Genomic DNA, 111,421 nt, shown 5'->3' on the forward strand with positions numbered 1-111,421 from the left:
TCCCGTCGCCGACGAGGGGTACGGGCCGCGGCCGGTGCCGGGGGTGAACGGATACCCCGAGTTCGCCGCGCACCTGGCGCAGTCGATCATCCAGGACGACTTCGACCTCACGCTGGTCAACGAGATGGTGGTCGACCACGGTCTGACCGTCCCGCTCTCGCTCGTCTACGGCGACGTGGAGGCGTGGCCGGTGCGGGTCATCCCGCTCGCGGTGAACGTCGTGCAGTACCCGGTGCCGTCGGGGCGGCGGTGCTACGAGCTCGGCAAGGCGCTTCGCCGCGCGATCGACAAGTGGGACGGCGATGAGCTGAACGTCCAGATCTGGGGCACGGGAGGTATGAGCCATCAGCTGCAGGGCCCGCGCGCGGGTCTCATCAACAAGGAGTGGGACAACGCGTTCCTCGACCACCTGATCGCCGATCCGCTGGGTCTCACCGAGTGGCAGCACATGGAGTACGTGGACGAGGCCGGATCCGAGGGGATCGAGCTGGTCGACTGGCTCATCGCCCGAGGAGCGATGGACGATCAGTTCGGCGGTGACGCCCCCGACGTCGATCATCGGTTCTACCATGTGCCTGCATCCAACACCGCGGTCGGCCATCTGGTGATCTCGAACCGTTCTCAGGAGGTTTCCGCATGACAGACAAGATCCGCATCGCCGTCGTCGGCGCCAACGGCGCGTTCGGGATGAAGCACCTCGACGGACTCGCGAACATCGAGGACGCGGTCGTCACGGTCGTCAGCGCGACCTCGATGGAGAAGGCAGAAGCCGTCGCCGCACAGTACGGCATCGCGCACGCGGTCGTCGGACTCGATGCCGTGCTGGAGCGCGACGACGTGGACGCCGTGATCCTCGCCACTCCCACGGGGTTGCACGCCGCGCAGACGCAGGCCGTGCTCGCTGCCGGCAAGCATGTGCAGGTCGAGATCCCCGTCGCCGACTCGTGGGCCGGAGCGGAGGCCACGCTCGCCGTCGCCGAGGCATCGGATCGCATCGCGATGGTGGGGCACACCCGCCGCTTCAACCCTTCGCATCAGCTCGTGCATCAACGGATCGAGGCCGGCGAGTTCGCGGTGCAGCAGATGGACGTGCAGACGTACTTCTTCCGGCGCACCAACACGAACGCCAAGGGTGAGCGCAGGTCGTGGACCGATCATCTGCTGTGGCATCACGCCGCGCACACGGTCGATCTGTTCGCGTACCAGGCGGGCCGGATCGTCGAGGCCCATGCCATGCAGGGGCCGATCCACCCTGAGCTCGGCATCGCCATGGACATGTCGGTGCAGTTGAAGAGCGAGACCGGCGCGATCTGCACGCTGTCCCTGTCGTTCAACAACGAAGGGCCGTTCGGCAGCTTCTTCCGTTACATCGGGGACACCGCCACCTACCTCGCCCGGTACGACGATCTGTTCACCGGTGCGGACGAGCAGATCGACGTGACCGACGTGGCCGTGAGCATGAACGGCATCGAGTTGCAGGATCGGGAGTTCGTCTCCGCCATCCGCGAGGGACGCGAGCCGAACTCCTCGCTCCGCCAGGTCATCGACTGCTACCGCGTGCTCGGAGAGCTCGAGGAGCAGCTCAGGTGAGAGTCCTGCGCAGTCGTCTCGACGGCGCAGGACTCGTCATCCCCGGACGCGCGGCGGTATGAGAGCCCTGTCGTCCATGGCCACGCGTCGGCTGCTCGCCGACCTCGCGGTCGCGGCGGTCGCCGCCGGGCTCCCGCACATCGAGGTGGAGTCGGTGGGCGGTGTGGACGCGTCGCGGCGCGTGGCGAACGGGGAGCAGGTGGATCTGGTCTTCCTCGCCGCCGGTGCGCTCGATGCGCTCGCGGAAGGCGGGCACGTCGACCCGGTATCCGTGACGGATCTGGTGTTCTCCGAGGTGGCCGTGGGCGTCCGTGGGCGTCACGGACACGGGAGTGCCGACCCCGGCGGCGCGGCCTTCGAGAATGCGGATGAGGTGCGTGCGGCGCTCGTGTCGGCGGAACGGATCGGCTACTCCACGGGCCCGAGCGGTGATGCGCTCGTGGACATGATCCAGCGCTGGGGGCTCATGGACGTGGTCGGGCCGAAGCTGGTGCAGGCGCGCCCTGGCGTGCCGGTCGCCGAGCTCCTGGCACAGGGGGCTGTCGACCTGGCGTTCCAGCAGCTCAGCGAATTGGTGGATCGTGAGGGCGTGCGGGTCATCGGCGTGCTGCCCGACGACTGCGCGATCGTCACGGTGTTCGGCGGCGCGGTGGCGAGTGTGTCGATGAACGCCGATGTCGGGCGCGAACTGCTCGACTTCTTCTCGTCACCGCAGGCGAGGGAGATCGCACGGTCGCACGGCTTCCGCGCGTAGGGGTTCGCGGGTCCCGATGTGGGGAGGGTCAGTTCCGGTCGGAGCTGGGGGCGGCGAGGAGCGCATCGTCGATCAGCTTCGCTGCCGCGCTGATGGCGGGCTGACCGTCTTCGATGTCCCACAGGGTGTTCTGCAGCAGGCGGGCACGGGTCCAGGAGGCAGCGCGGTGGCGGTCGAGGTCGAGCATCTCGGTGAGGATGTCGAAGCGTCGCCGTACGAGCCGGGGCGCATCCGTGCGGGCGGGGTCGTCGCTCCACCCACTGTCGAGCGCGGGCCAGAGGTCGAATCCGGGATCGCCGACGAGTGGTTCCGGGTCGATCGCCAGCCAGGGTTCGCGGTCGGCCGCGAGCACGTTGCCGTAGTGCAGGTCCCAATGCAGGAGGTGGTTGCCGGTGTCATCGGCCACCGTGGACACCGTGTCGACCCATCGGGCCAGCCGGGAGCGGTCGTCGTCGTCGAGCGCGCGCGCGGCCGTCGGGGCATCGGCGATCATCTCGGCGGTGACCGTCGCGAGCTGGGGGAGCCCGTCGGGGGCTGACACAGCGTGCAGGCGTGCGAGGAGGCCACCGACCACGCGAACGGCAGCATCGTCGTCTTCGACGGTCTCCAGAGCGAGATCTCCCTGGAGGCGTTCGAGCAGCATCCCTCCGTGGTCGGCATCGCTGTCCAGCAGGCGGACGATGCCGGCTCCCTGCCAACGGGTGAGGCCGATGATCGCAGCCGTGGTCTCGGCGCGGGGGACCTGCAGCTTCAATGCCGCGGGCGTTCCATCGGCACGGCGCACCGGCACGAGGATTCCCGCTTCGCCCGATCGGACCGTGCCCTCAGGGCGGAGCTCCCACCGCTGCAGCAGGTCCAGGGCGATGCCCGGCACGTGGGACACCCATTCGCGGGTCGCGTCGTCCCCGGACGCGAAGCCTCGGAGGACTTCCACCGGGATGACGGACGACTGCTCTGGACGCATACGGACCAGTTGATCACACGGCGTCGGAGCAGGGGTCTCGCCCGCGGGCAAAGCAAAACCCCCGCCATGTAGAAGCTAGGCGAGGGTTTCTGGAGTGATTGTAACGATCACTCGCGTGGCTCCGACCGGCATCGATCCGGTGACCTTTCGATTTTCAGTTGGATGTGGTGGGGTAGCAGGTGCTCGTTGGTCGCTCTTTGCTGCGACGTTCCACGGATACTGTTCTCGTCAGTCGCGGCTGGTTCAGCGTGATTCAGCGGTGCTGCCAGCACAGAACCCGCACCGAGGCACTTTTGAGTCGCACGTTCCGTTGCTGGTGCTGAGAGAGCGGTTAGCGGAGCCCAGGAGTATGGGACGGATGTGCCAGGCTGACTACTTCCTGCCGGCCGAGTTCATCGAATTAACGTAATCTTGCAAGAGCCCCGCTGAGGCAATCATTCGCCAAGGGTTACTTCTCGCCGCAAGAAACCGATCCGCTTCCTGGATCCTGCACCATGAGCAACTATTGCCCTCCTTCAGGGGCTCTCCGCACGATTGGCAAAAGTTCTCGGCTTCTGAGATTGCACCGTCCGCAAAGAAGCAAGTCAAGCCGTCCGAGTCCGTGAAGTAGGGAGTGATGCTACTTCGCCCGATCCTGCACTTGTACACGGTGCAACCGATTTCCGCTGCATGCGTGCGCAGTTTCGACTCCGTGTCGGCATCAACGTTCGGGCCGAGGATTACCGCGGTCACGCATTGGCTCGGGAGGTGAAGGACCGAAGCACCACCCTCTTGGACGAGCTTGGTCGCATCGTTCAGCACGAGACGCCGCTCCTTCTCGTACGACCAACAAGTAGCCTTCGTGAAGTAGGCGGCGTTGTAGACGCCGTTTCGGAGAAAGTAGATGTCTCTAGGCTTCTGGCGATACTGAGCGCGGGTGAGCAACCCCGCGAGTCCATCGGGGCTCGAGTCCAGGTACGCTACGTCCTGAATGACGCTGTCGTCGTTGAGTTCAGCACTCAGGGCGTCTTGATCTACTTCAATGACGAACCCCTGGCCGTTCCGGCCGTAGTGAGCCCACATCGGGACTACGTCAGGGTGACTCGAGAAGCATGTCGTGGGCATATCGTCTATCTCTCCGATTACCTCCTCGTAGAAGGCGAGGGTTTCGGGGGGAGAGCTACGATCCACGGTTAGAAACAGCTCAAAGGGGTCATTAAACTCCCTCGGAAGGGAGAACTTTAGAGACGCTCCATCATGCGACAGCGCTATGCCCGCAAGCTCGGGTCCGAGATACTTGTATAGCTTTCGGACCATGGGATTGCCTTTCGTCGGCCGCGTTCACTCTGGAGACGGCGGGGCGCTACGGCCCACAGGGCGTCAATCGTCCCGACTGCGGCCTTATTCGCGGGGGATCTGACGTGGATGTCGTGCGCAGTGGGGCAACCGGCACGGGGGCGGCACCGGCCTATTCGCTAGCGACAATCCGCAGTAGGCTTCGGGCGCCCTGTCGTGAGATCTCGTTCTTGCACTTTGGGCAGAAGAGTTCGACCCCCGAACCGATGGCTAGCTCGTGGCAGGTATCGCATTCAACGAGATACTCATCTAGTCGGCGTTCGATTTCTGCCTCATCTCGACTCCGCAGAACGAGACGGGGATCGGTAAAGGCGTAGATGTGGGGTGGGCGGTTGGCGGACCCGGTTTGGCGTTCACCCACCTTGACCACTGCTCCGACCGCACCCCACTGAATGATCTTCTGCCGCATCGAAGGGACGCCGATCTTGAAGACGTCGCTGGCAAGCTGCGAGGTGGTAAAGCTCGCGCCCGGGACACGCGTAAGTTCCGCTTCGATCTGCGGGAAGAGCTCTTCGGCTCGCTGATCCGAGAAGGCACGCACCCCTCGCATCAGGTCCTGGCGGCTGATTTGGTCCTCATCCCCTCCGCGAGTGGCCTCAGCAATCACGCGCTTCGCGAGGCGAATCATGTCTCGCGGTGACCCGTGCGCGAGGTAGCACAGCAGCTTGTGAGCATCGAGTTCCGCGCTGTCGTCTAGAAGGACGTTGAATGATGAGATCTTCTGGTCCGAGAAGGTACGGAGTCGGCGAGTGAGCATCTCCGAGAGCTCATCTACAGACCAGCGCAGGGTGTTAATCGCAATGCGATCAGGACGCCCGCCCTGAGTCTTGAAGAGCTCGTGCGTCTGATCCCAGAGGAATAGCTTGAAGCCGATTCCCGGTTGCTCGAGAGTGGGAAGACTTGTCACAAGCGTGCGAATCACATTGAACGCTGCGACCGGATCAGCTGCGGTGGCCGAAGTCTCATCTACTCGATCCACCAGAACGTAAACCGAACGCCAAGCAAGCTTGCGTGTGACAGCAACGAGGTCGCTCAGGAGGTCTTGCGCTCCCGCGGTGAGTGCTTCGGGCGATGAGATGAGCTCCGCGTTGATTGGTGATGCGGTCAGCCCTGCGGCGGCGGAGAGCGCGCTTACAGCTCCCGTTACGAGGCCCCCATACTTGACCCAAAGATCGCTTGCCTTGTCGTGACGACTCTTGACTCTGCTGAGCGCGGCGCGAAATTGCTTGGAAGTTAGAGTTGACAGGAGCGCAGCGGTCGCGGTCTTGAGAACTGACTTATCGTATTCATCGAGGTGAAACAGTGCTTCAGTCGGCTCGGCCTCAATCTCGGCCAAGATGGCCAATGTGAGCAGACGCGCGATCTGGAGCTGGTGCTGCTCGATAGTTGGCGTTGTGTCGCTTGCCCACTCAAAGTCCATGTAGGGGATGGCGAGATACGGCGCGGAGTCGTTCGCCGACTGCTGTTCGAGTACGCGGCGGAGGGCGGATTTCCCGGTGCCTCGTGGCGAAAAGATGATTGTCGGTTCCGGCGCTGTTGGATCCCCGAGAACGCTGGGGAAGTAAGGAGGCGGCACGAAGTAGTCGGCCAAATGCTCTTCACGGTCTGAGTCCCAGGTGGCGAAGGGATCGGATGTGAAGCCCGCTCTAGTCATGATCGACGATCGGGTCAAAGTCGTATCTCCTCATCTGCGGCTGCGAGCTGCGGCCAAGCATAGTGGTGTGCGGCACTGAGGAGCGCCCGGACCGCGGCTAGGCGAGGGTCGGCCTTGGACGAGTGGCAGAGTTCTCATCAGCTCGTAGCGGACGGGTGAAAGCCCGTTATGGGTCGCGAGCTCATCGGCTCTGGCGTAATCGAACCCGACTCCGAGCAGTGCCAAATCCCTCGATGCCAGAACGATGTCCGCGCACTCGCGCCAGAAGTTTTCTTGCCCTTCGACGGTCCTAACCGCCCGACGTGTTGCTCTGCGACAGCTGTACCCAGATGCTTTACGCCGATCTGTCTTGGAGTAGCTGGAGCGACTGAGCGACACAAAACCAGCACAAGCTCGCATCTTGCGAACGCCCGGCATCATTGCGCATGCTCGGCGGCAGCGAGTTCCACTTGCTCAATCGCTGTGCCCGTTCGCCCATGGATCCATCCCAGAAACCGCCCGCCCTGCGGGCAAAGCAAAACCCCCGCCATGTAGAAGCTAGGCGAGGGTTTCTGGAGTGATTGTAACGATCACTCGTGTGGCTCCGACCGGCATCGATCCGGTGACCTTTCGATTTTCAGTCGAACGCTCTACCAACTGAGCTACAGAGCCGCGCGACCGGCGAACCTGTCGCGTCCTAGACGAAGAGCCCTCTCCGAAGAAAGAGCTCGTCGCACGGAGCGACCCTGACGGGACTTGAACCCGCGACCTCCGCCGTGACAGGGCGGCACGCTAACCAACTGCGCTACAGGGCCATACTTGTTTAATTATATCGGAAGGTGTGACCCCAACGGGATTCGAACCCGTGCTACCGCCGTGAAAGGGCGGCGTCCTAGGCCGCTAAACGATGGGGCCGAGTCAGTCCCGGGGGACTTCCTTGCCGACGCTCAAGCATAAGGGATGTTTCAGGCAAATCGCGAATCGAGGGCGCGGCGCCGCAACCCGGGCGTGTTTCCGGGGCACGATCGAGGGGTCGGTGGAGGGCAGAGGAGCGGCCGTGCCCCTGGTGCGGATGTGAAAGTTGTTGTTACTGTGGCAACTGTGAAACCGGCGGAAGGGGCCGTGTGAACGACAAGATCACGCTGGATGCTGCGGTCGCAGCAGCGTCCGAGGACTGCGGCTGCGCGCCCACTCCCACAGAACGCCGCGCCTTCGGTACGACAGGCATCAGTCGTCGAGGAGCCCTCGGCATCGGCGCGCTCGGCGTCGTGGCGCTCAGCGCCTTCGGCATCACCAACGGTGTGAGTGCCGCGTATGCCGCCACGTACCCGAGCTGGGACGACGTGCAGCGGGCGAAGAACAATGAGGCGGCCAAGGCCACCGAGGTCTCGCGTATCGAAGGGCTGATCCAGTCCCTCACGCAGAAGGTCGCCGAGACGCAGGCCGCCGCGAAGGTCGCCTCCCAGGAGTTCTACGACGCGCAGCAGGCGTACTTCGCTGCAGCGACCGAAGCCGACACCCTGCAGGCCAAGGCCGACGAGCAGGCTGCGGTCGCCGACAGCTCTGCCCGCAAGGCGGGACAGGTCGCCGCGCAGCTCTACCGCAACGGCGGCGACGACACGTCCATGGAGCTGTTCTTCGCCGGGTCGGCGAACAACGCCGATGAGCTGCTCGCCCGCCTCGGCACGATGGACAAGCTGCTCGAGTACAACCAGTCGGTCTATGACAAGGCTGTCGCCGCTCGCAACTCCGCGCAGTCGCTCAGCGACCAGGCTGTCGTCGCTCGCAACGAACGCGACCGGCTGCAGAAGGTCGCCGAAGAGAAGATGGTCGTCGCGCAGCAGGCGGCGGAAGCCGCTCAGGCCGCCCTGGACGAGCAGTCCGCGAACCTCGCCACCATGCAGGCTCAGCTCGCGGCCCTCAAGGACGTGACCACTCAGACCGTGGCCGGCTATCAGGCCGGTGTCGAAGCCGAGGCGAAGGCCCGTCGCGAGCGCGAAGCCGCTGAGCGTGCTGCCGCAGCTGCGGCAGCCGCAGCCGGCGGTGGCGGTGGCGGTGGTGGCGGCGGCGGAGGTGGCGGAAGCCAGGGCTCCGGCGGCTGGTGCCGTCCGCACGGCGGCGGGAAGAGCTCGGGCTACGGTCCTCGCTCCGTGCAGTGCGGCTCGCAGGGCTGCTCCTCGTCCTTCCACTACGGAACCGACTTCGCCAACGGCTGTGGCTCTCCGATCTATGCCGCGAACTCCGGGACCGTCGACTATGCGGGCCCCAACTCCGGTTACGGCAACTACATCCGCATCCAGCACGGCGGCGGCATCGGCACGGGCTACGCCCACATCCGCGACGGCGGCATCCTCGTCCGTTCGGGTCAGCGCGTGAACTCCGGCCAGGTCATCGCGTATGCGGGCAACACCGGCCGCTCGTTCGGCTGCCACCTGCACTTCGAGGTCTACGTCGGCGGTCGCCCCGTGAACCCCGTCGCGTTCCTCGGCGATCGCGGAGTGTCGGCCTGAGTCCCTCCCTCCTGACATGCAGAAGACCCCCGGCCGCTGAGCGGAACCGGGGGTCTTCTGCGTGCGTGAGGGTCAGTGACCCTGCTCGCCGAAACGGACGATCGCCTCGTCGAGGATGCGCTGCGCCTCGGCGGCATTCCCCCACTCGTCGACCTTGACCCACTTGTTGGGCTCGAGGTCCTTGTAGTGCTCGAAGAAGTGCGAGATCTCCTTCTTCGTGTACTCGGCGATGTCGTCGATGTCCTGGATGTGCGCCCAACGCGGGTCCTTCGAGAGCACGGCCACGAGCTTGTCGTCTCCGCCGGCCTCGTCGCTCATCTTGAGCACGGCGACGGGGCGGACCTCCACGACGACGCCGGGGTAGATGGCGTGGTCGAGCAGCACGAGCACGTCGAGCGGGTCGCCGTCCTCGCCGAGCGTGTTGTCGAAGTAGCCGTAGTCGGCCGGGTAGCCGAAGGTCGTGTAGAGCACGCGGTCGAGGTGCACTCGCCCGGTCTCGTGGTCGACCTCGTACTTCACGCGGCTGCCGCGCGGGATCTCGATGACGGCGTCGTGTGCGCCCATGCGTGTGCTCCTCAGGAAAAGTTCGGTTGGATGCCGCCGACTAGCCTACCTGCGGCGCTCGCACCCCCGTCGGCCGCGAACGCTCAGGATCCGGCGTCGGTCTCCGGCCGGGGCGCTTCGGTTCCGCGCTTGCGCAGCAGCCGGTTCAGCAGCCTGCTCGTCGGGTCGCTGAGCAGCAGCAGGAAGAGTCCGGCGTACCCGTTCGGAGCGGCGAGGACGGCGATGGCGAGCGCCGCGGCGAACAGGATGATCGCCGCGAGGTCGCCGATCGCCCCCAGCCGGATCGTCTCGGTCGACGCCGTGGTGAGTTCGCGGTGACGCGCGAGATAGAGCCAGCCGGCGAGAGTCGTCACCTGCGTCATGATCAGCGTGCCGATGTAGACCACCGCCTGGAGGGCATCGGTGTCCATCTGCCCGATCATCGCCGTGGGAACGGGCAGCCAGACGATCGTCGCCATCCACGCGACGTTGATCCACAGCAGGGGGACCGTGACCCACTCCACGTCGCGGTACTGACGATGGTGGCCCATCCAGAACGTCGCGATGAGGAGGAAGCTCAACCCGAAGCTGAGCAGCTGACCCGCGTGCTCGTTCAGGAACTCGGCGGTGGTCAGCTGACCGGAAGCCGCTTCGGAGACCGACTCCATCAGCGGGAGGATGAGCAGGGTCATGGCGATCGCGACGACGGCATCGACGAAGGCCTTGAACCTCTCGGTGCGGAACGGTCGTGTGCTCGTCTCATCGGTCACGGCGTCAGGATAGCCCCGCCCGCGGCCGTCGCCGGCGATCGGGACAGGGCGCGCCGTTCCTTGCGGTGCCCTAGCGTGGAGGCGTGCCGTCACTCGCTCCCGCCATCGCCGAGATCCGCCTCGCCGTGCGCACCGCGCTCGCCGACCTTCCCGAGGGAGCGGCCGTCATCGTCGCCCTGTCCGGGGGTGCGGATTCGCTCGCGCTCGCCGCGGCCGTCGCGTTCGAAGCGCCCAAGCTCGGACTTCGTGCCGCGTCCCTGACCGTCGATCACGGCCTGCAGCACGACTCGGCAGAGGTCGCTTCCGCGGCGGCTCGTGCTGCCGCCGACCTCGGCCTCGACCCGTTGATCGTGCGCGTGGACGTCGCAGGGGAGGGCGGTCCCGAGGCCGCCGCCCGAGAGGCGCGATACCGGGTGCTGCGAGACGCGGCTGCCGACGCCGGAGCCGCCGCCGTGCTTCTCGGGCACACGCTCGACGACCAGGCGGAGACCGTTCTGCTCGGCCTGGCTCGTGGCTCCGGGGCCGCCAGCCTGCAGGGGATGGCTCCGGTCCGTGCGGACGAGGACGGTGTGCGATGGGTGCGTCCGCTCCTGGGCGTGCGCCGCGAGACGACCCGCGCTTTCTGCGTCGCCTCCGACCTCACACCGTGGGACGACCCGCACAACCGCGACGACCGCTACGCCAGGGTCCGGGTGCGCGAGCGCGTGCTCCCGGTGCTCGAAGACGAGCTCGGTCCCGGCATCGCCGAGGCCCTCGCCCGCACGGCGGAGCAGCTCCGGGAGGACGCGGAGGCGTTCGACGAGATGATCCACGAGACGATCGAGGACATCGTCGAGCATGCGGAAGCCGGGATCTCCGTCAGCGTGGCGGCGCTCGCCGCGAATCCCGCCGCACTGCGCAACCGGATCATCCGGCTCGTCGTCGACAGCGAGTTCGGGGTGAGCCTGACCAGGTCGCAGACGATCGAGGTCGCGCGGCTGGTGACCGACTGGAGCGGTCAGGGGCCGATCGACCTGCCGGAATGCTCGGCCGTGCGCCGCGGGGGGCGCCTCGTCTTCGCCGCATCCGGTCGCTGAGCGGGGACCACCGCCGCGCGACCGGATGCGTGCATCGTGGTTCTACTTCTTGCCGCCGAACAGTCCGCCGAGAATCCCGCCGAGGTCGATGCCGCCGCCGGAACCGCTGCCGTTGCCGCCGCCGAGGAGTCCGCCGATGACATCGCCGATGCCGTCGGACGAGCCGCCGCTGTTGCCGCCACCCAGCAGTCCGCCGATCACATCGCCGATACCGCCGGAGCCCTCCGCGCCCGCGTCGGCCTTCGCCGACTTGTCCTTGGTCGCGTTGGCGATCAGGCCCATCACGATCGGGGCGAGGATCGGGAGGAGCTTGCCGAAGTCGATGCCGGGGGTCGCCTTCGACTCCGTGAGCTCCTTCGTCACCTCTTTCTCCTTCGAACCGAGGATGTGGGAGACGATCTTGCCGCCGTCGGCCTGATCGATGTCGTCGACCTTCGCCGCGCCGGAAGCACCCTCATGCTTCTTCAGCGCGTTCCGGATCGCCGCGGAGCCCTCATCAGTCTCGGCGTTCTTGGCGAGGCCGCCGAGCAGCACCGCACCGCCCTGCTCGACCGCGACCTTGGCTTCGTCCCGCGAGACGCCCAGCTTCTCGGCGATGTCGTCGATCGGCACCTGGTTGAGGATGTCGTCAAGAGCCATGGTGAATCCTTCCCTCGGGGCGTCCGCCCGCATCACCGCTCACAGTAGTGCGGATGCCGGGCGAGGGGCAGATGCCGTCCCGATGAACAGACCTGGGACCGAGCATCCGATCGCGTCGCCTAAAATCGATCCATGCGCGCCGCGGAGATCCAGGACGACCTTGCACAGATCCTCGTCACCGAGGAGGAGATCCACGCCAAGCTCGACGAGCTCGCAGCGCAGGTCGCCGAGGACTACGCGGGCAAGGACCTTCTCCTCGTCGGCGTGCTGAAGGGCGCGGTCATGGTGATGGCCGACTTCGCGCGGGCGCTGCCGTTCCACGCTCCGATGGACTGGATGGCGGTGTCGAGCTACGGCGCCAGCACGAAGTCGAGCGGCGTGGTGCAGATCCGGAAGGACCTCGACACGGACCTCAACGGCAAGCATGTGCTCATCGTCGAGGACATCATCGATTCCGGCCTCACGCTGAGCTGGCTGCTGGAGAACTTCGGATCGCGCGGCGCGGAGTCGATCGAGGTGCTGGCGCTCCTGCGCAAGCCCGAGGCGGCGAAGGTCGAGATCGACTGCAAGTACGTCGGTTTCGACATCCCGGTGGAGTTCGTCGTCGGTTACGGCCTCGACTACGCCGAGCGCTACCGCAACCTGCGCGACGTCGCCGTGCTCGCCCCGCACGTCTATTCCTGAGGCCGCAGACCCGGCCGCGGTGACGGGGCGACTCCGACCTCGCCGTCGAACGCTACGCCGTGGGTGAACGCACAGCGACCCCCTAGGGCGCTCGCGATACGCTGATCCGATCATGGATGTGAAGAAGCTCACCCGGAATCCGCTGATCTACGTCGCGCTGATCGGCGTGCTCCTGTTCGGCGGTTTCCTGCTGATCTCGAATCTGGGTGCGCCCAAGCAGATCACGACGCAGGAGGGGCTGAAGCTCCTCTCCGGCACCACGGTGACCGAGGTCGTCAACACCGATGGCGATCAGCGCGTCGACATGACGCTCTCCAAGCCGTTCCAGGGTTCCGAGAACGTCCAGTTCTACTACGTCGACGCGCGCGCCGACGAGGTCGTCAAGGCCGTGAACGATGCGGCGCCGAAGGACGGCTTCAACGACGCCGTCCCGCGTGCGACCTGGTTCGACGGCTTCCTCTCCCTGCTTCTTCCCCTCGTGCTGCTCGGTCTGCTGTTCTGGTGGCTCCTGTCCTCCATGCAGGGCGGCGGCGGCAAGGTGATGCAGTTCGGCAAGTCCAAGGCCAAGCTCGTCAGCAAGGAGACCCCGACCGTCACCTTCGCCGATGTGGCCGGTGCCGACGAGGCCATCGAGGAGCTCCACGAGATCAAGGAGTTCCTCCAGGACCCCGCGAAGTTCCAGGCCATCGGCGCCCGCATCCCGAAGGGCGTGCTGCTGTACGGCCCTCCCGGAACCGGAAAGACCCTCCTCGCCCGCGCCGTCGCCGGTGAGGCCGGTGCCCCGTTCTACTCGATCTCCGGTTCCGACTTCGTCGAGATGTTCGTCGGCGTCGGTGCCTCCCGCGTGCGCGACCTCTTCAGCCAGGCCAAGGAGAACGCTCCGGCCATCATCTTCATCGACGAGATCGACGCCGTCGGTCGCCACCGCGGCGCCGGCATGGGCGGCGGAAACGACGAGCGCGAGCAGACGCTGAACCAGATGCTCGTCGAGATGGACGGCTTCGACCCGAACGCGAACGTGATCGTGATCGCGGCCACCAACCGTCCGGACATCCTCGACCCCGCACTGCTGCGCCCCGGCCGCTTCGACCGTCAGATCGGCGTCGACGCCCCTGACCTCAAGGGTCGCCAGAAGATCCTCAAGGTGCACAGCAAGGGCAAGCCGCTGTCGAAGAACGTCGACCTCGAAGTCGTCGCCCGCAAGACCCCCGGCTTCACCGGAGCCGACCTGGCGAACGTGCTGAACGAGGCTGCGCTGCTCACGGCCCGCTCGAACGCGCAGCTCATCGACAACCGGGCACTCGACGAGGCCATCGACCGTGTGATCGCGGGTCCGCAGCGCCGCACCCGCGTGATGAAGGACAAGGAGAAGCTCATCACGGCCTACCACGAGGGCGGACACGCGCTCGCGGCGGCGGCGATGAACTACACCGACCCGGTGACCAAGATCACGATCCTGCCCCGTGGCAAGGCGCTCGGCTACACGATGGTGCTGCCGCTCGACGACAAGTACTCGGTCACCCGCAACGAACTTCAGGACCAGCTCACCTACGCCATGGGCGGCCGCGTCGCGGAGGAGATCGTCTTCCACGACCCCACCACCGGCGCCTCGAACGACATCGAGAAGGCGACCTCGATCGCCCGCAAGATGGTCATCGAGTACGGCATGACGACGCAGGTCGGTCCGGTCAAACTCGGCACCGAGGGCGGCGACATGTTCGTCGCACGCGACATGGGCCGTGGCCGCGAGTACTCCGAGAAGGTCGCCGAGCGCGTCGACGCCGAGGTGCGCGCGCTCATCGAGCAGGCGCACAACGAGGCCTACGAGGTCATCAGCGAGAACCGCGACATCCTCGACAAGCTCGCCCTGGCCCTGCTCGAGGAGGAGACCCTCGACCACAACCAGATCGCGGAGATCTTCACCGAGATCAAGAAGCTGCCGGAGCGCCCGCTCTGGCTCTCGAGCGAAGGTCGTCCGGTCTCGGAGCGCCCTCCGATCGAGGTGCCGAAGAAGGACGTCTCGCTGGCGGCATCCGTCGAGGCTCCGGCCGGCGCGCCGCGCACGCAGCAGGGCTCGGCGGGAGCAGGGAACCCGCGGCCTGCGACGGCGTGACGTGACGGTCGACAGAGAGCGCATCGAGCGGCTCACGCGAGAGCTTCTCGCGGCGATCGGCGAAGACCCGGACCGACCGGGGCTGAAGCAGACCCCGACGCGGATGGCTGAGCTGTACACGGAGTTCTTCTCGGGAGTGGGTGAGGATCCGGCTGAACCGCTCGCGCGGACCATCAGCGTCTCCCGAGGCCCCGCGCCCGACACGCTGCCCTCCGGCGCCGTGCTGCTGCGGGGCATCCGCTTCCGCTCCGTCTGCGAGCACCACCTGCTGCCCTTCGCCGGGCACGCGCACATCGCCTATCTCCCCGGCGAGCAGGTCGTGGGGTTGGGAGCGCTCGTGCGGGTCGTCGAGATCCTCGCCGCGCGTCCGCAGGTGCAGGAACGGCTGGGCGAGCAGATCGCCGACACCATCGCGGAGCACCTCGACACCCGCGGTGTGCTGGTCGTGCTCGATGCGGCGCACGGCTGCGTCACCATGCGCGGCGGACGCCAGACCGAGGCCTCGACACTCACCATCGCGGCGCGCGGTGAGTACAACGATCCCGTCTCCCGGGCCGAGCTGATCACTCTGATCGGCGCGGGTGGCTTCGGAGCAGCGCACGGATGACGGGCATCTGGGGCATCGTCAACGTCACTCCCGACTCGTTCAGCGATGGGGGCCGCTACCTCGACGTCGACCGCGCGGTGGCCCACGGGCTGCGGCTCCGCGCCGAGGGAGCAGCTGTGCTCGATGTGGGTGGTGAATCGACCAGGCCCGGCGCCGACCGGGTCGGCACCGACGTCGAACAGCAGCGAGTGATCCCGGTCATCGAACAGCTCGCTGCCGCTGGCGTGCCGGTCAGCATCGATACGCTCAGCGCCGCCACGGCAGCCGCCGCCGTGCGTGCGGGGGCCCGGATCGTCAACGACGTCTCCGGGGGCCTCGCCGACCCGGAGATGCGCGCTGCCGTCGCGGAGTCCGGCGCCGACTTCGCGATCGGGCACTGGCGTGGGTTCTCCGCGGACATGTACGCCAACGCCGAGTATCACCGCGTCGCACGCGAGGTCGCCGGCGAGCTGCAGGAGCGCATCGGCGAGGCGGCCTCATCGGGGATCGCGCCGTCTCGCCTCATCGTCGATCCCGGCATCGGGTTCGCGAAGTCGGGAGCGCAGAACTGGGACATGCTGCGAGGGCTCGACGAGGTCGTCGCACTCGGCCCTCGGGTGCTGATCGGCACGTCGCGCAAGCGGTTCCTCGCAGAGGTCCTCCGTCAGGAGACAGGTCCCGACGAGGAGGTCTCCGAATCCCGTCGCGACCTCGCCACCGCCGTCACCAGTGCGCTCGCGGTCAGAGCCGGAGTGTGGGCCGTGCGTGTGCACGACGTGGCATCCACGCGCGACGCCCTCGCGATCGCGCACGCCTGGGAAGGCTGAGGGCGTCTCGGGGTGATCCCCGTACGCTAGACGTATGGAGTCCCTCGACGAGATCGTCCTCACCGGTCTGACGGTGTTCGGTCGTCACGGCGTCTTCGAGCACGAGCGTCAGGACGGCCAGGAGTTCACGATCGACCTGCGACTGCGGCTCTCCCTCGCGCGAGCCGCTGCCTCCGACGACGTCGTGGACACGGTGCACTACGGCGAGCTGGCCGAGAAGGTCGCCGCGGTCGTGGCGGGGGAGCCTGTGAACCTGATCGAGACGCTCGCCGAACGCATCGCCGCGGTCGGTCTCGAGGACCCGCGGGTGCAGGACGTCGCCGTGACGGTGCACAAGCCCCACGCCCCGATTCCCCTCGACTTCGCCGATGTGGCGGTCACCGTGCATCGCCGCCGAACCCCTGATGCGCCGGAGGGCACCACCGCATGAGCCGCAACCTCGCGAACCCACCCGCAATGCCGGCACCTCGCCCCGGGCGGCCGGAGGTCACGGCCGTCGTCGCCCTCGGCGCGAACCTCGGCGATCGCCACGACACGATCACGGCTGCCGCCGAGCGGATCGCACGACTGCCGCTGGTCAGCGAGGTGCGGTTGTCGAAGCTGTTCGAGACGGTCGCCCTCCGGCCCGATGGACCCGATCCCGAAGCTCCCGGCTACGTCAACGCGGTGGCACTGGTCACCACGCGTCTCGCCCCCGAGATCCTGCTCGGAATGCTGCACGCCATCGAGGACGAGAACGGTCGGGAACGCCGTGAGCGCTGGGGCGACCGCACCCTCGACCTCGACCTCATCGCGTACGGCGACGTCATCTCCGACGACCCGCACCTGCAGCTGCCGCACCCGCGTGCCGCCGAACGCCTCTTCGTGCTCGACCCCTGGCTCGACGTCGATCAGGACGCGGTGCTGCACGGTCGGGGTAGGGTCGCCGACCTCGCGGCCGACCTTCGTGTCGGGGGCGAGGGATGAGACGCACCTCCGCCGGTGTGCTCGTCCTCCTCGCACTGCTGGGCGGCGGCGTCGGCTTCCTGCTCGACCATCTGCTGACGGCCTCGGGGCGCGCGACTTTCACGCCGTCGCTCCTGCTGCCGGTGCTCCTGCTGCTGATCGCGGGGGCATCTCTCGGCGTCGCCTGGCCGGTGCGACGCAGTGTGCGTTCGGGCGTCCGCATCGACCCGTTCCGTGCGCTCAGAGCGGCGACGCTCGCCCGCGCGTCCAGCCTTCTCGGCGCGATCATGGCGGGGTTCGGAGCGGGGCTGCTGGTCTTCCTCCTGTCGCGCCCCATCGATCCGCCGGTAGGGTCGACTGTGGCCATGCTGGCCCTGATCGGAAGTGCGATCGTCCTCGTGATCGCCGCCCTCATCGCCGAACAGTTCTGCACCCTGCCGAAGGATCCTGATGACTCAGAACCCAGAGACCGCGCCCCTGAACCCGGCGGAGGGCACTGACCTCGACGCCCTCGACCGCGGCACATACACGCAGCTGCGCACGGCGCGCAACGAGGCCCGCCTGGAACTCGACGGCACCTGGCATCAGATCTCGCCGCGCTACGTCGTCTCGCAGATCGTCCAGAACGTGATCTTCCTCGTGATCGTCGCCGCGGCCGCGATCGTGCTGAACATCGTGCTGGAACAGGACTGGGTGTGGATCCCGGCCGGTGTGATCCTGCTGATCACGGTGATCACCCTCATCATCCTCCCGCGTCAGGCGAGGGCGATCGGCTACATGCTGCGCGCCGACGACATCGTCTTCCGCAAGGGGATCCTCTGGCAGCGCATGATCGCCGTTCCTTACGGCCGCATGCAGCTCGTCGACATCACGCAGGGGCCGCTCGACCGTGCCTTCGGGATCGCCCAGCTCAAGATGGTCACCGCTGCGGCCACGACCGGTGTGCAGATCCCCGGTCTCACGCAGGAAGCGGCCGAGGCGCTGCGGGACACGCTCATCCACGTGGCCGAGACCCGACGGACCGGCCTGTGAGCGAGCAGCAGCCTCCTCTCGCGACGCACAGCCCGCAGGCACCGGCAGGGGAGGGCCCGACGACCCTCGCGAACGGCGAGTGGCACCGGATGCACCCGCTCACGCCGCTCTTCAAGGGCGGCCTGGCGCTCATCATCATCGGTGGCATCGTCATCGCGAACATGCGGGACCGCCTCATCTCCTGGGCCGTCGCGCTGTTCGCGCCCGAAGAGGCGCATTACGGCGACTACGCCGGTGCCGATCCCGTCGACTGGGTTCTCTCGAACAATCTGATCCTGGTCGCGTTGCTGAGCGTGCTGGGCCTCGTGATCGTGCTGATCCTGATCTTCTGGTTCGTCTGGCGCTTCCAGCAGTTCCGCATCACCGGTGACCACGTCGAGGTCCGCAAGGGCATCATCTTCCGTTCGCACCGACGCGCGCCGCTCGACCGCGTGCAGGGCGTCAACCTGACGCGTCCGTTCCCCGCGCGCATCATCGGTCTCGCGAAGCTCGAGGTCGTCGGCGCCGGCAATGACGCGAACGTCGAACTGGAGTATCTCGCGACTCCGCGTGCCGAATCCGTGCGCGCCGACATCCTCCGTCTGGCGTCCGGTGCGCGCGCGGCGCGTGACGCGGCGCTCAACCCGGCAGCAGCCGCAGCAGCGGCGGCCGCACCGGCATCCGCGCGGTCGCAGCTCGTCGGATCCATGAACGCCGGAGTCAACGGTCTGATCTCCGGAGTCGATCTCGCCGACGTGGTCCCCGAGAGCGTCGTGAAGATCCCGACCGGTCGGCTGGTGGGATCGCAGCTCATCTCCGGCGTGCTGTGGTTCGTCTTCTTCGGTGCGATCTTCGCGATCGCCATCGGCAGCGCTCTGATCGGGATGCTGGCCGACGGCAATTCGGACGGGGGGTTCATCCTCCTCGGGCTGGGGCTCGGCATGGGCGTTCCCATGATCGTCGCCGTGGTCGGTATCACCTGGGCGCAGATCTCAAAATCGCTGCGTTATTCGATCGCGCCGACACCGGACGGCGTGCGGATCACGTACGGTCTCCTCACGACCGTCACCGAGACGCTCCCGCCCGGTCGCATCTTCGCCGTGGAGGTGTCGCAGTCGCTGCTGTGGCGTCCCTTCGGCTGGTGGACGATCAAGATCAACCGGATGAGCGGCAAGAGCGCGGCGCAGCAGTCATCGGGCAGCGGCCAGCAGTTCAACGTGGTGCTGCCGGTCGGCAAGCGTGCCGATGTCGAGCGGGTGCTCGCGCTCGTCCTTCCCGACGTCCCCGCGGAGAGCATCCCCTCGCTGTGGGAGCAGGGCATGGTCGGCCCCGAGGGCGACGACACCTATCGGACCATGCCCCGCCGCGCGCGGTGGCGGCGTCCGTTCTCGTGGAAGCGTCACGGGTACCTGGTCGCAGACTTCGGCCTGCTGCTGCGCCGCGGCAACGTGTGGCGCAAGCTCGCTCTCTTCCCCCTGGCGCGTCTGCAGGGCGTCTCGCTGAGCCAGGGGCCGATCGATCGCGCGCAGCGTGTGTCCGGTGCGCAGGTGCACACCGTTCCCGGCCCCATCACCGGGTACCTGTCCGGTCTCGAGCGTGCTGATGCGCTGGCGCTGATCGACGAGGTCACGGCTGCAGCTGCGGAGGCCGCGTCCCGCGACACCACTCACCGGTGGAGCGAGCATGCGGCGCAACAGCCGGTCGCCGCTCCTCCTGCTCCTCCTGCGTACGCGGGGCCGCCGCCCGTCGCCGCACCTCCGGCGTACACAGGGGCTCCGCCGGTCTTCCCCGCTCCGGAGCACATGGCTCCGCCTGCGCCTCCGGCAGCGCCGCCTGCGCCTCCAGCCGCGCCACAGGCGGCAGCACCGGTCGCTCCGCCTCTGCCTCCGCCTCTGCCTCCGCCTCTGCCTCCGGCAGCTCCGCCTCTGCCTCCGGCAGCTCCGCCTCTGCCTCCGGTGGCTCCGTCTTCATCCTCCGTGGAAGCCACGCCCCTGCCCCCGGTTCCTCCGGTCACGCCCGCGGCTCCCTCCGAGCCCCCGCTGCGACGGCGGAGACGGAGCGACGATGGCGCGTGACGGGCGCCTCGGCGTCGGCATCATCGGTGCCGGCCGTGTGGGTCCGGTCGTCGGCGCAGCCCTCGGTGGTGCAGGCCACGCCGTGATCGGCATCACGGGCGGCTCCGACGACGAGCGAGCCTCCGCCGTGCTCCCGGATGTGCCGGTGCTCGAAGCGCTGGAGGTCGTGCGTCGAGCCGAGCTCGTGATCATCGCGGTCCCCTCGGAGCAACTGCCCGCTCTGGTCGCCGGCATCGCGGAGGTGGGCGGCTGGCAGATCGGTCAGCTCGTGCTGCACACCGACCCTGGCTACGGCATCGAGGTGCTGCGTCCTGCGGCCGAGCGTGGTGCGATCCCGCTCGCCGTGCATCCGGCGATCACCTTCACCGGGACGTCGATCGACCTCCGCCAGCTCCAGGCAGGGTTCGCCGCCGTGACAGCGCCGGCCGCCGTGCTGCCGATCGCCCAGGCCCTCGCCGTGGAGATGGGATGCGAGCCCGTCGTGATCGCGGAAGCGGATCGGCCCGCCTATGCGGATGCCATCGCGACGGCCACCGAGTTCTCGCGGTCGATCATCGGTCAGTCGACCGAGAGACTGCGGCAGATCGGTGTGGAGAACCCCGGAGGCTACCTCTCGGCGCTCGTGCAGTCGACTGTCGAGAGAGCACTGCGCGAAGCATCTGACGCTCCGCCGTTGATCTGAACGGTTCTCGCCGCATCTCACCGCAGGGCGCGGGGGAGCCGCCGTGTCATCGTCCGCCCGAGAAGCCCCCGCCGCCGCCCCCACCGGAGAATCCGCCGCCGAAGGATCCACCCGCGCTGGATGACGAGCCCGTGGACGGCGCCGAGTAGGTCGCCGCCGAGTGCGACGAGGCCACGAACGAGGCGAGCTGTGCGCGCAGCACGAACGAGGTCGGGTCGCCGATCCAGGTGGCGCCGTGCTGTGCACGCGTGTACGCCTTCTCGAGCACCTCGCCCCATTCGTCCTCCATGCCGAAGAGGATGGCGTAGGGGAGGAGCCGCTCGTAGATGTGGATGACGTCGGCGGTACCGTCTGCGCGACGTTCGGCCCCGCTGTAGGACTGCAGCATGCGCAGGCGGTCGGCGTCCGCGACGCGGATGAACTCCTCGACGCCGCGCAGGTACTCGTAGGTGCGGGCGCCCTCGGTCGTGAGCACCGTGTGCTTCGAGAAGCCGTAGATGCTGGAGAGCAGCACCAGGAACGCACCGAAGGAGATCACCACGAGTGCGGGGATCGCGGAGAGGCGCCCGCTGGCCGCGCTCCAGATCCCGAACCCCAGACCGATGACCGCGATGCCGATCGCACACCACTGCAGGATCACCGCCGTCCGACTGCGCACCTTCTCGGTGAGCCCGCGGTTCTGCGCCTCGGTCGTCCCGCGTTGCTGCAGGGCGGTCATCCGCCCGGCGAAGGTCTCATCGGCGGAGGGCAGGTCGACCACTCCCTCGGCGTCCGCGTCGGTGAACAGAGCGTCGAGGGCCTCGACGTCGAGCTGGTCGGGGAGCCGCGTTCCGGGGAGTCGACGCAGCCGGGGCTCCTCGTCTTCCGCACCCTCCTCGATGCGCAGCGTGCCGCGGACGGCGAGGTGCACGATCTCCGAGGGGATCACGTCCTTGGCGCCTGGCACGACGGCGGCGGCCAGCAACGGAGGCAGCGAGTCGGGCACGTCGTACTGGGCGACCACGATTCCCGTGGCCCTTCGGCGTCGCCGGGTGAAAGCGGAGACGGCCACCCAGCTGCCGACCGAGAGCCCGAGCGCGCCGACGGCAGCGACGATCGGGGTGACGTCTGCCACGGGGTCGGGTGTGCGGGCGAGAGGCTGCGTGACGGTACCGGCGTCGAAGCCGATGGCGACGGTCACCCCGTCGCCGGCGGGGCGGGGTCCTGATTCGATGCGGAAGGTCACGTCGCGCCCGTCCGCGATCGGACCGTCCAGCTCGCACTCGTCCTTCGAGCCGGAGGGACCGGTGTAGCAGCGCGTGGCACCGTTGAGCGCAGCACTCAAGGAGGAGTCGAGCGTGATGTCAGCACGGAAGCGATCGATGGACTGCGTGCTGTCGAGAGGGAGCAGGTCCCAGTAGAACTCGTCCGCCGGAGGAGCCGACGATCCCGCGGAGGGCTTCGTCGCCAGGATCACATCGCGCATCTCGTACTCGATCACGTACGTCGTGAGCCCGCGGACGAAGTCGTCGTCGTTGCCCGTGAGCACGTAGAGCAGACCGTCCTCCTCGTCGGTCTCGTAGGGCACCTCCGCCCCGTTCCCGTCGGTCACGGACAGGATCGTCGTCTCCGTGCTCGCCCCTTCGTACGAGGTCGCGAGACCCTGGACGATGCCGTGATTCTGATCGGCGTCGGGGAAACGTGCCACGAGCGTCTCCGTCACACGCATCCGTGCGCGGCCGTCGTCGTCGAGCCCGACCTCGTACGCCGCGTCCCAGGAACTGTAGGAGAAGTCGTCGACATCGGTCGTGGCGGTGCGGATCAAACCGGCTGCGGCGTGAGCGGCGGGCTCGGCTGACGTCGCGAACGCCGCAGCCGGGGTGAAGGCCGCCACGAGGGCGAGGGGGAGGGCAGCGAACGCGCGGAGGATCCGTGTGTGGGCCATTCTCCGAGGCTACCCAGCGCGCGACCGATGGCGTCACGCCGCCTCGGTAAACTGGGAGGGACTTCCAAGGAGCCCCCCACATGACTGACGCGTCGCCCGCGCCCGAATCGGCATCGACCGACCCCTCTTCCGACGAGGACGTCCACGAGCAGAAGGCCGTGCGTCTCGCCAAGCGCGAGCGTCTGATCGAGAAGCGGTCGAATGCGGGGGGAGGGGCATTCCCCGTCGGCGTGCCCGTCACGCACACGATCCCTGCACTGCGCGCCGAGTACGGCGAGCTCGAGGCGGGTGCCGAGACCGGCGTCGTCGTCGGGGTCGCCGGTCGAGTGGTGTTCAGCCGCAACACCGGCAAGCTCTGCTTCGCCACTCTGCAGGCCGGCGACGGGTCGCGCATCCAGGCCATGATCTCCCTCGCGAACGTCGGCGAGGAATCCCTCGCGGACTGGAAGGAGTATGTCGACCTCGGTGACCATGTCTTCGTGCACGGTGAAGTCATCTCGAGCCGTCGCGGCGAGCTGTCGATCATGGCCGACGACTGGACGATCGCTGCGAAGGCGATCCTCCCGCTGCCCAACGCGTACTCCGAGCTCAGCGAAGAGGGCCGGGTGCGCAGCCGTTACCTCGACCTGATCGTGCGGGAGCAGGCGCGCAACACCGTCCGTGCGCGAGCCGCCGTCAACGCGAGCCTGCGCTCGACCTTCACGAGCCACGACTACCTCGAGGTGGAGACGCCCATGCTGCAGGTGCAGCACGGAGGAGCATCGGCCCGCCCGTTCATCACGCACTCGAACGCGTTCGACACCGAGCTGTACCTGCGCATCGCGCCGGAGCTGTACCTCAAGCGTGCGGTCGTCGGCGGCATCGAGCGCGTCTACGAGATCAACCGCAACTTCCGCAACGAGGGTGCGGACTCGACGCACAGCCCCGAGTTCGCGATGCTCGAGGCCTACCAGGCGTACGGCGACTACAACCAGATGGCCGCGCTCACGCAGGAGCTCGTGCAGAACGCGGCGATCGCGGTCGCCGGCTCCACCACGGTGACCTGGGCCGACGGCACCGAGTACGAGCTCGGCGGCGAGTGGGACCGCATCTCGATGTACGAGTCGCTCTCGGCCGCTTCGGGTCGCACCATCACCCCGCAGGATTCCGTCGAGGACCTCATCGCCTTCGCAGAGGCCAACGATGTGGACCTGCCGCCGCAGGCCACCCACGGCAAGCTCGTCGAGGAGCTGTGGGAGCACTTCGTGAAGGGCGACCTCATCCGCCCCACGTTCGTGATGGACTTCCCCGTCGACACGTCGCCCCTCGTGCGCGAGCACCGTTCGATCGCGGGCGTCGTGGAGAAGTGGGACCTGTACATCCGCGGTTTCGAACTGGCGACGGGATACTCCGAGCTCGTCGATCCCGTGATCCAGCGGGAGCGCTTCGTCGAGCAGGCCAAGCTCGCAGCACGCGGCGATGTCGAGGCCATGCCTGTGGACGAGGAGTTCCTTCGCGCCCTCGAGCACGGCATGCCGCCGTCCGGCGGGATGGGCATGGGGATCGACCGACTGCTGATGGCCATCACGGGTCTGGGCATCCGGGAGACCATCCTCTTCCCTCTGGTGAAGTAGTCCACGGAGTCGTTCATCCCATCGTGCCGCGCCGGAACGCCCATTCCGGCAGCATCGCCCCGCCGATCATGGTCTCCAACAGTGCGGCGAGCGAGTAGCGAGGGTCGATCTCGCGCACCATCTCGAGGTAGCGGCCCGCGTGACTGGCGCGCCCCAGCGCCCAGGACAGCCACGCCGCCACGGTGAGCGGCGCGGGTCGCGAGAGCCGGGGTGCACGGGCGGCCGCTTCGCGTACGACCGAGAGCGCGCACCGCAGGCGTTCGGTGTCGGGCGTCGGCCCACGTCCGAGGAACACGTCGCCCACTTCGTCGGGAACCATGACTCCGGACTCGGCGAACGCGGTCTGGGCGTCGAGCGTGCGGATGCCTCCCGCGAGGTCGGTCGCCCATTGCGCGATCGCCACGTCGCGCAGCAGCGGCTTCTCCAGACACCACAGCAGCGCGGCTGTCGCGAAGGGCGGAAGCCCGTCGGGTGCAGCCAGCACCGACTCGAGGAAGGCGGGCACGTCGTCGAGCAGGACGAGTGCGGCGATGAGCTGAGGATTCTCCCTGGCGCTTCGCGGAGAGCGCCCGCGCCGATCGAGGAGCGCGGTGAGGTCGCCGGATGCTCGCCCGACCCGCTCCTTCTCCGCCAGGTCGACGATCGGGAGCTCCGTCCCGACGTTCTGATCGCCGGACACGTCTTCCATCGGCGGCAGGTCGGACGGAAGGCGGATCTGTGCGAGGGATCCGAGCTCCGGTTCCTCCTCGAGGTAGCTCGACCAGCCGGAGGGCGTCACGCACAGAGCGTCGACGACCCGCAGACCCGCATCCTCCGCGCAGCCGAGCACCTCGTCGATCACCACCGCGTGCGGGAGCACCAGGCCGTCGCGCGTGGGGTGCGCATCCTGATCGGTGTAGACGACGACGGCGACCGCATCCGTTCCGGAGACCCGTGCCACGAGCCCGACCGCTGCGTCGGCGTAGCGCCCGAGGTCGGTGCTCTCCTCGGGGAGGTCCAGACGCATGGCACCGTCGGTACGCGAGCCGCGGAACGGGAGGAGGACGATGCTCCGTCGGGGCGTGAAGCCGGCGAGCGAGGGGACGATGCCGAGGAAGGCGGCGGAATCGGTGGCGCGGAGAACTGTGGTCATCCCGAGAGTGTGCGCGTCGGCGGGGCGAGCCGGAGGGGAAAAGGGGGCTTGTGGACGCAGATCCTGTGAGAGCCGGAGTGTGCACGAACAGTGGCTCGCGTACCATGGAGGGATGGACAACTTCTGGCTCGCCGCGGCTTGGTCGCTTCTGCCGACCGTCGGAGTGAGCGTCGTGTTCTTCCTCGTGGTCCGGGGCATCCTCCGCTTCGACCGCACCGAACGCAAGGTGCACGCGCAGATCGAAGCCGAGGAGCGCGCAGCGCGGGGCCTCCCGCCACGCGGCTGATTCCCACCCCATCGGCTACTGTGAAGCCAGCGCATCTGCTCAGATGCGCGTGAGCTGTGACGGTCACTGCGGTGGCGAGGGGGCACGATGACGGCGGACAGCTGGGGATGGTGGATCGCCGCCTTCCTGCTGACGCTCGACATCGTCATCCGAGTCACGGCGATCATCGTCATCCCCCGCAACCGCCGCCCCACCGCCGCGATGGCATGGCTGCTCGCCGTCTTCTTCATCCCTTTCGTCGGCGTCTTCCTGTTCCTCATGATCGGCAACCCGCGCCTCCCGCGGGCACGTCGACGCAAACAGGATCAGATCAACGAGTACATCGCGGAGACCAGCGAGCACCTGCACTTCGGGACTCTGCGTCCCAACGCCCCGGCGTGGTTCGGCCCGATCGTGCAGATGAACCAGAAGCTCGGCGCCCTCCCGCTCTCCGGCGACAACGGCGCTCACCTCATCTCCGATTACCAGGAGTCGCTCGACGAGATGGCCGAGGCCATCCGCACCGCGCAGGAGTACGTGCACGTCGAGTTCTACATCCTGCAGTCGGATGACTCGACCGACAACTTCTTCCGTGCCCTCGAAGAGGTCTGCGCGCGAGGGGTGGAGGTCCGCGTCCTGCTCGATCACTGGGCGAACCGCGGAAAGCCCCGCTACAAGCAGACCATCGCGCGGCTCAACGCGATGGGGGCGGACTGGCACCTGATGCTCCCGGTGCAGCCGCTCAAGGGCAAGATGCAGCGCCCCGATCTGCGCAACCACCGAAAGCTCCTCGTGGTCGACGGCAACATCGCGTTCCTCGGGTCGCAGAACATCACCGATTCGACCTACAACCTCAAGAAGAACATCAAGCGCGGACTGCATTGGGTCGACCTGATGGTCCGTCTCGACGGTCCCGTGGTGTTGAGCGTGAACGCGATCTTCGTCGCCGATTGGTACAGCGAGACCGACACGGTGCTCGAGGGCATCGACATCGCCCACGCGAACATCGGCTCCGGGGATCTCGACTGCCAGGTCGTGCCCTCCGGCCCGGGGTTCGAAGTCGAGAACAACCTCCGTCTCTTCCTCGCACTGCTCTACGCGGCGAAGAAGAAGATCATGATCGTCAGCCCCTACTTCGTCCCCGACGAAGCCTTGCTTCTCGCGGTCACGGCCGCCGTCGACCGTGGCGTGCACGTCGAACTGTTCGTGTCGGAAGAGGGCGACCAGGCGATGGTCTACCACGCCCAGCGCAGCTACTACGAGGTGCTGCTCAAGGCCGGTGTGCGCATCTGGATGTATCGCAAGCCCTACATCCTGCACACGAAGACGCTCACGATCGACGACGAGGTCGCGGTGGTCGGGTCGAGCAACATGGACATGCGCTCCTTCGGTCTGAACCTCGAGGTCTCGATGCTGGTGCGCGGCGAGGAGTTCGTCGCCGAGATGCGCGAGGTCGAGGACAAGTACCGCTCCCTCAGCCGTGAGCTGACGCTGGAGGAGTGGATGCAGCAGCCGCTGCGCTCGACCGTGCTCGACAACCTCGCCCGCCTCACCTCCGCGCTGCAGTAATCGTCGCTGTCCGTCGGAAGTCCGTGAGGGCTACCCTGTGAGCATGACCTCCGCGCTGCGTCCTCTCGCCCCTCTCGTCGGTCTCGTCGCCGCGGCGCTCCTCGTCGCCGGCTGCACCGCGAGCCCCGGTGCGGACACGCCGACGAGTTCCCCTGCGCCGAGCGCGGGCGGCGTCGACGACCGGAACGACATCGAGGGTGCGCTGCTCGACGACGGGCGCATGTTCGCCGTCGTCACGGTGGGCTCCTCCACGTGCGTCCCCCAGGTGGACCAGGTGAGCGCAGAGGGACAGACCGTCACGGTCACTCTCGTCGACGCCGAGGGGGAATCGCCGCGGCCGTGCACGAAGGACCTCGCTCCGCGTGCCAGCATCGGCGCGCTTCCCGAGGGCGTGGATCCGACAGCCGACATCACCCTCGAGGTCACCTACGTCGATATCGCCGACGACGTCGACCTCGACGGCGACCCCGCCGCGACGGGCACGCCCGGCACCTCCACCGAGTACCTGCCGTCTGCCGGCTGGTTCGGTGACGGCGGTCTGGTGCTGCTCACCTGGGGATCGTCGTCCTGCCCGCCGGTGATCGAATCCCTCGAGGGGTCGGGGAACAGCGGCACGGCGACGTTCGTGACGGATGAATCCCAGGCCTGCACGATGGACATGGCTCCGCGCGCCACGCTGCTCTCCTTCGGCGACGACGCGGTCGATGACGACGCGCCCTTCACTCTGGCCCTCGTCGGCGGAGGCCTCGAAGGCACGGTCGAGGTGCGCTGAATCCGAAGCCCGCGGGCCTTCAGAGGATGTGCACGGGATGGCCCGTCGGCAGCGCGAGTAGAAGCGCCCCCGGGTCTGCCCAGCAGGTGATGCGCACGGCTTCCCCGAACTCGTCACCGTCGAGCTCGATCGGGATCGGGTCGGGAGCTGCAGCCTCGGCCGCGGCTCCGTGGAAGTAGTGGACGGAGGCGTTCTTCCCACGCCGTTCGAGCACTCGGCGTCCCGCGCGAAAACGTCTCAGCACGGAGTTGTCCCACCAGATCTTCCGCCAGACGGCGAACCAGCCGAGCATGCCGGTCGGCTGGATGACCGCCACGTCGAGCGCGGCATCGGTGATCGATGCCTCGGGGATCAGGGATATCCCGGCAGGGAGCGTGCCGCAGTTCGCGAACAGCAGACTGTAGGCGCGGTGGGTGTGCAGGCGTCCGTCGTCGATCTGGTAGACCGCGCGGAACGGCTTCGCGCGAGGCAGTGAACGGGCCGCGCCGTCGACGTACGCGATCCACCCGACGGACTTCTTCAGATCGGAGCGGGTGTTCGCGATCATGTCGGCGTCGAGACCCATGCCGGCGAGGACGACGAACGCATGCTCTGCCTCCTCGCCGTCCTGTCGCGTCAGCCGCGCCCAGCCGATGTCGATCGGGTGCCGGAAGTCGCCGAGCGCCGCCTGGATCATCTCGGTCGGATCGCCCAGCGGGAGCCCGAGATTGCGCGCGAGCAGATTCCCCGTGCCGCTGGGCAGGATCGCCAACGGCACCCCGCTGTTCGCTATCGCCTCCGACACGGCGCGCACAGTGCCGTCGCCTCCCGCGACCAGCACGACGTCCACCCCGCGCTCCAGCGCCTGCGCCGTGGCGAGCTGACCGGCATCCTCGACGGTCGTGGGGTAGAACGCCGGATGCTCCCACCCGGCCTCCCGCGAGAGATCGCGCACTCGGGCGCGGAGGTGCTTGCCGTCGACCTTGATCGGGTTGTAGATGAGCGCCGCCTGCTGCCGGACGGGTTCGCTCGTGGTCATGGCGCTACTCTAAACCGCGATCCACCCGGGTCCTCCATCCGGCGCCGAGCCCTCTCGGCGCGAGCAGAATGGAGACATGCGCGATGACTCCGACGACGCCGCTCGCACCGTGCTCTCCGCGATGATCGAAGGCGACCCCGATCGTCTGCGGCGACGGAGCGTCTCGCTGGGGGTTCCCGTCGACGACGCCGACGACGCGGCGCAGACCGCGCTGCTGCGCGCCTGGAGGTCGATCTCGCACCTCGACACCCCGCAGCCAGGGCGCATGTGCGCCTGGCTCGACGTGATCGCCAGGAACGTCGCCATCGACCTCGCCAGACAGCGCTCCCGTCGCCCCGCCGCGACGCTGGAAGATGTGGCGGACGAGCACGTCAGCGTCGAGTCCGTCGTCGAGGCGCGAGTCCTGCTCGACGGAGCGCTGGCGGCCGTGCATGCGCTGCCGCCCACGCTTCGGGAACCACTGCTGCTGACGGTCGCCGACGGGCTCTCTGCGGAGGAGGTGGCGACGCGGCTCGGAATCGAACCCGCCGCCGCCCGGCAGCGCATATCGCGGGCACGCAAGGCGCTGAAGGCCTGCCGCGGCACAGGTATGGGGGTGGCGTGAGGGAGACCATCCTGCAGGTCTCCCTCACGTCGTCTCAGGCGGTCCCGAACGGGTTGTCGACCGCGTAACGCCAGCCGTGCGCGTCGTCGTGCACCGCGACGTCGGCCGTCGTCCCGGCGAGGGACACCTCCGACCCGTCGGGTGCGACGCCCGTGATCGTCCAGTCGGCGACGGCGAGTCCGGTGCCCGCGCTCTCGAAGACGTGACGGACCGTCATCGAGATCGGCAGGTTCAGGCCGAGGAACTGCTCGAGCGCGCCTCTGACGGCCTCGGTGCCGGTGACCTTCGTCCCCGGCGCGGGGACGAAGACCACCTCCGGGGTGTTCAATGCCATCAGTCCGTCGAGGTCGCGCGCATTGAAGCGGTCGGCGAACGCCAGGTTCAGTTGATCGAGGGCGGTGACGGGAGTGCTCATGGATGTTCCTTTCCGAAGGCCGGCGGAATGCCGGCCGTTGCAGAGGAAGACGACGTTGCGCGGCGAGTGTGACATCCGGGAGGACGTGCCGTTCACCGTAGACTTGGTGGATGATCGACCTCGCACTCCTCCGCGACAATCCGGAGATCGTCCGCCGCTCGCAGATTGCTCGTGGAAACGACCAGAGCACCGTCGACGTCGCACTCGAGGCCGATCGATCGCGCCGGTCGGCGCTCTCCGCATTCGAGGAGCTGCGAGCAGAGCAGAACGCCTTCGGGAAGCTGGTGGCGAAAGCCCCGAAGGAGGAGAAGGCCGCTCTGGTCGCACAGGCGAAGGAGCTCGCCGAGCGCGTCAAGCAGGCCCAGCACGCCGCGAACGAAGCGGCTGAGGCAGCGGCTGCAGCCCTCGCCCGGATCGAGAACGTCGTCATCGACGGTGTGCCGGCCGGCGGTGAAGCCGACTTCGTCGAGCTTCGCCGTGTGGGAGACGTGCCCGCTTTCGACTTCGAGCCGAAGGACCACCTCGAGCTGGGCGAGCTGCTCGGCGCGATCGACATGGAACGCGGTGCCAAGGTCTCCGGCGCCCGCTTCTACTTCCTGCGCGGCATCGGAGCGCGTCTCGAGATCGCGCTGATGAACCTCGCGCTCGACAAGGCGCTGCAGAACGGCTTCGTGCCCATGATCACCCCGACGCTCGTGCGCCCAGAGATCATGCAGGGGACGGGCTTCCTCGGCGAGCACGCCGACGAGGTCTATCACCTCGACAAGGACGACGATCTGTACCTTGTCGGCACCAGCGAGGTCGCGCTCGCCGGGTACCACAAAGACGAGATCGTCGACTTGGCGGACGGCGCCCTCCGATACGCCGGCTGGTCGACGTGCTACCGCCGTGAAGCCGGCTCGCACGGCAAGGACACTCGCGGCATCATCCGTGTGCACCAGTTCAACAAGCTCGAGATGTTCGTCTACACGACGGCCGAGGACGCGGAGGCCGAGCACCTGCGCCTCGTCGCGCTGCAGGAGGAGATGCTGACCTCCTTGGGCCTCGCCTACCGTGTGATCGACGTCGCAGCGGGAGATCTCGGTTCGAGCGCCGCCCGCAAGTACGACATCGAGGCCTGGGTCCCCACCCAGGGTGCCTTCCGCGAGCTGACGTCGACCTCGAACTGCACGACGTTCCAGGCGCGACGTCTCGATGTGCGGTACCGGCCGGTGGTGGAGTCCACGGATGGTGCGGCGCAGGGCACGGCCAAGACGCAGCACGTCGCCACGCTGAACGGCACGCTCGCCACGACGCGCTGGATCGTGGCGCTGCTCGAGACCCATCAGCAGGCGGATGGATCCGTGCGGGTTCCCGAGGTGCTGCGCCCGTATCTCGGCGGCCTCGAGGTGATCGAGCCGCTCGCCGAAGGGCGGGCTGCGCGATGACGGAAGCCTGGCTGGTCGGGCTGGACGTCGACGGGACGATCCTGCTGCAGGACGAGACGATGAGCCCCGGTGTTCCGGAGGCGATCGCCCGCGTGCGCGACGGCGGACATGTCGTCACGATCGCGACTGGACGAAGCTGGATGGCGACGCGGCGCTACGTCGAGGAGCTCGGGCTGACCGCGGACTTCGTGGTGTGCTCCAACGGGGCCGTGACGATGCGGCGCTCGGGCGATGACTGGGAGCGCTGGAACGTGGAGACGTTCGACCCCACCCCGGTTCTCGGTCTGCTGCGAGAGCGGCTGCCCGAGGCCAGGTACATGGTGGAACTCGCTTCGGGGCAGCGGCTGTTCACGGAGCAGCTCGACGACTGGACACTCGACGGCGGTCGGCAGGTCGACTTCGACGAGCTCGGAGCCCTTCCCGTCTCGCGCATCGTCGTCGTCTCTCCCGGTCACGACGAAGAGGACTTCCACCGGCTGGTGGCGGACGCCGGTCTGAACGAGGTGTCGTACGCGATCGGCTGGACGGCGTGGCTGGACATCGCACCGCAGGGCGTGGACAAGGGCACGGCACTGGAGCAGGTGCGTGCCGAGCTCGGGCTCGGCGAGGGGCGCATCCTCGTCGCCGGGGACGGGCGCAACGACATCGGGATGTTCAGCTGGGCGCGCTCGCTCGGCGGTCGGGCGGTGGCGATGGGTCAGGCTCCGGACGTGGTGAAGGAGGCAGCCGGCGAGGTCACCGCGGATGTCGTCGACGGCGGTCTGGCGCGAGCACTCGACACGCTTCCAGCCCCCGCCCAGGTCAGCGCCGGAGAATAGAACTCGGCTAGACTCACGCCTGGTCGGCAGAAGTGCCTGCCGGGAGGGTTGTCCGAGCGGCCGATGGAGCTGGTCTTGAAAACCAGTGGGCAGAGATGTCTCGTGGGTTCGAATCCCACACCCTCCGCATTGTGAGCACGGTGTCCCCCGCACCGGCGCTGAATCCGAAAGGTCCCGAGTGAGCCAGAACCCCCGACGCCGGCACACGATCGCGCGCCATGGTCAGCTGGGTACTCCCGGTACCGTCGGCCAACTCCTGAAGTTCATCGCGATCGGCCTCGCCGTGGTGCTGGTGAGCGGTCTCGGCGTCGGCGCCTACGTCTTCTACGACCTCACGAGCACGGTCTCGGCGAACGCCGTCGAGATCGAGGGTCAGGACCCCATCCCGCCGGACATCGGCGAGTACGAGGGCGGCTTCAACATGGTGCTCACCGGGGTCGACACCTGCGAGGAGAAGTACAAGGACCTGTTCGGCGAACGGTGCACCGGAGCGGACGCCGAGGGCACGCTCAATGACGTGAACCTGCTCGTCCACGTCTCGCAGGAGCCGCGCCGCATCACGGTCGTCAGCTTTCCCCGAGACCTGATGGTCCCGATCCCGTCCTGCACGGACAAGAACGGCAACGCCACCTCTGCGATGAGCAAGCAGCCGCTGAACACGGCGTACACGGACGGCGGCCTGAACTGCGTCGTGAAGACCATCTCCGAGCTGACCGACCAGGAGATCCAGTTCGCGGCCGGCGTCACCTTCGGCGGCGTGATCGAGATCACGAATGCCATCGGCGGCGTCGACGTCTGCCTCGCCAACCCGATCAAGGACCGCTACACCGGACTCGACATGGCTGCGGGCACGCACACGGTGGAGGGGCTGCAGGCGCTCCAGTTCCTGCGCACCCGTCACGGGGTCGGCGACGGCAGCGACCTCGGCCGCATCGGCAACCAGCAGCAGTACATGTCGAGCCTGGCCCGCAAGATGATCAGCGGCGAGGTGCTCGGCAACGTCCCGGTGATGCTCAAGCTCGCGAACACCGCGATCCAGAACCTCGAACCGAGCGAGTCGCTCACGAATCCGATGACGCTCGTGCAGATCGCGCTCGCGGTCAAGTCCGTGCCGTTCGAGGACATCGTCTTCGTGCAGTACCCCAACGGCACCGACTCGGCGAACCCCAACAAGGTCGTCCCCAACTACACCGCAGCCACTGCGCTCTGGGATGCGCTCGCCGAGAACGCGCAGCTGCAGATCACGCACGAGAACAACCGGAACGACGGTGTGATCGTGCAGGAGCCGTCCACGGCCGGCGAACAGCCCACGGACACGGCGGCGACTCCGGACCCCGCAGCGACCCCCGACAACGTCGTGGCGCTTCCCGATTCGATCAAGGGCAACTCCGCCGCGCAGCAGACCTGCTCGAACGGCAACGTCCGCTGACGACTCCGCGAGGGAGCGCAAGCTGCTTGCGCCTTCTTGCAAGGACTTGCGTACACTGACTGCATGTCGAAGCGACTCGCCGAGGTGGCCCGCAAGGTCGGAGTGAGTGAGGCGACGGTCAGTCGCGTGCTCAACGAGAAGCCGGGGGTCTCGGATGCCACGCGCCAGGCGGTCCTCACCGCACTCGACGTCCTCGGCTACGAGCGGCCGACGAAGCTGCGCGGAGAACGCGCCCGCCTCGTGGGCCTGGTGCTGCCCGAGCTGCAGAATCCGATCTTCCCCGCATTCGCCGAGATCGTCGGCGGAGCGCTCACCCAGAACGGTTACACTCCGCTGCTCTGCACGCAGAACGCCGGGGGTGTGACGGAGTCGGACTACGTCGACCTGCTCCTCGCGCAGCAGGTGTCCGGTGTCATCTTCCTCGGGGGGAACTACACGCAGGCGGATGCCGCGCATCAGCACTACGAACGCCTGCGTCAGGTGAACCTCCCGACCGTGCTCGTCAACGCCCGTGTGTCGGAGCTGCCGTTCGCCACGGTGTCGACCGATGATGCTGCTGCCGCGGAACAGGCGGTGTTGCACGTGCATCAGCTCGGGCATCGGAAGATCGGCCTCCTGCTCGGGCCGGAGGATCACATCCCGTCCCGCCGCAAGCTCGAATCAGCGCGACGTCTGCTCGAATCGCTCGGAGCACCGCTGTCGGACGAGCTCGTCGTGCGCGGCATGTACTCCCTCGAGTCCGGTCAGGCCGGGGCTTCACGGCTGTTCGCCGCCGGTGCGACCGCGATCGTGTGCGCGAGTGACCCGATGGCGCTCGGGGCCGTGCGCGCGGCGCGGCGCGGCGGGCTGTCGGTGCCGGGTGATGTGAGCATCGTCGGATTCGACGACTCCGCGCTGATGAGCTGCACCGAGCCGCCGCTGACCACGGTTCGGCAGCCGATCGAGTCGATGGGGCGAGCCGTGATCGCCCTCCTGCTCGCTCAGATCGCCGGCACGGCTCAGCCGAGCGACGAGCTCCTGTTCGAGCCCGAACTGGTGCTGCGCGCCTCGACGGGGCCCCTGCCTCTCTGACCACAGGTCCCCGAAGGTACGCTGATTGTCGTGCCCGCAATCTATCGTAAATTTGCGACATCTCGTTTACTTCTTGCGTTAAGTGATTAAGAAAGCTACATTCGACTCATCGCCACCGACGACGAGGAGTTCCGTGGACACTGACGTTCTGCGCACGGCGGCACCCGCCCGCACGCTGACCATGCCCGCTGGCGACGGCTGGTGGCGGACGGCCGTGATCTACCAGGTGTATGTGCGCAGCTTCGCGGACGGAAACGGCGACGGCATCGGCGATCTCGCGGGTGTCCGCTCGAGGCTCCCGTACTTGAAGAGCCTCGGGGTGGACGCGCTCTGGTTCACCCCGTGGTATCTGAGCCCCCTCGCCGATGGCGGGTACGACGTGCAGGACTACCGCCGCATCGATCCCCGTTTCGGCTCCCTGGAGGAAGCGGAGCAGCTGATCGCAGAGGCGCTCGCTCTGGGCATCCGCACGATCGTCGACATCGTGCCCAACCACATCTCGGATCGGCACGAGTGGTTCCTGCGGGCGCTGGCGGCGGGTCCAGGCAGCCCGGAGCGGGAACGTTTCTGGTTCCACCCCGGCCGCGGGGAACACGGCGACGTCATCCCGACGAACTGGGTGTCGAGCTTCCAGGGCGAGACCTGGTCGCGCACGCGGAACCCCGACGGCACCGACGGCGAGTGGTACCTGCATCTGTTCACCCCCGAGCAGCCGGACCTGAACTGGAACCACCCCGATGTGCGACGTGAGCACGAAGACGTCCTGCGGTTCTGGTTCGACCGCGGGGTCGCGGGCGTCCGGATCGACTCGGCGGCTCTTCCCGTCAAGGACCCCGCGCTTCCCGACCTCCCCGCAGGTTCGGCGCCGGCGGTGGACCATCCGCATATCGACCGCGACGAGCTGCACGACATCTATCGCGAGTGGCGTGCGGTCGCCGACGAGTACGAAGGGGAGCGGGTGCTCGTGGGCGAGGTGTGGCTCGAGGATGCAGAGCGATTCGCCCGGTATCTGCGGCCGGGGGAGATGCACACCGCCTTCAACTTCGGCTTCATGACGCAGCCGTGGAGCGCGCGTGCCATGCGCGATTCCATCACCCGCACCCTCGCGGAGCACGCGCCCGTCGGGGCCCCTGCCACATGGGTGCTCTCGAACCACGACGTCACGCGTCCCGCCACGCGGTACGGGCAGGCGGATTCCTCGTTCGCCTTCGAGCGCAAGCGCTTCGGCACCCCGACGGACCCGGCTCGCGGTGCGCGAAGGGCCCGCGCCGCCGCGCTGCTCGTCGCCGCGCTGCCGGGCAGTCTCTACATCTACCAGGGCGACGAACTCGGTCTGCCCGAGGTGGAGCTGCCGCTCGACGCGATCGAGGACCCCATGCACTTCCGCTCCGGCGGGGTCGACCCGGGACGCGACGGCTGCCGAGTGCCGCTGCCCTGGACGGGCGTGACGAGCCCCTACGGCTTCGGTGGCACTCCCTGGCTACCGCAACCCGAGGACTGGGCGGCGCTCACCGTCGAGGCGCAGGATGCGGACCCCACTTCGACGCTCAACCTGTATCGCACGGCGATCGCTCTGCGCCGGCGGATCGACGACTTCGCCGGCGACCACCTGGAGTGGCTCGAACTGGGCGCCGACGTCCTCTCATTCCGCCGCGGTGACGGCACGCTCAGCGTCACCAACCTCGGGGCGGTCGCTGTGCCGCTGCCCGCACACCATGAGGTCCTCCTCTCCAGCGCGCCGCTCGACGGCGTGCTCCCGCCCGACTCCACAGCCTGGCTCGCTCTGCGCGCCACCCCCACGCGCTCGCAGTGAGCGCTGTCGTGATCCTGCACCACCCGTTCAGCACCACATGGAAGGACAGACAATGAAGTCACCAACGAAGGCCATGGTCGCCGGCATCGCCGTGCTCGCGACGGTCGGCGCCCTTGCCGGATGCACGTCCGCCGGCGACGGGGACGGCGCCGACGGACGCCTCGAGCTGCGCGTCGCGACGTTCCCGCCCGGGGCGGATGCGGCCGCGTACGATGCGTTCGCCGCGCAGGAGAAGCAGTTCGAGAAGGAACATCCCGACATCGACATCATCGGTGTCGAGTACGAATGGGAAGGCCCCACCTTCGCCGTGCAGCTCGCCGGGGGAAGCCTGCCCGACGTCTTCACCGTGCCGTTCACCGACTCCAAGACCCTGCTCGAGAACGGGCAGCTGATGGATGTGACGGACGCGATCGACGAGCTCGGCTACACGGACAAGTTCAACCCCATCATCCTCGACGGGGTCACCGGCGCCGACGGCAAGATCTACGGCTTCCCGCGGCAGGCCTACGCCGCAGCACTGCACTACAACCGCGACCTGTTCGAGCAGGCGGGGCTCGACCCCGACAGCCCTCCGGAGACGTGGGACGAGATCCGCGAGGCCGCCAAGAAGATCACGGACGCCACCGGCAAGGCCGGCTACGCGCAGATGGCGATCAACAACACCGGTGGATGGCAGCTCACGTCGCAGACCGTGGCCCGTGGTGGTCGCACGCAGACCGACAACGGGGACGGCACCGCCGAGTCGACGATCGACAACGACGCGACCAAGGCCTCCCTCCAGTTCCTGCACGACGTGAAGTGGGAGGACAACGCCTTCGGCTCGAAGGTCGACCTCGACTGGGGGACCATCAACCAGGAGTTCGCCGCGGGCAACATCGGCATGTACACCTCCGGCTCCGACATCTACACCGCTCTCGTGCGCGACTTCGGCATGGACTCGGACATCTACGGCATGACCGTCGTGCCCATGGAAGGCGACGATCCCGGCACACTCGGCGGCGGTGACATCGCAGTGATCAGCCCCACGGTCGATGACGCGACCAAGGAAGCCGCAGTGACCTGGATCGACTGGTACTACATGCAGAAGCTCATGGACAAGGACGCCGCGGTGCTCGACGCGAGGACCCTGAACGAGTCGGGCCAGGCCGTCGGCACTCCGCTGCTGCCCGTGCTCAGCCGGGAGCTGTACGACGAGTCGCAGGAGTGGATCGCCGACTACATCAATGTGCCCGTCGACCAGATGGCGCCTTTCAGCGACCGCATCTGGGATCAGACGCCGGTGGGGGAGCCGAAGGTCAAGACGCAGGAGGTCTACGCCCTGCTCGACACCGTGGTGCAGAAGGTCCTGACCGACCAGAACGCCGACATCGACGCTCTCCTGGCCCAGGCGCAGAGCGATGCGCAGGCGAAGCTCGACGAGTAACCCTTCATGACGATGACGCTCCCCGAGCAGCGGGCGGCGGTGGAGGATTCTCCGCCGCCCGCTGTGCGCCGCTCCCGCCGCCGCTCACCCCTCACCTGGTTCCGCGGCGGCGGGCTCGCGAACCTCCTGTTCGTGCTCCCGATGCTGTTCGTGTTCGTGTTCTTCTCGTGGTCGCCGATCGTGCAGTCGGTGGTCATGAGCCTGCAGAAGACCAACCTGATCGTCTCCGAGTGGGTCGGGTTCGACAACTACCTCGCGGTGATCGGCGACCCCGAACTCGGCCGCGCCGTGATCAACACGCTGTGGTTCGCCGTGCTCGCTCTGCTCTTCGGGTTCCCGCTGCCCCTGCTGATGGCCGTACTCATGAGCGAGGTGCGCCGCGGCAAGGGCATCTACTCCGCGCTCGCCTACCTCCCGGTCGTCATCCCGCCGGTCGTGGCTGTGCTGCTGTGGAAGTTCTTCTACAGTGCCGATCCGTCCGGTGTGTTCAATACCGTGCTCGGGTTCGTGGGCATTCCGCCCCAGCCGTGGATCCAGGACGCGGTGCAGGCGATGCCCTCGCTCGTGCTCGAGGCCACCTGGGCAGGAGCCGGGGGATCGATCATCATCTACCTCGCGGCACTCCTGGGCGTGCCACCGGAGCTCTACGACGCGGCCGAGGTCGACGGTGCCGGCATCTGGAAGAAGGTGTGGCACGTCACGCTGCCGCAGCTGCGAGGCATCCTCTTCATCATGCTGATCCTGCAGGTGATCGCGACCGCTCAGGTCTTCCTCGAGCCGTTCCTGTTCACCGGCGGCGGGCCCGCGGGAGCGACCAAGACCGTGCTGCTGTACATCTACGACAAGGCCTTCCGGAACAGCCTGGGCGGCGACTACGGCGAGGCCACGGCCGTCTCGGTGCTGCTGGCGATCGTCCTCGCCCTCCTCTCCTGGCTGTACTTCAAGCTGACCGACCGTTGGAGCACGACGTGAGCCTCACCACCCGCCTGTCGACCCGCGCCGCAGAGAGGGCCGCGGAGAAGGCCGCTGACAGCGCGGGCGATCGCACCGTCATCTCCGACTCCGAACGTCGGCGCCCCGGCATCCGCATGGGGATGACGCTCACGCACGTGTTCCTCGCCGTGGGTCTGGTCGTCGCTGGACTCGGTCCCATCCTGTGGCTCGCGAAGTCGGCGATCACGCCGACGCAGGACACCCTGCAGCAGCCGTTCGCGCTGTGGCCGAACGGCATGGACTGGGAGAACCTCTCGACCGCGTGGAACGACATCCACATCGACCAGTACTTCCTCAACACGGTGATCATCGCGCTCGGGGCCTGGTTCGTGCAGCTGTTCATCGCGACGACGGCGGGCTATGCGCTCTCGGTGCTGCGCCCGACTTACGCGCCCATCCTCAACGCGCTGGTGCTGGCGACGCTGTTCATCCCCGGGATCGTGCTGCTGGTGCCGCTGTACCTGACGATCGTGCGTCCACCGCTGCTGGGCGATGTGAGCCTGCTCAACAACTACCTTGCGGTGTGGCTGCCGATGGGAGCGAACGCCTTCAACATCCTGCTGGTGAAGCGGTTCTTCGACAGCCTTCCGCGCGAGGTGTTCGAGGCCGCGCGTACGGACGGCGCCGGGCCCTTCCGACTGTTCTGGTCGATCGTGCTGCCGATGTCGAAGCCGATCCTCGGGGTGGTCTCGGTCTTCGCGATCATCGCCGCGTGGAAGGACTATCTCTGGCCCATGCTGGTGCTGCCCGATCCCGCGGTGCAGCCGTTGTCGGTGCGACTCCCCGCCGTGCAGTCGCAGACCGAACTGGACGTGTTCCTCGCCGCGCTGGCGATCGCGACCCTGATCCCGATCGCGATGTTCCTCGTCTTCCAGTCGGTGTTCCTGCGCTCGGCAGGTCTCGGCGGTGCCGTGAAGGGGTGAGACGCGTCGAGACCCACGTTCCGCGTCGAGACCCATCGCAGGCGACGCATCCTGCGATGGGTCTCGGCGATGGCGATGGGTCTCGGCGACTCAGGTAGGTGGCGTCGGAGGAAGCGGCGGGGGAAGCAGCGTGTCGATGAGGGCGCCCATGATGCCGGGCATGTCGACGGTCGGATCGATCATCCACTGCAGCTGAAGTCCGTCGGATGCGGCCTGGATCACGCGGGCGAGGGCGTCCGGATCCAGGGCGGAGCGGCGGGCGTCGGCTCCGAAGCCGTCGGCGATCGACTCCCTCAGCCGCTCGCTGCGGTCCAGGAAGTACTGGTGGGCCGGATGCTCCGGATCGGCCGCATCCACCGAGAGGCGCGAGAACAACGCGACGATGCCGGGAACCTCGGTGTTGTGGCGGATCACGTCGAGGAAGGCGGTGCGGGCATCGTCGGCGCCGAGCCCTGTCGGCTCGAGGCCGTCATGCGCATCGCGGGTGCGGAGCACCTCGGTGAAGAGCTCCTCCTTCGATCCGAAGTAGTGCAGGAGGGCGGCGGGTGTGACACCGACGACCTCGGCGATCTGCTTGAGCGAGGCGTTCTGGTACCCCTTGCGTCCGATCACGTCGAGGGCGCTCTCGAGGATCTCCTCGCGCCTCGCGACGCCCTTCGCGTACGAACCTCGTCGTGCCATGACTCGACACTAATCCTGAATGGCGTTTGAAATCTAATACTGAAGGGCATAAGGTTTTCGCAAGGACATCGCCGTCGCCCGCGAAAGGAACACAATGACCGAGAACTCGGCTTCCGACCTGACCCTCGAGGAGAAGGCTTCGCTCACCAGCGGTGCGGACTTCTGGACGACGAAGGCGATCGACCGCGTGGGCATCCCCTCGGTGATGATGACCGACGGGCCGCACGGGCTGCGCAAGCAGTCGGGCAGCACCGACCACCTCGGCCTCGCGAGCAGCGTGCCCGCCACATGCTTCCCGCCCGCTGTCGGCATCGGCTCATCGTGGGACCCGGAGATCATCGAGCGTGTGGGCGCCGCGATCGGCGTGGAGGCCGCCATCGAAGACGTCGCCGTCGTGCTCGGACCCGGCATCAACATCAAGCGCTCCCCGCTGTGCGGCCGCAACTTCGAGTACTTCTCGGAAGACCCGATCGTGTCGGGCGTGCTCGGAGCCGCGTCCGTCCGCGGCATCCAGTCGAAGGGCGTCGGCACCTCGCTCAAGCACTTCGCTGCGAACAACCAGGAGTTCGACCGCATGCGCGCGAGCTCCGACGTGGATCCGCGTCCGCTGCGGGAGATCTACCTGCGCGGATTCGAGCGCGTCGTGAAGGACGCCTCGCCATGGACGGTCATGTGCTCGTATAACAAGCTCAACGGCGTCTGGACCTCCGAGGACCCCTGGCTGCTCACCAGCGTGCTTCGCGACGACTGGGGCTTCGACGGTCTCGTCGTCTCGGACTGGGGAGCCGTGAACGACCGCGTCGCCGGCGTCGCCGCAGGACTCGACCTGGAGATGCCCTCCTCCGGTGGGCGGACGGATGCACAGCTCGTCGCAGCCGTGCGCGCCGGCGAACTCGCCGAGAGCGTGCTCGACACCGCAGCCGGTCGCGCGATCGACCTCGTGCGCAAGGCCGGCCGGCGTCCTGCCGTGTCCGGCCCGCTCGACGTCGACGCGCACCACGCGCTGGCCAGGGAGGCCGCTGGTCGGTCCATCGTGCTGCTGAAGAACGACGGTGCGCTGCTGCCACTCGCCGACGACCAGCAGGTCGCCGTGATCGGTGCGTTCGCCACCGAGCCGCGGTTCCAGGGAGCGGGCTCTTCGCTGATCAACCCCACGCGCATCGACGAGGCCCTCGACGGACTGCGCGCCGTCGGCGGCGACCACGTCACCTACGCCGCGGGCTTCGCGGTCGAAGGCGGTGCCATCGCCGCGTCCGGACGCTCTGCAGACGACCTGCGGGCGGAAGCCGTCGACATCGCGAAGGCGGCCGACGTGGCCGTGCTCTTCCTCGGGCTCCCGGCAGCGGAGGAGTCGGAGGGCTTCGACCGCGACCACATCGATCTGCCCGCCGAGCAGCTCGCGGTGCTCGATGCCGTACTCGAGGTGAACCCCCGCGTCGTGGTGGTGCTGTCGAACGGCGGCGTGGTCGCGCTCCCCTTCGCCGACCGTGTGCCCGCGATCGTCGAGAGCTGGCTGCTCGGTCAGGCGGGCGGCAGCGCTGTGGCGGACGTGCTCTACGGTGCGGTGAACCCCTCGGGAAAGCTCACCGAGACCGTGCCGGTGCGGCTCGAGGACAACCCCTCGTTCGGCAACTTCCCCGGAGAGTTCGGACATGTCCGCTACGGCGAGGGTCTGCTGGTGGGCTACCGCTGGTACGACGCGAAGGGCCTGGATGTGACCTTCCCCTTCGGTCACGGACTCTCGTACACGACGTTCGACTACGCGCCCGCAACGGCCGAGGTCGGGCCTGACGGCGGCATCGTCGTACGCGTCGACGTCACGAACTCCGGCGACCGCGACGGCCGCGAGGTCGTGCAGGTGTATGTGGCTCCGGCGACATCGATCATGCAGCGCGCACCGCGCGAGCTCAAGGCCTTCTCCTCGGTCGCGCTCGCCGCAGGGGAGACCCGCACGGTGGAGCTCGTCGTGCGGCGCGAGGACCTCGCCTACTGGGATGTGCGCGTCGATCGCTGGGTGGTGGAGGGCGGCGAGTACATCGTCGACGTCGCCGCCTCCAGCCGTGACATCCGCTCCACCGCGACCGTCGACCTCGCCGGAGACACGGTGCGCCAGGAGCTGACCATGAACTCCTCCGTCGGCGACCTGATGTCGCACCCCGTCGCGGGCCCGATCGTGCAGCAGGCTCTCGGTGGGCTTCTGGGCGGAGCGGGCGGCGATGCGGCAGCGGCGTCGATGATGCCGAACGACGAGGCGATGCAGAAGATGATGGCGTCGTTCCCGATCGGTCGTCTGGCCGGGTTCCCGGGGCTTCCCGTCGACTTCGAGCAGATCGAGCAGCTCATCGCCGCAGCGAACGCGGGGGAGACCGCCGCGGGCTGACCCGTCGGGGCCGCCTGCGATCAAGCTGTCATGGCGCCAACCACACCGTCCGCGTGTGGGAGCCGTGGCCGAGTTCCTCGGCGGCGGTTCCTGGCAGTTCGAGTTCCGCGGTCGCGCCGACCGGGACCACGACGTCGACGTGCAGCCGGTCATCGTCGATACGCCATGAGATCGACGTGACTCCGTAGGGAGTGCGCTGCGTCGCTGAGGCATGCGTCAACCCGCCACCCGGTCGGGGCGCGAAGCGGATGCGGTGGTAGCCCGGTTCCGCGGCGGCGAGCCCTGCGACGCTGCGGTGCAGCCAATCGGCGACGGCGCCCAACGCGTAGTGGTTGAACGACGTCATGGTGCCGGGGTTCACCGTGCCGTCGGGGAGCATCGCATCCCAGCGCTCCCAGACCGTGGTCGCTCCCTGCACGACCTGATACAGCCACGACGGGCAGCCTTGCTCGAGCAGCAGGTCGTATGCGGTGTCGGCATGGCCGGTCATGGTGAGGGCGTCGCAGACCAGCGGTGTGCCGACGAAGCCGGTCGCGATGCGGTTGCCCGCCTCTCGCACCAGGTCGGCGAGACGCACCCCCGCTGTTGCGCGCTGGCTGTCGTCGTCGAGCAACGCGAACACGATGGCGAGGGCGTACGCGGTCTGAGCGTCCGAGGTCATCGTGCCGTCGGCTCGGACGTAGGCCGCGCGGAAGGCGGCGGCGACCTCGGCGGCGAGAGTGGCATAGCGCGCAGCCTCTGCGGGGCGCCCGAGCACGCCAGCCATGTCCGCGACCGCTCTGGCCGATCGGGCGAAGTAGGCTGTGGCCACGAGGTACCGATCCGTGCGGCCGGCTCCGGGATCCTGCGGGGGAGCGGCGGGATCGAGCCAGTCGCCGAGCTGGAACCCCTCGTCCCACAGTCGGTCGGGGCCGGCCAGGGAATCGATCTTGTCGACCCATCGTCGTGCGCTCTCGAACTGGGTCGCCAGCACGCCGGTGTCGCCGAAGTGCTCGTACAGGGTCCAGGGCAGCAGCGTGGCGACGTCGCCCCAGGCGGCACCTGCCCTGGCCGGGGACCAGACCTTGTGCGACGGGATCACCGGCACGAACCAGGGCACCGTGCCGTCGGGCAGCTGATCGGCCTCGACGTCTCTGAGCCATCCGGACAGCATCCCCGAGACGTCGAAGAGTGTCGACGCGGTCGGGCCGAACACCTGCACGTCGCCCGTCCAGCCCACGCGCTCGTCGCGCTGCGGGCAGTCGGTGGGGATGTCGACGAAGTTCCCCCGCATGCCCCAGACCACGTTGCGGTGCAGCTGCTCGACCAGCGGATCGGAGCACGTGAACCATCCGGTGCGCTCGAGGTCGGTGTGGAGCACGCGGGCGACGAGTGCGCCGGCTGCGGCATCCGCGTCGAGCTCGCCCGGCCAGCCGGAGACCTCGACGTAGCGGAAGCCGTGGAACGTGAAGCGGGGCTCCCATTCCTCGCCGCCCTGATGTCCGGCCAGCGTGTAGGAATCGCTCGACCGGGCGCTGCGCAGCGGGCGCGTGTAGATCTCGCCCTCCTGCAGAACCTCCGCGGTGCGCAGCGTCACGGTGGCACCGCGGGGGCCTGCGACGCGGATGCGGACCCTGCCGACGAGGTTCTGCCCGAAGTCGAGGATGCGCGCGCCGCTCGGTGAGGTGAGCACGGCGATCGGAGCGACCTCCTCCGTCACCCGCACGGGCGGGCCGGTCGGGGCGACCAGGGTTCGCGGGTCGCGTTCGCGCACGGCTACAGGGAACCAGCCGGTGTCGTCGAACGGCGCGCTGGTCCACCCGGGGTGCTCGTGACGCGCGTCGTAGTCCTCGCCGTCGTAGATGCCGGAACGGAGGATGGGGGAGAGCGCAGCCCTCCACGAGTCGTCGGTCGCGATCGTCTCGCGCCGTCCGTCCACGTAGACGACCTCCAACTGGCCGAGGAACGACAGGTCGCTGCCGAAGACGTTTCGATACCCGCCGCGCCAGCCCAGACGACCGCGGTACCAGCCGTCGCCGAGCCAGGCGCCGAGCGCGTTCTCACCGTCGACGAGCAGGGCGGTCACGTCGTAGGTGTAGTACCGCAGGCGTTCGCGGTAGGTCGTCCATCCGGGTGAGAGCGTGTCGGAGCCGACGCGGACCCCGTTGATCTCCGCCTCGTACAAGCCGTGCGCCGTGGCGTAGAGCCGGGCGCCGGCGATCTCGCCCTCGATGCGGAAGCCGCGTCGAACGAGTGTCGCACGGCGGGCATCGCTCTCCGGATCCTCATCGAGGTCGACCCCTACCGGACGCGCCGACCAGTCGTCTGCCCGGAGGAGCCCGGCCTCGAGCCAGGTCTCCGGGCTGTCGGCGGACCAGCTGCCGTCGCCGCCCCGCACCGACACGCGCACGCCGACGCGCTCGCGCGAGTCGAGGGCGTCGAAGGGCCAGGGCACCAGGACCTGTCCGTCGGACGTCACCTCGACCCGTTCCTCGACCCGGTCCTCGCCACCGCCGCGCACCACCGTGACGGCGTAGGACTGCTGTCGCCAGTCGTCGGGGACGTCTGTGATGGTCCAGCTCAGACGCGGGCGGCTCTCGCCGATGCCGAGCGGCTCCCTGTGGTGCTCGATGCGTGGCGCGGAGACGGTGGTCATGTGCTTCTTCCTGTCCCTGCGGCTCTTCGGATGTCGATGCGCTGTCGCTGGTTCACTCGGACGGCGCCGGGGTGCGCTTGGCGCTGGCGCCCCGCATGATGCGGGCGACGGCGGTGATGAGGAACAGCTGTCCCGTGATCCCCTCGGCGATCGCGACCGCCTGCCCTCCGGTTCCGGCCGGGACGATGTTGCCGTAGCCCGTCGTCGTCAGGGCCGTGAACGAGAAGAACAGCTGGTTTCCGAGCGACTCCGCGGTCGTGTCGCCGAACAGGGGAGTGGGAGACAGCTGCGACATCAGGTTGTACACGAACGCGAAGAACATCCCGACCAGGATGTACGCAGTGACCGCGGCCAGGAGCGCTTCGAAGTCGAGCCCGCGGCGGGTGACCTGGTGCGCGATGATGACCCACGGCGCCACGAGGAGCGCGAGCATCGAGGCGGCGGACAGCGGGATGGCCAAGAGCGGGCCATCGAGGCCGAGAGCGCCGGCGATGACCGCGGCGAGACCGGCCGCGGAGAGCACCACCCATGAGACGCGCTGCGCCAGCCGCGTCGCTCCGGTCACGTAGAAGACCACGGCGACGGTCGCCAGCATCGGCAGGAAGGCCCACGGGCTCGGGTCGGTGCTCGGCTGCATCGCGCACAGTCCGTACGAGACGACGAGGAGCACGAGGACGATCCCGTACCCGGCTGCGCGTCGGCTCCACAGGCCGCTGGAAGGCGAGGAGTCGGTCCCGTGCGCGGTCAGCTTCTCGGTCATGGCGTCCCTCCGGATCAGCGGCTGGCGATGTCCGCGATCTGCGGTCAGTATCCCAGGCGGACGAAGACGAGGAGGGACGACCGGCCGGGCGCGGTTCGTGTCCGCTCGCCGGACCCGTTATGATGGCTAGGTGCATCCGTGCTTTCGGGTCGGATGCCTGGAGACGTCGCATAGTCCGGCCGAGTGCACCACCCTGCTAAGGTGGAGTCCCCTCACGGGGACCAGGGGTTCAAATCCCCTCGTCTCCGCAGAAGAACCCCCGCTCCGGCGGGGGTTTTCTCGTTCCCGGCCCCGACGCTCGCGCGTCGGGGCAGACTCGAATCATGCTTCGCGACATCACCACGATCGTCTTCGACGTGCTGGGCACCCTGGTCGATGAGCCGGGAGGGCTCCGTACCGCCATCGAAGAGGCGGGCGGCTCTCCCCGTGATTCCGATGACCTCCTCGGCGTCTGGCAACGTCATATCGAAGGCGAGCAGCGCCGGATCGCACGGGGTGAGCGCGACTACGTCGCTTCCGGGATCCTGGATCGGGAGGCGGCGACGCGGGTGGCGCAGGCCGCGGGGATCACGGATGCCGCGACCATCGATCGCCTCGCCACCGTGACGCAGCGTCTTCCCGCCTGGCCGGATTCACGCGATGGCGTCGCGCGACTCGCGGCCCGGTTCCGGGTGCTCGGGCTGTCGAACGCGGACCCGGAGTCATTGCACGCGCTCGGGGAGCACGCCGGTCTGCCATGGCACGGGGCGCTCTCTGCGGACACCGTCGAGGCCTACAAGCCCTCACCGCGGGTATACCGACTCGCAGTGGAGGAGTCAGGTGGCGACCCGGGGAGCGTGCTCATGGTCGCCGCTCACGCCTGGGATCTCAGAGGCGCCGGAGTCGTGGGGATGAGGACTGCGTACGTACCGCGTCCGGCGGGGGATCCGCCCGCAGACACCGACGCCTTCGACGGGCGCTTCCCCAGCCTGGCCGAGCTGGCGGACGAGTTGGCCTGAAGGGGCGGGATCGTCTCGTGTCTGTGTCCAACCCGACGTTCGACTCAGCCCTCGGGTAGCCTCGTCCGCATGGCCACCGCAGCGACGCAGACCCACAGACGCGAAGCCTTCGGCTCGCGCAACGTGTTCATCCTCTCGGCGATCGGTTCAGCGGTCGGCCTCGGGAACATCTGGCGGTTCCCCTACGTCGCCTATGAGGGCGGCGGCGGGGCGTTCCTCATCCCGTACCTGTGCGCGCTGCTCACCGCCGGCATCCCGCTGCTGTTCTTCGACTATGCGATCGGTCATCGATACCGCGGATCGGCTCCTCTCGCGTTCCGTCGTCTGCACCGTGCTGCCGAGCCTCTCGGATGGTGGCAGGTGCTCATCTGCGTCGTCATCGCCGTCTACTACGCCGTGATCATCGCCTGGGCGGCCATGTACACCTGGTTCTCGGCCCAGCTCACCTGGGGCGCGGGCAACGAGAACGACTTCTTCTTCATCGACTTCCTGCGCTCAGCGGACGTGGCCGAAGTCGGCGTCTCGACCGACTTCGTCCCGCAGGTCGGCATCCCCCTCGTGGTCGTGTGGCTCGTCGTCATCGTCATCATGGCGCTGGGCGTGAAGCGCGGCATCGGCAGGGCGAACATGATCCTGATGCCGTTGCTCACGGTGATGTTCGCGATCCTCGTGGTGCAGTCGCTGTTCCTCCCCGGTGCGATGGACGGTCTCAACGCCTTCTTCACCCCGAACTGGGAGGCGCTCGCCGACCCGGGCGTCTGGGCCTCCGCCTACGGGCACATCTTCTTCTCGCTGTCGGTCGCGTTCGGCATCATGGTGACCTACTCCTCGTACCTCAAGCGCAAGACCGACCTGACCGGTTCGGGGCTCGTCGTCGCCTTCGCGAACTCGGGCTTCGAGATCCTCGCCGGCATCGGTGTCTTCGCGGCCCTCGGCTTCATGGCACAGGCGCAGGGGACCGAGGTGGCGGGAGTCGCGTCGTCCGGCATCGGATTGGCGTTCATCGCGTTCCCGACGATCGTGTCGCAGGCGACGGGCGGATCGATCATCGGCGTCCTGTTCTTCGGAGCGCTGGTGTTCGCCGGAGTCACCTCGCTCATCTCCATCCTCGAGGTGATCGTCGCCGCCCTGCAGGACAAGCTGGGCTGGGCGCGCGTGCGCACGACACTGACCGTGGCGATCCCGCTCGCTATCGTCTCGATGGCGCTGTTCTCGACGACGACGGCGCTCTCGGTCCTCGATACGGTCGACGCGTTCGTCAACTCCTTCGGCATCATGGCGGTCGCCCTGGTGGCCGTGATCATCGTGGCCTGGTTGCTGCACAAGCTGCCGGTCCTGGCTGAGCACCTCAACCGTCGCTCGAGCTTCCGGGTGGGCACGATCTGGAAGCTGCTCGTGGGCGTGCTGGCGCCCGTCGTGCTCGGGTACCTCTTCATCAGCGAGCTCATCGCGAAGACGTCCGAGCCGTACAGCGGCTATCCGGCCTGGTTCCTCGCCGTCTTCGGATGGGGCATGGTCATCGCGCTCGTGGTGCTGGCCCTGATCCTGTCGGCGCTGCCGTGGAGCGGCCGTTCCCACGCGAAGGACGATCCCGAGTACGACGAGTTCCTCGTGGAGGAGAAGTACGAGCCGGATGCGGAGACGTCCGCGATCCCGGCGGTGGGTGCCACGACGAAGGGAGCGGGCGCATGACTCCGGCGGCAATCATCATGATGATCATCGCGATGGTCACCGTCTGGGGTGGTCTGGTCGCCGGGATCGTGAACCTGGCGCGTCACCCCGAGGAGTCGGAGACGGAGCCGGCGCCTCCCGTCGAGCTCTGACCGGGCGTCGACCGCGAACCGACCGCATCCGACCGGAGAAGTCGGGTGGGCGTATGCGGCGCGCAGCGACGATGGTGGGGAAAGGAGGACCTCATGATCGGCACGCTGAACGCCCTGGTCGACCTCGTCGACGCTCACGGTGTCGCGGAGGAGATCGACGTCGACACGTTCGCCCGCGAGCACGGCACGACGGAGTACCACCTGCGTCGGATGTTCTCGGCGCTGGCGGGGATGCCGCTCTCGGAGTACGTGCGTCGTCGCCGGATGACGCACGCGGGAGCGGAACTCGCCGCCGGCGCTCCGAACCTGCTCGACGTGGCCGTGCGCCACGGATACGGCTCGGTCGAGGCGTTCGCTCGCGCATTCCGCGCGGTGCACGGCATCGGACCGGCCGACGCGCGCCGTGACGGGGGTCCTCTCCGTACACAACCCACACTCCGGTTCCGCCTGAGCGTGGAAGGGAGCATCCCCATGCACGTCACCATCACCCACCGGCCAGCGCTCCTGCTCGTCGGCCACGCCGTCGAGGTTCCGCTGATCCACGAGGGCGCCAATCCGCACATCCAGGCGCACATCGCGGCCATCCCGCCCGAGGAGCATGGGCGGCTCAAGGCCATCGGCGATGCCGAGCCCTCGGGGATCCTGGCCGTCACGGCAGACGTCGAACCCGACGCCCCGGAAGGATCTTTGCTGACCTATCTGCACGGAGTCTCGGTGCAGAGCACGACACCGGTCCCGGAGGACCTCGACGTGCTTCCGGTCGAAGAGGGATCGTGGGCGGTCTTCGCCGCCGGCGGTCCCTTCCCCGCCACTCTGCAGACGCTGTGGGCGGCCACGGCGACGGAGTGGTTCCCGTCGAACCCGTGGCGGCTGCGACCCGGGCCGTCGATCGTGCGCTACCTCGAGTTCAGCGGCGACTCCGCGTCGTGCGAGCTCTGGCTTCCGGTCGAGCCGGCCTGAGGGCGACGGGGTGGGCACGCGCGAGTGCCCACCCCGTGTCCGTGGCTCGTGCGACACTGAGCGCACGATCCGGGGAGGCACGTGATGGCAGCGATCGATCCGAAGAAGACACTCGACGCGTACCGGGCGAAGCGGGGCGAGTTCCGCGTCGTCGAGGTGCCGCCCCTGCAGTACCTGATGATCGACGGAGCAGGAGATCCGAACACGGCGCCCGCCTACCGGGAGGCCGTGTCGGCGCTATTCCCCCTGGCATACGCGCTGAAGTTCGCGAGTCGGAACGACCTCGGCATCGACACCGTCGTCATGCCGCTCGAGGGGCTCTGGCATGCGCCCGACATGGAGTCGTTCACCTCACGCCGCGACAAGTCGGCGTGGATGTGGACGATGATGATCATGGTCGGCGATCACGTGACCCCTGCGATGTTCGCGGCGGCCGTCGAGTCGGTGTCGCAGAAGGCTGCGAAGAAGCAGGAGCCGATCCCCGCGCTCGACTCCGTGCGGCTGCAGATCCTCGACGAGGGCAGCTGCGTGCAGACACTTCACGTCGGACCGTTCGACGACGAAGGACCGGTGCTCGACGAGCTGCATCACCGCGTCATCCCCGACAACGGGTTGCAGATGCGGGGGCTCCATCATGAGATCTACCTGAGCGACCTGCGCCGTGCCGATCCGGCGAAGCTGCGCACCATCCTGCGGCAGCCGGTCATGCCGCGCGCCTGAGCGACAGGCTGGGGCGACGGGCCGGAGCGACAGGCGAGGCGAAATCAAGCCCCTCGGCGAGGTTCCGCACGACGGATACGCTTCAAAGATGAGCACGGTCAAGAACGCGGCACGCGTCGCCAAGAGGTCGTCGACGTTCCGACGGACCGCCCGTGCCGGCTTCGTCGTCCTCGGCCTCATCCACGTCATCATCGGATCGGTGGCGATCTCCATCGCGGCGGGCGCCTCGGGCGACGCCGACCAGGACGGGGCCATGGAGCAGATCCGCCAGAGCCCGATCGGAGGGCTGCTGCTCGTGCTCGTGGCCGCCGGGTTGATCACGCTCGCCGTGTGGCAGATCGCCAGTGCCTTCCTCGCCGCAGATCCGGCCGAGACGAAGAAGTGGGGTCAGCGCGTCAAGCTGTTCGGCATCGCCGCCGCCTACCTCGTCGTCGGCGGCATGGCCCTGATCTACGCCGCGGGTGGCGATGCCGACTCCGAGACGGCGTCGAAGACCCTGAGCGCGGTGCTGCTGTCGGCGCCGGGCGGCGTGGCCCTGTTGGTCGTCGTGGGGCTCTCGGTCGTCGGGGTCGGGGTCGGGTTCATCGTCGGCGGCTTCACCCGCGGCTTCGAGAAGCTGCTCGACCTGCCATCGGGAGTCGCCCGCAGGGGCATCGTGACCCTGGGAGTGATCGGCTACTTCGGCAAGGGCATCGCCGTCGCCGTGACCGGGGTGCTCTTCGTCGTCGCCGCCGTCACGCAGGACCCGGAGAAGGGTGCGGGGCTCGATGCCGCCCTGCACAGTCTGCTCGACCTGCCCCTCGGCGGACTCGTCCTGGGTGCTGTCGGCGCGGGGTTCGCCGTCTACGGCGTCTTCTGTATCGCCAGGGCCCGGTACGCCAGGATGTGAGTTCGAGCGTTCACGCCGCGTTCACGCGGTGGCGGGCTTCTCGCTCCACACCAGCAGGAAAGCGCCGAGAGCGATCATCAACCCGCCGCCGGTCGCGCCCATAGCCTCGATGCGTCGGGGCGAGCGGCCGAACCAGTCACGCGCGGCGCTCGCCAGGAGCACCCATACGGCGTCGCAGCTCACGCCGATCACCACGACGATCACCCCGAGCAGGAACAGCTGCGCCGGCACCGATCCGGCATGCAGATCGACGAACTGCGGGAGGATCGCGAGGAAGAACGCGATGGACTTCGGGTTCGTGACGCCGACGACGAAACCCTCCCCGAGCAACCGCCACCCGGAGCGTCTGGTCCGCGCCGCGGCGATGGCATGCGCTGCCTCCTTCCGGTGTCGGATCGCCTGGATGCCGAGGAAGATCAGGTAGCCGGCGCCGAGCACCTTGACGATCGTGAACAGCACGACCGACTGCGCGATCACGGTGCCGACACCGAGAGCCACCGCGACGACGAGCACGATCGATCCGACTGCCGTGCCCAGGATGCTGAGGAATCCACCCATCCGGCCGAGCGCCATGGCTCGACCGATCGTGAAGAGCACGGTCGGTCCTGGGATGACGACCATGATGAACGCCGCGACGATGAAGGCGAGCAGTGTGTCCTGGGCGATCATGGGATGAGCTTAGAGCTGCGGACACCGGGCGGTCGAGGTCCACGACCGCCCGGTGTCGCTCGAATCGGGGGACGGATCAGGCCGTGCCCCAGAAGCGATCCTCCGCTTCCTGGTCCTCGCTCATCAGCCAGACCTCGACGATGCGGCCGTCGGCGACACGGAACACGTCGACACCGTGCTGATCGAGAACGTGCTGATCGAGGTCGTCCCGCCCCTGGCGCTGTGCGCGGAAGCGCACGGTGGCGGATACCAGGGCGCCGCTCTCGGTCGCCGAGTCCGTCTCGAGGGCGAAAGTGCCCTCGCTCAGCTGCATGAACCTGCCGAGGTGCGCGATGATCGCGTCGGGGCCGACGTGATCTCCTGACAGCTGGTTCGCTCCGGGCTGATGCCAGACGGCATCGGGGTGGAAGGTCGCAGACAGCGCCTCCATGTCCCCGGCGGCCATGGCCGCACCGTATTGCGCTACGACGTCGATCGCCGACATGATGCTCCTCCTCGATGGATCGGTACTGTGGAGCATCCAGCGTCTCGATCGTGGCGCGGTTACTTCAACGTCACCGGGAGGGAGCGGCCGATGTCGAGCACGTGGACGGTGTTCTCCTCCCGTTGTCCCTCTCGGGCATCGCTCGCCCGTATCGCGAACAAGTGGACCGCGATGATCGTCGTCCTCCTGCACGAACAGCCGCTGCGCTTCGGCGAGCTGCACACGCGGATGGACGGCATCACGAAGAAGGTCCTCATCGACACACTCCGAGCGCTCGAGCGCGACGGGATGCTGGAGCGCGCGGTCGGCGACGACGGTCACTCCCGCTATCTGCTGACGACACTGGGGCGGACCCTGCATGAGCCCCTTCAGGCGCTTCAGGTCTGGGCGGAGTCGCATGTCGAGGACGTACGTGACGCGCAGGACCGCTACGACGCGGCCGCCGACGCGAAGACTCTCGGCGGTTCCTGACCCGTCGCGCCCACCCCCGGTCCCCAGGTGGGAAAATGGAGGGATGAGCACTTCTCCCGGTCTCGACGTGATCGCCCCCCTCAACGACACCGAGGTGCGGCGCATCCGCGGGGACTTCCCGATCCTGGGGGCGCAGGTGCACGGGCGTCCGCTGGTGTATCTGGACTCCGGGGCGACGTCACAGCGACCGGTGGCTGTGCTCGACGCCGAGCGCGACTTCGCCACCTCGATGAACTCGGCCGTGCATCGCGGCGCCCACACGCTCGCCGCCGAGGCGACCGAGCTGTTCGAGGACGCCCGTACGGCCGTCGCCCGATTCGTGGGCGCGGACGACGACGAGATCGTCTGGACGTCCAATGCCACCGAGGCGATCAACCTCGTCGCGTACTCCCTCTCGAACGCATCGCTCGGGCGCGGCGGTGCGGCTGCGGAGCGCCTGCGGCTCCGAGAGGGCGACGAGATCGTCACCACGGAGATGGAGCATCACGCGAACCTCATCCCGTGGCAGGAGCTCGCGGCGCGCACCGGCTCCACGCTGAAGGTGATCCCCCTCGACGACGACGGCGCCCTGCGGCTCGACGTCGCAGCCGAGCTGATCACGGCCCGCACCAAGCTCGTCGCCTTCACGCACGTCTCCAACGTGCTGGGAGTGATCAACCCCGTGGAGCAGGTGGTCGCGCTCGCCCGTGAGGTCGGTGCGCTGACGCTGCTCGACGCCTGCCAGTCGGCACCGCATCTGCCCCTCGACGTGCGTGCTCTCGACGTCGACTTCGCCGTGCTGTCCGGACACAAGATGCTCGGACCCACCGGGATCGGTGCCCTCTACGGCCGCCGCGACGTGCTGGCTGCGATGCCGCCCTTCCTGACGGGCGGGTCGATGATCACGACGGTCACCACGACCGAAGCGGAGTACCTTCCGCCGCCGCAGCGTTTCGAGGCGGGCACGCAGCGGGTGTCGCAGGCGATCGCGCTCGCCGCAGCGGTCGGCTACCTGACCGAGGTCGGGATGCCGCGCATCGCCGCCCATGAGGCGGCCTTCGGTCGGCGACTCGTCGACGGTCTGAGCGCGATCGACGGGGTGCGCGTGCTCGGCGCCGGTATCGATCTGCCCCGCGTGGGACTGGCGAGCTTCGACGTCCAGGGCATCCACTCCCACGACGTGGGGCAGTTCCTCGACGATCTCGGCATCGCGGTGCGCGTCGGCCATCACTGCGCACAGCCGCTGCACCGCCGACTCGGCGTGACCTCGTCCACCAGGGCGAGCACCTATCTCTATACGACCGACTCGGAGGTGGATGCCGTGATCGAGGGCGTCGCCGGAGCCATCGACTTCTTCCGGAGGGGCGCATGAGCGACCTGCAGAACCTGTACCAGGAGCTGATCCTCGACCACTCGCGCACCCCGCACGGGTATGGGCTGCGAGAGGAGATCCCTGCGCAGTCGCACCAGCTGAACCCGACCTGTGGCGATGAGATCACCCTCCAGGTGCATCGCGGAGCCGACGGTGGCGTCGAGGCGATCGCCTGGGAGGGCCACGGCTGCGCGATCTCGCAGGCATCCGCCTCCCTGCTGGCAGAGCTCGCCGAGGGGCTCAGCGTCGAAGACCTCGAGGTGCGCATCGCCGCATTCCGCGAGGCGATGCGCTCCCGCGGGAAGATCGAACCCGATGAGGAGCTGCTCGGGGACGCGGCAGCCCTCGGTGGTGTGTCGAAGTACGTCGCACGCGTCAAGTGCGCCATGCTCGCCTGGGTCGCAGCGGAAGACGCGCTCACCCGCAGCTGAGGTGCAGGATGGACGCATGTCCGTGCACCTGATGCCGCTGCCCGCCGAACGCTTCGACGAATGGCGGGCCGCTGCGCGGAAGCGTCTCATCGACGGCAACAGGGTGTCGGACCGGCGCCCCGGCGTCGACGCGGTCGCCCACGTCGATCAGCTGTTCGGCGAGCTGTTCCCTGACTCCGCCGCGACCGCGACCGCGCGGGTCATGCGCGTGGTCGTCGACGCGGAAGGGGAGGTCGGGACGCTCCTGCTGATCTCGCGAGACGACAAGCTCTTCCTCCTCGACCTCGTGGTCGACGAGCCGTTCACCGACGCGCACAGCGACGATCTGCTCGCAGAGATCCTGCGGATCGCGCGAGAAGAGGGTGTCACGCAGGTCGGCATGCAGCTGTTCCCGCAGGACACGACCGGACGGGCGTTCGCGAGCGGACGAGGCTTCGAGGCGGCCTCCATCCAGATGGTGCTCGAACCGCTCCCGGTGCGCGACGTCGCTCCCCACGTCGATGTGTCGCCGATGACCCCGGAGCGCTTCCCGACGTTCGCCACCGCATCGGAGGAGGGGTTCGCGAACGACCTCGTCGAGTCCGGTCGCTACACCCCGGAGGAGGCAGTCGCCGAGTCGCATCGTCAGATGATCGCCGAGCTCCCCGACGGTCTCGACACCGCGGGACAGGAGCTCTTCACCGCCTCCGTCGACGGAACGGAGGTCGGCATCCTGTGGGTCGGCGTGCGTCAGCGCGAAGGTCGTCCTCACGTGTTCGTCATGGACATCGAGGTGGCCGCCGCGCACCGGCGCAGAGGGTACGGGCGCGAACTGATGCATGCCGTCGAGCGGGAAGCACGCCGGCTCGGCGCTGACTCGATCGGTCTGCACGTCTTCGGCTTCAACACGGGAGCGATCGACCTGTACGAGCAGCTGGGTTACCGTCGCACAGAGGAGAGCCTGCTCCGTGACGTCTGAGCCGTCGTCGGACGACTCGACGGGAATAGCCTCGAGCACCCGGCGTTGGTCCCGACATGACAACTCTCGGAATCATCGGTGCAGGACACATCGGCAGCCAGGTCGCACGCCTGGCGATCGCGAACGGGTACGACGTGGTGATCGCGAACTCGCGGGGACCGGAGACGCTCGCCGACCTCGTCGCCGAGCTCGGACCGAACGCGCGCGCCGCCACTGCGGAGGATGCAGCCGCCGCTGCGGACGTCGCGGTCGTCACGGTGCCGCTCCGCGCGATCGACGATCTGCCGGCAGAGCAGCTCGCGGGCAAGATCGTGCTCGACACGAACAACTACTACTTCGAGCGGGACGGGCACATCGACGCCCTCGACAAGGGGGAGACGACGACGTCGGAGCTGGTGCAGCGCGCTCTCCCGAACTCCAAGATCGCGAAGGCCTTCAACCACATCTTCGCCTCGGAGATCACGTCGGACGGTACTCCTGCCGGCACGCCGAACCGGCGGGCGCTGGCGACGGCCGGTGATGATGCGGAGGCTGTCGCCTTCGTGACCCGCTTCTACGACGAGGCGGGATTCGACACCGTCAACGTGGGTCCGCTCAGCGAGTCCTGGCGGGTCGAGCGCGACCGTCCGGCGTATGTGGTCCGCCAGAACGCGGAAGAGCTGACGGAGAACCTCGCACGCGCGAACCGTCTGCCCTGAGCGTCGATGCGGGCGAGGGGACGCATCCTCTCGCCCGCTCGTCGGAGCCCAGGGCCGCGGAGCCTTGGGATACCAAAAGTTGAGGAACACCGGCTGGGGTGCGAGAATGCCCAGATGGCGGGGGCTATAGCAGCAGGCGGGGAACTCGAGTCGGTGCGGGTCACGCGCATCCTTCGTGACGACATCATCCTCGGGCGCCGGAAACCGGGTGCGCGACTCGTCGAGCGGGACATCGCGGCGGAGCTGAACGTGTCCCGCCTTCCGGTCCGCGAAGCCATCCGCACGCTCGTCGCGGAGGGGATCGTGGTCGCCCGTCCTCGTACCTGGGCTGTCGTGCGGGAGTTCACGCACCGCGACATCCAGGACTTCGCAGAGGTGCGCGAGGCCATCGAGACGCTGATCTTCGTCTTCGCGGCGGAGCGGCACGACGAGGCGGGAATCGCCCGCATCCGCGCCGCGTACGAGCGCGAGCTCGCGGCCGCTCGTGCGGAGGATTCCGAGGCGGCGAGGATCGCTGCGGCGGAGTTCCACGAGGTCGCCGTCGAACTCGCCGCGAACGAGATGCTCGGAGAGCTGATCGCCGTCTTCCTCACCCGTCTGCGCTGGCTGTTCGGTCAGCACGACGACCTGCTCGCCATGGCGGATGAGCACCGCATCATCCTCGAGGCGATGGCGGAGCGCGATACGGAAGCGCTGCGTCGGATCGTGCCGGCGCACCTCGCCAGCGGCCAGTCCGCGGCGGAGCGGCGGCTTGCGGCGAACAGCGACCTGACGGTCTGAGCGCCGCGGGCCTTCGGCCTCCCACCGTTCGGGTCCTGCGGAGGCGCCTCCGGTTGTATATTGGGGCGATCGGAGTCGGTCCGGAACTGGTGCGCTGTCCTGGGGAGCGAGATGCGGAGTCTTGCTGTCGCGGTCGGATGCCTCTTGCTTCTCGGTGGGATCACAGTCGTCGCCATCGCTGATCAGGAGCGTCTGGAATCGATCGCCGCGGTCAAAGCGGAGATCGTCCGGATCGAACGTGCGCTGGAGGCGACGCGGGGCGACAACCTGGAGCTCGCCGCGCAGCTGACCGCGCTGCGCTCTCAGCTCGCGGAGCAGGACGCGCAGATCGCGGACACGACGGGCTTCCTGCCGTGATGCGTCGCACGCTGGCCGTAGCGCTCGCAGCCTCCGTCCTCCTCGTCTCGGGGATGGTCGGCAGGTCCGAAGGTCTCGAGCAGGAGAGGGCGTCCGCCGTCGCTGAGCTGACCGCCCTCACCGAGCAGTACCACGATGCCGGACAGCGCACCGACTATCTCGACGGCGCGGTCGACCGTGCGGAGCAGGACACCGCGGAGCGCGCCGCCGTCCTCGCCCAGCGTCCCGCCTTCCTCGCGGAGGTGCAGGCGCTCACCGTCGCCCTCAAGGGTGCGGAGGGGCGGGTGGACACGGCCGCGCACCGTGCTGCCGCGCTCTCGGCACAGCAGACCGTCGCCGCCGAGAAGGAGAACCCCGACACAGTCGCTGCGGCCACGGCGACCGTGCACGCGCTCACCGAGAAGGTCGGCACCGAGGTCGCCTCATGGCAGGCGGTTCAGAGCTCCGGCCCCGGTGGGCCGGCATGGTCGTCGAGCGGCCCTGACGGCTACGCGCGGGTGCGGGCGGCGCTCGACCTCGTCGGCGGCGGGGGCGTCGGGCTCTACGAATCGTCGTCCTGTGCGGGGGGAAACGCTCCGGCCTGCGCGAACAGCAACGGATACATCAAGTATCGTGCCGACATCGCGAACTGGGGCGCCGGCCGGCTGAACTGGGCGATGGCGCACGAGCTCGCGCACATCTATCAGTTCCGCGTGTGGGGCTCGCTCACGTCGTCCGGGGCCTATGGGTCGCTGTTCGGCGGCGATCCGGAATTCCTCGCCAACTGCATGGCCGTGGTGCGCGGGTATCCCGGATCGGTCGGCTGCAACGGGGATCAGCAGGCCTGGGCCTCTGGCATCTGGGTGGGCGTCGTCCGCTGAGGCGGTGCGCCTACTCGGCGTCAGGATATCGGCGTCGTGGTGTCGACCGCTTCACGCAGCGGCCGCCGCATCACACGCCAGTACGACGACGGCGCGAGACGGGTGAGCACATCGATGAGGCGCGCCTCGCGGCCGACCATCGTCCGCGCAGCCCGCCGTTCGGTCGCGCGGATGATCCGCGCCGCCGCGTCCGCGGGCTCGGTGTGGTACATCTCCGCCTGGGCGGCGGCGGCGCGGGCGGCGACCTTCGGATCGATCGCCGCGGCATAGCGGCCGTGCAGGATGATCCCGGTGCGCACCCCGGCCGGGTACACGGCGCCGACGCTCACGGAGGTGCCCTCCAGTTCGTGCCGCAGTGCCTCCGAGAAGGCGCGTACGGCGAACTTGCTCACCGCGTAGGGGATCCGTCCGGCGGGGGCGGCGAGGGCGTAGACGCTCGCCAGATGGGTGATGTGGGCGGCAGGGGTGGCGCGGAGCGCGGGGAGGAGCGCTTTGGTCACGGACACGGTGCCCCAGAGATTCACGTCGGTGAGCCAGCGCATCTCCTCCATCGTCAACTGGTCGATGTCGCCGAGCATGGAGGAGCCGGCGCACGTGATCAGCGCATTGATCCGCGGGTGCGACTCGGTGATGTCCGTGACGGCTGCGAAGACGGCGTCGTCGTCGCGGAGGTCGACGACGTGCGTGGTCACCCGTGCGTCGTGCAGCTCCTCGGCGATCCTCGCGAGAGCCGCGGTGTCGTGGTCGATCAGCGCGAGAGATGCTCCCTGGGCGGCGAGCTGTCGTGCGATCTCCGCGCCCATCCCGTTGGCGCCTCCGGTGATCACGGTGGTGCCCCCGGTGAGATCGAGGTGTTTCATGCGTCTCCTGCAGGGCGTGATCGGGGCGGGAACCCGCGGATGTCGGATGGGTGGGGCATGCTGATTCCGACCATTCTGGCCGACACCGGGCCGCATCGATACCGGTACGCTCAAGGAGAGGAGGTACCGGTGGGACGGACAGCGGATGCCATCGCCGAAGGCGTCGCGATCGCGACCGCTGCTGCGCGCCTGGCCGTCAAGAACCACATCCTCATCGGCACCATCGCCGAGGACGGCGTGTTCGACATGGACAAGTACATCGACGACGCACGTGAGGCGCTCCGTGCCATGGCCGAGGAGTCGGAAGAAGCCGCGGCCACCGTCACCGCCCTGCGCAAGCGGGCGAGGGGCCGGCACTCCGACCCGGTGGGAACGCACGACTACCGCGATCGCGATGTGCGCAACCTCCGCCGCCGGGCCAAGCAGTCGACCGGCGTCGCCGTGCGTCTGCGCGAGATCATGCAGGACCGGGATCAGCTCGCCGCCATCGTCGAGGAGGCGAGGAGCGCGGCCTGGGCCGACGTACGCCACAACCTCGACCGTCGACTGCGTGTCGAGGGGATGCGCCCCGACCAGGATCCCGACTACAACCGCATGCGCGAAGCCCGGATGCAGGCCCTTCGACTCGTCGACCTGCAGGCGCTCTCCTCGGAGCAGAGAGCCAAGGCCAAGAGACGGAAGAAGCAGCAGAAGGCCGCATCGACCGACGGCTGAGGCCTCGTTTCGCTTTCGCGTCGGGACTGTTGTAGGCTGTTCTACGGCCCGCTGAGCGGGCCGGGCGCCCGTAGCTCAATGGATAGAGCATCTGACTACGGATCAGAAGGTTAGGGGTTCGAGTCCCTTCGGGCGCACACTGTGTTGAGACAGTGAGAAACGGCCTCCACTTAGGTGGAGGCCGTTTCTGCGTTGTCGGGGGGCTGCGCACGCCAGGATGGATGCGTCGAGTGGGGCCTCGTTTGCTCCGCGCGACAGGCGCCGCAGAGTCTCACCGCTGCGGTAGTTCGAATGGGCGACCCTCACCGCTGCAGTCCCGGGACCGCGAGCTTGACGAAGTCGCGCCGACGTGAAGCTCACGTCCCGACTGGGTTCGACGGCATCCAAATGCGCGTAGGGCAGCTCGCACATGGTCGAGAACGTGGTGACCAGCCCGAGATGGCCGGTCGCGTCGGCGAGCGCGCCGAGCCAGATGCTTCGCGGACGGGCGGCGTGGTGGAGGAGCATTAACACCGGGACCGCATGGACAGATTATGACAAGGGTAGTTGGATCTATCGCTTGCAGGAACCTGTCGAACGCGAGCGTGCTCGATAGGCTCAGGCGGAGAACGCTCACAGACGCGGTGGTTTCCGCTCGTTGGTGTGCTGATACACAGAAAGGCGGCGCCGATGCACCTCCTATACGTTGTCGACTTCGATGTCGAGTCAGTGCGTGCGGACGACTCCGCCTTCGCGCAGCTACTTGACCATGTCGCGGAATGGCTGAGCCGAGGGTCGGAGGTTGCCTTTCTCGCGTCCGATCTGCGCGAGTCAGGGAGGGCGACGCTACCCCCGGTCGAGTTGAGGGATCTGGTCGTGTCGGACCGTGTTGCGGCATGGGAGTCGATCTCAGTAGGTGCAGATCGCGCGCTGAGGGTCTCGGTGCAGCAGACGCTGGATTCCGGAGTCGAACTCACAACCCGCGTCACCGCTAGCGAAGTTGCTGGCCGCGTGAACTTCCGTGTTGGCATCAGCAGGGAATATCTCGGGGGAGCGCTGACACCGGTTCGGAGCACGAGCGTCTTCCAGCCGGGCATCGTGGGGGCAGTTGTACGGGACGAATCGCTACGCCTCAGCATAGGAGGTCAGCACGTCGATGAACGCTTCCAGATGGTGCGGGATGCGGAGGAGATCGGCGCCCTGGTTGCCGCGTTGAAGTCGCCGTCACGCCTCCCGATCCTGTTGGTGCACAGCAGGTCGACGGAGACCCGAGACGCTGCTTTCGTCGCAGCCAGCAAGCTCATTGGGCTCGCGAGGATCGTCACGCTCACCTACTCGACTCGCGAGGCGATCCAAGCCGCCATCCCCGGGCTTCAGATACCTTTCGGTGGCGCCCGACTCGTGTGGTCCGATCTTGCGGCGCCCGGCATCGACGTGACCGCGGCGCAGGTAGAGGCTGCTGCAGACCGCGAGGTGCTTCGCAATCGTCTGATGCCGAGACTGGCTCCCGTCGCGGCGCTTACCCGCGGTGTTGACGAGGGGTGGCGGCGCGCCCGTCAGAAGGTCCAGCGGGCCGCGCGTGCTGACGCCGATGCGCGCGTTCGTCTTGCTCAAGAGGCAGCGGATATTGGCGCCGAGCGAGATGCTTTGCTTGCGCAGGTGGCGATCTTGGACGCCGACCTCAACGAAGCTCAGGATCTGGCGGAGTCGTACGCCCACGACGTTGAGGCCCTCAAAGCGCGCGCCGATATAGCGGAAGATCTGCAGGCACAGGTGGACTACTGGAAGGGGCAATACCTCGCGCAGTATGAGCTGGTCGAGGAAGCCGAGACAGACCCGTGGGAGAAGATCGTTCCTTTGGAGGAGTCGTCCGACCCCGCGGATACCTTTCTAGGGCTCACGGACGCGAGTGACTTTCGTATCGTCTTCACCGAAGCGGCCGAGCGCTCCTGGAAGAAGATCGCGTATCCCGATCCCACCGATATGACTGAGGCGCTGATCGCGTTGGCACGGGCGGCGCACAGGCTCTACAGCGACGATCCAGGTTCAATCGGGCACATCGACGACTGGTTCAAGCAGAACTTTGGTCTGAACGTCTCGACCGCCGACGACACAATCGAAAAGAACAAGTCGCTGCGCTACTTCGAGTTTGACGGCAAACGACGCGACCAGGTGCCCCACGTCAAGGTGCGCGACGCAGTCAAGCCGAACGAGGTCGGGCGAATCCACTTCGCGTTTGACAAGGGTGGACGGCGACTCATTGTGAACCACGTCGCTCTGAAGCTTTACGGAATTTAGCGGCGTAGGAGGGCATCTTCCTGAGCGCTCAGCTAAGGATGTTTAGAGCGGAGCAGAACGCTTCCTCGGCGAACGCAGACGCTATCTGATCATCGCCTGGCATCCGCCAATAACGTGGCAAATTGCACGCCACTCATGGCGCCGACTCCGGTCGTCTCCAGCTGGAGGAGAGCGCCACTCGCGAAGGTGCCAGTCGTAAAGAGTAGTTGGATTGTGGCGTCAAATGGGCGTAGTTGAAGGCCTTGCCACATGTGGATGGCACCGCCCATTCGCGCCAGTTCGACGGAACCGACAGTTCACGGATGTGAGCCGCCCGGATCGAACGATCTGGATACTGCATCGCCTGGTTGACCAGCCACAGCCCTACCCGTCTGTCGAGGCCGCCGTGGGGCGTACCGTTATCGAGGCGGCCCGTCAGTTCAAGTCGTCCATAGAAGTCGATGCCGCCACCGTCACGCCTCGGGGAGGTCTGAGGTTCCACGCATCCCATGAGTTGCGGTACGGCCGTGCAGGCGTGATCGAATTCGGTAGGCGATAGCGCGCGAAGTGCCGAATGGATTGCGGAGATATGAAGGCGGTTGGATTGGATCCGCCGCTCCTGCGCGGACAAACTCGGATCGCCTGCAGACAGGCCAGGAGCATACTCACCTTCGCTGCCATAAATCTCAAGCGTCAATGCCTCTCCGGCGTTCGAAGCAAGCGTCTGCGCGTCGATGATCAGAACGCGAACCTGTTCGACGAGCGTCTCTGCGAGCTCAGAAGCCCCGTCGAGATCACGGGCATGTCCAGCTTGCAGCAGTTCGGTTGCAATCAGGTCATGTAGAAGGCGAGGGCATCGTTTGGTGTGCCGATTGGGTGATGAGCGCGAAGACTCGCTGCGTGCTATGCCTCGTCATTTGCGTCATCGTCCTGCGAAACCGCGTGAGCTTTGATGATCCATACGGCTCTGCACCGAAGACTCCCGAGGACAGCCAAGGGATCGGAGTCGAGTGACTCGATCGTGTCTGAGCCCATCTCATTCAGCGAGGACAGTGCAGACTTTGCATTGGGCAGCCACCGTGCGGAACGCACATCTGCTCGCACGACCGCGAGCGCATCGCTGAAACTCTGATCGTCGTCCTTAAGTGCGATGAGAGTACCATCGCGCATCCAAGATGAGCTCCAGCTCGCGGATTTCGCTATAGCTATGAATCTCGGGCGATTCTGCGCACTCTTGACGTGTCGGAGGTCCCTGTCATAATCAGGGGCAGAAAGCGAGGAGTGCTGGGGATGACAGCTCTAGAGAACAAGCTGACGGGATGGACGGGACCGTCGAGCGCAACCGAACAAGACAAGCAAGACCGCACGGAGCGGATGATCCGGGAGGCGATCAACGCGCATCCGGCATTTCAGACCCTGTCGCGGAAGGTATACGCCAAGGGTTCTTACGCCAACAACACGAACGTTCGGTCCGACAGCGACGTCGACATCGCTGTCGAGTGCACCAACTTGTTTTACTATGACAAGACCTCGCCCGACCTCGGAACGTCGGTCACCCCCTATTCGGGCGAGTGGGGCGATCCGCAGACCCTTCGGAACGAGCTCATTGCCGCACTTCGCGCCAAGTTCGGCTCTGACGTTGATACGTCAGGATCGACTGCGATCCAGGTTCACTCAAGTTCGGCGCGTGTCGAGGCAGATGTCGTTCCGTGCTTCGAGTACCGCTACTACTACTCGGCTTCAAGCTGGATCGAAGGCGCTCGGGTCTACAAGACCGACGGCTCGCACGTAGAGAACTACTCGGCGCGTCAGCTCACGAATGGCCGCAACAAGAACAGCCGCACGAATCAGGCCTACAAGAAGACAGTACGAATTCTGAAGCGTCTGGAGAACGCCATGGTCTCCGACGGGACACATCGCGAAGTCCCGTCTTTCTTCATCGAGTGTCTCGTCTACAACTGTCCCGACTCGTCTTTCACCGCCGCTACGTGGACGGCGACGGTCGAGGGCGTACTTGCCCACATCTACAACGAGCTTGACGGTGATGAACCCACGAACGACAGCGACCGCTGGCTCGAGGTCAACGAGACCAAGTTCCTGTTCCACTACGAGCAGAAGTGGACGCGGGAGGACGCGCGTGACTTCGCCTATGCGGGATGGAACTATCTCGGGTTCGGAGACGCCTAGATGGGTCGCCCTACCGCACTTGTTCGCACCATCACCCTGATCGTTTCGGCGATCTACTCGATCATTCTGTTCATGCTCGGCTTTGAGCTACCGGGTTGGTGGCGCTTCGTCGTCTCGTTCCTGCCTGCCATAACCGTTGCCGGCGTCGTCGCATGGGATCTCTGGCTCTGGCATCTGCCTGGAGTGCAAAGGCTCGTTCGTCGTCCCGATGTGCGCGGGCTCTGGAGGGTGACGCTCACTCCTCACCTGGATTCACACATTCCGGAAGGCGGCAACCGAGGACCGATCGCAGGGTTCCTTGAGGTCACGCAATCATTCTGGGCGGTACATCTCCGCCTCTACACGGATCAGAGCGCGAGCAAGAGCACCGCAACCACCTGGCTCCCGGCATACGAGAGCTCTGTCGACAACCTGACCTTCACCTACGACAACATCCCGAAAATGTCGGAGTCGCATCGGAGCATGCGCAGCGCAGGCGCCTGCAATCTCAATCCCACATCACTCAAGCCCGAAGAAGTCGAAGGGACTTACTTCACGGACCGCCTCACCAAGGGTGACATGGTCCTGACGTTGGTTGATCGCACGTCCGGGTACCCCTCCTTCGCTGCAGCCACCAAGCATGCGGAGAAAGCAGACGAGAAGGAGACCGCGTAGCTGTGCCGCAGATCAGCGATGATGACGTTCTGGAACAGAGCTACATGGCGAAGCTCCGCAGCATCCTCACGAAAGAGGGTGTGCTCGTCGAGTATCCCGTTGACCGCGCGGTGATTGATGTAGGGATCCATCTCTGGATCGACGTCGAGGGCAAGAAGGAAGTAATCGGTCCACGCGTCTGGTTTCAGGCCAAGGGCTTTCACGACACAACCGTGACGAAAGACGATTACGACGCTGCCGAAACGATCACCACACCATCGCTCGAGCTGGATCATGTTCGCGCCTGGTACAACGCTCCCGAACCCGTATATCTTGCACTCTACGTCGAGGCGGCGGAAGAGTTCCTAGCCGTTGACGTTCGAGACTATGTCGACCGAAGTGGCGGCCTGGTCAAGCTTTCGGCGCAGAAAACGACCACGTTCAAGATCTCTAAGCAGCAGACTTTGGAGCGTGTGATCGAACAGATGCCACGACATCGCTCGATGCGCGTCGACGGCCCGGCGTGGCGAGGGCGCCCGCTCGGACATGGTATCGATCCGCTACGGAGCGCCCTTGCTCCCATGCAGCCGGCGCTGTTCGTCGAGGTCGTGCGTGAGCTCCTTTCGGCGCATGACTTTCGCCCCGTCGCGCCAGTGAACGAGCTGAGCTTGGATACCCCGACGATCCTCCGAGGGACAATGCATCTCACGTATGAGTGGGTCCTGCCTATAACGACGGAGTTCGGGTTCAACGATGGATCCGAGTTTCGAATTGAAGGTTCGCCTCTTCATGCCCAAGGCGATCTACTGGTGGTCGTCGATCCGACTGGAACGGCATCACCGGATTCTCTCGATGTCCACATCGTCGCGCTCGCTGAGAGCACTGCCATCACTCGTGTGCTCGTCATGTCCAACGGCAACTTCGCTCCCGCTCAGTTCGGCCAATGGTTCGGCGGCTTCCGAGACCGCGGATTACGGTGCGAGCCGCAGGATCTCGGCAGCCTCACATTCAACGTACTGACGACGACGAACGTCTTCGTGGGTTTTCACGACCGTCTCGCTTTCACATACGTCAACTATCTATCGGTTCGGGCTCACGCTAGACCGCTCTGCCCTGAGGATCATAGTGAACCGTCCCCTGTTAACGGGATTTGAGTCCTTCAAGGTACTTAGGTTCGGTACGTGCCTTGGGCGCTGTTCCTCTAGAGGTGGAATGTACCGACGGTAACGATTCTGGACAGGTTTGACGTGTCGTACGCCCCTGTCATAATCAGGAGCAGCTATGAAAAGACGGTACCGAACCTACAGATTGAATGACCGACGGAGGGCACTGTGAGAATCCTCTCGCTTGATTTTGATCCGCTCTTCGGAGACGACGACGATACTCGGGACACCTTCGGCAGTGACGTAAGCGTGTTCGACTACGACGTGGTGATCTGGGATCCAGCTCGAAGCATGGAGAACTACCCCAGTTTCAATTCGTACCAGGGCCTACCGAGCCTCTCAGATGGGCAGTCGGCCAATATGAAGGCTGATGTTCAGCGGAGGCGTGCGGAGTTCACTGACTTCGTGAACAGTGGTCGGACCCTCATCATCATTATCGGCCCTCCGCAACCGGTGTACGTTGCGACAGGCGAGGTGCAGACGTCGGGGACAGGACGCAATGCAGCCAGAACGAGGATGGTGGCGAAGCTCGACATCACGTCTGCGATTCCGGTCAAGGGCACTTCGTTCGTGCGCGCGAGCGGTGATCGCATCGAGTCTGTCGGAAGCGGTCCCGTTCAGAGCCATCTTCGGAAGTATGCAAAGAGTCTTCGTTATGCAGCCACGATGGATCAACCCCCTGGAAGTGTGATCGCACGAGTTCAGGGGACCGAACGTGCCGTCGCAGCGGTCGTCAAGCCACGAGGCGGAGGCACGCTTGCGCTACTTCCTGCTACGACCTTCGAGGGCAGGTGGGATGGCGAAGGCGAGAAGCAGATCTGGCCCAAGGAGGCTGCCCCTTTTCTCGAAGGTCTGCTCGATGCGTTGACTGAGCTAGACGGAAACGCCGAGATCGATCGACCCGCCTGGGCTGATCGTTTCGCAACCGATAGGCAAATCACTGGAGACCTAATCAAAAACTAAGTCTCGGTCACGCTTGACCTCCAGCCTCGGAGGTCCATAGTGCGGACCGTCCCCATGGCGAGATTAACGGATATCACCCGCCTGGTGACACATCAAGAGCTTCGTTCCGTGCGGCTTAAGGACTCGGCTCCATTCGCTCTCCTGAGTGCGAGTGAGCAATGGGGGCTCCAAGGATACTTCGTTCCTGGACACAATCTCGCCGACGACCAGCTTCTCGCCTACCGTCGTGAAGTCTAGCCGGTGAGGTACTCATGAATAGCGCATGAAGGAAGTACCACTGGCAGCGTATCGGGAACGCTCGCACAGTCCGGCGCTTGGAGCGAAACGCAGTCGGAACTACGCCGTGACGGTGTTCTCGCTCGTGCACCCAGAGATCGACCCACAGAAAGATCATGCGTGCAGTGATGTCCGCGCTCGAAGACCATCAGAAAGCAACGGGCGGAAAGCAGCCGCGTCGACGCCACTAACCGGCGATGCCGCGGGATCGGAGCTCAGCGGGCGCCGTCCGGGCGTCGTAGCCAACAGCGATCGCGATCTTGCGAAACGAGACGCCTTCGGCATACAGCTCTGCCGCACGAGTCAACACCTGTTCACTCAGTCCTCTTGGTCTGGTCGGCGCGCCCGCGCGCTTCCGTAGGTTCTGAATCGTCCACTCCGTGACACCGACGGCTTCCACTTCGGTGGAGGCCGTTTCTGCGTTGTCGGGAACGAGTCAGCTCATCGTTGTGGATGAGCCTCGCGCCGTCAGGCGAGCAGACTCGTGATCGCCGGATCACGGTCGGCCACCTCGGCGGCGGTCGCGACGATCACGTCGCGGATCGCGGCGACGGCGACGGCGGGCGTCACATCCGCGCGGTGGGCGAGGCTCACCGTGCGGGTCATCATGGGGTGCGTCAGCCGGACCGACCGCAGGGCGGGGCGATCGAGGAGCACCATCGCCGGCACGACGGCGACGCCGACGCCGCGCTCGACGAAACGCAGTACCGCGTCCATCTCGGCGCCCTCGAGCACATGGGTGGGCCTGAGGCCCTCGGCGCGGAAGGCCGCATCGGTCGTGGCTCGAAGCTCGTAGGTCTCGTCGAGTGCGATCAGGGGGAGGGACGCGAGGTGGAGGAGCGTCATGGATGCCGAGCTCGATACGGGCGGCTCGGTCGCGGCCGAGACGACGACGAGCTCCTCGGTGAGCAGCGGCATCCGCGTGAGGCTGAACCCCGAAGGTGGAGGGCCGTCGGATTCCGTGATGAGTGCGATATCCACCGCGCCGACGGCGAGCTCCTCGACGAGGCGGCGAGATCCGCTTTCCGTGAGATGCAGGTCGACGTCGGGGTGCGCGGTGTGGAAGGACCTGATCGCCTCGGCGACGAGGCTGATGCAGAGGGTGGGAGGGGCGCCGAGGCGCACGCGTCCCCGTCGGAGGCCCGCGAGCTCGCCCATCTCGTCGCGGATGGCATCTGCCTCCGCCAGCATGCGCTGTGCGCGGGGGAGGAGCGTCTCGCCGGCGGCCGTGAGGGCGATGTGGCCGCGCGCACGATGGAACAGTTCCGCGCCGAGTTCGCGCTCGAGCGTCGAGATCTGCCGACTCAAGGACGGCTGTGCCAGGTGCAGGTGCTCGGAGGCGCGGGTGAAGTGTCCGAGACGCGCGACCTCGACGAACCCGCGGAGCTGCTCGAGGTTCATGGCCATAGCCTACCCGCATCGTTTCAAGTCGAACTATGCATTGGAGTTATTAGGATCGCCTAACTACCGTGGACCGCATGGCTACGCGCGAACGTCAGATATCCACCACCGTCCTCGTCATCGGCACCGGGGGGTCGGGCCTGCGGGCAGCGATCGAGATCGCCGAACACGGCGTCGACGTGCTCGCGGTGGGCAAACGACCGCGGCAGGACGCGCACACCTCCCTCGCCGCCGGCGGCATCAACGCAGCGCTCGGCACCATGGACGCGGAGGACAGCTGGCAGCAGCACGCGGCCGACACCATCAAGGAGAGCTACCTCCTCGCCAACCCGCACACGGTCGAGATCGTCACCCAGGGCGCCGAGCGGGGCATCCGCGACCTGGAGCGCTGGGGCATGGACTTCGCGCGCGAAGACGACGGACGCATCTCGCAGCGGTTCTTCGGCGCCCACACCTTCCGCCGCACGGCGTTCGCGGGCGACTACACGGGCCTCGAGATCCAGCGCACCCTCGTGCGCAAGGCCGAGCAGCTCGACGTGCCGATCCTCGACCACGTCTACATCACCCGCCTGCTGGTGCGCGACAACGTCGTGTTCGGGGCCTACGGCTTCGACCAGGCCGACGGTACCCGCTACCTCATCCACGCGGATGCCGTGATCCTCGCGGCCGGCGGACACAACCGCATCTGGCGTCGCACCTCCTCCCGCCGTGATGAGAACACGGGCGACTCCTTCCGGTTGGCGGTCGACGCGGGAGCTCGCCTGCGCGACCCCGAGCTCGTGCAGTTCCACCCGTCCGGCATCATCGAGCCGGAGAGCGCAGCGGGAACCCTGATCTCCGAGGCGGCTCGCGGCGAGGGAGGCATCCTGCGCAACGCGCTCGGCGAACGGTTCATGGCGAAGTACGACCCCGAGCGGATGGAGCTGTCGACGCGTGACCGCGTCGCGCTCGCGGCGTACACCGAGATCCAGGAAGGTCGCGGCACCGAGAACGGCGGCGTCTGGCTCGACGTGTCGCACCTGCCGCGCGAGACGATCATGACGCGCCTGCCTCGCGTCTATCAGACGATGATGGAGCTGCAGATGCTCGACATCACCACCGACCCGATCGAGATCGCCCCGACCGCGCACTACTCGATGGGCGGTGTGTGGGTGCGGCCGGAAGACCACCAGACCGATGTCGACGGCCTCTACGCGATCGGCGAGGCCTCGAGTGGACTGCACGGCGCCAACCGACTCGGGGGCAACTCGCTCATCGAGCTGCTCGTCTACGGGCGCATCGTGGGGCAGGCAGCCATGGAGCATGCGGCCGGTCTGGATGCCCAGCGTCGGTCGGCGACGGCTGTGGCCGAGGCGCGGGCGGAGATCGACGATCTGCTCGCCGCGGAGGGGCGGGAGAACGTCCGCGCCCTGCAGCGGGCGATCCGCAACCTGATGACCGAGTACGCCGGAGTCGTGCGCTCGGAGGAGGGGCTGCGTGCGGGGCTCGCCGATCTCGACATGATCGAGGGGCGCATGGAGGACATCGGCATCCACCCCGACATCGCGGGTTTCCAGGACCTCGCCCACGCGTTCGACCTCAAGGCGTCGGCGCTCGCCGCACGCGCCACCCTCGAGGCGGCGCTGGAACGTCGGGAGACCCGCGGATGCCACAACCGCAGCGACTTCCCCGACACCGACCCGACGCTGCAGGTGAACCTGGTGTGGTCGCCGAAGGACGGTGTGACCCGCGAGGCGATCCCTGAGATCTCACCCGAGATCGCCGAGCTCATGCGGGAGGTCGACACCGCGGGCAAGCTCGTCGAGTAGCGGGGGAACCCGTTCACGACCGAGGCCCCGCTCCGCCGATGACGGCAGGGCGGGGCCTCGGTGGTGCTGCGGGTTCTTGTGGAGCTCAGTCGGCCTGCGGCTCTTCCGCGTCGATCACGCCGATGCCGACCGCCTCGTGATCGGGCTCGGGCTCATCGCGCTTCGGAGCCTTGGGTTCTTCACCCGGGGCCTTCTCGGTGCTCGGCTCTTCGAGCTCCTCGGTGCTCGGAACCTCGCTCGGGTCGGCGTCTTCGGGTGATTCCGCCTCGGCGGGCGTCGTGACCTCGCCCTCGCTCGTATCCGACGACGGCGTGGGTGTGGGGGTCTGCGATTCGGGGGAGGCCTCGTCCGTGGTCTCCGGATCGTCCGTGGTCTCCGGATCGCCCGTGGTCTCCGGATCGCCCGTGGTTTCCGGATCGGGAGTGCTGTCGGTCATGATGACCCCTTTCGACGATGTGGTCCGACCAGGATGGCTCCGCACGCCGAGAACGGAAAGGGGCTTGACGCGCTGATGAGTTAACCGCGGTGAACCGAACCGGCGAATCCGGCGTAGCCTGGAGGGGTGACAGCGTACGTCTCGGCCTTCGACCTCTTCTCCATCGGAGTGGGGCCATCGAGCTCTCATACGGTCGGACCGATGCGAGCGGCCCTCGACTTCGCTCGGCGACTCACAGCCACGGGCGTCCTCCCTCAGGTCGCCCGGATCGGGAGCACTCTCTACGGTTCGCTCGGAGCGACGGGCATCGGGCACGGCACACCGGACGCCGTCGTCGCGGGCCTGCGCGGTCTCACGCCGGAGACCTGCGATCCTGCCGACGTGCGTGCAGCTTGGACCGATCTGCCCGCGGAGGCTGTGATCCGCGTCGACGGCACCCACGACGTCCCCTTCGCGAAGGACGACATCGTGTTCGCGCCGCGCACCCGGCTTCCTGGACACCCGAACGCCATGACGATCACCGCCTGGGACGACTCGGGTGCGGTTGTCGCCGAGGAGACCTACTACTCGGTCGGCGGAGGCTTCATCCGACGCGACGGCGAGGAGGCGAAGCTCACGACCGCCGGATTCCCGTACTCCTATGCGGATGCGGCGTCACTGCTCGCCCTCTGCGACGAGAACGGACTGTCGATCGCCGAGGTGGCGCGACTGAACGAGACCTCGCTGCGCTCGGAGGAGGAGGTCGCCGCCGGGCTCGATGCGATCTGGGATGCCATGTCGGGGTGCGTGAATGCCGGCCTCCATGCCGACGGCACCCTTCCCGGGATCCTCAAGGTCAAGCGACGTGCCGGTGTGATCCGCGGCCAGCTCGAAGAGGTGGAAGCCGACGGGCATCGCGAGCTTCCCGGCGAATGGCTCGGGGCCTTCGCGCTCGCCGTGAACGAGGAGAATGCGGCGGGCGGTCGCGTCGTCACGGCGCCGACCAATGGAGCCGCAGGCATCCTTCCCGCCGTCGCGATGTACTGGTGGCGTTTCCTGGCCGATTCGGGGCTCGGGGCGGGCAACGCGGTCACCCCGTACGGCGAGCTGGTGGGCAGTGCGCTGCTCGGTTTCGAGTCGGACGTGCGTGCGGTGAGCGACGGGAGCGACCTCGACGAGGAGCAGACCGCTGAGGCGAACCGTCGTCGCGGCATCCGTCGCTTCCTGTTGACCGCGACGGCACTCGGGTCGCTGTTCAAGGCCAACGCATCGATCTCCGGGGCGGAGGGCGGGTGCCAGGCCGAGGTCGGCAGCGCCTGCGCCATGGCGGCCGGCGGCCTCACCGCGGTGATGGGCGGAACGAACCGGCAGATCGAGAACGCGGCCGAGATCGCGATGGAGCACCACCTCGGTCTCACGTGCGACCCGATCGGCGGGCTGGTGCAGATTCCGTGCATCGAGCGCAACGCGATCGCCGCCTCGACCGCCGTCACTGCTGCCCGGCTCGCTCTTCGTGGCGACGGCAGCCACTACGTGTCGCTGGACGCCGTCGTCGAGACGATGCGCCAGACCGGGGCCGACATGTCCACCAAGTACAAGGAGACGAGCGAGGGTGGTCTCGCCGTCAACGTCATCGAGTGCTGAGGCTCCTTCCCGTGTCCCTGTCGGGGGATGCGGGTAGCCTCTCCGAGACGTCACACGGGGAGGGGCCACGATGGATGCGTTCTGGGAGCCGACCTCTCGACGACGACGGCAGCAGCCCGTCGTCGCGGTCCGTCCGAACGATGAGGCGCCGACGACGGGGACGGACTGGCCGACGAGCATCCCCGCCGTCGCCCAGGTGCTGCGAGAGGGGATCGACCTCGACCCCGGGGTGACCTTCCTGGTCGGCGAGAACGGCAGCGGCAAGTCCACCCTGGTCGAGGGCATCGCGATCGCGTACGGTCTCTCGCCGGAGGGCGGTTCCCGGCAGGCGCGGCACACCACACGGGCCACCGAGTCGCCGTTGTCCGAGTGGTTGCGGCTGCAGCGGGGAGTGGGTTCGAGCCGATGGGGATTCTTCCTCCGTGCAGAGACGATGCACTCCTTCTACACCTACCTCGAGGAGAACCCGTCGACCAGCGCCCCCGACGTGCCGTTCCACGAGATGAGCCACGGCGAGTCGTTCCTCGCGCTGCTGGAGAGCCGTTTCGACGAACCGGGCTTCTACTGCCTCGACGAGCCGGAGGCCGCGCTGTCCTTCAATTCCACCCTCGCCCTGATCGCCGTGCTCCGACGCATCGCCGACGAGGGAGGACAGGTGCTGTGCGCCACCCACTCGCCGGTGCTGGCGGCCCTGCCGGGAGCGAAGATCCTCGAGGTCGGCGAGTGGGGTGTGCGCCCGGCCGAGTGGGGCGACCTCGAGATCGTGAACCACTGGCGTTCGTTCCTCGAGCATCCGACGCGCTATCTGCGTCATCTGCTCGACTGACCGGCCCGCCGTGCCACCCTCGCGCGTCATAGGCTGACGGGCATGACCGAGCACAAGCCTCGCAGGCGGCGTGGCCGACCCCGCGGCGTCTCGGACTCGCGGGCGCGGATCATCGCCTCCGCCGTCGACGACTTCGGGGAGAAGGGCTACGACGGAGCGACGATCCGCTCCATCGCCGCGCGGGCCGGGGTGGACTCCGCCCTCGTGCACCACTACTTCGGCACCAAGGCCGACCTCTTCGCCGAAGCCGTGGGCATCCCGCTGCGTCCCGACATCGATGTTCCGGGGATCGTCGCGGGTCCGCGTGACGAGGTCGGTGAACGCCTGATCCGATATGTCCTCGAGGCGTTCGAGCAGCCCGAGGTGCGCCGGCGCGGGGTCATGCTCCTCCGCACCGCGATCGGGAGTCGGGTCACGACACCGCTGCTGGCAGGCTTCCTCTCGCGCGAGCTCCTCTCCCGCATCTCGCGGAGCCTCCACGTCGACGACGCCGACCTCAGAGCCTCGCTCGTCGCCTCGCAGATCGCCGGAATGCTGATCGCCCGATATGTGCTGAAGCTCCCGGCGCTCGCTGCCGCCCCGGTGGACGACCTCGTCGCACGGGTGGGCCCCACGGTGCAGCGCTACCTCTTCGACTGAGCTCCATCTTCTGAGCTCCATCTTCTGCGCTCCACCTTCTACTGCGCTCGGGAGAACCCGTTGACGCCGTCGATCGGGAGGCGCATAATTCATCGCATGATGAATAATGCCGCAGTGGAGATCACGCAGCTGCGCGTGCGGCGCGGAGCCGTGCACGTGTTCGACGGCATCGACCTCGCCGTGCCCCGCGGCCAGATCACGGGGCTGCTGGGTCCCTCGGGGTGCGGCAAGACCACGCTCATGCGGTCGATCGTCGGTGTGCAGCGGATCGCGTCGGGCGACGTGACCGTTCTCGGTGAGCCGGGCGGTTCCCGCCAACTGCGGCATCGTGTCGCGTACGGCACGCAGGGCGCCTCGGTCTACGGCGATCTCAGCGTGCGGCAGAATCTCACCTACTTCGCCTCGCTCCTGAAGGCGCCTAAGGGCGATGTCGACCGGGTCATCCAGGAGGTCGGTCTCGGCGCGCAGGCGGCGCAGCTCGTCGATTCGCTGAGCGGCGGCCAGGCGACGCGGGTGTCGCTCGCGGTGGCGTTGATCGGCGCCCCCGAGCTCATCGTGCTGGATGAGCCGACGGTCGGCCTCGACCCTGTACTGCGTGCCGAGCTGTGGAGCCTGTTCCGCCGCCTTGCCGACCGGGGAGTCACACTCATCGTCTCGAGCCACGTGATGGACGAGGCTGTGCGCTGCGATCGGCTGCTGCTGATGCGGGAAGGGCGGATCATCGCCGACACGACTCCGTCGTCGCTGCTCGCCGACACCGGCACGAGCGACGCCGAAGCCGCGTTCCTCGCTCTGATCGAACGCGACAGGGCGGCCGGCACCGCGACCACCCGGCGGGCGCGGCGAGAAGCGCACGAGCGGCATGAGGAGGTCGAAGAATGAACGGCCGTCGTCTGTTCGCGACGGCCGGGCGCGTGCTCACGCAGCTGCGGCACGACCCGCGGTCGATCGCCCTGATGCTCATCGCCCCGAGCCTGCTCGTCGGTCTCTTCGCCTGGCTGTTCAGCGAGCAGGACGGTGTGTTCGACCAGTTCGGCGGGGCGATCCTGGCGCTGTTCCCGTTCATCGTGATGTTCCTCATCACCTCGATCACCACTCTGCGCGAGCGCCGTTCCGGCACGCTCGAACGGCTGATGACCACGCCGCTCGAGAAGGCCGACTTCATCCTCGGCTACGCACTCGCGTTCGGGCTGATGGCTCTGCTGCAGGCGGTGGTCACGGTGTCGTTCGCGGTCGCGGTGTGCGGCCTCGACGTCGACGGGCCGCTGTGGCAGCTCGGCCTCGTCGCGGTGGTCGATGCCCTGCTCGGCACGGCGCTGGGGCTGCTGGCGAGCGCGTTCGCCCAGACCGAGTTCCAGGCCGTGCAGTTCATGCCGCTGCTGGTGTTCCCCCAGATCATCCTCGGCGGTCTGTTCATGCCCCGAGACCAGATGCCCGATGTGCTGCACGCCATCTCCGACTGGTTGCCGCTCAGCTATGCGATCGACACGATCAACGCGGTCGCGGCGGGAGACGAGGGCGCGGACGTGTTCGGTCCGCTGCTCATCGTCGTGGCGTTCGCCGTCGGTGCCCTGGTGCTTGCCGCCCTCACGCTGCGGCGGCGTACGCGCTGAGCCGTGACCCCGGTGAACAACTCCTCAGAAAGGCCCTCGGAACTCGGGATCAGAGCGGTCTCTGCGGTACAGCGCCGTGCTTTTGAGGAGTTGTGCACGGCCGCCTGAGCAGAGTCGGTCAGCGAGCGGCGCGGTTCTTGGTGTGCTTGGTCGGCGTCGCGGCCCAGGGATCTTCGGGCCACGGGTGCCGGGGGTAGCGGCCGCGCATCTCGGCGCGCACCTGGGCGTACGGGCCGGACCAGAAGGAGGCGAGGTCGTCTGTGACAGCGAGCGGCCGCCCCGCGGGGGACAGCAGGTGGAAGAGCACGGGAACGCGTCCGTCCACCACCCGCGGCGTCTCCGCCCAGCCGAAGCACTCCTGCAGCTTCACCGCCACGACGGGGCGTGCGGTCGCGTCGCCGTCGGGCTCCGGGTAGGTGATGCGCACGCGGGACCCGCTGGGCACGGCGAGCCGTTCCGGGGCGAGCGCATCCAGGTGCACGGCTTCGGGCCACGGCAGCAGACGGCGAAGGGCGGACGTGAGATCCAGCCGGCTGGCGGGGGCGCCGGACGCGAGGGCATCGAGCTCCGTCGCCAGCCACGTGTCGAGCGATTCGAGCAGGCCCGCGTCCGACACGTCGGGCCAGGGGGCGCCGAGTTCCCTCCGCAGCAGCGCGAGTCGGCGGCGCAGGGCATCCGCACTCTCGGACCAGGTGAACATGCCGAGTCCGTCGCGTCGGACCGCCCGCTCCACTGCATCCCGGCCTTCCGACGCCGCCGCCCGCACCGGCACCGATGAGCGAACGATCGCCCCGATCCGGCGCTCACGGCGGGCCTGCACGCGACCTCCGACGAACTCGGCCTCGACGCGGTCGGTCATCAGGTGGCTGGCCGCGCTCTCCATCTGCCCCTCCGTCAGCACCGCCGCCGATCGGATGACAGCGCCGGAGCCCGCCGCCGCCCGCGATGATGCCCGGGTGACGTCGGCCACGGCCAGCCACTCCACGGCGGCGAGCGGACCAGCGATCCCTGCCCGCGTGCCCGAAGCCAGCAGGAAGGTCGCGCCCGACTCCGAGCGCTCGACGCGGTGGGCGACACGGTCAGGGAAGGCCAGCGCGATCACGAGACCCACCCCCTCGAGACCCGAACGCGTGTCGGGCGCCGGGGCGACCATGCGCTCCAGCCGACGCGCGTCCTCGTGCCAGCGGCGAGCGTCGCGGGTCCGGCCCCCGCGCAGTGCGATGAGAGCGTGGGCGACGTCGGCGTCCGGGACGCGCTGGTCTCCGCTCAGAAGCGCGACGACCTCGGCGGCGAGTCGGCTGCCGACCACCGGGCTGCCGTCCCGCAGCGCCCTGGCCAGTCGGGGATCGGTCGGTATACGTGCCAGCATCCGGCCTGCTGCTGTGGCGCGACCGTCGTCGTCGATCGCGCCGAGTCCGCGGAGCACGGCGACGGCGTCGGTGAGGCTGTCGGCTCGCAGCGGTTCGATCATGCGCAGACCCGCGCCACCCGGTGCGCCCCAGCAGGCGAGGAGGAGGGCGGCGTCGGCGAGGTCGGCCGTGGCGATCTCGGGCGACGGACGAGCGGGAGCCGCGGCGTAGGTGCGCTCGTCGACGCAGCGGATCACGGCGCCTGGACCTTGCCGGGTGGCGCGTCCGGCACGCTGCACGCACGAGGAGCGTGAAGCCGGGGTGGTGACCAGACCCGTCATGCCACGGGCGGCGTCACGCTGGGGCTGCCGCGACAGGCAGCTGTCCACGACCAGCCGTACACCCGGCACCGTGAGAGATGACTCGGCGAGGGAGGTGGTGACGATGATGCGGGGGGCCTCGCGCGGCGCGCGACCGCGGATCACGGCGTCCTGTTCCGCCGGGGCGATCCGCCCGTGCAACTCGCGCACGTCGAAGGCGTCGTTCAGGGAGCGGACGCGTCGCGCGATCTCCGACACCTCACCAGCGCCGGGGGCGAAGACCAGCACATCGGCTTCCGGGTCTTCGCGGACCAGCTCGGCGGCTGCGGATGCGGTGACGCTCGCGACGTGGTCGAGGAACCCGCGCGTGACTCCCCGTTCGTCGAGGCGGGGCACGGGGCTCGGGGCCCAGCGCTCGGTGAGGGGGAAGGCCGGGACGGCGTGGTCGACGATCGGCGCAGGGGACTCGTCTGTGCCGATGACGGTGGCGATCCGGGCGGCGTCCAGGGTGGCCGACATCGCCACGACCGTCAGATCGTCCCGCAGCTCGCGAACCTCGGAGAGCAGACCGACGAGGAGGTCGGTCTCGATGGCGCGCTCGTGCACCTCGTCGATGATGACCGCGCCGATGCCGTCTAGCCCCGGGTCGTCGAGCATCCGTCGCAGCAGGACCCCCGCCGTGACGAACTCGACTTTCGTGTCGGCTCCCGCGGAGCGCTCGCCGCGGACGGTGAATCCCACGCGTCCGCCGAGAGGCGAGCCGTCGAGCTGCGCGAGTCGGCGAGCGGCCGCGCGTGCGGCGATCCGGCGCGGTTGGGTGACGAGCACGCGACCGGGGGTTCGGGAGGCGAGGAGTGGAGGCACGAGGGTGGTCTTACCCGTGCCGGGCGGTGCGGTCACCACCACGGATGCACTCGCATCGAGGGCGGCGGAGAGCTCCTCGACGGCGCCGGCGAACGACAGGCCGGCACCGATCGTGGCGATGTCGAAGACCGCGTGCATCATCCGTCCAGTCTGCCCGGTCGGAGAAACGACGGATGCCGCGACCGAATCGATCGCGGCATCCGCTGTCATGCGCCGACTACTCCGCGGGAGGAGCCGGCGGCGCGGGCGGCGGTGGTGTGGTCGGCGTCGAGACGCGCGGAGCGGGCGCGGCTGCCGAAGCCTCTGCGACTCCTGCGCCGAAGCCGCGGCCCACGGCCTGACCCTGGATGATGCCGGCCAGGTCGAGTCCCGTGGCCGAGTGGACGCTGTCGAACACCGAGGCGAGTGCCTTGGCGCTGTCGGCGCCCACGACGGTGGATGCGCCGTCTTCGCCGGAGCTGCCGATGATCGACACGTTGCCGATGGCCGCATAGCCCTTCGAGAACTCGGCCATGATCGACGGCAGCACCTCGAGGACGCGCTGCGAGAGGAATGCGTCCTGGTTCGAGGCGATGGCCTTGGCCTCCGCCTCCAGAGCGGCAGCACGGGCGTCACCCTCGGCGCGGATCGCGTCGGCCTCGGCGCTGGCGCGGAGACGGCGGGCTTCTGCTTCGGCCTCGGCCTGGGCTCGCAGGGCATTCGCCTCACCGCTGGCCTTGGCGATCGCCGCTGCTGCTTCACCCTCGGCGCGGGCCTTGTCGGCCTGGGCCTGCTGTTCGGCGATGCGCGTGCGGGCCTCGGCCTGCTTGACCTGCTCGATCGCGGCGGCTTCGGCCGAGCGTTCGCGTGTGTAGAGCTCGGCCTGAGCGCGGGTCTCCGCCTCGTAACGCTGGGCGTCGGCGACGCGCTTCACGTCGGCGTCGAGCTGTGCCTGCTTGTTCTCGGCCTGCTGCTGCAGCACCGCCTGCTCGGCCTGCGCACGGGCGAGTGCCTCGGCCTGCTCGGCTTCGGCGCGCGCCCGGCCGATGCCGGAATCGGCATTGGCGGTGTTGGTGTCGAGCGCGGTCTGCTCGATCAGGTTGGCTTCCTGGTTGGCGATGTTCTTCTGGTTGATCGCGCGGTCGGCGTTGGTCTGCGAGATCTCGGCGGACTGACGCTTCGCCTGGATCTCAGGAGCACCGAGGGACTGGATGTAGCCGACCTTGTCGGTGATGCCCTTGATCTGGAACGAGTCGAGGATCAGGCCCTGCTCGGCGAGCTCCTGCGAGACGTCTGCCGCGATCTGGTCCGAGAACTTCTTGCGCTCGCGCATCAGCTCGACGACCGACAGGGTGGCGACGATGCCGCGGAGCGCCCCTTCGAGCTGCTCCGTGGTGAACTGCTCGATGGCCTTGTCCTGCGAGGCGAATCGCTCGGCTGCGCGGCGGACCAGGATCGGGTCGGATCCGATCTTCACGATCGCGACACCGTCGACGTTCAGGGTCACGCTGTCGAGCGACTGCGCCTCGGCGTTCAGGGAGACCTGACGTGAACGCAGCGAGATGATCTCGTGACGCTGCGTGATCGGATTCACGAGCGATTTGCCGTTCACGATCACGGTGACCGGCGACTCCGACATCTCGGACCTGCTCGAGCCGTCGGCCGAGAGCACGGCCGTCTGCACCTTCTGCTTGCGCCCCGAGATGACGAGTGCCTCGTCGGCGCGAGCGACCTTTATCCAGCTGCGTGCGAACAGCAGCAGGACGAGCAGTAGGACGACGGCGACGACGACGGCGATTCCGACGATGACGAGGATGCCGACGATTCCGGCGATCTCCATGGATGACCTCCCTGGTTCCCCCGAGGGGGCGGTCTCGGACGCGCCGTGATGCGCGCCTTCGCCCCCACCCTGCCAGAAAAGCGCTCGGCGTCGCCGCGGCGGACGTCATCTTCCTGTCACCGTAGAGGAGTCCTCGCTCCCCGCGATGCTGTGGAGGAGAGTCGGACGTCAGCCTTTGCGGAGCTTCTCCGCGAGGTCACGCAGGGCGCGGAGCTCGTCGTCGTCGAGGCGGGACATGCGCTCGGCGATCGAGCGTCCGTGCACCGTGGCGAGCGAGCGGAACGCCCGGGCCCCCTCGTCCGTCGCGCGGATCAGTGCGCCGCGACCGTCGTCGGGGTCGGGGCACTTCGCCACGAGACCGCGCGCGACCATCCGGTCGACCAGTCGCGAGACGCTGGGTTGACTGATGAGCATGTTCGCCGTGATGTCCCGCAGCCGCGCGGTCAGGTCGGGGGAGCGGGTGACGGTGAGCAGCACGTCGTACTCGGCCTGCGCGATATCGCTGTGCTCGAAGTCGCCCATCATCTCGGTGAACAGCTCGTGCTGCGCGCGGAACAGGCTCTCCCAGGCCTCCAGGGCGAGCTTGCGATCGGTCATCCTCACAGAATAGTGCGAACAGTAAAGGGCCGGTCGGAGAGGCTCCCGACCGGCCCTTGTCCCTTGCACCAAGAGTGTCCTGCAATCACATGCGGTGGATGCCACAGCAAACATTCACCGTGCGATCACTGTATAACGGCGAGGTAACGAATGCAACGGTTTGATCACGGAATGTTGGTCAGAGGTGCCGAGCGCCTGCGAGTGAGGAATCGGAAGCTGACGTCCCAGATGTACTCGAGCGGTCCTTTCCGGAACCGGCGGGACCAGAGGTTCGCGAAGAGGATCACCGCGGCGGCGATGCCGGCGAACATCACCAGAGTGCCCACGAGCGGGTCGAGCGTCGTCGACAGTGGCGAGTGACCGATCACCTGCTGAGCGACTCTCCCGAGGATGTTCTGCAGCACGTAGCAGCTCAGCGCCATCCGTCCGACGAGGGAGAGCTGTCGGCCGACGAACCCGATGCGGTGTCTCTGATAGAACGCGGCCATCAGGGCGAGGATGCCGAAGGCGACGAAGGGAGCAGAGAGGAACCGGTCGAGCCCGACCTGGTCCTGCGCGAGGAAGAAGGTGAGCTCCAGCGGAAGACCGATGCCGAGTCCGATGATCATGACCCATCTGCGCAGGCGTGCCCCTCGCGTTTCGAACAGCCCGTGACGGTACAGGATCGCGCCCAGTGTGAAGAGCACGAGCCCCAGAGACAGGATGGACCCGGTGTCAGTGCCGATGGTGAGGTCGGAGAACACCGTCAGCGCGTTCGCCTGCACCGTCGCCCAGTACCCCGATTGGCCGCTCGAATCGCCCGCGTCTCCGGGGAACACGACCCCGGGGAGCATGAAGGTGCCATCGGCGGTGAACAGCGGCATGAGTATGAGAGTGACGTGCGCGGTCAGTGCGACAACGATGAAGATCCACTGGCGCTTCTCGGGCAGAAGCAGCACGAAGGCGACCACGAAACCGAGAATCGCGTAGGCCCGCAGCACGTCGAACTGCACCACGAAGATGTAGTTCAGCATTCCGTCGAGGAACAGCAGTCCGGTGCGGATGAGGTAGGTGCCGGGCCACCGGCTTCCCCGGCGCAGAGCGGCCTGGCGTTGGATCTCGAGTCCGATGCCGAACATGATCGTCAGGAGCCCGAGGAACTTGCCGTTCGACGCGGCCGACAGCAGGTCGTCCCACCAGATGTCGATGATCCGTTCGCCGAAGAACGCGCGGAACAGCCAGATGTTGCTCGCGAGGGTGCCGATGATGGCGACGCCGCGGATGACGTCGAGCGACGCGATACGACGAGAGGGTGTCGGGGCCGCAGGTGCCGCGGAGGGTGGAGCGAGATCGTTCATGCGTCCAGCCCACGGCAGAGGCGGTTGCCGGAGCGTATGGCGTTTTCGATACGGGCGGGATATCGGCTGCGAGTGGAGAGCGGTCAGTCGCCCCGGACCAGGCGCGGGACCAGCGCCACCATCGCGACCAAGACGATCAGCTCGACCATCGTCTGCGTCACGACGACGAGCGGGGTGATCGCGAAGGCGCTCGGAAGAGCCAGCGCCAACGGCAGCACCACGAGCGAGTTGCGGGTGACGGCGCTGAACACCACGGCACGCCGCCCCGGCGCATCGAGTCGTGCGACGCGTGCCGCCAGGGCTCCGAGCGGCCCGACGACCACGGCGAATCCCAAGAAGATCGGGACCGTCAGGAGCACACCGCTCCACGCGTCGCCGAGGTCCGCCACCTGCGAGGCGACGACGGTGAACAGGGTGAGCATCATGAGCGGTACCGTCCCCGCTGCCGATCCCCGCTCGAAGGCCCGAGCGAACGCGTGTCTCCTCGCCGTCAGCTGTGTCAGCGCGGCCAGCCCGAGAGGCAGCACGATCAGGAGGAGGAACGCGTCGACGAAAGGACGGGCATCGAACGAGCGCAGAACGCTCGGCCCCATGATGAGGGAGACGTAGACGGGGAGCAGGAGGATCTGCACCAGCATGAGCAGCGGAGTCGCCGCCAGCAACCGGGCGCGGTCGCCACCCGCGAGGCCGGTGAATACGATCACGTAGTCCACGCAGGGAGTGAGCAGCACGAGCAGCACTCCGAGGAGCACGGCCTCGTCGGCCGCGACGAACCTGCTCAGGCCGAACACCACTAGGGGCACCACCACGAAGTTCGCGATCAGCAGCGTCCCGAGGAAGCGCCACTCGGTGAAGGCCCGCCCGAGGCGTGAGAACGGCACGCTCAGGAACGTCGCGTACAGCAGGAGTCCCAGGACGGGGGTGATCGCCGACTCCCACCACGGAGCACTCGCAGGTGCCCACAGGCCGATGGTGGCACCGACGACGATGGACGTCAGATACAGCATCACCTGGTGTTGCTCGCCCCATGCCGTCAGCCCCTCGAGCGCAGGTCGATGAGCGATGAGGCCTACAACCGGCTGCTGGACGCGATCATCAGCGGCGAGCTGCGTCCCGGCGAGCGGCTGCGCGATTACGAGCTCGCCGAGCGCCTCGGAACCTCGAAGACTCCGATCCGTCACGCTCTCGACAGACTGGCCGACCACAGCCTCGTCGATCCTGTCCGACGACCTCGGTGAGCGTGCGCGAGATGCAGCGCAACCGCTACACCCGGGTCGCGCCGATCGACCTCGACCAGGTCCGCAACGCGGTCGACTTCTTCGGCCAGCGCGGTGGGCGCATCAAGGATCCGTTCGGGAACATCTGGTGGGTCGTGAGCCACGCCCAAGACGTGCCGGAAGACGTGGCGTGGCAGCGCCTGCAGCAGCCCAGCACGCCGAGCAGATGCGCCTCGCGCAGGAGACTCTCGACGCCGCGAGCTCAGCGGGCGCACGCACGGGCGCAGCAGCGCTCCCGTGCGCTGATAGGAGTTCGCGGAAAAGTCGGGCGGCAGTCGACTACTCGGCAGACGGTCCTGAACTAGAGTCGGTGACCATATCACCGCCACCCTGGCGAGCCCCCGACGAGGAGGAGCAGACGTGAAGTCTGAAGTCCGTGATCTCCGCCGCCGCATGTACGGCGCGCTCGCCCTCACTGTGTACATCGGTGCGATACTCGTCGCGAACATCCTCTCGGCCAATATCGGCCTGGTCCCCGTAGGATTCGGCCTTCTCGTCTCGGCGGGAACATACGCGGCTGGCTTCGCGCTCCTCTCCCGTGACTTCGTCCACACCTACCTCGGTGTCCGGGGCGTCCTGGCCGGAATAACGATCGGACTCGCACTGTCGTGGTTTCTCGCGACGCCGGCACTGGCGATGGCGTCGGCCGTCGCATTCCTCGTCGCAGAAGTTGCCGACATGCTCGTGTTCCTGTGGATCCGCCCGCGTGGCTTCGTTCGCGCTGCGCTCGTCTCCAACTGCGTGTCGGCACCGGTGGACACCGTGCTGTTCCTCTGGATCGCCGGGTTCCCTCTCATGTTCGAGAGCATCGTCGGTCAGATGGTGGGGAAGATCCTATGGGCGACGATCGTGCCGCTCGCGTTCTATGTTGGCGTTCGCGCGGTCGCGAGAAGTCGTACATTCGCTCAGCCAGAGGAGTCCGACGCCCTCACCTGACATTTCTGCGCCTTCCGAAGCAGGGTGCGCTTCGATATCGTCGAACACGACCCGGTGACGAATGATCTGAGAGCTCTGGAGCTGCCGATGGCATCGAGTATCGTTGTGATCGGAGCAGGCGCGATCTCGCTGGAGATCGCCCGTGCTCTCGCGCGATTGGACGGCTCGGTCGAGATTCATGTCTTCATGGGTCGGGCGTCGGTGCCGTCTGCCTCGCTCGCCGCGGGAGCCATGGTCGCTCCCTGGTCTGAGACGACTGCAGAGTCGATCGAACGCCATGATCACGCGCTTCGGCATTCTCTTCTTCGTGAGGCGCGCGAAGCGTGGGCCCATGAACTCGACGGCGTCAGGGTCGACGGACGGCCGCTGATCAGTGGAACAGGTTCGTTTCTGATCTCGAATTCCGTGTCGGGAACGATCGAAGACCGGAATTATCGGGCGATCGTGCAGCAACTCGACGCCGACGACGTGAGCTACGAATCCGTCGATCCGGATGAGATACCCGGGTTCGCTCCGCGACCGGGTGCCCGTGCCTCCCGGGCCCTGTACATCCGTGACGAATTCACCCTCGACTCGGCCGCTCTCCACGAATGGCAGAAGCGCACGCTCTCCGCCTCGCCGCAGGTTCATCTCCACGATGCGCTTGCGCGGCCGCTGACCGAAGATGACAAGCTCATCGGCGTCATAGACAATACTAAGCAGGTATGGAGAGCCGAAGCGGTGATCATCGCCGCCGGAGTCAGTTCGCGCGCCATTCTCCCGTTCGACGTGCGTCGCCGCGTCCCGCCGACGCTGTTCGGCGCAGGTTCGGCACTCGTCGTGACGAGCGAAGTCTCGGCGGCCCTCGTCTCGTGCATCCGTACTCCGAATCGGGCCTTCGCCTGCGGACTCCACGTCTTGCCGAGCGGGCCGAACAAGCTCTACATCGGTGCGACGAACAACATTCTCACGATGCCCTGGGCGCGGCCGAGCATGAGCGACGTTGAGGCGCTGTCTGCCTGGTCCAGAACACAGATCAACAAGGAGCTCGCGCACGCGAGCGTATCGGAGCTGCGGGCGGGCAACCGTCCTATTTCGGCCGACCTGTTGCCGACCATCGGCGAGACATCGATCGCCGGGTTGTGGATGGCCAGCGGAACATTCCGCGACGGGCTCACGATGGCGCCTGTCATCGGCGATGCCATAGGCCGCGCCATCCTCCGAGACGAAGACACGTTGCCCGCGGTCTGGGCTCCTGAGCGGCCGCTGTCGTATGAGGCCCCTGCCCAGGGCGCCCCGCAGCTGGCGACCGCGCACACGATGGCCGTCGCCGACGAGCACGAGGTGGCCTTCGATGACGCAGGGATGGATGAAGAGGTTTTCGGACTCTACAGCGACCATTTCACGCGACGTGAGGAGTCGTTCGGTGAGGCACTCAACGGGCGCGTCCCGCCTGAAGTCCTGGCATCCGTCGAGCCCGGCACCGCGCTGCATCGCGAGATCGTCGCGCACGGTGAGAGCTATCCAGTGCCAGCATTCGCCGGGCCGTCGGATGCGGGGTGAGCGCGCCGGCCGGTCTCACGATCGCTTGGCGTGCTCTTCCATCAGATGAGCGACGTCGGGGTGCTCCGAGGTCCATGCTCCACCCACCGACAGTGTCGTGGTGGCGGCACCCTGCTCATCGATCCCGCGCAACGACATGCACCCGTGACGAGCTGTGATCGCCACGCCAGCTCCGATGGGGGACAGGTGGGATATGAGCGCGTCGACGGTTTGACGTCCGAGGGTCTCTTGAACCTGCAGCCGCGATGCGTAGACCCGGAGGAGCCTCGCCAGCTTCGAGAGACCGACGACCTCTCCCCGCGCTCGATCTGGACGGTAAGCCACCGTCGCGACGCCCTCGATCGGGAGCAGGTGATGAGCGCAGGTAGAGGCAAACCGCAGCCCGGAGAGGATCACCAGACCCGGGTCGCCCTCGACGGGGAATCTCGTCGAGAGAATGTCCGCGGGATTCGCGTCATAGCCCTCTGTTCGTTTCATCCACGCTCTGAAGACTCGCTCAGGCGTTTCGGCGGTGTGCGCGCCCTCATCGAATCCCATGGAGGCCATGAAGGAGCGGACCGCGCTGATCGCAGCCTCCGGATCGATCTCCCGGGTGTTCACGGCGGGCACGCTCACAGCATTCACGTCGGTTCTACTTTCCACGTTCGTCTCCCCACGCGAGGACATGCAGCCTGTGGCTGACGTTCAGCCCCGCTTCGATCGCCCAATCGCAGACCTCGGGCCAGCGCCTCGCGAGGGTCTCGATGTCGGTTCCCTCCGGCATGACCCAGACCCGATGGGGATTCCATCCGAAGGTCTGCGCCAGTCGGGCTGTCTCTCGGACATCGTCTCGCGACATCACGACGACCTTCAGGTGGACTTCCGCCATCTCACGGGCCTCACGCCAACCCGGATGCAAAGCCGGCGTCGTCCGGCTTTTCTGAGCACGGGCGTGGGCGAGCTTCGGCGAGACCACGAAGAGATCCACCAGGTCGAGCACCTGCGGGTTGGGTGAGATCGTTCCGTTGGTCTCGACATGGATCCTCTGGCCGCGGGCGCGCATCATCTGCAGCACCTCGACGAACTCCGCTCGGTCTTGGTAGAGCAGGGGCTCTCCGCCGGTGACGACGCAGTTGCGCACATCCGGAACGAGAGGAAGGATCTCCAAGGGACTCAGATGGGAGATCTCCATCCGGAGGTCGTATCGTCCTCCGTCCCAGGTGTACGCCGAGTCGCACCAGGTGCAGGCCAGATTGCATCCGCCCAGTCTCAGAAAGGCACTGAGTTCTCCGGAGGCCGGGCCTTCTCCCTGCAGCGTGGGGCCGAACACTTCGACGATCGGCAGGGTCCTCGCACCGCCGGAGCGGCGAGGCGAGGAGGCAAGCCGGAGCCCCGTCATCACGTCCGACCTCCCGCGATCTGCGCCGCGTCGGCCGGTATCGTCACACTCGCCCAGGTCTTGGGGGTTTCGGAGACGGACACGGTCACGGCGTCCACGTTGCGGTACCCGGCATCGGCGAAAACGGAGTACGCGGTTTCGGCCAGCAGCGCGGCGAGGTGTTCGGCGGTCGGATTCATGTCGATGACGTCGTTGAGATGGCGGTGGTCGAGAGTGTCGTCAAGCCATGCCTTGATCGGCGCGAAGTCGCCGTAGTCGATCACGAAGCCGGGTTCGACGACGTCCCCGACCACTGTGACCCGCACGACGTAGTTGTGGCCATGGATCCGGCTGCATTGGTGGCCCTCGCGCAGGCCTTCCAAACGATGGGAAGCCGCGAAATCGAAGTCTTTGCTGATCGTGGCCTTCATTGATCTCTCCTCAGCTCTCATACTCGGTCGGATCCGCGGCTCCGACCTCGGCGAATGAGGAGCGGCGTTCATAGCAGGTGCCGCACTCTCCGCAGTGCTTCTCACCTCCGCGATAGCAGGACCACGTGAGATGCAGCGGAGCGTTCGTTCGGATCGCGGCATTCACGATGTCCGCCTTCGATTCGAAGACGAACGGGCCCTTGACGGTGACCGCGTCGCCGGTTCCGCGTTCGGCGGCGAGCGCGATCGCCTCAATGAACTCGGGTCGACAATCCGCATAGAGCTCGTGATCGCCGGCGTGCACGGCGGTCCATACCTCTGTCGCTCCGCGGGACTGCGCGACTCCAACAGCGGCCATCAGAAGGGTCGCATTTCGATTCGGAACCACGGTGAGCGCCATGTTGTCCGACTCGTAGGCGCCGCTGGGCACATCGACGGTCGCGTCGGTGAGCGCGGAACCCGTCAACAACGCCCCCCAACCGCGAAGGTCGATCTCGAAATGATCAGCACCGTAGTATTCCGAGACTGCGCGCGCGGCATCCAGTTCGCGAGCATGACGCTGGCCGTAGTTCACGGAGATGGTCATGGCCAGAGAGCCTTCCTCGTGCGCCAGAGCGGCAGCAGTCGTGGAATCCAGCCCGCCGGACAAAAGGACTGCAACTCGCTTCATGATCGTCTCCTTGCTTGCTCGTGCTGTGGTCTCGGCGTCCACCGAGTCATGTGGTCTCTGCGTCTGCGCTGTCCTGCGCTGCCGATGGCGTGTCGAGATACTTGTTCGCTATCGGGATCCAGGTGATCATCAGCGCCAGCAGGATCACACCGATTGCGATGACCGTGAGCGGTGGGCTCGCTTCTGCCCCGAAGCCGATGAGCGGATTGACGATGATCCCGATGAGGCTTCCCGCCGAACTCGCGACATTCAGTACGGTCGCTCTCCGCTTCTGGGGAATCACCTTGTTCGCCACCGCCATGGTGATGGGGCCGCGAGCATTCAATCCCAGAACGACAAGAACGAATCCGATGATCACGACGACGGGATTCGGCGTCGACATCAGAACGAAGCCCAGGAACCCGAAGCCCATGGCGAGGAAGAGAGCGTACTTCCTGCCGAGCTTCTTCTCGACGGCGCCGGCTTTGTGGTTGTACAGCGCCGCCACGAGCTGCGCGGCGCCTCCGATGAAGCCCCAGGCCACGACTGGGATCGCTGCGGCGGAGAACAGAGGCTGATTCAAGGTGAAGACGGCGTTGAACAGCACGAAAGAGGCGCTGGACGCGATGGCGATGTAGAGCAGGATCGGCGTCGAGAGCAATATGCGGATTCCGTCCAGTGCTGCCTGCACCGATGTCTCCGGCGCACCGTCGGGATCGGGGTCCGGCTGCTGAGAGGGGAGAAAGCAGGAGATGATCGCAGCGACGATTGCGGCGGCGGCGGCGGCGACTGCGGGGAGTGCGATGTCCACTCCGGCGAGAAGACCACCGACAACGGAGCCGATGACCCCGGCGACGAGTTCCAGGGAACTCAGATGCCCCCAGACGCCGACCGACTTCGCATCGGCATCGGAGCCCAGCGCGTCGTAGATGTAGGCGTCCTGAACGCCCGTCAGCATAGCGATGCCGATGCCACTCACGCAGAAGGAGATCGCGAAGGCGAAGAATGAGTCCCCTGCGGCGAAGATTACTTCGGCCACGGCATTGAGCCCGAACCCGGCCACGATCACCCATCGCCGGTCGATACGGTCGGCGAGGACGCCGGCGGGGATCTCGGTGAGGAGGATGCTCGCGACGAGGATGCTCTCGAAGATGAAGACGTCGGCCAACGACTGCCCGCGGTTCAGCAGGAAGAGCGCGCTGACCGGTACGTAGAACCCGAGGCCGGCGGCGACCGTGGCCATCGCCATCGGGGCGAGCGAGCGGTTGCCCCACACGTCGCGGGCGGATGAATCTGCTCTGCTCATCGGAAGACCTCGATGTCAAGGTAGGGCTGCGGCAGACGTGAGGGACGCGTCATCCGCTCGAATACCCACAGGTCGGTGGTCGTTGCCCTTCCGTCGGGCTGCGGATAGAGCTTCACTTTCGGGTGAGACGCCACGGGACTCAGGTCGTATCGGCCGAACTCTTCGAGCAGTCGGGCCCAGCGTCGCCCGAGGCGCCAGGGGTTCACGGAGAGGTAGGCACGAGCGCCTTCGGTCTCGGAAAGACATTCGTCCGTACGCCGAATCCACGCTTCGAGTGCGATCGAGCCATCTGCCGGATCGAGTAGGACGGCTTCGAAACGCGGTGCATCGCGCCACGGTTCGCGTATGTCGTGAGCGCGGAACTCGATGTGATCCCGCTCGGCGATCGCGTCACCTATCCGGGTATCCACGTCGAGAATCGTGACGGGGAAGAGTTCGTGCGAGATCGCGGTACCGACCAGGTCATCGTCGCCGAGCATGGCCACGTTGGCACCGTACGGGAAGTCGCGGCGGACGAGCGTCGCGACGCGGACGCGGCTGTCTTCATCGCAGAGCAGCTGCCCGAGGTCGGCCCGAGGCGAGAGGCCCGGCACGGCGGAGGCGTGGTCCTCGACGAGCGCCGGCGGCCGGAGACGTTCGATGTCCGCCCCGGAGAGGGACACGATTACCTTCTTCTCGAGTCTTGGCAGGCCGCCGACGCTCTCCCGACTCTCGAGCGCCCATTCAGCGACGAGTCGCTGGTACTGGAGGAATGAGGGCCGATACCAGGTCCGCCATGCATGCCGCCGCATCTCGGCGAGCGGGCCGGCTCCCCACTCGCCGTTCTCGATGTCGACGAAACGCGCGTATCCGGCTGCCATGTCCTCGGACTCATCCATCATTTCTTCCCCTCGAAGATCGTCACATGCGGGCCCACGAGTCGCTCGCGCAACGCGAGAAGAGCGTCACCGGACACGAGTACTCCATCGGTCGGGGAGCCCAGGTGCTCAGGGATCTCCATCCGGTCCTGGAGGCGCCGCCCTATCCAGTTGACGCGCATCCGTGTTGATTCGAGCCCGATGGCGAGTGCCCCCGCCAGGGCGAGAGACGCGTGCTCCCGCGCTTCCCCGTCATTCATCGCCGTGTCCCACGCCTGCTCGATCGCTCTGATGATCCGTTCTGCGGCTGCCTCGGTGAACTGGGCGCTGCAGGAGAGGTATGCCGACCAGACGGCGCAGTCCGAGAATACGGATCGATAGGTGTGGGACGAGTAAGCGCCCTCGGACCTGTGGAGTACGCGTTGGAGGCTCCCGCCTGCGGCCCCTCCCGCGAGTCTGTTCACCAGCGCGAGCGGAAGATCGTCTGCAGGGGTGCGGTCCGGGAGAAACCAGGAGACGAGTACGTGGCTGCGGGTCGAACCGACGGCGGTCTTCTCGAATCTCGCGCGCGCCTGCGGTCGCTCGGGCGGTGGACCGATGGGAGGAGCGAATGCCTGCTCCGCTGCGAAGAGCGGTGAAGCGCCCAGAAGATCTGCCGCGTCCGCCGACTCGAGGTTGCCCGACACGATCGCCCGAGGCGCAGCCTGAAACTGCCGGCGGTGAACGTCCCTCAGGTCCTGCGGCGTCCGCTCGCCGATGTCATCGCTGCGACCGACCGCCGGGTACCCCAACCCGTGTCCATCCAGCATCTCCGACAGTGCGACTGCGTGGATGTGGCGACCGGCGTCGCTTTCCGCGCCGGCGATCTCGTCGACGACCATCAGCTTCTGTGTCTCGACGACCGAATCCGAGAAGTCGGGGTTGTGGTACTGAGACTCCAGAAGCTGCCACGCCTCCTTCCAGGCCGTGTGCGGCACCGTCATGGCATAGACGGTGAACTCGGGGGTTGTGACGGCATCCGTTCTTCCGCCCAGCGCAGTCACGCGGCGGAAGCAATTGTCGCCGAACGCGCTTTCGCTGGCGGTGACGACGTGTTCGAGCAGATGTGAGCCGCCGCGGAGATCCCCTCCCTCGTGTCGGCTGCCGTAGGGGACCCAGAGCGCGGCCGTCACGGAGGCGATGTGAGGAATCGGATCGATGACGAAGCGGTCGACCGATGTCAGTGACTGCGCCATCACGAGATCATTCCGAACGCTTCCACATGCTGCCCGCGCCCGGAGATCACTCCGTGGTAGCGGTTGAGAGCGAGCGCTGCCGACGCGTAGTCACGATCGGCGACCTGCGAGCGGAAGCAATTGATCGCCTCCCCTTTCACGGCGACGAAGTCCGACACGTCCTCGAAGACAGAGGGGCGCGCGATCGGAGTCCACACCTCATATCCCAGGAGGATGCAGCCACTGCGCGCGAGGATCCTTGCACTCTTGACGATTGCGGCCACAGCGGCGTGATCAGGGTCGTCTTCGCCCGGGTGGGGGAGGAACACGATGTCCGGTCGCACGGATTCGATCCACCCCGTGACAGCGTCGACTGCGGTCGGGGACACGGTCAGCGGGTGAGAGCGCATCTCCGCCCAGCCGGAGTCAGTCACGCCGAGCTTCTGCCAGGCCTGTTCCGCTTCCGAGCGCCGCACCGTGTGCACGTCGTCGGACTGGTCGCGTGTGAGAACCCCCACGAACGTCGTTGCGCCGTGCTGCGAATACTTGGCCATGGTGCCCCCGCAGCCGATCGTCTCGTCGTCGGCGTGCGCGGCGATCACGAGTCGCCGCTTCATGTTGCACACTCCCCGACGATGACGAAGTTGCTGGACTCCCGGCTCACGGGGCCACAGCGGAAGTCACCGTAGATCGTCGCCTCGAAACCTGCGTACGCGAGCAGGAGACGCCACTCGGCCAAGCTGGTGTAGCGGGTCAGATACTCGACGACCAGGGGTGATCCGTGTCCGCTGAAGGAGAAGGTGCAGGTGCTTCTAACCAGTTGCCGGAAGTGATCGTAGCCGAACCGGACTTCGGAGCTTGTCAGGTCGAAAGTGCGGTCTGAAACGGGGACCGAACTCGTTCCCCGATAGTTCCCCTGAGGGTCGGAGGTCGCGAACGGAGGTGCTGCGACGTCGAGGGCCACGCGTCCCCGCGGGCGCAGGAGCGACTTCACGCGCTCGAGGGCCCGAAGCTGATCGCGGCTTGTCAAGAGATACTCGAAGGCCCCGCCTGCAATAAGGATGCGGTCGAACTGTCGCGCCTGGGTCGCCACCTCCGGCATCCGATCGACGAGAACCGTGGCATTGGTCAGATGCTGCAGCCGCTCGGTCGCCCGGTCGATGCTCTCCGAGGAGGGGTCGATCCCGATGCATTCATTGCCCAGTGTCGCCAGTTGTGCCAAGAGCCGTCCGGTACCGCACCCGATGTACAGCACGCTGTTGGCCGGGTCGCCGGTGAACTCGCTGTAGAAGTCGATGAAGCCATCGGGGTCCGGAATGAAGGCGTCGTAGATCTGAGCGAGCGTGTCGTAGGCGCGCTCAGCGTCCGAGTCCGTGATCGTCGACTCGTTCGTGTGCATCATCGTCTCCTCGAGGAACCCAGTGCGTACCCCGCGGTCAAGGCGGAGTTGGTTGCAAGTCCGTACATTGTCTCGGCGATGCCGTATCGGCGAAGTGCCTTGCCCATCCCGCGCAGCAGGCCTCGTGCGGAGATGGGGGAGTACCCGGGGAGCTCGAGGTCGACCCCCGCGCGATGTCCCTGTCCATAGCGGAATGCCGACAGCACGTCGCGCTTCATCGAGAGGGCATCGTGCACCACCACCGCCTCTCGGACGATCCGTACGCTCGCTGCTGCGGATCTGATGCGCTGCGTGAGGTCGAAATCCTCGGTCCATTCGAGGCGCTTGTCGAAGATGTAGCCGCCGAGCCGATCTCGGACGCGGCGGTCTATGAGGAGCGGGACCTTGAAAACCATGTGGGGCGAATTGGTGTGACGTGCGCGCACCTTCGACACGACCCTCTCACTGCGAGAGTGGTGCCGGAACAGCGTCACGCCCCGCACGAAGTCAGCGGAACCGGCACTGGCCACGAACGCCGTCAGTGTGCCGGGCAGGAACACGCAATCGCTGTCCATCATCAGGACGTGGTCCGTCTCCGCATCGTCGATTCCGCGCTCGCAGGCAGCCGGTGCGCCAGGCTCCGGGAGCTCGCGACAAGTCGCACCGCTTTCGGCGACGATCCGTTTGACCGCCGGCGTCGCGTCGTTGAGCACGACGAGGGGCCGCGCTCGCGGTTCGTCGAATGAGCGCAGGCATCGTTCGATCCGGACATCATCGCGTACGGGAATCACCACGCTGATATCAGTGGGCATCGGCGGCCTCTCGCCGGTCGACAGCCGCCACGAGCATCGTGAGCTTCTGCGCGAGCTCGTCGAGCGATCGGTCGGCGAACAGAGGCGCATCCCAATCCCGGTCCTCCGAGACCTCCACCTGTGCGGCGTGATAAGTGTCGACGGACGGAGCCTGGAAACCCGGGAGTCCGGCCTTCACCGCTGCCTGCTGAACCGCCGCCTGGTAGCCATTGGCGAACGGGTGCCCGAGGATGACGACTGCCCGGTACCGAGTGCTGTGCGCGCCGATGTAGTCCGAGATGCGCTGCGCGGTGATGCGGGTGAAATCGTCGGCGATCGACTGCTTGTCCTCGACGGGCCTGTCGGCGTCGAGATCCATGTAGTCGTAACTGCAGAAGAAGTCGTTCATCTGATACTCGAAGGGCACGACTCCTACGTTGGAGATGACAGCGCGGTGCACTCGGGGGAAGCGATCGGTGACCGATCGCAATCGGGTGATGAAGTGCGAGAAATCATACGGTTTCGCCCACGAACAGGGGTGCAGGAGCAGAATGTCGGTTCCGGCAGGGGGCTCATAGTCCGAAGACGTGAAGAACTTCTGCCAACTGACGGCTTCGGGCTCGAGGATGTATTCGCGTCCGACGCCGCGTCGAAATGTGGTGACAGGGAAATGGCCATATGGCGGCTCTCGGAGAATGTACTCCGGAAAGTTCGGGTAGGAATGCGTCGACGGGGCGGAGACAGCCGCCCTTTCGCTCACTTCGACACGGATGTCTTGCGCGTTGAAGGCGCGGACGAGCATGGGCACGACCTCCACCGGATCCGCGGGGCCGCACGAGAAGATGTCCACGGTTGCTTTTCCTTCTTCGGGCCACGTGTGTACCGCACAGTGAGACTCGGCCAGGATGGCGACCACAGAGATGCCCTGAGGCTCGAACTGATGCTCCACCGTCGATCTGATCGTGACGTCGAGGCGTTCACAGAGATCCCGGACGAGGCCGGACACCTTCTCGACGGAGTTCAACCACTGAGGATCGCAGTCGAGGAGAGTCAGGCGGAGTTCGTTCCCCAGCGTCGTGTCGTCCCTACTCGCCATCGTGCCGTTTCCTCTCATCTGCCAATTCCACGAGCCATCCGTCGCCGACGACCGCATCGAGCCCCATCCGGCGGGCGCTTCGGTAGCCGTCCTCGAAGGAGTAGACCATTGGCTCTCCGGCAGCGTTGAAGGAAGTGCAGACGATCGCCGCAGGGCCATTCGTCTCTTTCGCGACTTGATCGACAACGCCCAAATAGTCGGTCTGCTCGTCGGCGACCACCTGCGGGCGCGCAGTCCCGTCCACATGGGTGATGCCCGCAAGGGCCGATGCGGCCGTCTGTGCCACGTCACTCGCCTGAAGCATGAATTTGTTCCTGATGCCGACGAACGACCGATCGAACTCTTCCGCAGACACGGAGGGAGCGAGAGGCCGCCATGACTCGCGCCCCTTGAGGAGATTCACACGATCTCGGATGCGCGGGGACGATGCCGCTGCGACAATGGCGCGTGCTCCTAGCGCCCGAGGTCCGAGCTCCGCGCGACCGCTCATCCAGCCGAGAACCTGTCCGTCCGCGATTCGTGAGGCGACCTCGATGGCGTCGGCATCGTAGATCCTCGCTCCGACTTCGGCCGCGCCTCGTCGTGCGTCCTCTACCGTGAGGGTTCTTCCATGAAGAGCGGAGTCAGAGTGCCCGATCGTGTCCGACTCGGAGGCGATCGCCAGCGCTGCGCCCAGGGCGACGCCGGTGTCGCTGGCACACGGGGGAACAACGAGCGCTTGCCCGCGCTCAGCGAGAAGGCGGGCGATCTTGCCGTTGCTCGTGCAGTTGAGAGCGCTCCCGCCTGCGAGCACGACGGTGGGAGCGGAACACTGGGAAACCAACTCGGCCATCCGAGCCTCGAACGCCGCCTGGACCATCCCGGCGAGGCGCGCCCGCTCGACGAAGGTCCTCGGCCGAGACCCGAGGAGGTCTTCCAAGCGGCTGGCCCAGCGCCTGATGATCGATTCGAAGGAGGGCGACTCGGGCGGGAATCGCTCGACCGGCGCTTCTCGCGCGAGTTGCGTCACCAGTTGTGCGACGTTCGACGCTGAGATGGAGTGGGGATCGGCATACGATGCCAGACCCATCAGCTTTCCCTCCTCGCCCCAGCCGAAGCCGGCGAGGACAGTCGCTCCCTCATAGAAGTACCCGAGCGATGCCTCCGTCGGGATGATCGTGTGGGCCTGCAGCTGGTCGTTGTGGAACGAGTACCGGCCTCCGGCGGTGTTCTCCCCTGAACCGTCGACGATGACGATGTTGCATTCCGTTCTGCGCTCAGGCGGAACGTAATACAGGCCCGACCATGCGTGCGCCTCGTGGTGGGAGACGAACTCGATGCGGACGTCGTTCCGCAGCGCGATCCCGGCGGCCTGGAGCTCTCGTCGAATGGCATCGCGTTCCATGTCCGGATCGCGGCCGACGAGGGTCGGCAGCCACGGATACGCGACCACATCCACATCAGGCGCGGCGACACCGGCAATGGAGAGGACTTCCGCCGCGGAACCAAGCGGACGGAGTCCGATCGCCTTCTTAATTCTGACCAGCCGTTCTTCTTCTACCCCCGCGACCAAGTCGCCGTCGACGACGAGCGCGCTCCCCCCGTCATGATCTGCGTTGAAAAAGCCGTTTATTCCCAGAACCCTCACGAACTGCACTCCCGGTCGATTCAGAGGGGTGGGTCGCATCGTCGGACGCGACCCACCCCGGTGCATTCCAGACGATGGTTCTACATCTTCTGGAAAGCTCCGCCAAAGAACAGCGATTCCGTGTCATCGACGACCTTCACATCTTCCCAAGTGAAGTCCGACTCGAACGCAGCGAGATCCTGAGTTGTCTCTTCCTTTGCCATTGTTGCTACACCCCCTTCTCCGGTCGACGCTGAACGGCCCTGCGGTGTGCGCCAAGCGATACTCCGTATCGGAAATGGCCCAACTTGTGCCCGTTCACCGAACTGACATTTGTACCCAGGAGAACATGGACTATTGGCATCCGCAAGCATCTTGCGGAATATCGGTTCTCGACGAGCAGCAAGATCGCCTGCGAGGGCGCGCATCACGACAGCACCCCGATCGCGAGCCGTTGCTCGGCGAGAGGGCAGCTGAACGCGTCGCGCTCGCCGAGCCCGACGCGGTCGATGTAGCGCACGACGATCGCGTAGGAGGTGACCAGGCCCACCTGCGTGTACTGCACCCCATGGTCCCTGCACTACTCGGCGCTGTGAACCCTCGCCCAGGCGTCGCGGTGGCTCATCGTGCTCGCGGAGTGAGGTGGCAGTACCGCTGCCGCGAACATCGACCTGCCCCGGCAGCCGGGGCGAACCTTTCGACGCCGCGACGGAAATCCTTCGCGGCGGCTGTTGATCTCTCCCGGCTCTCGTGGACTAGGGCGCGGACCCGCGTTCGATCGCAGGTGCCTAGGCGGATCTCCAGGCGAGCACCTGGGGTAGTGAAGCGAGCACGAGCACAGTCACCTGCTTGCCTGCGACACCGGTTTCTCCCGGCGATTACGCGGGATGCGATACATTGCAGTGTAGGTAGAACTTCAGGCTCTACTACGTTTCCGTGCTCGAGTGGAGGACAAGGCAGTGGCACTCTCAGGCGGACCCCTCGAGCGCAGGTCGATGAGCGATGAGGCCTACAACCGGCTGCAGGACGCGATCATCAGCGGCGAGCTGCGTCCCGGCGAGCGGCTGCGCGATTACGAGCTCGCCGAGCGCCTCGGAACCTCGAAGACTCCGATCCGTCATGCTCTCGACAGACTGGCCGACCACGGCCTCGTCGAGATGCAGCGCAACCGCTACACCAGGGTCGCGCCGATCGACCTCGACCAGGTCCGCAACGCGGTCGACCTCTTCGGCGACATCTGGATCGGATCGGTGCGCCACGTGATGCCGCTCATCCAGGATGACGATCTCGCCTACCTCGCCGAGCTCGCGGATGAGATGTCCGCCGCGATCAAGTCGCGCGACGTCGCCGGCTTCGGCGTCGCGCTGCGAGGCACGGCGACGGGCTTCGCGCGCATCGAGGGCAACGCCTCGCGGGCGGTCATCATCGAGCGCCTCGGGCCGCAGATCCGCCGGTTCGGTCAGCACGCGCGGGATGCCTTCGACTGGGAGGGCGTCGGTGGATTCGTCGACTCCCTGCGCAGTGCGATCCTCGAGCGCGACGCCGTGGAGACCCGCGCCGTGCTCGTGAGGTTCTTCGACGACGTGCTGCCTGCGATCATCGATCGCGCCGAGGAGCAGGAGCTCACCCGGCCCGACATCGGGGACTAGCCGCTCCCGCGTCGTTCGCCGACGTGCCATCCTGGCCCGTTACGGACCGTTCCCGGCAGATCCACAGGAACCGCAAAGGGTGTTCTCCTAATCTGGGGGAACCCAAGGGGAGTACTCCGACACGGTGGGGTCGTCATTACGGATGCATGTCGCATCCCGGGCCACCGGTTCCATGTTCCATGGAATGGAGAAGACTTTGGCGGTACTGTCGTACCCCGAGTCTGGAGCCCGAATTTGGACGTCACCCCCCTGATCTGGATCATCACGATCGCCGTCACGATCGCGTTCTTCGTCTACGAGTTCTTCGCGCACGTGCGCACGCCGCACGAGCCGACCATCGGTGAATCGGCCCGCTGGTCGATCTTCTACATCAGCCTCGCGCTGCTGTTCGGCGTCGGCATCGGCGTCGTCTCCGGCTGGACGTACGGCGGCGAGTACTTCGCCGGCTACCTCACGGAGAAGGCGCTGTCCATCGACAACCTCTTCGTCTTCCTCATCGTGATGACCGGCTTCGCCGTGCCGAAGAAGTATCAGCAGAAGGTGCTGATGATCGGCATCGTGATCGCGCTCATCCTGCGCGGAATCTTCATCGCCATCGGTGCAACGCTCATCGAGAACTACTCCTGGATCTTCTATCTGTTCGGTGCTCTGCTGCTCGTGCTCGCCTACCGTCAGGCGTTCAGCGACCACGAGAGCAACCCGGCCAACGGGCGGTTCATGACCTTCGTGCGTCGCCACCTGCCGGTGAGCGAGGACTACAACGGCGACCGCCTCACGGTCGTGAAGAACGGCAAGCGCTTCGTCACTCCGATGCTCCTCACGATCATCGCGATCGGGTTCATCGACCTGGTGTTCGCGGTCGACTCGATCCCCGCGATCTACGGCCTCACCGACCAGGCATACATCGTCTTCACGGCGAACGCCTTCGCGCTCATGGGCCTGCGCCAGCTGTACTTCCTGATCGGCGGACTCCTCGAGCGGCTCGTCTACCTTGCTCAGGGCCTCGCCGTCATCCTCGCGTTCATCGGCGTCAAGCTGGTCCTGCACGCGCTGCACGTCAACGAGCTTCCGTTCATCAACGGCGGCCAGGGCGTCGAGTGGGCCCCCGAGATCCCGATCTGGTTCTCGCTGCTCTTCATCGGCGCGACGATCGCGGTGGCCACCGTGGCCAGCCTGATCAAGACCCGTCGCGTCCCGGCCCCGGGCCACGAGGTCTCGTCGACCGGATCCACCACCCACAGCAACACCTCCGACAACAACACCACCGACAACAACACCACCGACAACAAGGAGCACTCTTGAGCGCGCAGCGCTGTTCTGACTCTTCGGACTCTGACAGTACGAGCGCCCGGTTCGTCCCGGGCGCTCACCCCACCACAGACGAGGCGGCCCGCTGATGGGCGACCTGCTCTGGAACATCGCCCTCGTCCTCGCGTTCGTGCTGATCGGCGGTGTCTTCGCTGCGACGGAGATGGCGCTGGTCACGCTGCGCGAGAGTCAGATCAACGCGGTCGGCCAACGCGGTCGTCGTGGAGCGAAGGTCGCCTCCCTCGCTCGCAACCCCAACACCTTCCTGTCGGCTGTGCAGATCGGTGTGACCGTCGCGGGCTTCGCGTCGGCCGCATACGGTGCGACGTCGATCGCGCCGTCCCTGGCGCCGGTTCTCGAGTCGTGGGGGCTGACACCGGCCCTCTCGCTGACCGTCGCGACGCTCGTGCTCACCCTCGTGATCGCGTACCTGTCGCTGGTGCTCGGCGAGCTCGTGCCGAAGCGTCTCGCGATCCAGCGCAACGCGCAGTTCGCCTATGCGGTCGCGCCAGCCCTCAACGGGTTCGCGACGATCATGCGTCCGGTGATCTGGCTGCTCTCGGTCTCGACCAACGCCCTCGTCCGGCTGCTCGGAGGGGATCCGCACAAGACCAGCGACGAGATGACCGACGAGGAGGTGCGCGACATCGTGGCCAGTCATCAGGGGCTCCCGGATGACGAACGACGCATCCTCGACGACGTGCTGTCCCTGCGCGGTCGCCAGGTCAGCGAGGTCATGCGTCCGCGCCCCGAGGTCGTCGCCCTCGACGAAGCCGCGAGCGTCGGAGAGGTGATCGCGCAGGTGCGCGACCTGCCGTTCTCGCGCTACCCCGTGTCGGAGACCTCGATCGACGACATCACCGGGTTCGTGCACGTGCGCGACCTGTTCGAGGCGGCCTCCGACGATCCGACCCGACCGCTGAGCGCGCTCATGCGCGACATCCCCTACATCCCCTCGACCGCGCGCGTGCTGCCGACCTTGACCCGCATGAGGGCCGAGGGGCATCACATCGCCGTGGTCGTCGACGAATACGGCGGGACGGACGGTCTCGTCACGCTCGAAGACCTCGTGGAGGAGGTGGTCGGTGAGATCTTCGACGAGTACGACGCGGAAGTGTTCATCTCGGCGGACGACGGCATCGACGGGCGACTCAACCTGCAGGACTTCGAAGAGGCGACCGGGTTGGCGATGCCGCGTGGATCGTCCGACACCATCGCCGGTTTCGTGACCGAGCAACTGGGACGCCTGGCCGTGGTCGGAGACACCGTGGAGGTTCCGGGTGCGACGATCCAGGTCGCCGAGGTGGACCGCAGACGCATCGCGCGTGTGCGGGTCATGACCGACCCCATCGCGGAGCCGGAGGCCTGATCCCGCGCCTCCGTCGTCAGGTGTGCAGTGTCAGGGTTCCCAGCTCGCGGAGCCCTTCCGAGAGGACATCGACCAGCAGGCGGGCGTAGCGCCCGTCGGGGTCGAGGTCGGGATCGAACACCGTCACCGAGGCGCCGACGGCGCGCGGCGCGAGCTCCCGCAGCAGTGCGGTGAGCTCCGCCGCGCTGATCCCTCCCGGGTCGGGGCTGTCGACCGCGGGCATGATGGAGGGATCGAGCACATCCACGTCGAGCTGCAGCCAGTAGGCGGGCCCTGCCACGGCGGCGCACTCCGCGCCGACCCGCTGTGCTCCGACGGACAGGACCTCGGCGGCGGGTGCCACCCTCCCCAGGACGGCTCGCGCCTCCTCCTGCTCCTCGTCGTCGTCGCGGTGGCCGATGTGCGCGGTGCGGGCTGCAGGGAAGTAGGGCCCGTATCCGTCGATGTCGGCGATGGTCGGCCAGTGCAGTCCCACCGCCGCGGCGAGGTCTTCCCCGGCCACGCTCGCGCTCTCGGGGTCGTTGCCGGGGTGGCGGAAGTCGGTGTGGCCGTCGATGTGCACGAGTCCGATGCCGCCGCGCTGGGCGGATGCGATGCCTGCTCCCAGGAGGATCGAGCAGTCGCCGCCGATCACGAGCGGCGCCTCATCCCGGTCGAACGCCTGACCGATGCGGGCGGCGAGGCGTCGCGCGTGATCGATCATCGCGCCCTCGTTCCGTACGTGGCCGGGGAGCCTCGTCGCGGCGTCGTCGACATAGCGTCCGGGGAGGACGACGCCCGAGTCGGTGGCGCCGAACGCGGCGAATCGGCTGAACAGGCCGGCCTCGCGCAGCGCTTCCGGGCCCTTCGCCGCACCCGGAACCGCGCCGGGCTGCGGCGGGCGGAGGCCGAGGTTGGACGGCGCGGAGAGCAGCGTGATCATGGCCTCATCCTGTCGCGGGGGTCGGACACCCGACGACGTCACGTCGGGAAGGGCACTCCGGTGAGGCGCTCTGCCGCGGTCCACAGCGCCGCGCCCACGTCGGATGAGCGCACCTCCTCCGAGGCCGCCACCCGCGTGGGGCTTCCGCGGAACTCGAGCAGACCGCCGGGACCCCAGTACTCGCCGTTGAGGACTTCCGCCGATGTCGCCGCATGGACGATCGGCAGCGCCCCGCCGTCCTTGCCCTGCACGAGCACCCTGGTCGGTGCCGCCAGGGCGCGGACGATTCCGGGCACCGACGCCAGGCCGGGGCGCGGAGGGGTGAGCGGGTCGACCGCATAGCCCGGGTGCGCGCAGACCGCCGAGCGGGAGGAGCGGGACCAGCGCCGTGCCAGCTCGAACGCGAACGCCATCAGAGACGCCTTCGACCGCCCGTACTGCTGCAGTGAGGAACCGGTCCACGGCTCGTCGAGCGTCGCCGGGTCGAGGCGTGCGAAACGGTGGGCGATCGAGCCGACCGCGACCACACGGGCATCCGGAGCGAGCACCGCCTCGAGCTGTGCGACCAGGGCGAAGTGACCGAGGAAGTTCGTGCCGACCATGAGGTCGTGGCCGTCGCTCGTGCGCGCCGTTCGATCCGCCGCCTTCACGCCGGCGTTGCAGATGATCGCGTCGAGGCGTTCGTCCACGACGGCGGCCGCGTCTGACACGCTTCCGAGCGAGCCGAGGTCGAGCGCCAGCACGCGCAGGTCGGCATCCGGCGCCTGGGCTCTGATCGAGGAGGCCGCCGTGCGCGCGCGTTCGGGGGAGCGACAGCCGAGGACGACGCGTGCGCCACGTGCGGCGAGCTGCTCCGCACACCAGTAACCGATGCCCGCGTTCGCGCCCGTGACGAGAACCGTCCGACCGAGCAGATCCCGAGCCGACGTCGGGGGAGCGGGTTTCATCCCCTCAGCCTAGGTGCCGCCCTGAGGGCGGCTTCAGCGCGCGTCATCGTGGGCATTGTCGTGGGCGTGGTCGTGGGAGTCGTCTTCGAGCAGCATCCCGACCGACGTCGCGCAGGCGTCACCCCGCCATGCCTCGAGGCCTTCGCGCACCGCGAAGGCGGCGATGACGAGGCCGGCGACCGCATCGGCCCAACACCAGCCGAGCAGCGAGTTGGCGACAAGCCCGACCAGCACCGCGCCGGAGAGGTACGTGCAGATGAGGGTCTGCTTCGAGTCCGCGACCGCCGTGGCCGAACCCAGCTCTCGCCCCGCGCGGCGTTCGGCGAGGGAGAGGAACGGCATGACCGCGACGCTGATCGCGGTGAGAGCGATGCCGATCGTGCTGTGTTCGGGGCGTTCGGCCGTGACCAGCGCGCCCACGGACGTCACCGTCACATAGATCGCCAGCGCGAAGAAGGCGACCGCGATCACGCGCAGAGTCGGCTTCTCCCAGCATTCCGGATCGCGGCGGGTGAACTGCCAGGCGACTACGGCCGCGGAGAGCACCTCGATCGTGGAATCCAGCCCGAACCCGATCAGAGCCGCAGAGGACGCGACCGATCCGGCGGCGATCGCGACGACGGCCTCGATCAGGTTGTATCCGATCGTGATGCCGACGAGCAGGCGGATCCGGCGGTGCAGGGTCTCCCGGCGATGTGCGGTCGCCGTGGCGCTCATCAGCAGGTGCAGCCTTCGCCCGAGCAGCAGTCGGGCTCGACGATGAGGGCGACCCGCATGAGCATGTCGAGAGCCGGTGCGAGGTGCCTGTCCGCGAGTCGATAACTGCTGCGGCGTCCGTCCTGGACGCTCTCGACCAGCCCGCAGCTGCGGAGACAGGCGAGATGGTTCGACATCGTCTGGCGGGAGACCCCCAGGGCGTCGGCGAGATCGGCGGGGTAGTGCGGCGCCTCCCGCAGTGCGAGCAGCACACCGGCGCGGGTGGGGTCGGAGAGGGCGTGTCCGAGACGGGCGACGGCGGCCGTGTGGGCGAGGGAGGCCGTGTGGGTGAGCGGAGCGAGGGCGGTGGTCACGCCCCCAGGGTACAGAAAAGGCTGAATTCAGGCAATGCTGAATTCAGCCTTTTCAGAGGGATCAGCGGATCGCGTACACCGCGCTCCCGACGATGACGGCGATGATCGTGGTCCATCCGATGATGGCGAGAGCCTGCCAGAACAGGATGCGCGCACGGCCGATCCCGGACGCGGCGAGCATCGTCGCGGTGAACTGCGTCGGCAGCAGGAGGGGACCGAGCAGGCTGACACCCGGCACTCCGTAGCGCTCGAACGCGCGCTGGAACTTCTCGCGACGAGCGGTGCCGCGACCGGTGTCCTCGGGGTTCACCGTCTCCACGTCGGTCGTGCCGCCGCCGGCGAGAGCCGCGGTCTTGGTGCGAGAGCGGTTCACGACGGCCTGCCGGGCACCCGAGCTCACCAGCACGACGACCAGGACGCAGAGGAAGTTCCCGACGATCGCGGCGATCGCGGCGACCACCGGTGAGATGCCGCCGATGATGCCGATGCTCACCGCCCCTTCACCCTCGACGAAGGGGACCGCGCCGGCGAGGGCGACGATGAGCGGCTGCACGAGTTCGGGGACCTGGGCCACCAGGTTCTGGAAGGTCTCGACGAGGTTCATGGGATGCTCCCGGTTGTCGGTGCGATCGGAGTCTCCGATGCGATGACTCCAGTCCAACCGAGACGGTGAAGTTCCGGCAGTGTCGGCCCGTCACCGACTCCCGGGTGGATCGCACGCGCCGGCCGTGACAACTGTCACGGCCCTATCGTGGGAGCGTGACCCGCGTACTTCCCGACCCCGCTCCCGAGCCGGCACCCGGATCACGTCAGCTCGCGCGCGGCATCACGGCGACCTGGTGGTACACGGTGACGGCCGTGCTGTTCATCGAGCTCATGCTGGTCGGAGCGTGGACCAGCATCGCCGCAGCGGACGACCTGCGGGGTGGCGTCATCCTCTTCGTGGGTCTCGGCGGCATGGTCTGGTGCGCGTCGACGCTGCTGCTGCTCTTCGACTATCGCCGCCATGTCGACGTCGCCCCCGGGGTCGCCTGGAGGCGGCTGGCTGTGCCGTTCCTCGTGGCGGTCGGCTACGGCGTCACGGCTGGACTCCTGGTGGGCAGCTGGCAGCTCGGCGCCATGCCCGTGATGCAGTTCTTCGTGCTGCTGAGTTGGCCGCGGGGTGTGCGCGTGCGCGTGGTCGGTGCCGCCACCCTCGTGCTGATCGCGCTGGGGCTGATCGACTCGACGACGGCCGGTTTCGGCGTCGACCTGCCCTGGTGGCTGCCGGTCATCTACGCAGCGCTGCTCCCCGGGACGACCGTGAGCTCGCTGTGGTGGTGGGACGTGCTGGTCACCCTGGACCGCGCCCGCACCTCGGAGGCCAAGCTCGCGGCCACTCAGGAGCGCCTGCGCGTCGCGACGGACGTGCACGATCTGCAAGGCCACCATCTCCAGGTCATCGCACTCCAGCTGGAGTTGGCCGAACGGCTGCTGCCGGGCGATCCAGATGCGGGGATGGAGCAGCTCCGCGCCGCCCGCGTCAGTGTGGACGAGGCGCGTCAGGGCACCAGGGACCTGGCGACGCGCTTCCGCTCCGTGCCCTTGGGCGACGAACTCGCCAACGCCAGGGACCTGCTGTCCGCGGCGGGTCTGGTCGTGGATGCCGTCATCGATGCGAATGCCGATTCGGCTCCGGCCTCGGCCCTCGGCCCCGTCATCCGGGAGACGACGACGAATGTCCTGCGACACGGCGACGGCGGGCGGGCACGTCTCCTGCTGACCCGCGCCGGCGATGCGTGGCGCTATGAGATCGCGAACGACGTGGCGGCGGACGCAGAGTCCGAGCACGACGAGGCCGATCTCGACGGGTCCGGCCTCGAGGGCGTGCGGCGGCGGATCGAAGAGGTACGTGGGACGCTCGACGTGCGGCGGGGGCCGGAGGAGTTCATCGTGGTCGTGACGGTGCCGTCGACGCCGGAGGAGGTTCGATGATCCGGGTGCTGCTGGCCGACGACGAGGGGATGATCCGTTCCGCGCTCGCCGCGCTGCTGCGGCTGGAGCCGGACATCGAGGTCGTCGCCGAGTGCGCCGACGGGGAACAGGCCGTGGCCGAGGCTCTGCGGCTGCAGCCGGACGTCTGCCTGCTCGACCTGGAGATGCCGGGCCTGGACGGCGTGCAGGTGGCGGAGAAGCTGAACCGGGCGATCGCGACGCGCTGCGTGGTGGTGACCCGACATGCACGCCCGGGAGTGCTGAGACGTGCCCTGGCCTCGGGCGTTTCCGGATTCCTCCCCAAGTCCCGCGGCGCGGACGAGGTCGCCGCGGTGATCCGGCGCGTCGCGGCCGGCGCCCGCTACGTCGATCCGGAGATCGCGGCCGACGCCCTCAGCGACGAGCGCTCTCCGCTCACCGACCGCGAACTCGATGTGCTGCGTGCGGGCCGGCGCGGGGAGACGACCGGGCAGATCGCGCGAGCCCTCTCCCTCGCACCCGGCACGGTGCGCAACCACATCTCGGTGATCCTCGGAAAGCTCTCCGTCGGCACGCGGCAGCAGGCCGTGCTGATGGCCGAGGAGCGCGGCTGGATCTGAGGCGGATATGCTGGCAGGCATGGGAACAATATGCGCAGCGCCCATGATGGGGCGCTCTTTCGTGGTCCGCGACCGCCGCGCCTGACGGCGCGCTCGCTCTCCGCACACATCTGCGCGCCGTCCACCGAGATGTCATCGCACCTCGGGACGGGCAGTCCTCACTGACGCCTCTTCGCGTCGTCTTCCTCGTCCGAGGTGCTCCGATTCTTCTTCTGGAGCGCACTCATGCCTCGTTCAATCCATGGCGGCCGTCACGAACTCGGCCAGAACTTCCTCATCCACCGTCCCACCCTCACCCGTATCTCCGCCCTCGTCGGTCGCACCTCTGGCTCGATCCTCGAACTCGGCTGCGGCGACGGAGCACTGACCCGCGTGCTCGCGGACCTGGGCAGACCGCTCACCGCGATCGACGTCGACGAGCACCGCGTGCACCGACTGCGCACGGCATTGCCCGGTATACGCGTCGAGATCGCCGATGCCACACGGCACCCGCTCGATGCGGACACCGTGGTCGGCAACATCCCCTTCCACGTGACGACGCCCATCCTGCGGCGTCTGCTCTCGCGCGACCGCTGGAACGAGGCGGTGCTGCTCACGCAATGGGAGGTGGCGCGCAAGCGTGCCGGTGTCGGCGGCGGCACCATGATGACGGCGCAGTCCGCGCCGTGGTTCGAATTCTCCCTGGAAGGGCGGGTCCCTGCGCGGGGCTTCTCACCGCAGCCGAGCGTCGACGGCGGCCTGCTCGCCATCACCCGTCGGGGGTCGCCGCTCGTCCCGGTATCGGATCGGCAGCGATACGACGCGTTCGTCCGCGCGATGTTCACGGGCCCAGGCGGGAGTCTCGCCGCGGTCGTCGCCGCCGCCGCGCGTATCCCGATGGCGAAGGCCCGACGGGCGGTGGCGGCAGCCGGGGCGGGGGAGTGCCGCCTTCCCCGTGAGCTGCGCCCCGAGCACTGGGCCGCGCTCTGGCAACAGCTCTCCCGCAGATGACGTGTCGAGGCCGTCGAGCCGGTCGTGCGCTCGACGGCCTCGATCGCCCGGCGCTCCTCAGCGGGCGAGCACCTCACGAAGACGCGCGGCGAACTCCGCGGGGTGATCGACGAACCCGGTGTGGTCGCCGGGGAACCGGGTCGGCTCGACTCCGAGCTGTTCCCCCAGGGCAGTCGTCGTGCGGTCGCACAGCTGGCCGGCCGACTCCTCGCCGATTCCGAGCACGAGGTCGGCCGTGCGCGCTCGCAGCGTCTCCAGGTCGGGCTCCCAGCGCACGCTGGCCGGAAGCTCGTGACGGAACCAGAACTGTTCGTCGGCGTGATGCTGCGGATCGACCTCGCCGCCGAACCACTGGACGAGCGCCTCCTCGGGCATCGGGATGTTCGCCTGCGCGAAGAAAAGCCTCCAGGCGCCGACGCGGTCGCCGGAGACCGCCGCCGATCGGAGTTCGTCGGTGAGACGGCGCTGTTCGACGCGGTCGGGCAGCAGCTCCAGGAGCGGGGGTTCGTGGGCGATGACGACGGATGCGAGGTCGCCGTGCGCCTGCAGGAGCGCCAGGCTCGTCACGGCGCCACCGCTGGAGCCGAAGACGGTCGCGGGTCCGCGATCGACGTGCTCGATGAGCGCCGCGAGATCGTCGGCGCGCTGTTCGGGGCTGGAGCCCTGCGAGCGGTCGTGCAGGATGCTCCGTTTGACGCCACGCGGGTCGGTGGTGAGGACGGTGTGATCGGTGGCGAGCTCGTCGGCGAAGGGAGCGAAGGCGTCGGCATCCATCGGCGCGCCGATCAGGACGAGCAGCGGTCCCTCGCCGCGGAGCTCGTAGTGCAGACGGACGTCGGTGAGGTCGAGCTCAGCTGTGGTGGTGTTCATGGGGTGCTCCTTGTCAGCGAGACGGTGAGCCTGCCGGGGACGGCGATGGCCACCATCCAGGGTCGCGCCGGAAGCGACAGGGCGCCATACCCTCTCCCCGCGAGATGGCTCATCCGCGCCGTGATCCTTCCCCCCGGTCTACGTGTCCGGAACGGGCGGTACTCTCGACGCATGTCGGCCTTCGGAACGCTCGCGACGCCGGTGGGCGTCGTCGGAGTCGTCGGCGACGGCGTTGCGATCACCCGCGTCACGTGGCGGGCCACTCCGCCCGAAGGAAGTGTGGTGGTGTCCGAGCCGGGCGACGATCCGCTGCTCGCCGAAGCTCTCGCGCAACTCCGCGCCTATTTCGACGGCAGGCTGCAGCACTTCGACGTGCCGGTCGACCTCGGCGTGCAGACCGCGGCGACCAGAGCTGTGCTCGTCGCCCTGCACGAGACCGTCGCGCACGGCGAGACGATCACCTACGGCGGCTTGGCCGCACGCAGCGGCACCGCGGTCCCCGCCAGGGGGATCGGCTCGATCATGGGAGCCAACCCCGTGCCCTTGATCGTCCCCTGCCACCGGGTCGTCGCCGGTGACGGGCTCGGTGGCTATTCGGGCGGCGAGGTCGGTCGCGGGCTCGAGACCAAGCGTTGGCTGCTGGAGCACGAAGGGGCACTGCCCACCTCGCTGTTCTGAGTGCAGCGCCCGCCTCCGTCATCGCGTCAACGCGACGGGGAACACCCTGCGAGAATGGACGGGCCGAGTCCCGAGCCGAGGAGCCAACGTGCAGTTCATCTCCACCCGCGGCGGCATGCAGCCGCAGTCGTTCAGCGAGACGCTTCTGGAGGGCCTCGCGCCCGACGGCGGACTGGCGGTGCCCGAGGTCATGCCGACCGTCGATGGCGAGACGCTCGAGCGTTGGCGTGCGCTGACGTATCCGCAGCTCGCGACCGAGGTGCTCGGGCTGTTCGCCACCGACATCCCGCGGGCGGATCTGGCGAAGATGACGGACGCCGCCTACGCCGGCTTCCCCGACGGCGTGGTGCCGCTGCGCGCGATCGACGACGACCTGACGCTCGTCGGGCTCTCCGAAGGCCCGACGCTCGCGTTCAAGGACATGGCCATGCAGTTCCTCGGCCAGGTGCTCGAATACACGTTGGAGCGCAACGACGCGGTGCTCAACATCCTCGGCGCCACCTCGGGAGACACCGGCTCGGCGGCGGAGCACGCGCTGCGTGGCAAGGAGCGCGTCGCCGTGTTCATGCTGTCGCCGCAGGGCCGCATGAGCGCGTTCCAGCGGGCGCAGATGTTCTCGCTCGATGACGCGAACGTGCACAACATCGCGGTCGAGGGTGTCTTCGACGACTGCCAGAACCTGGTGAAGAAGCTCGCCGGTGACCTCGACTTCAAGCGCGCCCAGCACCTCGGCGCGGTGAACTCCATCAACCTGGCACGCATCACGGCGCAGACCGTCTACTACTTCTGGGCCTGGCTGCGCGCGACCGATGCCGGTGGCTGGACCGAGCTGTCGTTCACTGTGCCGTCGGGCAACTTCGGCAACATCCTGTCCGGTTTCTTCGCGAAGCAGATGGGACTCCCGATCCGTCGTCTCGTGCTCGCCGCGAACGAGAACAACGTGCTGGACGAGTTCTTCCGCACGGGCGTCTACCGTCCGCGCAGCGCCGCCCAGACCCTCGCCACGTCGAGTCCCTCGATGGACATCTCGAAGGCGTCCAACCTCGAGCGGTTCATCTTCGAGCTCGTCGGCCGCGACCCCGCTCGCGTCGTCGGCGCCTGGGACGATCTCGAGGCGCAGGGCCACTTCGACTTCTCCGCCGACAAGCAGCGCTTCCTCGAGGAGTTCGGCATCGTCAGTGGCACGTCGACCCATGCGGATCGACTGGCGACCATCCGCGCGGTGTACGAGGCGACCGGCGAGGTCATCGACCCGCACACGGCCGACGGTGTCAAGGTCGCCCGCGAGCATGTCGAGCCCGGGGTGCCGATGCTCGTGCTCGAGACCGCGAAGCCGGAGAAGTTCGCGGAGACGATCCACGAGGCCATCGGCGTCGAGCTCGGGTATGCGCCCGAGCTGCAGGAGATGCTCGATGCGCCGCAGCACGTGACCGAGATGGGCGACGACGAGCAGGCCCTCCGCGCCTTCATCGAGACCAACGCGCTGCACTGAGCCGCGGGGGCGCTGCGAGGTCGTCGAGACCCACGCTTCGAACCGAGACCCACTCCTGCCCGCGTCGGTGCGAGTGGGTCTCGTCGTAGAGGGTGGGTCTCGTCGATGGGACGGGCGCGACGGGGCCTGCGGGAGGAGAGCAACCTGGGGTGTGCGACCTGCACATCCTTGTGGGATTCTCGTGCGATATGCACATGTCGGGGGTAGGGGAAGCGTCGCTACTGTGGCGCACAACCCGTCCTCCTCCTCCCGAAGGAACCCTCATGGCACGTACGGCGCACGCAGACGACTTCGCGCTCTCCCGAGTGACTCCCGAGGCCCGCAGACCCTGGTTCGGAATCGCCGTGCAGCGATTCGGACAGGTCTCGGCGCTCTCCCAGTTCCTCCTCGGCGCGACCCTCGGTTACAGCATGACCTTCGGCGAGGCCGTCCTCGCCTTCCTATTCGGCTCGCTCATCCTCGAGGTGATCATGTGCGTGGTCGGCTTCATCGGCCAGCGCGAGGGCCTGAACACCGCCCTCCTCGCCCGCTGGACAGGCTTCGGGGAGATCGGCGCCTCGCTGGTCGGCCTCGCGATC

Annotated in this window: 110 protein-coding genes and 6 tRNA genes (2 of these 116 only partly in view); 71 read left to right on the top strand and 45 right to left on the bottom strand. The window is 67.3% G+C overall.

Annotation, left to right across the window (positions count from 1 at the left end):
• From AB4070_RS15815 to AB4070_RS15825, 3 genes are all read left to right on the top strand, one after another.
• Positions 1-640, top strand: partial view of a protocatechuate 4,5-dioxygenase subunit alpha/beta gene (locus AB4070_RS15815; protein WP_441980941.1) — the end only. Its footprint begins 674 nt before the window's first position; 640 of the gene's 1,314 nt are visible here — the last part of the coding sequence; its start codon lies off the left edge, out of view; its stop codon occupies positions 638-640.
• Complete coding sequence (locus AB4070_RS15820; protein WP_441980942.1) at positions 637-1,590, top strand: Gfo/Idh/MocA family oxidoreductase; 954 nt, start codon at positions 637-639, stop codon at positions 1,588-1,590. Before AB4070_RS15815 ends, AB4070_RS15820 begins: the two co-directional genes overlap by 4 nt.
• 76 nt (positions 1,591-1,666) lie before the next feature.
• The gene (locus tag AB4070_RS15825; RefSeq protein WP_441980943.1) at positions 1,667-2,344 is read left to right on the top strand and encodes a substrate-binding domain-containing protein; all 678 of its coding nucleotides are present in this window, start codon (positions 1,667-1,669) and stop codon (positions 2,342-2,344) included.
• A 28-nt stretch (positions 2,345-2,372) separates the two neighbouring features.
• On the opposite strand, the gene AB4070_RS15830 is transcribed toward AB4070_RS15825, so the two are convergent.
• The 6 genes from AB4070_RS15830 to AB4070_RS15855 all read right to left on the bottom strand — a co-directional run bounded on the left by AB4070_RS15830 (position 2,373) and on the right by AB4070_RS15855 (position 7,191).
• Positions 2,373-3,308 (bottom strand): aminoglycoside phosphotransferase family protein, encoded by a 936-nt coding sequence (locus tag AB4070_RS15830; protein ID WP_441980944.1) that lies wholly within the window; start codon positions 3,306-3,308, stop codon positions 2,373-2,375.
• Between the two features lie 372 nt (positions 3,309-3,680).
• Positions 3,681-4,604 (bottom strand): DUF2971 domain-containing protein, encoded by a 924-nt coding sequence (locus AB4070_RS15835; RefSeq protein WP_441980945.1) that lies wholly within the window; start codon positions 4,602-4,604, stop codon positions 3,681-3,683.
• A gap of 151 nt (positions 4,605-4,755) precedes the next feature.
• Positions 4,756-6,315: a P-loop ATPase, Sll1717 family gene (locus tag AB4070_RS15840; protein WP_441980946.1), complete on the bottom strand. Its 1,560-nt coding sequence runs from the start codon at positions 6,313-6,315 to the stop codon at positions 4,756-4,758.
• A gap of 560 nt (positions 6,316-6,875) precedes the next feature.
• A tRNA-Phe gene (locus tag AB4070_RS15845) sits at positions 6,876-6,948 on the bottom strand.
• A gap of 69 nt (positions 6,949-7,017) precedes the next feature.
• Positions 7,018-7,091: transfer RNA gene (locus AB4070_RS15850), tRNA-Asp, on the bottom strand.
• Between the two features lie 27 nt (positions 7,092-7,118).
• Positions 7,119-7,191: transfer RNA gene (locus tag AB4070_RS15855), tRNA-Glu, on the bottom strand.
• A gap of 209 nt (positions 7,192-7,400) precedes the next feature.
• Here AB4070_RS15855 and AB4070_RS15860 point away from each other — a divergent pair.
• The gene (locus AB4070_RS15860; RefSeq protein ID WP_441980947.1) at positions 7,401-8,786 is read left to right on the top strand and encodes a peptidoglycan DD-metalloendopeptidase family protein; all 1,386 of its coding nucleotides are present in this window, start codon (positions 7,401-7,403) and stop codon (positions 8,784-8,786) included.
• Between the two features lie 72 nt (positions 8,787-8,858).
• Here AB4070_RS15860 and AB4070_RS15865 read toward each other — a convergent pair whose 3' ends face one another.
• Positions 8,859-9,350, bottom strand: a complete 492-nt coding sequence (locus AB4070_RS15865) for an inorganic diphosphatase (protein ID WP_021198726.1) — start codon at positions 9,348-9,350, stop codon at positions 8,859-8,861.
• Between the two features lie 83 nt (positions 9,351-9,433).
• The gene (locus AB4070_RS15870) at positions 9,434-10,099 is read right to left on the bottom strand and encodes a TMEM175 family protein (RefSeq protein ID WP_441980948.1); all 666 of its coding nucleotides are present in this window, start codon (positions 10,097-10,099) and stop codon (positions 9,434-9,436) included.
• Between the two features lie 83 nt (positions 10,100-10,182).
• Here AB4070_RS15870 and tilS point away from each other — a divergent pair, with 83 nt between their 5' ends.
• Positions 10,183-11,175, top strand: coding sequence for a tRNA lysidine(34) synthetase TilS (tilS, locus tag AB4070_RS15875; RefSeq protein WP_441980949.1), 993 nt, complete (start codon positions 10,183-10,185; stop codon positions 11,173-11,175).
• Between the two features lie 42 nt (positions 11,176-11,217).
• Here the strand turns inward: tilS and AB4070_RS15880 are convergent, their stop codons facing one another.
• Positions 11,218-11,814 (bottom strand): DUF937 domain-containing protein, encoded by a 597-nt coding sequence (locus AB4070_RS15880; protein WP_441980950.1) that lies wholly within the window; start codon positions 11,812-11,814, stop codon positions 11,218-11,220.
• 132 nt (positions 11,815-11,946) lie between these two features.
• Here AB4070_RS15880 and hpt point away from each other — a divergent pair, with 132 nt between their 5' ends.
• The 10 genes from hpt to AB4070_RS15930 all read left to right on the top strand — a co-directional run bounded on the left by hpt (position 11,947) and on the right by AB4070_RS15930 (position 20,737).
• The gene (gene hpt, locus AB4070_RS15885) at positions 11,947-12,498 is read left to right on the top strand and encodes a hypoxanthine phosphoribosyltransferase (protein WP_046746747.1); all 552 of its coding nucleotides are present in this window, start codon (positions 11,947-11,949) and stop codon (positions 12,496-12,498) included.
• A gap of 112 nt (positions 12,499-12,610) precedes the next feature.
• Positions 12,611-14,611, top strand: a complete 2,001-nt coding sequence (gene ftsH / locus AB4070_RS15890) for an ATP-dependent zinc metalloprotease FtsH (RefSeq protein ID WP_441980951.1) — start codon at positions 12,611-12,613, stop codon at positions 14,609-14,611.
• Position 14,612: 1 nt separating this feature from the next.
• Complete coding sequence (gene folE, locus AB4070_RS15895; RefSeq protein WP_441980952.1) at positions 14,613-15,218, top strand: GTP cyclohydrolase I; 606 nt, start codon at positions 14,613-14,615, stop codon at positions 15,216-15,218.
• Positions 15,215-16,024: a dihydropteroate synthase gene (gene folP, locus AB4070_RS15900; protein ID WP_441980953.1), complete on the top strand. Its 810-nt coding sequence runs from the start codon at positions 15,215-15,217 to the stop codon at positions 16,022-16,024. The genes folE (AB4070_RS15895) and folP overlap by 4 nt, the downstream gene beginning before the upstream one ends.
• Positions 16,025-16,058: 34 nt before the next feature.
• Positions 16,059-16,454 (top strand): dihydroneopterin aldolase, encoded by a 396-nt coding sequence (folB, locus tag AB4070_RS15905; RefSeq protein WP_441980954.1) that lies wholly within the window; start codon positions 16,059-16,061, stop codon positions 16,452-16,454.
• Entirely contained in the window at positions 16,451-16,990 is a 540-nt protein-coding gene (gene folK / locus AB4070_RS15910) for a 2-amino-4-hydroxy-6-hydroxymethyldihydropteridine diphosphokinase (RefSeq protein ID WP_441980955.1), read from the top strand. The genes folB and folK overlap by 4 nt, the downstream gene beginning before the upstream one ends.
• Positions 16,987-17,469, top strand: coding sequence for a DUF3180 domain-containing protein (locus AB4070_RS15915; RefSeq protein WP_441980956.1), 483 nt, complete (start codon positions 16,987-16,989; stop codon positions 17,467-17,469). The genes folK and AB4070_RS15915 overlap by 4 nt, the downstream gene beginning before the upstream one ends.
• Entirely contained in the window at positions 17,420-18,001 is a 582-nt protein-coding gene (locus AB4070_RS15920; protein WP_282848310.1) for a PH domain-containing protein, read from the top strand. Before AB4070_RS15915 ends, AB4070_RS15920 begins: the two co-directional genes overlap by 50 nt.
• Positions 17,998-20,055, top strand: a complete 2,058-nt coding sequence (locus tag AB4070_RS15925; protein ID WP_441980957.1) for a PH domain-containing protein — start codon at positions 17,998-18,000, stop codon at positions 20,053-20,055. Before AB4070_RS15920 ends, AB4070_RS15925 begins: the two co-directional genes overlap by 4 nt.
• Positions 20,045-20,737 (top strand): DUF2520 domain-containing protein, encoded by a 693-nt coding sequence (locus AB4070_RS15930; RefSeq protein WP_441980958.1) that lies wholly within the window; start codon positions 20,045-20,047, stop codon positions 20,735-20,737. The genes AB4070_RS15925 and AB4070_RS15930 overlap by 11 nt, the downstream gene beginning before the upstream one ends.
• 46 nt (positions 20,738-20,783) lie before the next feature.
• Here AB4070_RS15930 and AB4070_RS15935 read toward each other — a convergent pair whose 3' ends face one another.
• Positions 20,784-22,661 carry a DUF2207 domain-containing protein gene (locus AB4070_RS15935; RefSeq protein ID WP_441980959.1) on the bottom strand — a complete coding sequence of 626 codons (1,878 nt, stop codon included), beginning with the start codon at positions 22,659-22,661 and terminating at the stop codon, positions 20,784-20,786.
• Between the two features lie 80 nt (positions 22,662-22,741).
• On the opposite strand from AB4070_RS15935, the gene lysS reads away from it, so the two are divergent.
• On the top strand, positions 22,742-24,274 hold the full coding sequence (gene lysS / locus AB4070_RS15940) for a lysine--tRNA ligase (protein ID WP_441980960.1): 1,533 nt from the start codon (positions 22,742-22,744) through the stop codon (positions 24,272-24,274).
• 13 nt (positions 24,275-24,287) lie between these two features.
• Here the strand turns inward: lysS and AB4070_RS15945 are convergent, their stop codons facing one another.
• Entirely contained in the window at positions 24,288-25,406 is a 1,119-nt protein-coding gene (locus tag AB4070_RS15945; protein ID WP_441980961.1) for a DUF4192 family protein, read from the bottom strand.
• A gap of 112 nt (positions 25,407-25,518) precedes the next feature.
• On the opposite strand from AB4070_RS15945, the gene AB4070_RS15950 reads away from it, so the two are divergent.
• The 3 genes from AB4070_RS15950 to AB4070_RS15960 all read left to right on the top strand — a co-directional run bounded on the left by AB4070_RS15950 (position 25,519) and on the right by AB4070_RS15960 (position 28,012).
• Positions 25,519-25,692 (top strand): hypothetical protein, encoded by a 174-nt coding sequence (locus AB4070_RS15950; protein ID WP_164734077.1) that lies wholly within the window; start codon positions 25,519-25,521, stop codon positions 25,690-25,692.
• An 87-nt stretch (positions 25,693-25,779) separates the two neighbouring features.
• Positions 25,780-27,240 (top strand): cardiolipin synthase, encoded by a 1,461-nt coding sequence (cls, locus tag AB4070_RS15955; RefSeq protein WP_441980962.1) that lies wholly within the window; start codon positions 25,780-25,782, stop codon positions 27,238-27,240.
• Between the two features lie 43 nt (positions 27,241-27,283).
• Entirely contained in the window at positions 27,284-28,012 is a 729-nt protein-coding gene (locus tag AB4070_RS15960) for a hypothetical protein (protein WP_441980963.1), read from the top strand.
• Between the two features lie 19 nt (positions 28,013-28,031).
• Here the strand turns inward: AB4070_RS15960 and AB4070_RS15965 are convergent, their stop codons facing one another.
• Entirely contained in the window at positions 28,032-29,030 is a 999-nt protein-coding gene (locus AB4070_RS15965) for a diacylglycerol/lipid kinase family protein (protein ID WP_441980964.1), read from the bottom strand.
• Between the two features lie 76 nt (positions 29,031-29,106).
• On the opposite strand from AB4070_RS15965, the gene AB4070_RS15970 reads away from it, so the two are divergent.
• On the top strand, positions 29,107-29,634 hold the full coding sequence (locus AB4070_RS15970; protein ID WP_441980965.1) for an RNA polymerase sigma factor: 528 nt from the start codon (positions 29,107-29,109) through the stop codon (positions 29,632-29,634).
• A 34-nt stretch (positions 29,635-29,668) separates the two neighbouring features.
• Here AB4070_RS15970 and AB4070_RS15975 read toward each other — a convergent pair whose 3' ends face one another.
• On the bottom strand, positions 29,669-30,049 hold the full coding sequence (locus AB4070_RS15975; protein ID WP_441980966.1) for a YybH family protein: 381 nt from the start codon (positions 30,047-30,049) through the stop codon (positions 29,669-29,671).
• Between the two features lie 110 nt (positions 30,050-30,159).
• Between AB4070_RS15975 and serS the strand changes: the two genes are divergently transcribed.
• The 9 genes from serS to AB4070_RS16020 all read left to right on the top strand — a co-directional run bounded on the left by serS (position 30,160) and on the right by AB4070_RS16020 (position 39,946).
• The gene (gene serS, locus AB4070_RS15980; protein WP_441980967.1) at positions 30,160-31,476 is read left to right on the top strand and encodes a serine--tRNA ligase; all 1,317 of its coding nucleotides are present in this window, start codon (positions 30,160-30,162) and stop codon (positions 31,474-31,476) included.
• Positions 31,473-32,294 (top strand): HAD family hydrolase, encoded by an 822-nt coding sequence (locus tag AB4070_RS15985; RefSeq protein WP_441980968.1) that lies wholly within the window; start codon positions 31,473-31,475, stop codon positions 32,292-32,294. The genes serS and AB4070_RS15985 overlap by 4 nt, the downstream gene beginning before the upstream one ends.
• Positions 32,295-32,336: 42 nt before the next feature.
• Positions 32,337-32,421, top strand: a tRNA-Ser gene (locus AB4070_RS15990).
• A gap of 51 nt (positions 32,422-32,472) precedes the next feature.
• Entirely contained in the window at positions 32,473-33,723 is a 1,251-nt protein-coding gene (locus AB4070_RS15995; protein ID WP_441980969.1) for an LCP family protein, read from the top strand.
• A gap of 63 nt (positions 33,724-33,786) precedes the next feature.
• On the top strand, positions 33,787-34,794 hold the full coding sequence (locus AB4070_RS16000) for a LacI family DNA-binding transcriptional regulator (RefSeq protein WP_441980970.1): 1,008 nt from the start codon (positions 33,787-33,789) through the stop codon (positions 34,792-34,794).
• A 181-nt stretch (positions 34,795-34,975) separates the two neighbouring features.
• A complete protein-coding gene (locus AB4070_RS16005; RefSeq protein WP_441981123.1) occupies positions 34,976-36,607 on the top strand; it encodes a glycoside hydrolase family 13 protein in 1,632 nt (543 codons plus the stop codon).
• Positions 36,608-36,659: 52 nt separating this feature from the next.
• Entirely contained in the window at positions 36,660-38,030 is a 1,371-nt protein-coding gene (locus AB4070_RS16010; protein WP_441980971.1) for an ABC transporter substrate-binding protein, read from the top strand.
• A gap of 6 nt (positions 38,031-38,036) precedes the next feature.
• Complete coding sequence (locus AB4070_RS16015) at positions 38,037-39,002, top strand: carbohydrate ABC transporter permease (protein ID WP_192576794.1); 966 nt, start codon at positions 38,037-38,039, stop codon at positions 39,000-39,002.
• Entirely contained in the window at positions 38,999-39,946 is a 948-nt protein-coding gene (locus AB4070_RS16020) for a carbohydrate ABC transporter permease (RefSeq protein WP_441980972.1), read from the top strand. Before AB4070_RS16015 ends, AB4070_RS16020 begins: the two co-directional genes overlap by 4 nt.
• A 90-nt stretch (positions 39,947-40,036) precedes the next feature.
• Here AB4070_RS16020 and AB4070_RS16025 read toward each other — a convergent pair whose 3' ends face one another.
• Complete coding sequence (locus AB4070_RS16025) at positions 40,037-40,627, bottom strand: TetR/AcrR family transcriptional regulator (RefSeq protein WP_441980973.1); 591 nt, start codon at positions 40,625-40,627, stop codon at positions 40,037-40,039.
• A gap of 94 nt (positions 40,628-40,721) precedes the next feature.
• Between AB4070_RS16025 and AB4070_RS16030 the strand changes: the two genes are divergently transcribed.
• On the top strand, positions 40,722-43,007 hold the full coding sequence (locus tag AB4070_RS16030; RefSeq protein WP_441980974.1) for a glycoside hydrolase family 3 C-terminal domain-containing protein: 2,286 nt from the start codon (positions 40,722-40,724) through the stop codon (positions 43,005-43,007).
• 28 nt (positions 43,008-43,035) lie between these two features.
• Here the strand turns inward: AB4070_RS16030 and AB4070_RS16035 are convergent, their stop codons facing one another.
• Both AB4070_RS16035 and AB4070_RS16040 read right to left on the bottom strand, forming a co-directional pair.
• Entirely contained in the window at positions 43,036-45,642 is a 2,607-nt protein-coding gene (locus tag AB4070_RS16035; protein ID WP_441980975.1) for a family 78 glycoside hydrolase catalytic domain, read from the bottom strand.
• Between the two features lie 52 nt (positions 45,643-45,694).
• Positions 45,695-46,402 (bottom strand): potassium channel family protein, encoded by a 708-nt coding sequence (locus AB4070_RS16040; RefSeq protein WP_441980976.1) that lies wholly within the window; start codon positions 46,400-46,402, stop codon positions 45,695-45,697.
• 159 nt (positions 46,403-46,561) lie between these two features.
• Between AB4070_RS16040 and AB4070_RS16045 the strand changes: the two genes are divergently transcribed.
• The 7 genes from AB4070_RS16045 to AB4070_RS16075 all read left to right on the top strand — a co-directional run bounded on the left by AB4070_RS16045 (position 46,562) and on the right by AB4070_RS16075 (position 51,792).
• A tRNA-Ser gene (locus AB4070_RS16045) sits at positions 46,562-46,650 on the top strand.
• A gap of 75 nt (positions 46,651-46,725) precedes the next feature.
• Positions 46,726-47,400: a haloacid dehalogenase type II gene (locus AB4070_RS16050; RefSeq protein WP_441980977.1), complete on the top strand. Its 675-nt coding sequence runs from the start codon at positions 46,726-46,728 to the stop codon at positions 47,398-47,400.
• Positions 47,401-47,469: 69 nt separating this feature from the next.
• Entirely contained in the window at positions 47,470-49,092 is a 1,623-nt protein-coding gene (locus AB4070_RS16055; protein WP_441980978.1) for a sodium-dependent transporter, read from the top strand.
• Entirely contained in the window at positions 49,089-49,223 is a 135-nt protein-coding gene (locus tag AB4070_RS16060) for a methionine/alanine import family NSS transporter small subunit (protein WP_282846293.1), read from the top strand. The genes AB4070_RS16055 and AB4070_RS16060 overlap by 4 nt, the downstream gene beginning before the upstream one ends.
• Before the next feature lie 93 nt (positions 49,224-49,316).
• Positions 49,317-50,183, top strand: coding sequence for an AraC family transcriptional regulator (locus tag AB4070_RS16065; protein ID WP_441980979.1), 867 nt, complete (start codon positions 49,317-49,319; stop codon positions 50,181-50,183).
• An 84-nt stretch (positions 50,184-50,267) separates the two neighbouring features.
• Complete coding sequence (locus AB4070_RS16070; RefSeq protein ID WP_441980980.1) at positions 50,268-50,903, top strand: GyrI-like domain-containing protein; 636 nt, start codon at positions 50,268-50,270, stop codon at positions 50,901-50,903.
• A gap of 88 nt (positions 50,904-50,991) precedes the next feature.
• Entirely contained in the window at positions 50,992-51,792 is an 801-nt protein-coding gene (locus AB4070_RS16075) for a DUF1206 domain-containing protein (RefSeq protein ID WP_441980981.1), read from the top strand.
• A 21-nt stretch (positions 51,793-51,813) separates the two neighbouring features.
• On the opposite strand, the gene AB4070_RS16080 is transcribed toward AB4070_RS16075, so the two are convergent.
• Complete coding sequence (locus tag AB4070_RS16080; protein WP_441980982.1) at positions 51,814-52,461, bottom strand: LysE family translocator; 648 nt, start codon at positions 52,459-52,461, stop codon at positions 51,814-51,816.
• A gap of 76 nt (positions 52,462-52,537) precedes the next feature.
• The gene (locus AB4070_RS16085) at positions 52,538-52,945 is read right to left on the bottom strand and encodes a nuclear transport factor 2 family protein (protein WP_441980983.1); all 408 of its coding nucleotides are present in this window, start codon (positions 52,943-52,945) and stop codon (positions 52,538-52,540) included.
• Between the two features lie 90 nt (positions 52,946-53,035).
• Between AB4070_RS16085 and AB4070_RS16090 the strand changes: the two genes are divergently transcribed.
• The 8 genes from AB4070_RS16090 (at position 53,036) to AB4070_RS16125 (ending at position 58,851) form a co-directional block, all read left to right on the top strand.
• The gene (locus tag AB4070_RS16090) at positions 53,036-53,416 is read left to right on the top strand and encodes a winged helix-turn-helix transcriptional regulator (RefSeq protein ID WP_441980984.1); all 381 of its coding nucleotides are present in this window, start codon (positions 53,036-53,038) and stop codon (positions 53,414-53,416) included.
• Between the two features lie 43 nt (positions 53,417-53,459).
• Positions 53,460-54,767, top strand: coding sequence for an aminotransferase class V-fold PLP-dependent enzyme (locus tag AB4070_RS16095; protein WP_441980985.1), 1,308 nt, complete (start codon positions 53,460-53,462; stop codon positions 54,765-54,767).
• Positions 54,764-55,198 carry a Fe-S cluster assembly sulfur transfer protein SufU gene (gene sufU, locus AB4070_RS16100; RefSeq protein ID WP_058631507.1) on the top strand — a complete coding sequence of 145 codons (435 nt, stop codon included), beginning with the start codon at positions 54,764-54,766 and terminating at the stop codon, positions 55,196-55,198. The genes AB4070_RS16095 and sufU overlap by 4 nt, the downstream gene beginning before the upstream one ends.
• 16 nt (positions 55,199-55,214) lie before the next feature.
• Complete coding sequence (locus AB4070_RS16105; protein ID WP_441980986.1) at positions 55,215-56,156, top strand: GNAT family N-acetyltransferase; 942 nt, start codon at positions 55,215-55,217, stop codon at positions 56,154-56,156.
• Between the two features lie 56 nt (positions 56,157-56,212).
• Positions 56,213-56,854 carry an NADPH-dependent F420 reductase gene (locus AB4070_RS16110; protein ID WP_441980987.1) on the top strand — a complete coding sequence of 214 codons (642 nt, stop codon included), beginning with the start codon at positions 56,213-56,215 and terminating at the stop codon, positions 56,852-56,854.
• Positions 56,855-56,968: 114 nt separating this feature from the next.
• Complete coding sequence (locus AB4070_RS16115) at positions 56,969-57,634, top strand: GntR family transcriptional regulator (RefSeq protein WP_441980988.1); 666 nt, start codon at positions 56,969-56,971, stop codon at positions 57,632-57,634.
• 144 nt (positions 57,635-57,778) lie between these two features.
• Positions 57,779-57,991, top strand: coding sequence for a hypothetical protein (locus tag AB4070_RS16120; RefSeq protein WP_441980989.1), 213 nt, complete (start codon positions 57,779-57,781; stop codon positions 57,989-57,991).
• Positions 57,991-58,851, top strand: coding sequence for a hypothetical protein (locus AB4070_RS16125; protein WP_441980990.1), 861 nt, complete (start codon positions 57,991-57,993; stop codon positions 58,849-58,851). The genes AB4070_RS16120 and AB4070_RS16125 overlap by 1 nt, the downstream gene beginning before the upstream one ends.
• Positions 58,852-58,871: 20 nt before the next feature.
• On the opposite strand, the gene AB4070_RS16130 is transcribed toward AB4070_RS16125, so the two are convergent.
• Positions 58,872-59,711 (bottom strand): SDR family NAD(P)-dependent oxidoreductase, encoded by an 840-nt coding sequence (locus AB4070_RS16130; protein WP_441980991.1) that lies wholly within the window; start codon positions 59,709-59,711, stop codon positions 58,872-58,874.
• Positions 59,712-59,840: 129 nt separating this feature from the next.
• On the opposite strand from AB4070_RS16130, the gene AB4070_RS16135 reads away from it, so the two are divergent.
• From AB4070_RS16135 to AB4070_RS16165, 7 genes are all read left to right on the top strand, one after another.
• Positions 59,841-60,425 carry an asparagine synthase gene (locus AB4070_RS16135; RefSeq protein WP_441980992.1) on the top strand — a complete coding sequence of 195 codons (585 nt, stop codon included), beginning with the start codon at positions 59,841-59,843 and terminating at the stop codon, positions 60,423-60,425.
• A 64-nt stretch (positions 60,426-60,489) separates the two neighbouring features.
• Positions 60,490-60,562: transfer RNA gene (locus tag AB4070_RS16140), tRNA-Arg, on the top strand.
• 532 nt (positions 60,563-61,094) lie between these two features.
• Complete coding sequence (locus tag AB4070_RS16145) at positions 61,095-62,702, top strand: hypothetical protein (protein ID WP_441980993.1); 1,608 nt, start codon at positions 61,095-61,097, stop codon at positions 62,700-62,702.
• A 1,269-nt stretch (positions 62,703-63,971) separates the two neighbouring features.
• Positions 63,972-64,868, top strand: coding sequence for a nucleotidyltransferase domain-containing protein (locus AB4070_RS16150; protein ID WP_441980994.1), 897 nt, complete (start codon positions 63,972-63,974; stop codon positions 64,866-64,868).
• Positions 64,869-65,522 carry a hypothetical protein gene (locus AB4070_RS16155; protein WP_441980995.1) on the top strand — a complete coding sequence of 218 codons (654 nt, stop codon included), beginning with the start codon at positions 64,869-64,871 and terminating at the stop codon, positions 65,520-65,522. It begins immediately after the preceding gene.
• 2 nt (positions 65,523-65,524) lie between these two features.
• The gene (locus AB4070_RS16160; RefSeq protein ID WP_441980996.1) at positions 65,525-66,655 is read left to right on the top strand and encodes a DUF4365 domain-containing protein; all 1,131 of its coding nucleotides are present in this window, start codon (positions 65,525-65,527) and stop codon (positions 66,653-66,655) included.
• A gap of 177 nt (positions 66,656-66,832) precedes the next feature.
• Positions 66,833-67,627, top strand: coding sequence for a hypothetical protein (locus tag AB4070_RS16165; RefSeq protein WP_441980997.1), 795 nt, complete (start codon positions 66,833-66,835; stop codon positions 67,625-67,627).
• A gap of 744 nt (positions 67,628-68,371) precedes the next feature.
• Here the strand turns inward: AB4070_RS16165 and AB4070_RS16170 are convergent.
• Entirely contained in the window at positions 68,372-69,310 is a 939-nt protein-coding gene (locus AB4070_RS16170) for a LysR family transcriptional regulator (RefSeq protein WP_441980998.1), read from the bottom strand.
• 71 nt (positions 69,311-69,381) lie between these two features.
• Between AB4070_RS16170 and AB4070_RS16175 the strand changes: the two genes are divergently transcribed.
• Positions 69,382-71,112 carry an L-aspartate oxidase gene (locus tag AB4070_RS16175; protein WP_441980999.1) on the top strand — a complete coding sequence of 577 codons (1,731 nt, stop codon included), beginning with the start codon at positions 69,382-69,384 and terminating at the stop codon, positions 71,110-71,112.
• An 85-nt stretch (positions 71,113-71,197) separates the two neighbouring features.
• Here AB4070_RS16175 and AB4070_RS16180 read toward each other — a convergent pair whose 3' ends face one another.
• Positions 71,198-71,548: a hypothetical protein gene (locus AB4070_RS16180; RefSeq protein WP_441981000.1), complete on the bottom strand. Its 351-nt coding sequence runs from the start codon at positions 71,546-71,548 to the stop codon at positions 71,198-71,200.
• 126 nt (positions 71,549-71,674) lie between these two features.
• On the opposite strand from AB4070_RS16180, the gene AB4070_RS16185 reads away from it, so the two are divergent.
• The 5 genes from AB4070_RS16185 to AB4070_RS16205 all read left to right on the top strand — a co-directional run bounded on the left by AB4070_RS16185 (position 71,675) and on the right by AB4070_RS16205 (position 76,249).
• Positions 71,675-73,171, top strand: coding sequence for an L-serine ammonia-lyase, iron-sulfur-dependent, subunit alpha (locus tag AB4070_RS16185; RefSeq protein ID WP_441981001.1), 1,497 nt, complete (start codon positions 71,675-71,677; stop codon positions 73,169-73,171).
• A 70-nt stretch (positions 73,172-73,241) separates the two neighbouring features.
• Positions 73,242-73,997, top strand: coding sequence for an AAA family ATPase (locus tag AB4070_RS16190; RefSeq protein ID WP_441981002.1), 756 nt, complete (start codon positions 73,242-73,244; stop codon positions 73,995-73,997).
• A gap of 42 nt (positions 73,998-74,039) precedes the next feature.
• Positions 74,040-74,636, top strand: coding sequence for a TetR/AcrR family transcriptional regulator (locus AB4070_RS16195; protein ID WP_441981003.1), 597 nt, complete (start codon positions 74,040-74,042; stop codon positions 74,634-74,636).
• Between the two features lie 96 nt (positions 74,637-74,732).
• Complete coding sequence (locus AB4070_RS16200) at positions 74,733-75,518, top strand: ABC transporter ATP-binding protein (protein WP_441981004.1); 786 nt, start codon at positions 74,733-74,735, stop codon at positions 75,516-75,518.
• Positions 75,515-76,249, top strand: a complete 735-nt coding sequence (locus AB4070_RS16205; protein WP_441981005.1) for an ABC transporter permease — start codon at positions 75,515-75,517, stop codon at positions 76,247-76,249. The genes AB4070_RS16200 and AB4070_RS16205 overlap by 4 nt, the downstream gene beginning before the upstream one ends.
• Positions 76,250-76,367: 118 nt before the next feature.
• On the opposite strand, the gene hrpB is transcribed toward AB4070_RS16205, so the two are convergent.
• From hrpB to AB4070_RS16230, 5 genes are all read right to left on the bottom strand, one after another.
• Positions 76,368-78,923, bottom strand: a complete 2,556-nt coding sequence (hrpB, locus tag AB4070_RS16210; protein ID WP_441981124.1) for an ATP-dependent helicase HrpB — start codon at positions 78,921-78,923, stop codon at positions 76,368-76,370.
• Between the two features lie 76 nt (positions 78,924-78,999).
• Positions 79,000-80,601 (bottom strand): SPFH domain-containing protein, encoded by a 1,602-nt coding sequence (locus tag AB4070_RS16215; RefSeq protein WP_441981006.1) that lies wholly within the window; start codon positions 80,599-80,601, stop codon positions 79,000-79,002.
• Between the two features lie 168 nt (positions 80,602-80,769).
• Positions 80,770-81,198 (bottom strand): MarR family winged helix-turn-helix transcriptional regulator, encoded by a 429-nt coding sequence (locus AB4070_RS16220; RefSeq protein WP_045264204.1) that lies wholly within the window; start codon positions 81,196-81,198, stop codon positions 80,770-80,772.
• 164 nt (positions 81,199-81,362) lie between these two features.
• A complete protein-coding gene (locus tag AB4070_RS16225) occupies positions 81,363-82,535 on the bottom strand; it encodes a DUF418 domain-containing protein (protein ID WP_441981007.1) in 1,173 nt (390 codons plus the stop codon).
• Between the two features lie 83 nt (positions 82,536-82,618).
• Entirely contained in the window at positions 82,619-83,542 is a 924-nt protein-coding gene (locus AB4070_RS16230; RefSeq protein WP_441981125.1) for an arsenic resistance protein, read from the bottom strand.
• Between the two features lie 6 nt (positions 83,543-83,548).
• On the opposite strand from AB4070_RS16230, the gene AB4070_RS16235 reads away from it, so the two are divergent.
• From AB4070_RS16235 to AB4070_RS16250, 4 genes are all read left to right on the top strand, one after another.
• Positions 83,549-83,773 carry a GntR family transcriptional regulator gene (locus tag AB4070_RS16235; protein ID WP_441981008.1) on the top strand — a complete coding sequence of 75 codons (225 nt, stop codon included), beginning with the start codon at positions 83,549-83,551 and terminating at the stop codon, positions 83,771-83,773.
• Positions 83,770-84,117 carry a hypothetical protein gene (locus AB4070_RS16240; RefSeq protein WP_441981009.1) on the top strand — a complete coding sequence of 116 codons (348 nt, stop codon included), beginning with the start codon at positions 83,770-83,772 and terminating at the stop codon, positions 84,115-84,117. The genes AB4070_RS16235 and AB4070_RS16240 overlap by 4 nt, the downstream gene beginning before the upstream one ends.
• A 55-nt stretch (positions 84,118-84,172) precedes the next feature.
• A complete protein-coding gene (locus AB4070_RS16245) occupies positions 84,173-84,748 on the top strand; it encodes a VUT family protein (RefSeq protein WP_441981010.1) in 576 nt (191 codons plus the stop codon).
• Positions 84,749-84,835: 87 nt separating this feature from the next.
• On the top strand, positions 84,836-86,290 hold the full coding sequence (locus tag AB4070_RS16250; protein WP_441981011.1) for an NAD(P)/FAD-dependent oxidoreductase: 1,455 nt from the start codon (positions 84,836-84,838) through the stop codon (positions 86,288-86,290).
• Positions 86,291-86,305: 15 nt separating this feature from the next.
• Here AB4070_RS16250 and folE (AB4070_RS16255) read toward each other — a convergent pair whose 3' ends face one another.
• From folE (AB4070_RS16255) to AB4070_RS16315, 13 genes are all read right to left on the bottom strand, one after another.
• A complete protein-coding gene (folE, locus tag AB4070_RS16255) occupies positions 86,306-86,899 on the bottom strand; it encodes a GTP cyclohydrolase I (protein ID WP_441981012.1) in 594 nt (197 codons plus the stop codon).
• A gap of 22 nt (positions 86,900-86,921) precedes the next feature.
• The gene (locus AB4070_RS16260) at positions 86,922-87,668 is read right to left on the bottom strand and encodes a 7-carboxy-7-deazaguanine synthase QueE (RefSeq protein WP_441981013.1); all 747 of its coding nucleotides are present in this window, start codon (positions 87,666-87,668) and stop codon (positions 86,922-86,924) included.
• Entirely contained in the window at positions 87,668-88,078 is a 411-nt protein-coding gene (locus tag AB4070_RS16265) for a 6-pyruvoyl trahydropterin synthase family protein (protein ID WP_441981014.1), read from the bottom strand. Before AB4070_RS16265 ends, AB4070_RS16260 begins: the two co-directional genes overlap by 1 nt.
• Positions 88,079-88,088: 10 nt before the next feature.
• Positions 88,089-88,790: a 7-cyano-7-deazaguanine synthase QueC gene (gene queC, locus AB4070_RS16270; RefSeq protein WP_441981015.1), complete on the bottom strand. Its 702-nt coding sequence runs from the start codon at positions 88,788-88,790 to the stop codon at positions 88,089-88,091.
• A 4-nt stretch (positions 88,791-88,794) separates the two neighbouring features.
• Positions 88,795-90,033 (bottom strand): MFS transporter, encoded by a 1,239-nt coding sequence (locus tag AB4070_RS16275; RefSeq protein ID WP_441981016.1) that lies wholly within the window; start codon positions 90,031-90,033, stop codon positions 88,795-88,797.
• A complete protein-coding gene (locus tag AB4070_RS16280; RefSeq protein ID WP_441981017.1) occupies positions 90,030-90,914 on the bottom strand; it encodes a bis-aminopropyl spermidine synthase family protein in 885 nt (294 codons plus the stop codon). The genes AB4070_RS16275 and AB4070_RS16280 overlap by 4 nt, the downstream gene beginning before the upstream one ends.
• Positions 90,911-92,125: a M16 family metallopeptidase gene (locus tag AB4070_RS16285; protein WP_441981018.1), complete on the bottom strand. Its 1,215-nt coding sequence runs from the start codon at positions 92,123-92,125 to the stop codon at positions 90,911-90,913. Before AB4070_RS16285 ends, AB4070_RS16280 begins: the two co-directional genes overlap by 4 nt.
• Positions 92,125-92,721, bottom strand: a complete 597-nt coding sequence (locus AB4070_RS16290) for a PIG-L deacetylase family protein (RefSeq protein WP_441981019.1) — start codon at positions 92,719-92,721, stop codon at positions 92,125-92,127. Before AB4070_RS16290 ends, AB4070_RS16285 begins: the two co-directional genes overlap by 1 nt.
• Positions 92,718-93,503, bottom strand: coding sequence for a class I SAM-dependent methyltransferase (locus AB4070_RS16295; protein WP_441981020.1), 786 nt, complete (start codon positions 93,501-93,503; stop codon positions 92,718-92,720). The genes AB4070_RS16290 and AB4070_RS16295 overlap by 4 nt, the downstream gene beginning before the upstream one ends.
• A complete protein-coding gene (locus AB4070_RS16300) occupies positions 93,503-94,294 on the bottom strand; it encodes a glycosyltransferase family 2 protein (RefSeq protein ID WP_441981021.1) in 792 nt (263 codons plus the stop codon). The genes AB4070_RS16295 and AB4070_RS16300 overlap by 1 nt, the downstream gene beginning before the upstream one ends.
• Positions 94,284-95,426 (bottom strand): adenosylmethionine decarboxylase, encoded by a 1,143-nt coding sequence (speD, locus tag AB4070_RS16305; protein WP_441981126.1) that lies wholly within the window; start codon positions 95,424-95,426, stop codon positions 94,284-94,286. Before speD ends, AB4070_RS16300 begins: the two co-directional genes overlap by 11 nt.
• On the bottom strand, positions 95,359-97,035 hold the full coding sequence (locus AB4070_RS16310; protein ID WP_441981022.1) for a carbamoyltransferase C-terminal domain-containing protein: 1,677 nt from the start codon (positions 97,033-97,035) through the stop codon (positions 95,359-95,361). Before AB4070_RS16310 ends, speD begins: the two co-directional genes overlap by 68 nt.
• Positions 97,036-97,402: 367 nt before the next feature.
• On the bottom strand, positions 97,403-97,540 hold the full coding sequence (locus AB4070_RS16315; protein ID WP_441981023.1) for a hypothetical protein: 138 nt from the start codon (positions 97,538-97,540) through the stop codon (positions 97,403-97,405).
• Positions 97,541-97,934: 394 nt separating this feature from the next.
• Here AB4070_RS16315 and AB4070_RS16320 point away from each other — a divergent pair, with 394 nt between their 5' ends.
• The 3 genes from AB4070_RS16320 to AB4070_RS16330 all read left to right on the top strand — a co-directional run bounded on the left by AB4070_RS16320 (position 97,935) and on the right by AB4070_RS16330 (position 101,301).
• Positions 97,935-98,624 (top strand): GntR family transcriptional regulator, encoded by a 690-nt coding sequence (locus tag AB4070_RS16320; RefSeq protein WP_441981024.1) that lies wholly within the window; start codon positions 97,935-97,937, stop codon positions 98,622-98,624.
• A 234-nt stretch (positions 98,625-98,858) separates the two neighbouring features.
• The gene (locus AB4070_RS16325; protein WP_441981025.1) at positions 98,859-99,926 is read left to right on the top strand and encodes a TerC family protein; all 1,068 of its coding nucleotides are present in this window, start codon (positions 98,859-98,861) and stop codon (positions 99,924-99,926) included.
• Positions 99,927-100,020: 94 nt separating this feature from the next.
• Positions 100,021-101,301, top strand: coding sequence for a hemolysin family protein (locus AB4070_RS16330; RefSeq protein ID WP_441981026.1), 1,281 nt, complete (start codon positions 100,021-100,023; stop codon positions 101,299-101,301).
• 16 nt (positions 101,302-101,317) lie between these two features.
• Here AB4070_RS16330 and AB4070_RS16335 read toward each other — a convergent pair whose 3' ends face one another.
• From AB4070_RS16335 to AB4070_RS16355, 5 genes are all read right to left on the bottom strand, one after another.
• Positions 101,318-102,223, bottom strand: coding sequence for an arginase family protein (locus AB4070_RS16335; protein ID WP_441981027.1), 906 nt, complete (start codon positions 102,221-102,223; stop codon positions 101,318-101,320).
• Positions 102,224-102,261: 38 nt separating this feature from the next.
• A complete protein-coding gene (locus tag AB4070_RS16340) occupies positions 102,262-103,170 on the bottom strand; it encodes an SDR family NAD(P)-dependent oxidoreductase (protein ID WP_441981028.1) in 909 nt (302 codons plus the stop codon).
• A 33-nt stretch (positions 103,171-103,203) separates the two neighbouring features.
• The gene (locus AB4070_RS16345; RefSeq protein ID WP_441981029.1) at positions 103,204-103,887 is read right to left on the bottom strand and encodes a cation transporter; all 684 of its coding nucleotides are present in this window, start codon (positions 103,885-103,887) and stop codon (positions 103,204-103,206) included.
• The gene (locus AB4070_RS16350; protein ID WP_441981030.1) at positions 103,887-104,240 is read right to left on the bottom strand and encodes an ArsR/SmtB family transcription factor; all 354 of its coding nucleotides are present in this window, start codon (positions 104,238-104,240) and stop codon (positions 103,887-103,889) included. Before AB4070_RS16350 ends, AB4070_RS16345 begins: the two co-directional genes overlap by 1 nt.
• Positions 104,241-104,301: 61 nt before the next feature.
• Positions 104,302-104,844 carry a small multidrug efflux protein gene (locus AB4070_RS16355; RefSeq protein ID WP_441981031.1) on the bottom strand — a complete coding sequence of 181 codons (543 nt, stop codon included), beginning with the start codon at positions 104,842-104,844 and terminating at the stop codon, positions 104,302-104,304.
• A gap of 155 nt (positions 104,845-104,999) precedes the next feature.
• Here AB4070_RS16355 and AB4070_RS16360 point away from each other — a divergent pair, with 155 nt between their 5' ends.
• The 3 genes from AB4070_RS16360 (at position 105,000) to erm (ending at position 107,803) form a co-directional block, all read left to right on the top strand.
• Positions 105,000-106,214, top strand: a complete 1,215-nt coding sequence (locus tag AB4070_RS16360) for a sensor histidine kinase (protein WP_441981032.1) — start codon at positions 105,000-105,002, stop codon at positions 106,212-106,214.
• Positions 106,211-106,813: a response regulator gene (locus AB4070_RS16365; protein ID WP_378875672.1), complete on the top strand. Its 603-nt coding sequence runs from the start codon at positions 106,211-106,213 to the stop codon at positions 106,811-106,813. The genes AB4070_RS16360 and AB4070_RS16365 overlap by 4 nt, the downstream gene beginning before the upstream one ends.
• 225 nt (positions 106,814-107,038) lie before the next feature.
• On the top strand, positions 107,039-107,803 hold the full coding sequence (gene erm / locus AB4070_RS16370) for a 23S ribosomal RNA methyltransferase Erm (protein ID WP_441981033.1): 765 nt from the start codon (positions 107,039-107,041) through the stop codon (positions 107,801-107,803).
• A gap of 57 nt (positions 107,804-107,860) precedes the next feature.
• Here the strand turns inward: erm and AB4070_RS16375 are convergent, their stop codons facing one another.
• Positions 107,861-108,673, bottom strand: a complete 813-nt coding sequence (locus AB4070_RS16375) for an alpha/beta fold hydrolase (RefSeq protein ID WP_441981034.1) — start codon at positions 108,671-108,673, stop codon at positions 107,861-107,863.
• A 171-nt stretch (positions 108,674-108,844) separates the two neighbouring features.
• On the opposite strand from AB4070_RS16375, the gene AB4070_RS16380 reads away from it, so the two are divergent.
• From AB4070_RS16380 to AB4070_RS16390, 3 genes are all read left to right on the top strand, one after another.
• Entirely contained in the window at positions 108,845-109,351 is a 507-nt protein-coding gene (locus tag AB4070_RS16380; RefSeq protein WP_441981035.1) for a methylated-DNA--[protein]-cysteine S-methyltransferase, read from the top strand.
• An 88-nt stretch (positions 109,352-109,439) separates the two neighbouring features.
• Entirely contained in the window at positions 109,440-110,843 is a 1,404-nt protein-coding gene (gene thrC, locus AB4070_RS16385; RefSeq protein WP_441981036.1) for a threonine synthase, read from the top strand.
• Positions 110,844-111,106: 263 nt separating this feature from the next.
• Positions 111,107-111,421: the 5' portion of a purine-cytosine permease family protein gene (locus AB4070_RS16390; RefSeq protein WP_441981037.1), read on the top strand. Its footprint extends 1,023 nt past the window's final position; only the first 315 of its 1,338 coding nucleotides appear in the window; the start codon lies at positions 111,107-111,109; its stop codon lies beyond the right edge, outside the window.

The organism is Microbacterium sp. 2RAF4 (assembly GCF_052115285.1).
Taxonomy (GTDB): Bacteria; Actinomycetota; Actinomycetes; order Actinomycetales; family Microbacteriaceae; genus Microbacterium; species Microbacterium oxydans.

What these genes read in the sequence shown, in the direction of transcription:
- AB4070_RS15820 (WP_441980942.1), top strand. Translation starts at nt 637, where the DNA reads ATGACAGACAAGATCCGCATCGCCGTCGTCGGCGCCAACGGCGCGTTC.
- AB4070_RS15825 (WP_441980943.1), top strand. Translation starts at nt 1,667, where the DNA reads ATGGCCACGCGTCGGCTGCTCGCCGACCTCGCGGTCGCGGCGGTCGCC.
- AB4070_RS15830 (WP_441980944.1), bottom strand. Translation starts at nt 3,308, where the DNA reads ATGCGTCCAGAGCAGTCGTCCGTCATCCCGGTGGAAGTCCTCCGAGGC.
- AB4070_RS15835 (WP_441980945.1), bottom strand. Translation starts at nt 4,604, where the DNA reads ATGGTCCGAAAGCTATACAAGTATCTCGGACCCGAGCTTGCGGGCATA.
- AB4070_RS15865 (WP_021198726.1), bottom strand. Translation starts at nt 9,350, where the DNA reads ATGGGCGCACACGACGCCGTCATCGAGATCCCGCGCGGCAGCCGCGTG.
- AB4070_RS15880 (WP_441980950.1), bottom strand. Translation starts at nt 11,814, where the DNA reads ATGGCTCTTGACGACATCCTCAACCAGGTGCCGATCGACGACATCGCC.
- hpt (WP_046746747.1), top strand. Translation starts at nt 11,947, where the DNA reads ATGCGCGCCGCGGAGATCCAGGACGACCTTGCACAGATCCTCGTCACC.
- ftsH (WP_441980951.1), top strand. Translation starts at nt 12,611, where the DNA reads ATGGATGTGAAGAAGCTCACCCGGAATCCGCTGATCTACGTCGCGCTG.
- folP (WP_441980953.1), top strand. Translation starts at nt 15,215, where the DNA reads ATGACGGGCATCTGGGGCATCGTCAACGTCACTCCCGACTCGTTCAGC.
- folB (WP_441980954.1), top strand. Translation starts at nt 16,059, where the DNA reads ATGGAGTCCCTCGACGAGATCGTCCTCACCGGTCTGACGGTGTTCGGT.
- folK (WP_441980955.1), top strand. Translation starts at nt 16,451, where the DNA reads ATGAGCCGCAACCTCGCGAACCCACCCGCAATGCCGGCACCTCGCCCC.
- AB4070_RS15915 (WP_441980956.1), top strand. Translation starts at nt 16,987, where the DNA reads ATGAGACGCACCTCCGCCGGTGTGCTCGTCCTCCTCGCACTGCTGGGC.
- AB4070_RS15920 (WP_282848310.1), top strand. Translation starts at nt 17,420, where the DNA reads ATGACTCAGAACCCAGAGACCGCGCCCCTGAACCCGGCGGAGGGCACT.
- AB4070_RS15930 (WP_441980958.1), top strand. Translation starts at nt 20,045, where the DNA reads ATGGCGCGTGACGGGCGCCTCGGCGTCGGCATCATCGGTGCCGGCCGT.
- AB4070_RS15935 (WP_441980959.1), bottom strand. Translation starts at nt 22,661, where the DNA reads ATGGCCCACACACGGATCCTCCGCGCGTTCGCTGCCCTCCCCCTCGCC.
- lysS (WP_441980960.1), top strand. Translation starts at nt 22,742, where the DNA reads ATGACTGACGCGTCGCCCGCGCCCGAATCGGCATCGACCGACCCCTCT.
- AB4070_RS15945 (WP_441980961.1), bottom strand. Translation starts at nt 25,406, where the DNA reads ATGACCACAGTTCTCCGCGCCACCGATTCCGCCGCCTTCCTCGGCATC.
- AB4070_RS15950 (WP_164734077.1), top strand. Translation starts at nt 25,519, where the DNA reads ATGGACAACTTCTGGCTCGCCGCGGCTTGGTCGCTTCTGCCGACCGTC.
- cls (WP_441980962.1), top strand. Translation starts at nt 25,780, where the DNA reads ATGACGGCGGACAGCTGGGGATGGTGGATCGCCGCCTTCCTGCTGACG.
- AB4070_RS15960 (WP_441980963.1), top strand. Translation starts at nt 27,284, where the DNA reads ATGACCTCCGCGCTGCGTCCTCTCGCCCCTCTCGTCGGTCTCGTCGCC.
- AB4070_RS15965 (WP_441980964.1), bottom strand. Translation starts at nt 29,030, where the DNA reads ATGACCACGAGCGAACCCGTCCGGCAGCAGGCGGCGCTCATCTACAAC.
- AB4070_RS15970 (WP_441980965.1), top strand. Translation starts at nt 29,107, where the DNA reads ATGCGCGATGACTCCGACGACGCCGCTCGCACCGTGCTCTCCGCGATG.
- AB4070_RS15975 (WP_441980966.1), bottom strand. Translation starts at nt 30,049, where the DNA reads ATGAGCACTCCCGTCACCGCCCTCGATCAACTGAACCTGGCGTTCGCC.
- serS (WP_441980967.1), top strand. Translation starts at nt 30,160, where the DNA reads ATGATCGACCTCGCACTCCTCCGCGACAATCCGGAGATCGTCCGCCGC.
- AB4070_RS15985 (WP_441980968.1), top strand. Translation starts at nt 31,473, where the DNA reads ATGACGGAAGCCTGGCTGGTCGGGCTGGACGTCGACGGGACGATCCTG.
- AB4070_RS16000 (WP_441980970.1), top strand. Translation starts at nt 33,787, where the DNA reads ATGTCGAAGCGACTCGCCGAGGTGGCCCGCAAGGTCGGAGTGAGTGAG.
- AB4070_RS16005 (WP_441981123.1), top strand. Translation starts at nt 34,976, where the DNA reads ATGCCCGCTGGCGACGGCTGGTGGCGGACGGCCGTGATCTACCAGGTG.
- AB4070_RS16010 (WP_441980971.1), top strand. Translation starts at nt 36,660, where the DNA reads ATGAAGTCACCAACGAAGGCCATGGTCGCCGGCATCGCCGTGCTCGCG.
- AB4070_RS16015 (WP_192576794.1), top strand. Translation starts at nt 38,037, where the DNA reads ATGACGATGACGCTCCCCGAGCAGCGGGCGGCGGTGGAGGATTCTCCG.
- AB4070_RS16025 (WP_441980973.1), bottom strand. Translation starts at nt 40,627, where the DNA reads ATGGCACGACGAGGTTCGTACGCGAAGGGCGTCGCGAGGCGCGAGGAG.
- AB4070_RS16030 (WP_441980974.1), top strand. Translation starts at nt 40,722, where the DNA reads ATGACCGAGAACTCGGCTTCCGACCTGACCCTCGAGGAGAAGGCTTCG.
- AB4070_RS16035 (WP_441980975.1), bottom strand. Translation starts at nt 45,642, where the DNA reads ATGACCACCGTCTCCGCGCCACGCATCGAGCACCACAGGGAGCCGCTC.
- AB4070_RS16040 (WP_441980976.1), bottom strand. Translation starts at nt 46,402, where the DNA reads ATGACCGAGAAGCTGACCGCGCACGGGACCGACTCCTCGCCTTCCAGC.
- AB4070_RS16050 (WP_441980977.1), top strand. Translation starts at nt 46,726, where the DNA reads ATGCTTCGCGACATCACCACGATCGTCTTCGACGTGCTGGGCACCCTG.
- AB4070_RS16055 (WP_441980978.1), top strand. Translation starts at nt 47,470, where the DNA reads ATGGCCACCGCAGCGACGCAGACCCACAGACGCGAAGCCTTCGGCTCG.
- AB4070_RS16060 (WP_282846293.1), top strand. Translation starts at nt 49,089, where the DNA reads ATGACTCCGGCGGCAATCATCATGATGATCATCGCGATGGTCACCGTC.
- AB4070_RS16065 (WP_441980979.1), top strand. Translation starts at nt 49,317, where the DNA reads ATGATCGGCACGCTGAACGCCCTGGTCGACCTCGTCGACGCTCACGGT.
- AB4070_RS16070 (WP_441980980.1), top strand. Translation starts at nt 50,268, where the DNA reads ATGGCAGCGATCGATCCGAAGAAGACACTCGACGCGTACCGGGCGAAG.
- AB4070_RS16075 (WP_441980981.1), top strand. Translation starts at nt 50,992, where the DNA reads ATGAGCACGGTCAAGAACGCGGCACGCGTCGCCAAGAGGTCGTCGACG.
- AB4070_RS16080 (WP_441980982.1), bottom strand. Translation starts at nt 52,461, where the DNA reads ATGATCGCCCAGGACACACTGCTCGCCTTCATCGTCGCGGCGTTCATC.
- AB4070_RS16085 (WP_441980983.1), bottom strand. Translation starts at nt 52,945, where the DNA reads ATGTCGGCGATCGACGTCGTAGCGCAATACGGTGCGGCCATGGCCGCC.
- AB4070_RS16090 (WP_441980984.1), top strand. Translation starts at nt 53,036, where the DNA reads ATGTCGAGCACGTGGACGGTGTTCTCCTCCCGTTGTCCCTCTCGGGCA.
- AB4070_RS16095 (WP_441980985.1), top strand. Translation starts at nt 53,460, where the DNA reads ATGAGCACTTCTCCCGGTCTCGACGTGATCGCCCCCCTCAACGACACC.
- sufU (WP_058631507.1), top strand. Translation starts at nt 54,764, where the DNA reads ATGAGCGACCTGCAGAACCTGTACCAGGAGCTGATCCTCGACCACTCG.
- AB4070_RS16105 (WP_441980986.1), top strand. Translation starts at nt 55,215, where the DNA reads ATGTCCGTGCACCTGATGCCGCTGCCCGCCGAACGCTTCGACGAATGG.
- AB4070_RS16110 (WP_441980987.1), top strand. Translation starts at nt 56,213, where the DNA reads ATGACAACTCTCGGAATCATCGGTGCAGGACACATCGGCAGCCAGGTC.
- AB4070_RS16115 (WP_441980988.1), top strand. Translation starts at nt 56,969, where the DNA reads ATGGCGGGGGCTATAGCAGCAGGCGGGGAACTCGAGTCGGTGCGGGTC.
- AB4070_RS16125 (WP_441980990.1), top strand. Translation starts at nt 57,991, where the DNA reads ATGCGTCGCACGCTGGCCGTAGCGCTCGCAGCCTCCGTCCTCCTCGTC.
- AB4070_RS16130 (WP_441980991.1), bottom strand. Translation starts at nt 59,711, where the DNA reads ATGAAACACCTCGATCTCACCGGGGGCACCACCGTGATCACCGGAGGC.
- AB4070_RS16145 (WP_441980993.1), top strand. Translation starts at nt 61,095, where the DNA reads ATGCACCTCCTATACGTTGTCGACTTCGATGTCGAGTCAGTGCGTGCG.
- AB4070_RS16150 (WP_441980994.1), top strand. Translation starts at nt 63,972, where the DNA reads ATGACAGCTCTAGAGAACAAGCTGACGGGATGGACGGGACCGTCGAGC.
- AB4070_RS16155 (WP_441980995.1), top strand. Translation starts at nt 64,869, where the DNA reads ATGGGTCGCCCTACCGCACTTGTTCGCACCATCACCCTGATCGTTTCG.
- AB4070_RS16170 (WP_441980998.1), bottom strand. Translation starts at nt 69,310, where the DNA reads ATGGCCATGAACCTCGAGCAGCTCCGCGGGTTCGTCGAGGTCGCGCGT.
- AB4070_RS16175 (WP_441980999.1), top strand. Translation starts at nt 69,382, where the DNA reads ATGGCTACGCGCGAACGTCAGATATCCACCACCGTCCTCGTCATCGGC.
- AB4070_RS16180 (WP_441981000.1), bottom strand. Translation starts at nt 71,548, where the DNA reads ATGACCGACAGCACTCCCGATCCGGAAACCACGGGCGATCCGGAGACC.
- AB4070_RS16190 (WP_441981002.1), top strand. Translation starts at nt 73,242, where the DNA reads ATGGATGCGTTCTGGGAGCCGACCTCTCGACGACGACGGCAGCAGCCC.
- AB4070_RS16195 (WP_441981003.1), top strand. Translation starts at nt 74,040, where the DNA reads ATGACCGAGCACAAGCCTCGCAGGCGGCGTGGCCGACCCCGCGGCGTC.
- AB4070_RS16200 (WP_441981004.1), top strand. Translation starts at nt 74,733, where the DNA reads ATGATGAATAATGCCGCAGTGGAGATCACGCAGCTGCGCGTGCGGCGC.
- AB4070_RS16205 (WP_441981005.1), top strand. Translation starts at nt 75,515, where the DNA reads ATGAACGGCCGTCGTCTGTTCGCGACGGCCGGGCGCGTGCTCACGCAG.
- hrpB (WP_441981124.1), bottom strand. Translation starts at nt 78,923, where the DNA reads ATGATGCACGCGGTCTTCGACATCGCCACGATCGGTGCCGGCCTGTCG.
- AB4070_RS16215 (WP_441981006.1), bottom strand. Translation starts at nt 80,601, where the DNA reads ATGGAGATCGCCGGAATCGTCGGCATCCTCGTCATCGTCGGAATCGCC.
- AB4070_RS16220 (WP_045264204.1), bottom strand. Translation starts at nt 81,198, where the DNA reads ATGACCGATCGCAAGCTCGCCCTGGAGGCCTGGGAGAGCCTGTTCCGC.
- AB4070_RS16225 (WP_441981007.1), bottom strand. Translation starts at nt 82,535, where the DNA reads ATGAACGATCTCGCTCCACCCTCCGCGGCACCTGCGGCCCCGACACCC.
- AB4070_RS16230 (WP_441981125.1), bottom strand. Translation starts at nt 83,542, where the DNA reads ATGCTGTATCTGACGTCCATCGTCGTCGGTGCCACCATCGGCCTGTGG.
- AB4070_RS16250 (WP_441981011.1), top strand. Translation starts at nt 84,836, where the DNA reads ATGGCATCGAGTATCGTTGTGATCGGAGCAGGCGCGATCTCGCTGGAG.
- AB4070_RS16260 (WP_441981013.1), bottom strand. Translation starts at nt 87,668, where the DNA reads ATGACGGGGCTCCGGCTTGCCTCCTCGCCTCGCCGCTCCGGCGGTGCG.
- AB4070_RS16265 (WP_441981014.1), bottom strand. Translation starts at nt 88,078, where the DNA reads ATGAAGGCCACGATCAGCAAAGACTTCGATTTCGCGGCTTCCCATCGT.
- AB4070_RS16275 (WP_441981016.1), bottom strand. Translation starts at nt 90,033, where the DNA reads ATGAGCAGAGCAGATTCATCCGCCCGCGACGTGTGGGGCAACCGCTCG.
- AB4070_RS16280 (WP_441981017.1), bottom strand. Translation starts at nt 90,914, where the DNA reads ATGATGGATGAGTCCGAGGACATGGCAGCCGGATACGCGCGTTTCGTC.
- AB4070_RS16285 (WP_441981018.1), bottom strand. Translation starts at nt 92,125, where the DNA reads ATGGCGCAGTCACTGACATCGGTCGACCGCTTCGTCATCGATCCGATT.
- AB4070_RS16290 (WP_441981019.1), bottom strand. Translation starts at nt 92,721, where the DNA reads ATGAAGCGGCGACTCGTGATCGCCGCGCACGCCGACGACGAGACGATC.
- AB4070_RS16295 (WP_441981020.1), bottom strand. Translation starts at nt 93,503, where the DNA reads ATGCACACGAACGAGTCGACGATCACGGACTCGGACGCTGAGCGCGCC.
- AB4070_RS16300 (WP_441981021.1), bottom strand. Translation starts at nt 94,294, where the DNA reads ATGCCCACTGATATCAGCGTGGTGATTCCCGTACGCGATGATGTCCGG.
- speD (WP_441981126.1), bottom strand. Translation starts at nt 95,426, where the DNA reads ATGCGGTCGTCGGCGACGGATGGCTCGTGGAATTGGCAGATGAGAGGA.
- AB4070_RS16310 (WP_441981022.1), bottom strand. Translation starts at nt 97,035, where the DNA reads ATGCGACCCACCCCTCTGAATCGACCGGGAGTGCAGTTCGTGAGGGTT.
- AB4070_RS16330 (WP_441981026.1), top strand. Translation starts at nt 100,021, where the DNA reads ATGGGCGACCTGCTCTGGAACATCGCCCTCGTCCTCGCGTTCGTGCTG.
- AB4070_RS16335 (WP_441981027.1), bottom strand. Translation starts at nt 102,223, where the DNA reads ATGATCACGCTGCTCTCCGCGCCGTCCAACCTCGGCCTCCGCCCGCCG.
- AB4070_RS16340 (WP_441981028.1), bottom strand. Translation starts at nt 103,170, where the DNA reads ATGAAACCCGCTCCCCCGACGTCGGCTCGGGATCTGCTCGGTCGGACG.
- AB4070_RS16345 (WP_441981029.1), bottom strand. Translation starts at nt 103,887, where the DNA reads ATGAGCGCCACGGCGACCGCACATCGCCGGGAGACCCTGCACCGCCGG.
- AB4070_RS16355 (WP_441981031.1), bottom strand. Translation starts at nt 104,844, where the DNA reads ATGAACCTCGTCGAGACCTTCCAGAACCTGGTGGCCCAGGTCCCCGAA.
- AB4070_RS16365 (WP_378875672.1), top strand. Translation starts at nt 106,211, where the DNA reads ATGATCCGGGTGCTGCTGGCCGACGACGAGGGGATGATCCGTTCCGCG.
- erm (WP_441981033.1), top strand. Translation starts at nt 107,039, where the DNA reads ATGCCTCGTTCAATCCATGGCGGCCGTCACGAACTCGGCCAGAACTTC.
- AB4070_RS16375 (WP_441981034.1), bottom strand. Translation starts at nt 108,673, where the DNA reads ATGAACACCACCACAGCTGAGCTCGACCTCACCGACGTCCGTCTGCAC.
- AB4070_RS16380 (WP_441981035.1), top strand. Translation starts at nt 108,845, where the DNA reads ATGTCGGCCTTCGGAACGCTCGCGACGCCGGTGGGCGTCGTCGGAGTC.